Annotated in this window: 110 protein-coding genes, 1 tRNA gene and 2 pseudogenes; 62 read left to right on the top strand and 51 right to left on the bottom strand. The window is 62.3% G+C overall.

Going from position 1 to position 97,832, the window contains the following annotated elements; genetic code table 11:
- Positions 1-380 (top strand): annotated as a pseudogene (locus tag KBZ14_RS10815) (RNA degradosome polyphosphate kinase); the annotation flags it as partial.
- Positions 381-394: 14 nt separating this feature from the next.
- On the opposite strand, the gene KBZ14_RS10810 reads toward KBZ14_RS10815, so the two are convergent.
- The 4 genes from KBZ14_RS10810 to pstC form a co-directional block, all read right to left on the bottom strand.
- Positions 395-649: a DUF7219 family protein gene (locus tag KBZ14_RS10810; protein WP_315856145.1), complete on the bottom strand. Its 255-nt coding sequence runs from the start codon at positions 647-649 to the stop codon at positions 395-397.
- 74 nt (positions 650-723) lie between these two features.
- Entirely contained in the window at positions 724-1,491 is a 768-nt protein-coding gene (pstB, locus tag KBZ14_RS10805; RefSeq protein WP_399210776.1) for a phosphate ABC transporter ATP-binding protein PstB, read from the bottom strand.
- Between the two features lie 110 nt (positions 1,492-1,601).
- Positions 1,602-2,525, bottom strand: coding sequence for a phosphate ABC transporter permease PstA (gene pstA / locus KBZ14_RS10800; protein ID WP_255118339.1), 924 nt, complete (start codon positions 2,523-2,525; stop codon positions 1,602-1,604).
- Between the two features lie 5 nt (positions 2,526-2,530).
- Entirely contained in the window at positions 2,531-3,487 is a 957-nt protein-coding gene (pstC, locus tag KBZ14_RS10795; RefSeq protein WP_255118338.1) for a phosphate ABC transporter permease subunit PstC, read from the bottom strand.
- A gap of 204 nt (positions 3,488-3,691) precedes the next feature.
- Between pstC and KBZ14_RS10790 the strand changes: the two genes are divergently transcribed.
- Complete coding sequence (locus tag KBZ14_RS10790; RefSeq protein WP_255118337.1) at positions 3,692-4,756, top strand: PstS family phosphate ABC transporter substrate-binding protein; 1,065 nt, start codon at positions 3,692-3,694, stop codon at positions 4,754-4,756.
- 516 nt (positions 4,757-5,272) lie between these two features.
- On the opposite strand, the gene KBZ14_RS10785 is transcribed toward KBZ14_RS10790, so the two are convergent.
- From KBZ14_RS10785 to KBZ14_RS10765, 5 genes are all read right to left on the bottom strand, one after another.
- Positions 5,273-6,100, bottom strand: coding sequence for a response regulator transcription factor (locus KBZ14_RS10785; RefSeq protein WP_255118336.1), 828 nt, complete (start codon positions 6,098-6,100; stop codon positions 5,273-5,275).
- Complete coding sequence (gene ptrA, locus KBZ14_RS10780; protein WP_255118335.1) at positions 6,040-6,675, bottom strand: Crp/Fnr family transcriptional regulator PtrA; 636 nt, start codon at positions 6,673-6,675, stop codon at positions 6,040-6,042. The genes KBZ14_RS10785 and ptrA overlap by 61 nt, the downstream gene beginning before the upstream one ends.
- Positions 6,676-6,857: 182 nt before the next feature.
- Complete coding sequence (pstS, locus tag KBZ14_RS10775; RefSeq protein WP_255118334.1) at positions 6,858-7,838, bottom strand: phosphate ABC transporter substrate-binding protein PstS; 981 nt, start codon at positions 7,836-7,838, stop codon at positions 6,858-6,860.
- A gap of 117 nt (positions 7,839-7,955) precedes the next feature.
- A complete protein-coding gene (gene arsB, locus KBZ14_RS10770; RefSeq protein WP_315856144.1) occupies positions 7,956-9,053 on the bottom strand; it encodes an ACR3 family arsenite efflux transporter in 1,098 nt (365 codons plus the stop codon).
- A 6-nt stretch (positions 9,054-9,059) separates the two neighbouring features.
- A complete protein-coding gene (locus tag KBZ14_RS10765; protein ID WP_255118333.1) occupies positions 9,060-9,386 on the bottom strand; it encodes an ArsR/SmtB family transcription factor in 327 nt (108 codons plus the stop codon).
- A 64-nt stretch (positions 9,387-9,450) separates the two neighbouring features.
- Between KBZ14_RS10765 and KBZ14_RS10760 the strand changes: the two genes are divergently transcribed.
- A complete protein-coding gene (locus tag KBZ14_RS10760) occupies positions 9,451-10,476 on the top strand; it encodes an ArsJ-associated glyceraldehyde-3-phosphate dehydrogenase (protein WP_255118332.1) in 1,026 nt (341 codons plus the stop codon).
- Between the two features lie 9 nt (positions 10,477-10,485).
- A complete protein-coding gene (gene arsJ, locus KBZ14_RS10755) occupies positions 10,486-11,760 on the top strand; it encodes an organoarsenical effux MFS transporter ArsJ (protein WP_255118331.1) in 1,275 nt (424 codons plus the stop codon).
- On the opposite strand, the gene KBZ14_RS10750 is transcribed toward arsJ, so the two are convergent.
- Positions 11,748-12,062, bottom strand: coding sequence for a hypothetical protein (locus KBZ14_RS10750; protein ID WP_255118330.1), 315 nt, complete (start codon positions 12,060-12,062; stop codon positions 11,748-11,750). The genes arsJ and KBZ14_RS10750 overlap by 13 nt on opposite strands.
- A gap of 53 nt (positions 12,063-12,115) precedes the next feature.
- Positions 12,116-12,769 carry a hypothetical protein gene (locus tag KBZ14_RS10745; RefSeq protein ID WP_255118329.1) on the bottom strand — a complete coding sequence of 218 codons (654 nt, stop codon included), beginning with the start codon at positions 12,767-12,769 and terminating at the stop codon, positions 12,116-12,118.
- Positions 12,770-12,939: 170 nt separating this feature from the next.
- Between KBZ14_RS10745 and KBZ14_RS10740 the strand changes: the two genes are divergently transcribed.
- Positions 12,940-13,131, top strand: coding sequence for a hypothetical protein (locus KBZ14_RS10740; RefSeq protein WP_255118328.1), 192 nt, complete (start codon positions 12,940-12,942; stop codon positions 13,129-13,131).
- 65 nt (positions 13,132-13,196) lie between these two features.
- On the top strand, positions 13,197-13,481 hold the full coding sequence (locus KBZ14_RS10735; RefSeq protein ID WP_255118327.1) for a 2Fe-2S iron-sulfur cluster-binding protein: 285 nt from the start codon (positions 13,197-13,199) through the stop codon (positions 13,479-13,481).
- Between the two features lie 32 nt (positions 13,482-13,513).
- Here the strand turns inward: KBZ14_RS10735 and KBZ14_RS10730 are convergent, their stop codons facing one another.
- Complete coding sequence (locus tag KBZ14_RS10730) at positions 13,514-13,945, bottom strand: RrF2 family transcriptional regulator (RefSeq protein WP_255118326.1); 432 nt, start codon at positions 13,943-13,945, stop codon at positions 13,514-13,516.
- Between the two features lie 143 nt (positions 13,946-14,088).
- On the opposite strand from KBZ14_RS10730, the gene KBZ14_RS10725 reads away from it, so the two are divergent.
- The gene (locus KBZ14_RS10725; RefSeq protein ID WP_255118325.1) at positions 14,089-14,883 is read left to right on the top strand and encodes a hypothetical protein; all 795 of its coding nucleotides are present in this window, start codon (positions 14,089-14,091) and stop codon (positions 14,881-14,883) included.
- Between the two features lie 37 nt (positions 14,884-14,920).
- Here KBZ14_RS10725 and KBZ14_RS10720 read toward each other — a convergent pair whose 3' ends face one another.
- Positions 14,921-17,248, bottom strand: a complete 2,328-nt coding sequence (locus KBZ14_RS10720) for a beta-glucosidase family protein (protein WP_255118324.1) — start codon at positions 17,246-17,248, stop codon at positions 14,921-14,923.
- 83 nt (positions 17,249-17,331) lie between these two features.
- On the opposite strand from KBZ14_RS10720, the gene KBZ14_RS10715 reads away from it, so the two are divergent.
- Genes KBZ14_RS10715 through KBZ14_RS10705 form a run of 3 tightly spaced genes read left to right on the top strand, consistent with a single transcriptional unit; the run spans position 17,332 to position 19,512 of the window.
- On the top strand, positions 17,332-17,907 hold the full coding sequence (locus KBZ14_RS10715) for an esterase/lipase family protein (protein ID WP_255118323.1): 576 nt from the start codon (positions 17,332-17,334) through the stop codon (positions 17,905-17,907).
- A 31-nt stretch (positions 17,908-17,938) separates the two neighbouring features.
- Complete coding sequence (locus tag KBZ14_RS10710) at positions 17,939-19,030, top strand: glycosyltransferase family 2 protein (protein ID WP_255118322.1); 1,092 nt, start codon at positions 17,939-17,941, stop codon at positions 19,028-19,030.
- Positions 19,000-19,512, top strand: coding sequence for a glycosyl-4,4'-diaponeurosporenoate acyltransferase CrtO family protein (locus tag KBZ14_RS10705; RefSeq protein ID WP_255118321.1), 513 nt, complete (start codon positions 19,000-19,002; stop codon positions 19,510-19,512). Before KBZ14_RS10710 ends, KBZ14_RS10705 begins: the two co-directional genes overlap by 31 nt.
- Here KBZ14_RS10705 and KBZ14_RS10700 read toward each other — a convergent pair.
- On the bottom strand, positions 19,467-19,805 hold the full coding sequence (locus KBZ14_RS10700; protein WP_255118320.1) for a helix-turn-helix domain-containing protein: 339 nt from the start codon (positions 19,803-19,805) through the stop codon (positions 19,467-19,469). The two genes, KBZ14_RS10705 and KBZ14_RS10700, sit on opposite strands and share 46 nt — an antisense overlap.
- Positions 19,806-20,425: 620 nt before the next feature.
- Here KBZ14_RS10700 and KBZ14_RS10695 point away from each other — a divergent pair.
- Together KBZ14_RS10695 and KBZ14_RS10690 are read left to right on the top strand one after the other, a co-directional pair.
- The gene (locus KBZ14_RS10695) at positions 20,426-20,905 is read left to right on the top strand and encodes a helix-turn-helix domain-containing protein (protein WP_255118319.1); all 480 of its coding nucleotides are present in this window, start codon (positions 20,426-20,428) and stop codon (positions 20,903-20,905) included.
- Positions 20,902-21,090: a hypothetical protein gene (locus KBZ14_RS10690; protein ID WP_255118318.1), complete on the top strand. Its 189-nt coding sequence runs from the start codon at positions 20,902-20,904 to the stop codon at positions 21,088-21,090. The genes KBZ14_RS10695 and KBZ14_RS10690 overlap by 4 nt, the downstream gene beginning before the upstream one ends.
- Positions 21,091-21,115: 25 nt before the next feature.
- Here KBZ14_RS10690 and selD read toward each other — a convergent pair whose 3' ends face one another.
- The 7 genes from selD to KBZ14_RS10655 all read right to left on the bottom strand — a co-directional run bounded on the left by selD (position 21,116) and on the right by KBZ14_RS10655 (position 28,328).
- Entirely contained in the window at positions 21,116-23,194 is a 2,079-nt protein-coding gene (gene selD / locus KBZ14_RS10685; RefSeq protein ID WP_255118317.1) for a selenide, water dikinase SelD, read from the bottom strand.
- Between the two features lie 6 nt (positions 23,195-23,200).
- Positions 23,201-23,416 carry a hypothetical protein gene (locus tag KBZ14_RS10680; protein WP_255118316.1) on the bottom strand — a complete coding sequence of 72 codons (216 nt, stop codon included), beginning with the start codon at positions 23,414-23,416 and terminating at the stop codon, positions 23,201-23,203.
- Positions 23,417-23,477: 61 nt separating this feature from the next.
- A complete protein-coding gene (locus tag KBZ14_RS10675) occupies positions 23,478-24,248 on the bottom strand; it encodes an amino acid ABC transporter ATP-binding protein (protein ID WP_315856143.1) in 771 nt (256 codons plus the stop codon).
- Positions 24,245-25,468, bottom strand: coding sequence for an amino acid ABC transporter permease (locus KBZ14_RS10670; protein ID WP_255118315.1), 1,224 nt, complete (start codon positions 25,466-25,468; stop codon positions 24,245-24,247). The genes KBZ14_RS10675 and KBZ14_RS10670 overlap by 4 nt, the downstream gene beginning before the upstream one ends.
- Positions 25,468-26,469, bottom strand: coding sequence for an ABC transporter permease subunit (locus tag KBZ14_RS10665; protein WP_255118314.1), 1,002 nt, complete (start codon positions 26,467-26,469; stop codon positions 25,468-25,470). The genes KBZ14_RS10670 and KBZ14_RS10665 overlap by 1 nt, the downstream gene beginning before the upstream one ends.
- Entirely contained in the window at positions 26,469-27,533 is a 1,065-nt protein-coding gene (locus tag KBZ14_RS10660) for an amino acid ABC transporter substrate-binding protein (RefSeq protein WP_255118313.1), read from the bottom strand. The genes KBZ14_RS10665 and KBZ14_RS10660 overlap by 1 nt, the downstream gene beginning before the upstream one ends.
- A gap of 96 nt (positions 27,534-27,629) precedes the next feature.
- Positions 27,630-28,328 (bottom strand): GAP family protein, encoded by a 699-nt coding sequence (locus KBZ14_RS10655; RefSeq protein ID WP_255118312.1) that lies wholly within the window; start codon positions 28,326-28,328, stop codon positions 27,630-27,632.
- A 198-nt stretch (positions 28,329-28,526) separates the two neighbouring features.
- On the opposite strand from KBZ14_RS10655, the gene KBZ14_RS10650 reads away from it, so the two are divergent.
- Positions 28,527-29,060 (top strand): YqhA family protein, encoded by a 534-nt coding sequence (locus KBZ14_RS10650; protein WP_255118311.1) that lies wholly within the window; start codon positions 28,527-28,529, stop codon positions 29,058-29,060.
- Positions 29,061-29,065: 5 nt separating this feature from the next.
- Positions 29,066-30,169, top strand: coding sequence for a dihydroorotase (gene pyrC, locus KBZ14_RS10645; protein WP_255118310.1), 1,104 nt, complete (start codon positions 29,066-29,068; stop codon positions 30,167-30,169).
- Here the strand turns inward: pyrC and KBZ14_RS10640 are convergent.
- A complete protein-coding gene (locus KBZ14_RS10640; protein ID WP_255118309.1) occupies positions 30,160-31,041 on the bottom strand; it encodes a cation diffusion facilitator family transporter in 882 nt (293 codons plus the stop codon). The genes pyrC and KBZ14_RS10640 overlap by 10 nt on opposite strands.
- Before the next feature lie 201 nt (positions 31,042-31,242).
- Here KBZ14_RS10640 and KBZ14_RS10635 point away from each other — a divergent pair, with 201 nt between their 5' ends.
- Positions 31,243-32,193 (top strand): phycobilisome rod-core linker polypeptide, encoded by a 951-nt coding sequence (locus KBZ14_RS10635; RefSeq protein WP_255118308.1) that lies wholly within the window; start codon positions 31,243-31,245, stop codon positions 32,191-32,193.
- 70 nt (positions 32,194-32,263) lie between these two features.
- Complete coding sequence (locus KBZ14_RS10630) at positions 32,264-33,466, top strand: carbohydrate porin (RefSeq protein WP_255118307.1); 1,203 nt, start codon at positions 32,264-32,266, stop codon at positions 33,464-33,466.
- Between the two features lie 5 nt (positions 33,467-33,471).
- Here KBZ14_RS10630 and KBZ14_RS10625 read toward each other — a convergent pair whose 3' ends face one another.
- Positions 33,472-33,708, bottom strand: coding sequence for a DUF3136 domain-containing protein (locus KBZ14_RS10625; protein ID WP_255118306.1), 237 nt, complete (start codon positions 33,706-33,708; stop codon positions 33,472-33,474).
- 412 nt (positions 33,709-34,120) lie between these two features.
- On the opposite strand from KBZ14_RS10625, the gene KBZ14_RS10620 reads away from it, so the two are divergent.
- Genes KBZ14_RS10620 through KBZ14_RS10605 form a run of 4 tightly spaced genes read left to right on the top strand, consistent with a single transcriptional unit; the run spans position 34,121 to position 37,401 of the window.
- Positions 34,121-34,228: a hypothetical protein gene (locus KBZ14_RS10620; RefSeq protein ID WP_255118305.1), complete on the top strand. Its 108-nt coding sequence runs from the start codon at positions 34,121-34,123 to the stop codon at positions 34,226-34,228.
- An 8-nt stretch (positions 34,229-34,236) separates the two neighbouring features.
- Entirely contained in the window at positions 34,237-34,551 is a 315-nt protein-coding gene (locus tag KBZ14_RS10615; RefSeq protein ID WP_255118304.1) for a hypothetical protein, read from the top strand.
- Positions 34,542-35,846 (top strand): MFS transporter, encoded by a 1,305-nt coding sequence (locus KBZ14_RS10610; RefSeq protein ID WP_255118303.1) that lies wholly within the window; start codon positions 34,542-34,544, stop codon positions 35,844-35,846. The genes KBZ14_RS10615 and KBZ14_RS10610 overlap by 10 nt, the downstream gene beginning before the upstream one ends.
- Positions 35,847-35,904: 58 nt before the next feature.
- Complete coding sequence (locus KBZ14_RS10605) at positions 35,905-37,401, top strand: peptide ligase PGM1-related protein (RefSeq protein ID WP_255118302.1); 1,497 nt, start codon at positions 35,905-35,907, stop codon at positions 37,399-37,401.
- A gap of 348 nt (positions 37,402-37,749) precedes the next feature.
- Here the strand turns inward: KBZ14_RS10605 and KBZ14_RS10600 are convergent, their stop codons facing one another.
- Complete coding sequence (locus tag KBZ14_RS10600) at positions 37,750-37,974, bottom strand: YqaE/Pmp3 family membrane protein (protein WP_255118301.1); 225 nt, start codon at positions 37,972-37,974, stop codon at positions 37,750-37,752.
- A gap of 37 nt (positions 37,975-38,011) precedes the next feature.
- Here KBZ14_RS10600 and KBZ14_RS10595 point away from each other — a divergent pair, with 37 nt between their 5' ends.
- Positions 38,012-38,464 (top strand): hypothetical protein, encoded by a 453-nt coding sequence (locus KBZ14_RS10595; RefSeq protein WP_255118300.1) that lies wholly within the window; start codon positions 38,012-38,014, stop codon positions 38,462-38,464.
- 69 nt (positions 38,465-38,533) lie between these two features.
- On the opposite strand, the gene KBZ14_RS10590 is transcribed toward KBZ14_RS10595, so the two are convergent.
- Together KBZ14_RS10590 and KBZ14_RS10585 are read right to left on the bottom strand one after the other, a co-directional pair.
- On the bottom strand, positions 38,534-39,004 hold the full coding sequence (locus KBZ14_RS10590) for a universal stress protein (RefSeq protein WP_255118299.1): 471 nt from the start codon (positions 39,002-39,004) through the stop codon (positions 38,534-38,536).
- 60 nt (positions 39,005-39,064) lie between these two features.
- Positions 39,065-39,727 (bottom strand): ParB-like protein, encoded by a 663-nt coding sequence (locus tag KBZ14_RS10585; protein ID WP_255118298.1) that lies wholly within the window; start codon positions 39,725-39,727, stop codon positions 39,065-39,067.
- A gap of 80 nt (positions 39,728-39,807) precedes the next feature.
- Here KBZ14_RS10585 and KBZ14_RS10580 point away from each other — a divergent pair, with 80 nt between their 5' ends.
- Positions 39,808-40,347, top strand: a complete 540-nt coding sequence (locus tag KBZ14_RS10580; protein WP_255118297.1) for an SgcJ/EcaC family oxidoreductase — start codon at positions 39,808-39,810, stop codon at positions 40,345-40,347.
- Between the two features lie 24 nt (positions 40,348-40,371).
- On the opposite strand, the gene KBZ14_RS10575 is transcribed toward KBZ14_RS10580, so the two are convergent.
- The gene (locus tag KBZ14_RS10575) at positions 40,372-40,650 is read right to left on the bottom strand and encodes a DUF427 domain-containing protein (protein ID WP_255118296.1); all 279 of its coding nucleotides are present in this window, start codon (positions 40,648-40,650) and stop codon (positions 40,372-40,374) included.
- 162 nt (positions 40,651-40,812) lie between these two features.
- Here KBZ14_RS10575 and KBZ14_RS10570 point away from each other — a divergent pair, with 162 nt between their 5' ends.
- Positions 40,813-41,154, top strand: coding sequence for an MscL family protein (locus KBZ14_RS10570; protein WP_255118295.1), 342 nt, complete (start codon positions 40,813-40,815; stop codon positions 41,152-41,154).
- Positions 41,155-41,156: 2 nt separating this feature from the next.
- On the opposite strand, the gene KBZ14_RS10565 is transcribed toward KBZ14_RS10570, so the two are convergent.
- Positions 41,157-41,768, bottom strand: a complete 612-nt coding sequence (locus KBZ14_RS10565) for a DUF2808 domain-containing protein (protein WP_255118294.1) — start codon at positions 41,766-41,768, stop codon at positions 41,157-41,159.
- A gap of 69 nt (positions 41,769-41,837) precedes the next feature.
- Between KBZ14_RS10565 and KBZ14_RS10560 the strand changes: the two genes are divergently transcribed.
- Positions 41,838-42,011, top strand: coding sequence for a hypothetical protein (locus KBZ14_RS10560; RefSeq protein WP_255118293.1), 174 nt, complete (start codon positions 41,838-41,840; stop codon positions 42,009-42,011).
- On the opposite strand, the gene KBZ14_RS10555 is transcribed toward KBZ14_RS10560, so the two are convergent.
- Positions 42,008-43,273, bottom strand: a complete 1,266-nt coding sequence (locus KBZ14_RS10555; protein WP_255118292.1) for a glutathione S-transferase family protein — start codon at positions 43,271-43,273, stop codon at positions 42,008-42,010. The two genes, KBZ14_RS10560 and KBZ14_RS10555, sit on opposite strands and share 4 nt — an antisense overlap.
- Before the next feature lie 145 nt (positions 43,274-43,418).
- On the opposite strand from KBZ14_RS10555, the gene KBZ14_RS10550 reads away from it, so the two are divergent.
- On the top strand, positions 43,419-44,396 hold the full coding sequence (locus tag KBZ14_RS10550) for a DUF4912 domain-containing protein (protein WP_255118291.1): 978 nt from the start codon (positions 43,419-43,421) through the stop codon (positions 44,394-44,396).
- Positions 44,397-44,566: 170 nt separating this feature from the next.
- Here the strand turns inward: KBZ14_RS10550 and KBZ14_RS10545 are convergent, their stop codons facing one another.
- The 3 genes from KBZ14_RS10545 to KBZ14_RS10535 form a co-directional block, all read right to left on the bottom strand.
- On the bottom strand, positions 44,567-45,271 hold the full coding sequence (locus KBZ14_RS10545) for a phosphoribosyltransferase (protein ID WP_255118290.1): 705 nt from the start codon (positions 45,269-45,271) through the stop codon (positions 44,567-44,569).
- Positions 45,268-47,970 carry a cation-translocating P-type ATPase gene (locus KBZ14_RS10540; RefSeq protein WP_255118289.1) on the bottom strand — a complete coding sequence of 901 codons (2,703 nt, stop codon included), beginning with the start codon at positions 47,968-47,970 and terminating at the stop codon, positions 45,268-45,270. Before KBZ14_RS10540 ends, KBZ14_RS10545 begins: the two co-directional genes overlap by 4 nt.
- A 133-nt stretch (positions 47,971-48,103) precedes the next feature.
- Positions 48,104-48,286 carry a hypothetical protein gene (locus KBZ14_RS10535; protein WP_255118288.1) on the bottom strand — a complete coding sequence of 61 codons (183 nt, stop codon included), beginning with the start codon at positions 48,284-48,286 and terminating at the stop codon, positions 48,104-48,106.
- A 264-nt stretch (positions 48,287-48,550) separates the two neighbouring features.
- Here KBZ14_RS10535 and KBZ14_RS10530 point away from each other — a divergent pair, with 264 nt between their 5' ends.
- On the top strand, positions 48,551-48,856 hold the full coding sequence (locus tag KBZ14_RS10530; protein WP_399210756.1) for an ArsR/SmtB family transcription factor: 306 nt from the start codon (positions 48,551-48,553) through the stop codon (positions 48,854-48,856).
- Between the two features lie 155 nt (positions 48,857-49,011).
- A complete protein-coding gene (gorA, locus tag KBZ14_RS10525) occupies positions 49,012-50,373 on the top strand; it encodes a glutathione-disulfide reductase (RefSeq protein ID WP_255118286.1) in 1,362 nt (453 codons plus the stop codon).
- 3 nt (positions 50,374-50,376) lie between these two features.
- Here gorA and KBZ14_RS10520 read toward each other — a convergent pair whose 3' ends face one another.
- On the bottom strand, positions 50,377-51,069 hold the full coding sequence (locus KBZ14_RS10520) for a DUF3386 domain-containing protein (protein WP_255118285.1): 693 nt from the start codon (positions 51,067-51,069) through the stop codon (positions 50,377-50,379).
- 25 nt (positions 51,070-51,094) lie between these two features.
- A complete protein-coding gene (gene carB / locus KBZ14_RS10515) occupies positions 51,095-54,400 on the bottom strand; it encodes a carbamoyl-phosphate synthase large subunit (RefSeq protein ID WP_255118284.1) in 3,306 nt (1,101 codons plus the stop codon).
- A 126-nt stretch (positions 54,401-54,526) separates the two neighbouring features.
- On the opposite strand from carB, the gene KBZ14_RS10510 reads away from it, so the two are divergent.
- Genes KBZ14_RS10510 through KBZ14_RS10495 form a run of 4 tightly spaced genes read left to right on the top strand, consistent with a single transcriptional unit; the run spans position 54,527 to position 57,094 of the window.
- Entirely contained in the window at positions 54,527-55,162 is a 636-nt protein-coding gene (locus KBZ14_RS10510) for a DUF3318 domain-containing protein (RefSeq protein WP_255118283.1), read from the top strand.
- Entirely contained in the window at positions 55,155-55,532 is a 378-nt protein-coding gene (gene rsfS / locus KBZ14_RS10505; RefSeq protein WP_255118282.1) for a ribosome silencing factor, read from the top strand. Before KBZ14_RS10510 ends, rsfS begins: the two co-directional genes overlap by 8 nt.
- A 13-nt stretch (positions 55,533-55,545) precedes the next feature.
- Positions 55,546-56,073 carry a CGLD27 family protein gene (locus tag KBZ14_RS10500; protein WP_255118281.1) on the top strand — a complete coding sequence of 176 codons (528 nt, stop codon included), beginning with the start codon at positions 55,546-55,548 and terminating at the stop codon, positions 56,071-56,073.
- Positions 56,074-56,113: 40 nt separating this feature from the next.
- Positions 56,114-57,094, top strand: a complete 981-nt coding sequence (locus KBZ14_RS10495) for an asparaginase (RefSeq protein WP_255118280.1) — start codon at positions 56,114-56,116, stop codon at positions 57,092-57,094.
- Here KBZ14_RS10495 and KBZ14_RS10490 read toward each other — a convergent pair.
- Together KBZ14_RS10490 and KBZ14_RS10485 are read right to left on the bottom strand one after the other, a co-directional pair.
- Positions 57,091-57,744, bottom strand: coding sequence for a transaldolase family protein (locus tag KBZ14_RS10490; RefSeq protein WP_255118279.1), 654 nt, complete (start codon positions 57,742-57,744; stop codon positions 57,091-57,093). The two genes, KBZ14_RS10495 and KBZ14_RS10490, sit on opposite strands and share 4 nt — an antisense overlap.
- Before the next feature lie 15 nt (positions 57,745-57,759).
- Positions 57,760-58,821, bottom strand: a complete 1,062-nt coding sequence (locus tag KBZ14_RS10485; protein WP_255118278.1) for a DUF475 domain-containing protein — start codon at positions 58,819-58,821, stop codon at positions 57,760-57,762.
- An 88-nt stretch (positions 58,822-58,909) separates the two neighbouring features.
- Between KBZ14_RS10485 and KBZ14_RS10480 the strand changes: the two genes are divergently transcribed.
- A tRNA-Met gene (locus KBZ14_RS10480) sits at positions 58,910-58,986 on the top strand.
- 105 nt (positions 58,987-59,091) lie between these two features.
- Here the strand turns inward: KBZ14_RS10480 and KBZ14_RS10475 are convergent.
- Positions 59,092-59,349, bottom strand: coding sequence for a hypothetical protein (locus tag KBZ14_RS10475; RefSeq protein WP_255118277.1), 258 nt, complete (start codon positions 59,347-59,349; stop codon positions 59,092-59,094).
- Between the two features lie 142 nt (positions 59,350-59,491).
- Between KBZ14_RS10475 and KBZ14_RS10470 the strand changes: the two genes are divergently transcribed.
- On the top strand, positions 59,492-59,812 hold the full coding sequence (locus KBZ14_RS10470; RefSeq protein ID WP_255118276.1) for an ArsR/SmtB family transcription factor: 321 nt from the start codon (positions 59,492-59,494) through the stop codon (positions 59,810-59,812).
- Positions 59,813-59,921: 109 nt separating this feature from the next.
- Positions 59,922-61,544 (top strand): GMC oxidoreductase, encoded by a 1,623-nt coding sequence (locus tag KBZ14_RS10465; protein WP_255118275.1) that lies wholly within the window; start codon positions 59,922-59,924, stop codon positions 61,542-61,544.
- A 142-nt stretch (positions 61,545-61,686) separates the two neighbouring features.
- Here the strand turns inward: KBZ14_RS10465 and KBZ14_RS10460 are convergent, their stop codons facing one another.
- Positions 61,687-61,878 (bottom strand): DUF2811 domain-containing protein, encoded by a 192-nt coding sequence (locus tag KBZ14_RS10460; RefSeq protein ID WP_255118274.1) that lies wholly within the window; start codon positions 61,876-61,878, stop codon positions 61,687-61,689.
- 437 nt (positions 61,879-62,315) lie between these two features.
- On the bottom strand, positions 62,316-63,446 hold the full coding sequence (locus KBZ14_RS10455; RefSeq protein WP_255118273.1) for a sirohydrochlorin chelatase: 1,131 nt from the start codon (positions 63,444-63,446) through the stop codon (positions 62,316-62,318).
- 288 nt (positions 63,447-63,734) lie between these two features.
- Between KBZ14_RS10455 and KBZ14_RS10450 the strand changes: the two genes are divergently transcribed.
- Together KBZ14_RS10450 and KBZ14_RS10445 are read left to right on the top strand one after the other, a co-directional pair.
- A complete protein-coding gene (locus KBZ14_RS10450) occupies positions 63,735-64,118 on the top strand; it encodes a YidH family protein (RefSeq protein ID WP_255118272.1) in 384 nt (127 codons plus the stop codon).
- Entirely contained in the window at positions 64,115-64,996 is an 882-nt protein-coding gene (locus tag KBZ14_RS10445; protein ID WP_255118271.1) for a bile acid:sodium symporter family protein, read from the top strand. The genes KBZ14_RS10450 and KBZ14_RS10445 overlap by 4 nt, the downstream gene beginning before the upstream one ends.
- On the opposite strand, the gene KBZ14_RS10440 is transcribed toward KBZ14_RS10445, so the two are convergent.
- Complete coding sequence (locus tag KBZ14_RS10440) at positions 64,909-65,682, bottom strand: helix-turn-helix domain-containing protein (RefSeq protein WP_255118270.1); 774 nt, start codon at positions 65,680-65,682, stop codon at positions 64,909-64,911. The two genes, KBZ14_RS10445 and KBZ14_RS10440, sit on opposite strands and share 88 nt — an antisense overlap.
- A 342-nt stretch (positions 65,683-66,024) precedes the next feature.
- Between KBZ14_RS10440 and KBZ14_RS10435 the strand changes: the two genes are divergently transcribed.
- The 5 genes and pseudogenes from KBZ14_RS10435 to KBZ14_RS10410 all read left to right on the top strand — a co-directional run bounded on the left by KBZ14_RS10435 (position 66,025) and on the right by KBZ14_RS10410 (position 70,753).
- A complete protein-coding gene (locus KBZ14_RS10435; RefSeq protein ID WP_255118269.1) occupies positions 66,025-67,536 on the top strand; it encodes an arylsulfatase in 1,512 nt (503 codons plus the stop codon).
- Between the two features lie 67 nt (positions 67,537-67,603).
- The gene (locus KBZ14_RS10430) at positions 67,604-67,906 is read left to right on the top strand and encodes a formylglycine-generating enzyme family protein (RefSeq protein ID WP_315856142.1); all 303 of its coding nucleotides are present in this window, start codon (positions 67,604-67,606) and stop codon (positions 67,904-67,906) included.
- A gap of 24 nt (positions 67,907-67,930) precedes the next feature.
- Positions 67,931-69,069: pseudogene (locus KBZ14_RS15940) on the top strand (ISAs1 family transposase).
- Positions 69,070-69,089: 20 nt separating this feature from the next.
- Entirely contained in the window at positions 69,090-69,842 is a 753-nt protein-coding gene (locus KBZ14_RS10415) for a formylglycine-generating enzyme family protein (RefSeq protein WP_255118265.1), read from the top strand.
- The gene (locus KBZ14_RS10410) at positions 69,839-70,753 is read left to right on the top strand and encodes an AraC family transcriptional regulator (RefSeq protein WP_255118264.1); all 915 of its coding nucleotides are present in this window, start codon (positions 69,839-69,841) and stop codon (positions 70,751-70,753) included. Before KBZ14_RS10415 ends, KBZ14_RS10410 begins: the two co-directional genes overlap by 4 nt.
- Positions 70,754-70,761: 8 nt before the next feature.
- Here the strand turns inward: KBZ14_RS10410 and KBZ14_RS10405 are convergent, their stop codons facing one another.
- The 4 genes from KBZ14_RS10405 to KBZ14_RS10390 all read right to left on the bottom strand — a co-directional run bounded on the left by KBZ14_RS10405 (position 70,762) and on the right by KBZ14_RS10390 (position 73,257).
- Positions 70,762-71,658, bottom strand: coding sequence for a hypothetical protein (locus KBZ14_RS10405; RefSeq protein WP_255118263.1), 897 nt, complete (start codon positions 71,656-71,658; stop codon positions 70,762-70,764).
- A 325-nt stretch (positions 71,659-71,983) separates the two neighbouring features.
- Complete coding sequence (locus KBZ14_RS10400) at positions 71,984-72,529, bottom strand: hypothetical protein (protein WP_255118262.1); 546 nt, start codon at positions 72,527-72,529, stop codon at positions 71,984-71,986.
- Complete coding sequence (locus KBZ14_RS10395) at positions 72,526-72,789, bottom strand: hypothetical protein (protein WP_255118261.1); 264 nt, start codon at positions 72,787-72,789, stop codon at positions 72,526-72,528. The genes KBZ14_RS10400 and KBZ14_RS10395 overlap by 4 nt, the downstream gene beginning before the upstream one ends.
- A gap of 114 nt (positions 72,790-72,903) precedes the next feature.
- The gene (locus KBZ14_RS10390; protein ID WP_255118260.1) at positions 72,904-73,257 is read right to left on the bottom strand and encodes a hypothetical protein; all 354 of its coding nucleotides are present in this window, start codon (positions 73,255-73,257) and stop codon (positions 72,904-72,906) included.
- Positions 73,258-73,874: 617 nt separating this feature from the next.
- Between KBZ14_RS10390 and KBZ14_RS10385 the strand changes: the two genes are divergently transcribed.
- The 13 genes from KBZ14_RS10385 (at position 73,875) to KBZ14_RS10325 (ending at position 87,589) form a co-directional block, all read left to right on the top strand.
- Positions 73,875-74,831, top strand: coding sequence for a UDP-glucuronic acid decarboxylase family protein (locus tag KBZ14_RS10385; protein ID WP_255118259.1), 957 nt, complete (start codon positions 73,875-73,877; stop codon positions 74,829-74,831).
- A complete protein-coding gene (locus KBZ14_RS10380; RefSeq protein WP_255118342.1) occupies positions 74,825-76,180 on the top strand; it encodes a nucleotide sugar dehydrogenase in 1,356 nt (451 codons plus the stop codon). The genes KBZ14_RS10385 and KBZ14_RS10380 overlap by 7 nt, the downstream gene beginning before the upstream one ends.
- A 163-nt stretch (positions 76,181-76,343) precedes the next feature.
- Positions 76,344-78,035 (top strand): glycosyltransferase family 2 protein, encoded by a 1,692-nt coding sequence (locus KBZ14_RS10375; RefSeq protein ID WP_255118258.1) that lies wholly within the window; start codon positions 76,344-76,346, stop codon positions 78,033-78,035.
- 28 nt (positions 78,036-78,063) lie between these two features.
- Positions 78,064-78,993: a glycoside hydrolase family 26 protein gene (locus KBZ14_RS10370; protein WP_255118257.1), complete on the top strand. Its 930-nt coding sequence runs from the start codon at positions 78,064-78,066 to the stop codon at positions 78,991-78,993.
- Between the two features lie 3 nt (positions 78,994-78,996).
- Complete coding sequence (locus tag KBZ14_RS10365) at positions 78,997-79,854, top strand: hypothetical protein (protein ID WP_255118256.1); 858 nt, start codon at positions 78,997-78,999, stop codon at positions 79,852-79,854.
- Positions 79,855-79,965: 111 nt separating this feature from the next.
- Entirely contained in the window at positions 79,966-80,184 is a 219-nt protein-coding gene (locus KBZ14_RS10360) for a hypothetical protein (protein WP_255118255.1), read from the top strand.
- 64 nt (positions 80,185-80,248) lie between these two features.
- The gene (locus KBZ14_RS10355) at positions 80,249-80,458 is read left to right on the top strand and encodes a hypothetical protein (protein WP_255118254.1); all 210 of its coding nucleotides are present in this window, start codon (positions 80,249-80,251) and stop codon (positions 80,456-80,458) included.
- Positions 80,459-80,801: 343 nt separating this feature from the next.
- Positions 80,802-81,044: a hypothetical protein gene (locus KBZ14_RS10350; protein ID WP_255118253.1), complete on the top strand. Its 243-nt coding sequence runs from the start codon at positions 80,802-80,804 to the stop codon at positions 81,042-81,044.
- The gene (locus KBZ14_RS10345; protein ID WP_255118252.1) at positions 81,041-83,287 is read left to right on the top strand and encodes a peptidase domain-containing ABC transporter; all 2,247 of its coding nucleotides are present in this window, start codon (positions 81,041-81,043) and stop codon (positions 83,285-83,287) included. The genes KBZ14_RS10350 and KBZ14_RS10345 overlap by 4 nt, the downstream gene beginning before the upstream one ends.
- Positions 83,288-83,484: 197 nt before the next feature.
- A complete protein-coding gene (locus tag KBZ14_RS10340) occupies positions 83,485-84,543 on the top strand; it encodes an HlyD family secretion protein (RefSeq protein ID WP_255118251.1) in 1,059 nt (352 codons plus the stop codon).
- Positions 84,544-84,984: 441 nt separating this feature from the next.
- Positions 84,985-85,380 carry an Hsp20/alpha crystallin family protein gene (locus KBZ14_RS10335; RefSeq protein WP_255118250.1) on the top strand — a complete coding sequence of 132 codons (396 nt, stop codon included), beginning with the start codon at positions 84,985-84,987 and terminating at the stop codon, positions 85,378-85,380.
- Positions 85,381-85,497: 117 nt separating this feature from the next.
- Entirely contained in the window at positions 85,498-86,703 is a 1,206-nt protein-coding gene (cfa, locus tag KBZ14_RS10330; RefSeq protein WP_255118249.1) for a cyclopropane fatty acyl phospholipid synthase, read from the top strand.
- Between the two features lie 28 nt (positions 86,704-86,731).
- On the top strand, positions 86,732-87,589 hold the full coding sequence (locus KBZ14_RS10325; protein WP_255118248.1) for a sigma-70 family RNA polymerase sigma factor: 858 nt from the start codon (positions 86,732-86,734) through the stop codon (positions 87,587-87,589).
- On the opposite strand, the gene KBZ14_RS10320 is transcribed toward KBZ14_RS10325, so the two are convergent.
- From KBZ14_RS10320 to KBZ14_RS10310, 3 genes are all read right to left on the bottom strand, one after another.
- Positions 87,546-88,169 carry a DUF4912 domain-containing protein gene (locus tag KBZ14_RS10320; RefSeq protein ID WP_255118247.1) on the bottom strand — a complete coding sequence of 208 codons (624 nt, stop codon included), beginning with the start codon at positions 88,167-88,169 and terminating at the stop codon, positions 87,546-87,548. The genes KBZ14_RS10325 and KBZ14_RS10320 overlap by 44 nt on opposite strands.
- A gap of 95 nt (positions 88,170-88,264) precedes the next feature.
- Positions 88,265-88,510: a ribbon-helix-helix domain-containing protein gene (locus KBZ14_RS10315; protein WP_255118246.1), complete on the bottom strand. Its 246-nt coding sequence runs from the start codon at positions 88,508-88,510 to the stop codon at positions 88,265-88,267.
- Between the two features lie 298 nt (positions 88,511-88,808).
- A complete protein-coding gene (locus KBZ14_RS10310; protein ID WP_255118245.1) occupies positions 88,809-89,456 on the bottom strand; it encodes a dienelactone hydrolase family protein in 648 nt (215 codons plus the stop codon).
- Between the two features lie 204 nt (positions 89,457-89,660).
- Here KBZ14_RS10310 and KBZ14_RS10305 point away from each other — a divergent pair, with 204 nt between their 5' ends.
- The 3 genes from KBZ14_RS10305 (at position 89,661) to KBZ14_RS10295 (ending at position 91,196) form a co-directional block, all read left to right on the top strand.
- Entirely contained in the window at positions 89,661-90,017 is a 357-nt protein-coding gene (locus tag KBZ14_RS10305; RefSeq protein WP_255118244.1) for an AbrB family transcriptional regulator, read from the top strand.
- A 58-nt stretch (positions 90,018-90,075) separates the two neighbouring features.
- On the top strand, positions 90,076-90,756 hold the full coding sequence (locus tag KBZ14_RS10300; protein ID WP_255118243.1) for a hypothetical protein: 681 nt from the start codon (positions 90,076-90,078) through the stop codon (positions 90,754-90,756).
- Positions 90,757-90,905: 149 nt separating this feature from the next.
- The gene (locus KBZ14_RS10295) at positions 90,906-91,196 is read left to right on the top strand and encodes a DUF3136 domain-containing protein (protein WP_255118242.1); all 291 of its coding nucleotides are present in this window, start codon (positions 90,906-90,908) and stop codon (positions 91,194-91,196) included.
- An 84-nt stretch (positions 91,197-91,280) separates the two neighbouring features.
- Here KBZ14_RS10295 and KBZ14_RS10290 read toward each other — a convergent pair whose 3' ends face one another.
- Together KBZ14_RS10290 and rpaB are read right to left on the bottom strand one after the other, a co-directional pair.
- On the bottom strand, positions 91,281-91,424 hold the full coding sequence (locus KBZ14_RS10290; protein ID WP_255118241.1) for a high light inducible protein: 144 nt from the start codon (positions 91,422-91,424) through the stop codon (positions 91,281-91,283).
- Positions 91,425-91,570: 146 nt separating this feature from the next.
- Positions 91,571-92,329, bottom strand: coding sequence for a response regulator transcription factor RpaB (gene rpaB / locus KBZ14_RS10285; RefSeq protein ID WP_255118240.1), 759 nt, complete (start codon positions 92,327-92,329; stop codon positions 91,571-91,573).
- 448 nt (positions 92,330-92,777) lie between these two features.
- On the opposite strand from rpaB, the gene KBZ14_RS10280 reads away from it, so the two are divergent.
- Positions 92,778-93,836: an extracellular solute-binding protein gene (locus tag KBZ14_RS10280; protein WP_255118239.1), complete on the top strand. Its 1,059-nt coding sequence runs from the start codon at positions 92,778-92,780 to the stop codon at positions 93,834-93,836.
- Between the two features lie 91 nt (positions 93,837-93,927).
- The gene (locus KBZ14_RS10275; RefSeq protein WP_255118341.1) at positions 93,928-95,499 is read left to right on the top strand and encodes an ABC transporter permease; all 1,572 of its coding nucleotides are present in this window, start codon (positions 93,928-93,930) and stop codon (positions 95,497-95,499) included.
- 22 nt (positions 95,500-95,521) lie between these two features.
- On the opposite strand, the gene KBZ14_RS10270 is transcribed toward KBZ14_RS10275, so the two are convergent.
- Positions 95,522-95,734, bottom strand: a complete 213-nt coding sequence (locus KBZ14_RS10270; RefSeq protein WP_255118238.1) for a hypothetical protein — start codon at positions 95,732-95,734, stop codon at positions 95,522-95,524.
- Between the two features lie 192 nt (positions 95,735-95,926).
- Here KBZ14_RS10270 and KBZ14_RS10265 point away from each other — a divergent pair, with 192 nt between their 5' ends.
- Positions 95,927-96,163: a hypothetical protein gene (locus KBZ14_RS10265; RefSeq protein ID WP_255118237.1), complete on the top strand. Its 237-nt coding sequence runs from the start codon at positions 95,927-95,929 to the stop codon at positions 96,161-96,163.
- Here KBZ14_RS10265 and KBZ14_RS10260 read toward each other — a convergent pair.
- Positions 96,135-96,557, bottom strand: coding sequence for a hypothetical protein (locus KBZ14_RS10260; protein WP_255118236.1), 423 nt, complete (start codon positions 96,555-96,557; stop codon positions 96,135-96,137). The genes KBZ14_RS10265 and KBZ14_RS10260 overlap by 29 nt on opposite strands.
- Before the next feature lie 293 nt (positions 96,558-96,850).
- Between KBZ14_RS10260 and KBZ14_RS10255 the strand changes: the two genes are divergently transcribed.
- A complete protein-coding gene (locus KBZ14_RS10255; protein WP_255118235.1) occupies positions 96,851-97,039 on the top strand; it encodes a ribbon-helix-helix domain-containing protein in 189 nt (62 codons plus the stop codon).
- A 45-nt stretch (positions 97,040-97,084) separates the two neighbouring features.
- Positions 97,085-97,756, top strand: coding sequence for a hypothetical protein (locus tag KBZ14_RS10250; protein ID WP_255118234.1), 672 nt, complete (start codon positions 97,085-97,087; stop codon positions 97,754-97,756).
- Positions 97,757-97,832 lie beyond the last annotated feature (76 nt).

The following is a 97,832-nucleotide window of genomic DNA, read 5'->3' as shown; positions in this document are numbered from 1 at the left end:
AGATCGACCTGGTGGTGCGCGGCATGTGCAGCCTGCGCCCGGGCGTGGCGGGCGTGAGCGACAACATCCGGGTGAGCAGCGTGATCGGACGCTTTCTCGAACACTCCCGGCTCTTCTGGTTCGCCAACGACGGCAACCCGGCAGTGTTTCTCGGCAGCGCCGACTGGATGCCGCGGAATCTCGACAGACGGATTGAAGCGGTTACACCGATCGAAACACCAGAGTTGAAAAAACAGTTGGAACAACTCCTGGATCTCTACCTGGCAGGCAATGCAGGAACTTGGACGATGCGAAATGACGGAACCTACAGCCGAAAAGCCCTGGCGGAAAGCTACGAGCACTCTCAGGACATTCTAATGAATGCACGCAGAAGGCAATAAATAGCGCACCAAACCTAGAGCAACTGCCCCTTACTCACCTTCAGTTGCGACCACAGAGAACGGATCTGAGCGTAGGCATCTTCCTGGGTTATTTTGCCGTTGGCCTGAAGACCGACAATTAAACCAACTCTATCGGCGAACTGTTCAAGGTTCTGATGAAAAGCAAGGCGCTCTGGAGTCCAGTCTTGCCCGTGATAAGCACTGAATGATTCCAGGGGAGAGCGGATGCCGGGATCACTATCGGAGGGTGGACGGGCTGGATGGGTCAAGGGGTACTGCCCGTGGTGAAACTGTAGTTTAACGCAACCGGAACAAACGCATGAGCAACAGGACTGGGAGGGCGTCAGCCAAAACGACCAGACACGTAGTCTTGGGTGGCTTGCTGTTGCGGAGCATTAAAGATTTGCTCCGTAGGCGCGTATTCTTCAAGACAGCCAACTTTGCCTTCGCCATCGGCGCGACTGCTGACGTTGAAGAAACCCGTCATATCACTCACCCGCACAGCCTGCTGCATGTTATGCGTCACGATCACAATCGTGTAGCTCTTTTTAAGCTCATGCATCATCTCCTCAATCTTTAACGTGGAGATAGGATCAAGGGCAGAGCAGGGCTCATCCATCAGAATCACCTCAGGTTCAATGGCAATGGCACGAGCTATACACAGCCGCTGCTGCTGGCCACCAGACAAGGCATAGCCACTCTCCTTTAGTTTGTCCTTGGTTTCATCCCAGATAGCAGCCTTGCGCAGAGAGCGCTCAACGAGCTCATCCATATCGCCATTAAAGCCATTGATGCGTGCTCCAAAAGCAATATTTTCATAGATGCTTTTGGGAAATGGGTTGGGCTTCTGAAACACCATACCGATGCGGCGTCTCACCTCAACAGGGTCAACACCTCGGGCATAGAGATCCTGGCCGTCAAACAGCACGCGTCCCTTCAGGGTGCAACCTTCGATGAGGTCGTTCATGCGATTGAGGGCCCGCAACACAGTGCTCTTGCCGCAACCGGAAGGACCAATGAAAGCAGTAACCTTGCCCCGAGGGATCTGCATATAAACGCCCCGAACAGCCTCGGCGCTGCCATAACTGATGCCCACGTTTTCCAAGGACATGCAGATCGCGGAAGAGAGCTCCTGAACCGAAGCGTCGTGCAGAGATGAGCGTGTCATGACAGTAGTGGAAAGCGACGGGGATACGGAAAAAGGGAGTTGCAGGCCTGAGCTCAGGTGCTGGTGAGACGACTCAACCAACGAGCGAAGAGATTAGCGGCAAGAATCATGACCACTAGAACAAAGGAAGCTGCCCAAGCGAGTGAAATCTGGGCTTCATAGGGCATAATCGCAAAATTGTAGATCAGCACAGACATTGATGCGATAGGGTTAAACAGACCTTCAGGCCAAAAGGGAGAAAAGAGAGCGGTGAAGATCAGTGGAGCCGTCTCACCAGCAGCGCGGGCAATCGCGAGCACAGCACCCGTGGCAATGGGAGAGAAGGCAGAAGGAAGGGTGATGCGAACAATGGTGACAAACTTGGAAGCACCCACTCCAAAAGCACCCCAACGCAGCTCGTTGGGCACCAGCTTTAGGGCCTCATCGGTCGTTTTGATCACCGTTGGCAACATCAAGACCGACAGGGCAATACCCCCAGCCATCGCGCTATAGCTTTGATCAAAGAAAAAGCGCGTACTAACAATCAGGCCATAGATAAAAACACCGCAAATAATGGAGGGGACACCGGACAGCACGTCAGTGCCGAAGCGAACAAACTGGGAAAACCAGCCACCAGCTGAATACTCCGCCAAGTAGATACCACCACCAACCCCAACAGGGATAGCAATCAAGGCGGCGATCGAGCTCACCACAAAGGTGCCGATAATGGCATTGCCAATACCACCTCCATCCAGGCCAGGAGCGGGGGGCAGCTCGCTAAGCAAACGCAGGCTAATCAGGGAACCACCCTTGATCAGCACGTACACAAGTACGAGCACCAAAGGAAGCACGCAGATGGCTGCAAACGTTGCGGCTACCGAAGTAAAAAGAAAACTCCAGCGGTTGCGGGCTAGGGAGGGATTGAAACGAAGTGAGGAACGCTCAAAGCCGGAATGAGAAGCAGCGGCGCTGGACGAATCAGTAAACGTAGAAGTCATGACATTCAGCTGTATTGAAGACTCAAGCGACGAACCACCCATTGAGCCATCATGTTGACCACGAGGGTGAGCAGCATCAACACAAAGGCGGCATACATCAAAGCCGACACTTGAATACCATCCGCCTCGCCAAACTGGCTCGCCAGCATCGCCGAGATGGTGTTACCGGGGGCCAGCAGACTCCAACTGAAGTTTGTGGAATTGCCGATGATCATGGTGACAGCCATGGTTTCTCCCATGGCACGACCCAAGGCCAGCATCACACCGCCAGTAATCCCTGAAATCGCCGCAGGCAGAATCACCTGCAAAATGGCTCCCCAACGGGTGGCTCCAATGCCATAGGCGGCCTGTCGGAGTTCAGGAGGAACTTGATTGAGGGAATCGCGAGCGATGGCTGTGATAATCGGCAGAATCATCACCACCAGAATCAAGATAGCCGGCGCCATTCCTGGGCCCTGGGCCGTGGTGGAGAAGAACGGCAACCAACCGAGAGTTGCATGCAGGACAGCCAGCAATGGGCGAATGAATGGCTCCATCACAAAGATGGCCCATAGGCCCAGCACCACCGATGGGATGGCAGCCAACAATTCCACCATCATGCCCAGCACGTTTCGCACAGAGGCTGGGATGAGATTCTCGGTGATGAACACGGCAGTTCCCACACCGAGGGGAACAGCAATGATCAAGGCGAGCAGAGAGGACACCAACGTGCCATAAATCGCCGTGAACGCGCCATAGCGTTCAGAAACTGGATCCCAGTTGGAGGTGGTGAGGAAATCAAGGCCAAACTTGGCCATGGCCTCTCGAGAACCACCGAGAACGGTGATAAGAATGCCAACAAGAATCAAAAAAACCAGCGATGCCAGAAGCATGGAGAGGCGCTGGAAACCCAGATCGACCCACTTTTCTCGAACTGGCCTGTGGCGCAGGGCAAAGGCCTCAGCAGGTGGCTTGGATACCATTGAGAGACATGGACGACTGGAATCCAGCCCACCAAGAGAACTGACATCACACTTACACAACCGCAGGCAAGGGTATTTAAGGCTGGGTTAACAGTTGATCTCGAAGCATTTATGGCGGCAACCCTCAAGCCGCCAACCCAGAGACAGGCCCGTCATGGCCAAACAACAACCAAGCGATAACCCACGATTAACCTCAAAGGGCTGGTGGACACGCAGATTTATGGTGGAACAGGTTTTCCAGTGATGACACCGTCTGCTCGTTGGCGTCAATGGCTTGTCGCCACAATCGCATCCGCCTGTGGCACAGCTGCCGTGGCGGAAACGAAGACCATCGTCATTGGAGGATCAAGCACCGTTTTCCCGATCAGCCAGGCGGCGATTCAGCGGTTTAAGCCAGCGGCCAATGCCAAGGGATTACGTTTTGAGGCCCGTTCCGTGGGAACCAGCGCAGGATTCCGGGAGTTCTGCAGCGGAAAACTGGCAATTGCGGCAGCATCTCGCCCGATCAATGCGAAAGAGCTCAAAACCTGCGCCGCTGCTAGCGTTCGCTTCCTTGAATTGCCAATCGCCTTCGATGCCATCACCATCGTGGTGAACCCGCGCAATTCCTGGGCCAAACAGATCAGCACGCAAGAGCTGAGTAATCTATGGCAGAAAGCTGCCCAGCAGAGAGTCACAACCTGGAAACAGGTGAATAGCCAATGGCCAGACCAACCCATCAAGCTATGCGGCCCAGGGCGCGACTCGGGAACCTACGACTATTTCAATAAGGCTATCAACGGGTCTGAAGATAATTCCCGCCATGACTATAACGCCAGTGAAGACGATGCTGTGATTGTGAACTGCGTGGCCAAGAGCCAGAATGCCCTTGGCTACTTCGGCTATGACTATTACAGCTCCAACCGCAACAAACTGAGGGCCTTAGCTGTACAAGGTTCCAAAGGAAGCGTTCTTCCCTCCGTCGAGACGGTCCAGAACTCGCGCTACCTGCCCCTCTCTCGCCCCCTGTTTTTCTACGTGAATGAGAAGGCGATGAAGGCAGAACCATTGATGCGTCAGTTTGTGGCCACCACCATCGAGGCGGGCCAGCGTATTGCCAAAGAGGCGGGAGCCATTCCCCTGCCAGATTCAACCTACCGCCTGGTCACCACCAAGCTGTATCGCAACGTGCTCGGCAGCGCCTATGCAGGCAACCTTCCGGTGGGTCTTACCGTTGGCCAAACCCTGGACCGCAGCTTCGACGACATCAAAAAGCCGCAGTTCAGGTGATGCACGACACAATGGAGCCACAGATCGTAGTCATCGCCACACGAGCCATTGCAATCAGTTGTAGGGTTTCTACAACTGCAACACGGCGATGTTGATCAAGACAGCCAAGGGAAGCATCAGCATGGTGGCCGGTTGCTCCTGGGTCAACTCCGTCAGCGCCCCTCCTCCCCTGAAGCGGGGGCCATCGAGTCTGTTCTCAGCATTGCAACGCTTGGTTATGCCTGCGGCTGCCAACAACAACCGTCAAAACCAAGCACCTCAGCCCGACTAAGAACACCAGAGCAACGTGTTTATCCATACATCCCTAGTCACTGCCAAAAGTAGGATTGAAGTCAAGGCTTTACTCGCATGAAAGAATCAGCACAGACTGGGGATCTAGCCATAGCAGCCACAACCAAGGATCCGAGGCTGACGCCACGCACCGATGCCAACACTGAGCCAATGCTGGACCTCAATCGTGATGTACTGGCCTCCAGCCAACGCCGCCGCTATCTCGATTCCCTAGATGACAGTGATCTAGCAACCTAACGGCAGGGATCCATCTCGTGGCGGGTCAAGCCGATAACCAATACCACGTACCGTGACAAACAGTTTGGGCTTAGGTTGATCAGGCTCAAGTTTCCGCCGAAGCCAGAGAACATGCACATCGATACTTTTCATATCACCATTGAAATCAGGCCCCCACACCTGCTCCAGTAGCTCTTCCCGGCTTAAAGCTCGGCCGGGCTGCAACATAAAACATTCCAGGAGGCGGAATTCCTTCGGCGAGAGCACTACATCGATGCCGTTCAGCGTGGCTCGGCATTCCTGGCGATAGAGCGCGATGGGCCCCACGCGCAACACCTCCAGGCGGCGGGCCAGGCCACTGCTGAGTTGGAGCCGCTTGGATCGACGCAACAGCGCACGACAGCGGGCCGTGAATTCTCGAACACCAAACGGGGTCACCAGAATGTCATCCGCTCCAGCTTCGAGCAGGTCCACACGCTGGGATTCATCAGCCTGATTCGGCAACAACAACAGTGGCGTGGCGGGATCCTTACGCCGATAGGATTGAATCAACCCAACCGAACACTCGAGATTCGCACGTTCGCAAGGAGTATTCAGGATGATCAGCTCAAAGGGCAGCTGGCCAGCCGCAGAGGGGAGCAGGTCCCGAACACGGGTAACGTAGGCCAAATCAACAACCGCGAAGCCATCCTGTTGCAGAGCATCGAGCAACTCAAGGCGCCATTGAGAATCATCAACAACCAGCAGGAGCTGAGGGGGTGAAGATGACACCCCCATCAGCGCGTCTGCGGCAAATGGGTCACCACCAACTGGCGATTGGGCAGAATCTGCAGCCAACCCTCATCGCGTAGCAAGCCCAGAACCCGTGTGACGGTAACGCGGGTTGTGCTGAGGGCACTGGCCAGATCCTGGTGGGTGAGACGCAGATTGAGCTGCAGCCCCTGGTCACAGGCCTGGCCATAATCTTCCGCCAGGAGTTCCAGAAAACCACGAACCCGATCTTCAACCCGCCGCAATCCCAACAGGGAGATCAGGCTTTCCGATTGACGCATCCGGCTGGCCATGGCCCGTACCAAAGCCATCGCCAAGTGTGGTGACGCCTGAATCTCCTCCATCGAAAGGCACAGCAGATCACTGTCGCAGAGGGTAACAGCCTCTGTGAGCTCGAGATGAGACAGTGGTGCCCCAAATGGCTCATTCGGACCGGCGAGCCCCAGCAGCAGTTCATCTCCCTGCAGCGTGATGGAGCTCAACTTCACCATGCCCCGCACCACTAACCAGATGTGGTTGCGCAGCAGAGGAACGGAGCTCCCAGCCGCGAGATGAACCAGATCACGCTTCTGAAAAGTGTCTTCCAGAGCAGTGCGAATGTGCTTGTGCTTGCCGGAGTCACGGGATGGCGTGAACACCATGGCGCCCATTGCATCGGGATGAGGCAACTGTATGGAGATCCAGGCCACCACGAGCAAAGAGATGGTGACGCCAGGGTTAAGTGCTGGTTAGGAACAGTGCACTTTTCGGCGCCATAAAAAAGGGGGGCCTAACGGCCCCCAAGATCGGATGTTCAGCAACGCCAGCGTTGCTGAAGACCAGATCAACCACCAATCTTAAGAACGGCAGCTTTGGCTTTATTCAGGATGTCGCCACGCAGAGGCACATAGCCGAGGTTGTCGGCCAGACCCTGGGCCTTGTTGCCCAGGATGTACTTGAAGGCTGCACGCAGTTCGCCAGCCTTGATGCCATTGCCGCTCTGGTAGGCCAGGATCCAAGTGAGCGTGGTGATGGGATAGCTCTCGGCACCGGCGGGGTTGGGGTCTTCACCAGCCAAGTTGGCGTCCAACTTGATGTTGTTGAGCGCGGCCGAACCACTCTTGAAGCCAGGCATCACAAACTTGCCCGCCTTGTTCTGGAGCGCAGCAGCCTTGATGGGGCCCTTCACAAATGCCTGGTTCACATAGCCGATGGAGCCCGGGGTGTTGGTGAGTACACCAGCCACACCCTCATTGCCCTTGCCGCCCACACCCACGGGCCATTTCACGCTCTTGCCTTCACCCACCTTGCTCTTCCACTCAGGGGAGAAAGAGGAGAGCGAATTGGTGAAGGCAAACGTGGTGCCGGAACCATCGGAGCGGTGGGCCACCGTGATCTTGCCCTTGCCGCACTTGAGCTGGCTCCAGTCGTTGATCTTGCCGAGGAAGATCTCAGCGGCCTGCTTCTGGGTGAGTTTCAGATCGCAGCCGGCCTTGTTGTAGGCAATGGCAATGGTGCCGCCCACGGCGGGGAACTGGACCACTCCGCGCTTCACCTTGGCGGCTTCGGCAGCCTTGATGGGTTCGTCAGTGGCCCCGAAATCCACGGTGCCCGCGACGTACTGGCGCACGCCGGCGCCGGAGCCCACCGACTGGTAGTTCACCTTGGCGCCACCGGTAGCGGCCAGATCCTGGAACCAGCGCTGGTAGATGGGGGCAGGGAACGTGGCACCGGCGCCATTGAGGGCGGGGCCGGCAGAGGCGGCCGCACCACCGGCAAGGGCGGCAAGGGTGCCAAAGGTCAGGGCCTTCTTCGCGAAGGTCATGGGAGCTAGCTGTCGTGAGCCACCTACCTCTAGGCAACGGACACCAGCCTGCGCGTTAGGGATTGGTTAAGACCGCGTAAACGTCTCGTTGTGGGCGACAGCCCAAGGTGCTGAGGATCACGCGACCCGCGTGGGGGAGGCTGCGGGGTCAGCGCAAACCTTAAACCTGCCTTTGAGCCAAAGCGAAACATAAACCAGCGAAACCAGAACCGGCACTTCAATCAACGGACCAATCACACCGGCCAAGGCCTGCTGAGATTCAAGGCCCCACAGGCTGATGCTCACGGCAATCGCAAGCTCAAAGTTGTTACCAGCCGCCGTGAAGGCCAAGGCCGTGGTGCGGCTGTAGTTGAAACCACTTCGCTGGCCCACAACGAAGGCCAAACCCCACATCACCACAAAATAGATCAGCAGCGGGAGAGCCACCCTCATCACCTGCAGGGGATCTTCGGTGATGGCTTGGCCCTGCAAAGCAAACATCACCACGATGGTGAAGAGCAATCCATAGAGGGCCAGCGGGCTGAGACGCGGCAGGAAGGTGTGTTCATACCAGCGAGTTCCACGCAGACCCACACCGATACGCCGGGTGAAAAATCCCGCCAGCAACGGCAGGCCCAGAAAGATTGCCACCGCCTTGGCAATCTCCCAAACCGAAATTGCAACGGCCTGGCGATCAAGGCCAAGCCATCCTGGCAGAACCTGAAGATAGAAACCAGCCAGCAGGGCATACATCAGCACCTGCAGGATGGAATTGATCGCCACCAACAGGGCCGCTGCTTCGCGATCTCCCTGGGCCAGATCGATCCAGATCAGCACCATGGCAATGCATGGTGCGATGCCAATCATGATCAATCCGGTGCGGAGCTCCACCTGATCTGGCAGAAACAGCCAGGCCAGAGCAAACATCAGCAGCGGCCCCAACCCCCACACGAGCAGCAAGGCCATACCCAGGAGACGCCGATCCCGGGCCACAGCTCCCAGCTCCCCATAGCGCACCTTCGCCAGCACGGGGTACATCATCAACAGCAATCCCAGGGCAATCGGCAGGGAGGTGTGGCCCACCTGCACAGCGCCAAGCACGGCCTGTAGGCCAGGCAGGCATCGCCCCAGCAACAACCCAGCCGTCATGGCCAGGAGGATCCACAGGGGTAACAGGCGATCCAACAGCGAGAGCCGCTCCAGCACCGACCTTGAAGGCTCTGTGGGGGTTGCCATCGCGTTTCAACAACAGGGCGTGGCGGGCGTAGCAGAACCCGCCGCCAACGTGGATAACCAATCGCGCAGCAGGGCAATCGCGGCCAGTTCCAGCCGGTAGTACACCCAGCGCCCCTCCTCCCGGGCGGCGATCAGCCCTGCCTCCTTCATCACCCTGAGATGGAACGAGAGCTTCGATTGGGCCAATCCCAGTTCCGCCGTGAGCTCGCAAACACAGCGTTCACCACTGCCCAGGGCTTCGATCACCTGCAGGCGCAAGGGATCGGCTAGGGCCTTGAGCAGCAGGCGGGCTTGATCCGCCTGCAGGGGAGCGGGGTGTTCCAGAACACGCATGGATCAACCTTACTTGATTGATCAACTCTTGTTGATCTACGGTCCGGCCATCACAGGCGCTCCCATGAAAATCGGCATCAACGGGTTCGGGCGCATTGGCCGGCTGGTGTTTCGCGCCCTCTGGGGCCATCCCGGCATCGAGCTGGTGCACGTGAACGATCCCGGTGGCGATGCTGCCACCGCCGCCCATCTGCTCGCCTTCGACTCCGTGCATGGCCGGTGGCCCCATGCGGTGGAGGCCAGCGGCCAGGGCTTCTTGGTGGGCACGGAGCCCGTGGGGTACACCCAAGAAAGCCATCCCACCGCGGTTCCATGGCAGGCGGCTGGGGTGGAGATGGTGCTGGAGTGCAGCGGCAAGTTCAAGACCCCCGAAACCCTGGAGCCTTACTTCGACCGTGCCTGTGTGCAGCGGGTGGTGGTGGCCTGTCCGGTGAAAGGGAAGATCGCCGGAGCCGAAGCCCTCAACGTTGTCTTTGGCATCAACCACCAGCTCTTCGATCCAGCCGTGCACCGCCTGGTGACGGCAGCCTCCTGCACCACCAACTGCCTGGCTCCCGTGGTGAAGGTGGTGCACGAACACTTCGGCATTGAGCACGGCTCGATCACCACCCTGCATGACGTGACCAACACCCAGGTGGTGGTGGATGGATTCAAGGGGGATCTGCGTCGCGCCCGCTCCTGCATGCAGAGCCTGATCCCCACCACCACGGGATCCGCCAAGGCGATTGGCCTGATCTTTCCTGAGCTGGAAGGCAAGCTCAACGGCCACGCCGTGCGGGTACCGCTGCTGAACGCCTCGCTCACCGATGCGGTGTTCGAGCTGAAGCGCAGCGTCACGGCGGACGAAGTGAACGCCGCCTTTGCAGCCGCGGCCCAGGGCCCGCTGCGGGGAATCCTCGGCTACGAAACCCGGCCGCTGGTGTCGGTGGACTACGTGAATGACAACCGCAGCGCCATCGTGGATGGCCTCTCAACACTGGTGGTGAACGGCACCCAGCTCAAGGTGTACGCCTGGTACGACAACGAGTGGGGGTACAGCTCCCGCATGGCGGATCTGGTGCGCCACATCGCCCTGATCGAGCAACGCTGAGCCGGAGCCATGGGCACTCCCACCAAGGGCCACCAGCCTCAGACCCAGGGGCATGGTCACCTCTCAGCCCTGCAGCAGTACGGCGTGATCACTGGGGCCTACTGGGCCTTCACCCTCACCGATGGGGCCCTACGCATGCTCGTGGTGTTCCATTTCCACCAGCTCGGCTACTCCAGCCTGGACATCGCCTTCCTGTTTCTGTTCTATGAATTCTTCGGCATTCTCACCAACCTGGCCGGTGGCTGGATTGGGGCACGCTTCGGACTGCGACTCACCCTCTGGAGCGGCATGGTGTTACAGATCCTGGCGCTGTTGATGCTGGTTCCAGTGGCCGCCAGCTGGCCCAAGCTGCTCTCGGTGGCCTACGTGATGGTGGCGCAGGCTATCAGTGGCATCGCCAAAGACCTCAACAAGATGAGCGCCAAAAGCGCTATCAAAACCGTCGTTCCCGAAAGCGCAGGGGATCAGCAACTGTTCCGATGGGTGGCCATCCTCACCGGCTCAAAGAATGCCCTCAAGGGTGTGGGTTTCTTTCTCGGTGGCCTGCTGCTCACCAGCCTGGGATTTGCGGGTTCAGTGGTGGTGATGGCCGCAGGGCTGGGCATGGCCTTGCTCGGAACCCTGGTGCTCCCCGGTGAGATCGGCAAGATGAAACAGAAACCGGGGTTTGGCTCGCTGCTATCCAATAGTGAAGGAATCAACTGGCTGTCCCTGGCCCGCTTCTTTCTCTTCGGCGCCCGTGATGTGTGGTTTGTGGTGGCCCTGCCGGTGTTTCTGGAGGCCGCCCTGGGCTGGCAGTTCTGGGAGGTGGGCGGCTTCATGGGCCTATGGGTGATCGGCTACGGGCTCGTGCAGGGCAGCGCCCCGGCCCTGCGCCGCAGCTGGGGCCGCAGCGACACACCGGGACCCGCCGCTCTGCAGTTCTGGACGGCTCTGCTCACCGCGATCCCGGCCCTGATCGCCATTGCCCTCTGGCGCGATGCCCATCCCGCCATCGCCGTGGTGGGCGGCCTGGCCGGCTTCGGCGCGGTGTTCGCAATGACCTCCTCGATCCACAGTTATCTGGTGCTGGCTTACACCGATGCCGAGTCGGTGAGCCTCAATGTGGGGTTCTATTACATGGCCAACGCCGCTGGACGCCTATTGGGCACCCTGCTCTCCGGCTGGATTTATCTCCTGGGGGGCCTGCAGGCCTGCCTGTGGTGTGCCTGTCTGTTGGTGGCCCTCTCCTGGCTGAGCTGCCTCAGGCTTCCGCCGCTGCCAACCAGGGTTCAACCAGCCTGACCCAGGGATGAGCGGGGCTGAAACAACTCCCGGATCTCACGACTCTTCGGGGAGCACAGCATCGGTGTGTACTCACGCACAGCTGCGGTTTCAATCGCCTCGGCCGTGAGCTCAACAAAGTTGATGCCGGCCTGCTCAAAGGCAGTCTGCAAACGGGGCTCCAGCCGCTGCATGGTGGTTGCTGAGCCCACCGTGTCGCAGAGCAGCTGAGCATAGAGATGGGCAGCGCAGCCGCTGTTGCCATAGCGGCTCACGCAGGCAGAGGGCACCGCGGGCAGCAGGGGTTGGGATTGCGATGGCATGGCCAGCAGCAGCTGGAGCAAGGCCAGGGGAGGCCCGCCGAGCCGCCACCACCTCATTGAAATGTCTCCGGTCTGCAGGCAAGCCACTGCTTCAGGCTGGCTTCCCTGAGGGCCGGCCGCGCAGAAGCCTCCAGCAAGTCAGGATCGATCACCCGCAGGCGATCCGCACTGGCGCGCAAAGCCGCTTCGGCACCATTCAGCTGGGCTTGATGGAGGCGCTTCCAGGCCGCGGCACGCCCCTGCTCCTTCAAGCGCCAGGCCTCCAGCTGTTGGTCATAGAGCTCCTGCTCGATCTCCTGGTCGTAGATGGCCAGGCGGCGCTGCTCCTGGGGGTCTAGGGGTTTCGGACCCTGGCTGGCCACATACACCTCGGCCTCGAGGGCCAGCAGCTGATCGCGCCTCTGGCGGAAGCTGGTTACCAGACCTGGCAGGGCTGCCTTGTGTCTTCGGCAGAGGCCCAGGCGACGCTCCTGCAGCGCGCGCTGCTGCCGCAGACTCCGCTCCTGCTCCCGAGCCAGCCGCGTGTCAACGCCCAACAGGCACTGGCCGTAGGCCATGGCGCTGGTAAGGGCGTTGCTTCCGGCCCCACTGCGAGACTCCCGTGCACAGCGCTCCCGGCCCTGCTCACTCACGGGTTGCCAGGTGCCACACCCCGTCAGCAGAGACACCAGCAGAACCGTGGCCGCGAGCCGGCGATGGCGAGGCAAAGGGGGGCTCCAAATGCTGTTGGCATGTTGGCAGTAGAGCCGCTGATCCAGACCGGATCGCTGCCACGACCGGCCCTTCGAACGGTGGTCCAGATCACCGGGGTCGGTGGTCCAGCCAGCGCCGATCCCAGCCAATCGCCCCAGACTGAATCAGGACGAGTGGGATATCCATGCGCGAAGCCATCTTTGATGTGGTGGAGGAACGGCCAGGAGCCATCCGTGCCACCTCCAGCGACAAGACCCAAACCCTCACAGCACCCTCGCTTGAAGAACTCCGCCACGACGTGCGGGAGTTGCTGATGGCCACCTACGGCGATGCCCACGTGAGTGTGCGCGTGCGCCTACGCCGGCCCCACCGCTGATCCCCATCCGGCCGCAGATCACTGGCGAGAACGGGGCTAGAACAACCGTGCGAATGCAGTTCCCCATGGCCACGTACACCATCAGCCTGGAAAGCGGCGAGAGCTTCAGCTGCAGCGATGACCAGTACATCCTGGATGCCGCTGAGGCCGCCGGCGTTGACTTGCCGTACTCCTGTCGGGCCGGAGCCTGCAGCACCTGCTGCGGAAAAATGCTCTCCGGCAGCGTGGACCAGGCGGATCAGAGCTTCCTGGACGATTCCCAGATGGAAGCCGGTTTCGCCCTGATCTGTGTCAGCTATCCCCTCAGCGACTGCACGATCCGCAAGGACGCCAGCGGCGAATTGGGCTGACCCCCAGCGCACCTCTAGCCACAGGCCAGGGGTCAGATGAAATACATCGCCTGAGCCTCGAGATGCTGATCACGCTGCTCCACCAGATCCTGCAGCGTGATCGCCGCGAGCCGCTCCTCCCTCTGACGATCCAGAGCTGCTGACAACCCATCGAGGGCCTGAAATTCCGGGGAGTTCCGGCTGGATCCATCCCGGGTGCTCACCTCACCCTCTAGACAAGCCACCACCTCAGCCACCGTGAGCTGGGAGGGAGAACGGGCGAGCTGGTAGCCCCCCCGTGGGCCTCGAATACTGCGCAGGATGCCGGCCCGGCGCAGGCTGGTCATCATCTGCTCGAGATAGCGCTCGGGGATGGCCTGGCGGCCTGCGATCTCAGCCACCTGGAGCACCCCTCCGGAGAGGTACTCACCCGCAAGCTCCATCAGAGCCACAAGGCCGTAATCGGTCTTGGCGCTGAATCCCAAGGTTGCTCCAGTGGTGATGCCTGGTTGCATTGTCGCAAAACCAGGGCATGGGCGGGCGGATGGCCCTCAACACAGACGCCGCGGCGGGACGTAACCGCCAGATCTGCGCATACTGAGCCCACGCACAATCGCCGGGGTCCTGCATGGTCCGCTCGTTCCTTGCCCTGCTGGCCCTGGCGCCGCTGGGGGTCCCGCTGATGGTGGCCGAACCGGGCAAAGCGATCGGCAACAACAGGAGCTGCCAGGCGCCCATGCAGGGTCGTTATGCCGTGATGGGCATGGGCAGCAGCCTTCCAGTGAAGGGCAGCACCACCCCTGAAGCCCGCCTGTTGCAGGAGCGTTGGCTACCGGGTGGGGCCGTGCGGGGGGAGATCATCGAGCGGGTGGGTCAGAGCCGCCGCAGTGGCAGCTACACCGGCCGGGTCACGGTGGTGGGCACTTGCCTGGTGCGGGTGGAGCGACAACTGCCCTGGGGAGCCCAGGTGTCTGAAGCCGTGCTGGATAGCAAGGGCCGGCCTCTCTACAGCCTGGATCGCTCCAGCGGCACGGTGATCACCGGCCGCTGGCTGCCCATGGCCCCCGGGGCCTGCAAAGCCAGCGACCTCAACGGCGTTGTGCTCAGCAGCCAGGTGGGCAGCAACTGGCAACAGAACAGCTGGAGGCCCAACGCGGTGGTGCAACGGGAGGAATGGGCCGGCGGCAGCGTGAAGGGAATCGCCCTGTCCAGCTACAACGGCGTCGGTGAAACCGTGGGCTACACCGGCAACCTCCAACTCGACCGCGGCAGCTGCTGGGGCACCCTGGTGGAACGCGATGCCAAGGGCGTGCCCTTCAACTACCGGGCCCTGGTGGTGAATGGCCGCAACGGCGCCCGCGGCTACCTCTACCTGCAAACCGACCCCACCAACCTCACCGTGGGCTGGCTGGTGCGGGAGTGATGCAGCAGCCTGAGCTGGGCTTCCTCCAAGGCCGGGCTTAACGCCCCAGAACGGTGCGGGCGAAGCTGAGCTCCACGCCGATGCCCACCTCCTCCACGTGGCGAGCCACCACAAGGCGATGGCACCCCTGTTCCAGCACGAAGCCATCACAGCCTTCATCAAAGAAGGCCAGGCGCCGCAGCGGAACCGCCAGGGCAACGGGCCGCCTCTGGCCAGGCTCCAGGCTCACCCGACAGAACCCAACCAGCTGCCGGGCCGGACGCTCCACTTCCACGCCGGGTGGCTCGACATACAACTGCACCACTTCCTCGGCAGCCATGGGCCCGAGGTTCGCCAGCCGTAGCGCCACCTGGAGCACCGCGCCATCCGGACTGCGCTCCACGCTCAGACCCGAGGCCTCAAATCGGGTGTAGGAGAGGCCATAGCCGAAGGGAAAGGCTGCCGGGTGCTGCTCCCGCGCCAGCCGGCGGTAGCCGTGCCAGAGGTCGTAGGTGATCTGGCGAGCCCGCGGATCGAACGGCGGCAGATGCCCATGGGCGGTGGGCAGCGCAAAGGGCATCCGCCCGGAGGGCGACACCCGGCCGAACAGCACATCCGCCAGGGCTTCGCCCCCCTGCATGCCGGGGTACCAACACAACAGCAGGGCCGGTACCAGCTGCCGCCAGGCCTCGCACAGGATCGCCCCACCCCCCATCAACACCACCACCGTGCGGGGATTGGCCGCCGCAACCGCACGGATCAGGGCCTCCTGCCGCGGCTCGAGGTTGAGGTGCGTGCGGTCGCCGGAGGAGAAGTGCTCGCCAGGCCGCAGCGACCCCAGGCTCGCCATGGCGGCCATCAGCCCCGCCAACGGCGTCCACCAGGGCTGTAGCCGCTCTCGGCCGAACCGACGCAACAGCTGCTCGGGGGGCGGCATCTGGCGCAGGCTCGGGGCAATGTCGCCGGTGTGGATGTGTTCCCCCTCATGGCGCCAATCCAGGCCCACCACCAAAACGGCGGCATCCGCTGCTGCCGCCAGCGCCGCCGCCGCCGCCACGTTGCGGCCATCGCTGTAGTGGATCGCCAACTCCGGCGCCGCCGCCCGCAACCCCTGCAGGGGTGTCACCACTGAGCCAGCGGCGGGGCGCGTATCCGAGGAGCCCCGATCCCCCAGATTGGGCACCGCTGCCAACGCGCCGATCACCGCCAAGGAACCCAAGCCCCGCAACGGCAACACCGCCCCCTCGTTGCGGAGCAGCACCATCGCCTTGGTGGCCGCTTCCCGCGCCAAGGCCCGGTGCCGCGAACAGGCTCGCAGGGCGGTGGGGTAGGTGCCCTGGGGCAGCGTTAGCTGGGCCCGCAACAGCCGCAGCACCGCGTCGTCCACCCGGGCCAGGGGCACCTCGCCACGGGCCAGGGCCTGGGGCAGGCAGGCCTCAAACATCATCCGAAAGGGCATTTCCAGGTCCTGCCCGGCCAGCAGGGCCTTGGTGCCATCGCGCAGGCCGAAGATGAAATCGGTGAGCACGAAGCCACGGAAGCCCCAGCGGCCCTTGAGGATCTGGCCCAGCAGCTGGGGATGCTGGCCGCACCACTCGCCATTCACGCTGTTGTAGGCGCTCATCACCGCCAGGGCGCCAGCTTCCACGCAGTCGCGGAATTGGGGCAGGTAGAGCTCATGCAACACCCGTGGTGTGGCCTGCACATCCACCTGGAAGCGGGCACTGTCGATCGAGTTGAGGGCAAAGTGCTTCACGCAGGCAATGGCGTGGCGCTGCACCCCCCGCGTCATGGCCGCCCCCATGAGGCCCACATGCACGGGATCTTCCCCGTAGGTTTCCTGGGCCCGTCCCCAGCCGGGGTGACGCAACAGGTTCACACACACCCCGCCAAACAGGTTGGCCCCGAAAGAGCGGGCTTCCTGCGCCATCGCCTCACCAACGCGCTCCTCCAGGGCCGGATCCCAGCTGGCACCCCGGGCCATCGGTGGCGGGAAGGTGGTGGCTCCCCCTTCAAGAATCACGCCACGGGGGCCATCGACAAAGTGAAGCCCCCCCAGCCCGAGGCGCGGCAACTGGGCAGCGGGCCAGGGATGCTGGTGCAGGCCATCCCGCAGCATCGTGTCCGCCAGGCCAGGCCAAAAAGCTGTGTCGCCATCAAGCATGGCCAACTTCTCGCCCAGGCTCAGCTGAGCCAGGAGCGCGCGGGCCCTCAGCTCCAGCGTTTGCGGCTCGGGAGTGGTTGCGGGATCGGGGCTGGGCACATCGGCAACGTAAAAACCCGCCAGAACCGCGCCGGCCAGCGCCGCCAATCCGCTGCAACCCACGGGCAAACCCGCTGCAGGGGCGGTTTTCCCCTGCCTGGGGATGGCCCCAGCCCAGGCCATGGGCCCTTCAATGCAGAGAGCGCGCGCAGCGGAGGCCCACGGAGCATCCACCAACCAGCCAGGGTCATGGCACCACTCCACTGGTGCTGGTCCATGGCCTGTGGGACACACCGCAGCTGTTTGAACGGCTGGAGCAGCATCTGGCCGGCCGGCGGGAGCAGCTACTGATCCCCCATCTGCCTCAACGGCTGGGCCTGGCACCGGTGCGGGAGCTCGCCGCCCAGCTCGGACTGCAGATCGAAGCCGCCTACGGCCACCAGCAACCGGTGGACCTGCTGGGCTTCTCCATGGGTGGAGTGATCAGCCGCAGTTGGATCCAACTGCTGGGGGGCCACCAGCGCACCCGGCGCTTCATCAGCGTGGGCAGTCCCCAGCGGGGAACCCTTACCGCCGGGCCCTGGCCCCGCTGGCCCCTGGCGGGCATTGCCGATGTGAAGCCGAACAGCCCCTTGCTGGAGCAACTCAACCGCGACCTGCACACCCTGGAGCCGGTGGACTGCAGCAGCTATTACTGCGCGCCGGATCTGATGGTGATTCCCGCGCGCTCCGCCCTGCTGCCGGTCGGCCGCAGCCAACAGCTGCCCGTGCTTAGCCACCACCAGCTGCTACGCCATCCGGCAGCCCTCTCACCACTGGTGCAGGAGCTGCTGCGGCCATGAGTCTGATCCACGTTTTGAGGGGTATCCGCTGATGGCCGCCATGGGCCTGGTGGGCGTATCGCTGTTGGTGCGTTGGGTGCTCGGCTGGCTGCTCTGCCTGCACATCCGGCGCCTGCCCCAAGAGCCCCTGGCGGGAGCGCCCCGGGTGTCGGTGCTGATCCCCGCCCGCAACGAGGAATCCAACCTGCCGCACCTGCTGAGCGCCCTGCACCGCCAGAGCCTGCAGCCCGTGGAGGTGATCGTGGTGGACGACCACTCCAGCGACGCCACCGCCACCATCGCCCGCCAAGCCGGGGTCACCGTGGTGCAACCGCCGCCGCTGCCGGAGGGCTGGTGCGGCAAAACCTGGGCCCTGCACAACGGCGTGGCGGCCAGCCACGGCGACGTGCTGGTGTTTCTCGACGCCGATACCGAACCCAGGCCCAGTTTCCTGGAAACCTTCGTGGCCGTGCACCAGCAACGGGGCGGGCTGCTGTCGGTGCAACCGTTCCACCGCACGGAAAAGCCCTACGAGCAGCTCTCCGTGCTGTTCAACCTGGTGGGATTGATGGCCGTTCCCCTCGGAGAGGGGGTGGGGGTGGCCTTCGGGCCCGCCATGGCCACCAGCCGCCGGGATTACGACCGCAGTGGCGGCCACGCGGCCGTGGCGGGCAAGGTGGTGGAGGACTGGTTCCTGGCCCACTGCTACGAACAGGCTGGCCTGCCGGTGAGCGCCTACATCGGCAAGGGCCAACTCAACTACCGCATGTACCCGGGTGGCCTGGGGGACATGGTGGTGGGCTTCGACAAGAACTTCGCCACCGCCGCCGGTGAGGTGCACTGGCCCTGGATGCTGGCAGTGGTGCTCTGGCTCTCCGGCCTGTTCTGGGCTGCCTGGTGCCTACCGGCCTCGCTCCTGGGCTGGCCGATGGTGGGCGACCCCAGCCCCCTCGCCAACGTGGTGCTCTACGTGACCTTTGCCCTGCAACTGCTGGTGGTCACCCGCCAGGTGGGGAGCTTTGGCTGGATCAACCTGGTGTTTCCCGTTCCAGTGCTGTTCTTTCTGGGGGTGTTCGTACTGGCGATCCTGAACCTGGAGCGGGGCACGATCCGATGGAAGAACCGCCAAGTCCGCACCCGGTGAGCGGCCCCCTGGCGAGCCTGCTCTGCGCAGCCGGCTGGCTGCTGTGGAGCCTGCTGGTGGGCTACATCGGCCATCGCCTGCCCGCCAGGAGCCTGGAGCGCGACAGCTGGCTCACCCGCCCTCGCCCCTGGGGGGAAAGCGCCGCGAGCTATGAGCAGCGGCTGGGAATCCGCCGCTGGAAACGCTGGCTACCGGATGCCGGAGCAACCTTTACCGGTGGGGTACGCAAGGCCAGCCTGGTGGGCCGTGATCCAGGCACCCGCAGGCGGCTGGTGCAGGAAACCCGGCGCGCCGAACTGGTGCACCTGGGGCTCTGGCCCTTCTGGCTGGTCACAGCCCTGTGGCTCCCACCCACCGGGGTGCTGCTGAATCTGCTGTTCGCCACGGCCTTCAACCTGCCCTGCCTGTGGGTGCAGCGCTTCAACCGGCTGCGGCTTCAGGGGCTGGCCAACACCACCAGGGATTCGGCCTCGGGGTGTTGAGCTCTGAACTGGCGATCGTCCTGAGCGCGGCGGCTGGTGTGGCGGAAGTTGGCGAGATTGACACCGAAAAAGTCCTCGAACAACACATTCGTTTGCGCCAGCTCCGGCAATCCGCAGGCGAGCACCTGGGCCAACAGATTGGCGGCTGGCGCTTCGGTGATGGCGCGGTAGAGCTGGCTGAGGCGATAGGTCTGCAGGGCCTCCAGCGGTGTTTTTCCACGGCAGTGGCGGAAGCAAAACCCCAGGCAAGCCTCACTGACCCCAAGGGACCGGGCTACATCCACAATCACCAAGGGTTCGGGATAGTGCCTGGAGAAATAGGCATTGGCCTGGGATACGATCGCAAGGCGGTGTTGCGAATCCAGGGATTGGCACGCTTCCTGAGGAACACGACTCTGAAGGATCAAGGGCAAAACTCCCTGCCCTAGGACAGGGCAAGCGATGGAAAATCTCTCGTTTCTCGCCGGCGGCCTGCTGTACGGAGTTCCGGCAATCTTTGGCCGAAACGGGTTGCAGTGGCTGTGGCCTGCTTCTCGGCGGTGACCTGAAGCGATCAGCCAGCCATCTCCTTGCTTCTTTTCTAGCAAGCAATATTCACTCCCAATAGCGAAAAGTCACGAGCCTGCGAAACGTTGCAACCCTACTCAGAACTTCATCAAGTTCTGAAATCAAGACCCCCAGATCCAAGCCATAAAAAAGCGGGGATTTCACCCGCCATCGCCTCCCCCTCAGGAGCCTGCACCCACTCTGGCCCAGGAAGCAGACCATGGCAAGAACCACAGAATCTGAGCGGATTCAGCGAGAGATTCGTCCGTAGAGCCTGATACAGATCACATCATCCACAACCTGCCAAGCCAAAGCCGTCTATGACAGGGACAAGGAGGCCAGGGCCTTTCAGCCCCTGGACCCAACCATGGCTCTACGCCAACTCAACCCACGGGTTGTTCACCGCACAGACAGCACTGACGTGATCACCCTGGCGATGGAGTATTTCGCCCGGTTCTTTGCCCAGCCGATTGCGATTCCCGCCATGGCACAGGCCTTGGGCGTAGGCCTCAGCACATTGGAATACCACTTCGATCGCTACCGCGGACGCACCACCTTCCAGGCCCTCATCCATTACCGGCTCAACCGCCTGTGTGATGCCATCAGCCACAACCCCAGCGCACGGCTCACCGATCAGGCCGCCAGCTGTGGTTTCAACTCCGTGTGCGAAGCCAACCGGGAGTTCATTGCCAACTTCTCCCAGAACCTGGTGCAGTACAGGGATCAATGCCTGAAGGTGGAACTGTGGCGGCAAACACAATCTGCCGATCCCGAAGAGATGCTGGAGATGGTTCCCGCAGGCCCTCAAATCTGTAACAGTGAAAGTCGGTTCCACCGTGACCCATGACCCTGCGCATCCTCAGTCAGGACGGTGATGGCCACTGGCGGGAGGAAAACAGCAAGCATGATCTACTCCGCACCCGCCTGACCCTGCAGGCCAAAGCACTGATCACGGGGCGTTGTTACCGGCTACTCAATGCCGAGGGCCTTGTGATCGCTGAAATCGGTGGAGAATCTCCCACCCACTGTTGAGTCTTATCAGGCCAGTTGAGCCCAGTCAGCCCATCACCCGGCCGATCACCGCCGCCCCTGAGAAACCCTGCCGCCGCAGGGCTGCCACAGCCTCCGCGGCGCGATCGGCAGGCAGAGCGGCTAGCAACGGTCCACAGGTTTGCGGGTCAATCAACAGGGCCAGCTGCGCGGCATCGGCGGGGCCCCTCAGCTCCACCGGCCCATCGAGCAGCCGCAGGGCCCGGGCGTTGAATGGTGCCAAGGTGCTGGCCAAACCGAGCTCTAGCAGGGGTAGCGCACCGGCCAGCGCTGGAATAGCCCCCGCATCCAGCTGTACGCGGCTGGTGGGTGCCAACATCTCGCCAAGATGGCCCAGCAGCCCGAAACCGGTGATGTCGGTACAGGTCCTGCAGCCGTGATGGCGTAGCAGCTCCACCAGGGGGGCCTGGCTTTGCTGCATCAGCGCCAGGGCCTGGTCGAGCCAGCTGGGCTCGGCCGTCCCGGCCATCGCCGCGGCAAACAGCACCCCCGTGCCAATGGGCCGGGTGAGCACCAGTAGCTGCCCCGCCTGCAGGGGCCCCTTGGGCCAATGGCCCTGGGATGGCGCGCTGCCATTCACCGTGAGGGACAGGCTCAGGCCTGCACCATCGCGCCCCTCGAGGGTGTGGCCTCCGATCAGGCGCGCTCCCATGGGGCCCAGCACAGACTTCACACCATCCAGGGTCTGCACCAGCAGGGTTTCCTGGAGGGCCGGTGCCTGCTGGGGCAGGGTCACCAGGGCCTGCACTGACTGCACCTCGGCGCCGCTGGCCCAGAGATCGCTACAGGCGTGCAGGGTGGTGAGGCGGGCATTGAGCCAGGGGTCGTCTACCAGGGCCGGAAAGCCATCCAGGCTCTGGAGCAGCCACTCCCCGCCGGCGCCATGACCTACCAGGGCTGCATCCTCCGCAGCAGGCAGGGCGCCATCGGGCCGTAGGCGTGCCAGGGCGGCCTCCAGGGGTGCAGCGGGCAACTTGGCCGCACAGCCGCGGCAGGCCATAGGCTCGCCACCCGCAGGGGTCATGGCGGCCATGCCGCTGAAGCCCGCCATGAACTGGCGATCAATCCGATCCTTCCACTGCCAGAGGCACCGGCTGGGCCCCAGGGCCCAGGGGCCGAAAAAGGCCAGGGCTCTGGCACCACCGGGATACCCGCCGCCATCACCGAGCAGTTGCAGGGCCCTGGCCTGGGGCCGCCAGGATTGCAGTGCCGTGCCTGGCCGCTCCAGGGCCTGCTGGAGATTGGCCGCCAGCAGGGGGGCGGCACGCACGGCCCACACGCCGGAAGCAGGCCGGGGATCGGCCTGGATCAGGCCACAATCACCCACCGCAAACAGCCGCTCCTGGCCGAGCACCTGCAGGCTGGCGTGGGTGAGCACCCGGCCAGTGGCCGGCTCCACCGGCAAGCCGCTGGCGGCCAACCAGGCCGGAGCGTGGCTGCCGGTGCAGGCGAGATCAGCCGCTGCATCCGCTGCCACTTGGCGCTCCACGGCAATACCGGCCTGGGCCAGCAGCCGCTCGCCCGCCCGGTTGGCCGCTGCAGAGCCCAAGTGCAGGGCCGCCCCCCGCAGCAACAAGCGGGGCGCCAGGCCCCGGGCCCGGAAAGCCAGGGCCAGCTCCACCGCGGCGGCGCCGCCGCCCCGGATGCGCAGCTCGCTCCCGGGTTCTTGAGCGCGGCTCCAGGCCAGGAAAGGCTCGAGTGGCTTCACCGCCATGGCGGCATTGGCCTGCGCGGTCACAGAGCCCAGATCCAGGCTGAGGGCATCCCAGCGCAAGGGGGGCCGCCCCTGCAGCTCCAACTCCCGCAGCTCCAGCTCCAACCCAGTGATCTCGGCCTGAAGGAACGTGACACCCACCTGGCCGCAGAGGCGCCGCAGATCGATGGAGCAGTCTTCGGGTTTGTAGAGACCCGCCACCAGCCCCGGCACCATGCCCGAATAAAGGGCGGTGCTGTGGCGGCTCACCAGAACCACCTGCGTAGCTGCTGATTTCAGCCGAGGCCGCATGGCCCAGCGACGCAGCAGGAGCGCGTGGGTGTGGCCGCCCCCGGCCAGAACGAGCAGCTGTTGCGGAACCTGCGGATGCACCGCGGCCTAATCAACGGCCAGCTGGCCGTCGTCATCCCAGCTCAGCAACGAGGCCAAAGAGGCAGTGCACACGGAACGGTTCACACCGGCGATGCGAGCCGGACCGTTCACAAGCGGAATCAAACGTCCGAGCTGGCCGGTGATGCGCTCCGAGGCCGCTGCGTCCGCGTCGTCATGACCGGACGGAGAACCCACGGATGGATGAATGCCGCGATCAGCCATGGCACCGCCTCCGCGGCTTACCAATGACCAGAGTGTAGGGATCTACTGACAAGTGCCCCGCTCAGGCGATCTGCCTGAGGAACTGCCGGCTGCGCTCGTGGCGGGGGTTGGTGAAGAACTGGTCCGGCGCGGCCATCTCCACCACCTGGCCATCGGCCATCAACACCACGCGACTGGCCACCTGGCGGGCGAAGCGCACCTCGTGGGTCACCACCACCATGGTCATGCCCTCGCGGGCTAGCTCCTGCATCACCTCGAGCACCTCCTGCACCATCTCGGGGTCGAGGGCACTGGTGGGTTCATCGAACAGCATGATCCGCGGTTCCATGCAGAGCGAGCGGGCGATCGCCACGCGCTGCTGCTGGCCTCCCGAGAGCTGACCGGGATGTTTATGGGCCTGCTCAGCGATGCCCACCCGCTCCAGCAACTCCAGGGCCTGGCGCTCCACCACAGCCTTGGAGCGCTTGCGCACCAGCACCGGAGCAAGGGTGAGGTTCTCCAACACCGTGAGGTGAGGGAACAGGTTGAACTGCTGGAACACCATGCCCACCTCCTGGCGGATCGCATCGATGTTGCGGACGTCGTCGGTGAGTTCCATGCCATCCACCCAGATGGATCCCTTCTGGAAATCCTCAAGGGCGTTGAAGGTACGGATGAAGGTGCTCTTGCCTGAACCGGAGGGCCCCATGATCACCACCACTTCCCCCTGGTGAACGCTGAGATCCACGCCACGCAGGGCGTGGAAGCCGTTGGGGTACCACTTCTCGACCCCACGGGCCTCAATCATCACGGCCCCGGGGGCGGAGCCGGCGCTGGCAGGGGTGCTGGTCATCGGGCGGGGTTGGCGGTGGGGTTGAGGCGGGTTTCAAGGGCACGGCTACCCAGGCCGAGGGCGGCGCAACCGCACCAGAACAACAGGGCCAGCACCAGGTACACCTCGGCGTTCCTGCCCAGGAAAGCCGGATTGGCCATCACCGTGCGGGCCGTGCCGAGCAGATCCAACAGGCCAATCAGCGACAACAGCGTGGTGTCCTGAAGCAGGGAGATGAACTGGCCAACGGTGGCTGGGAGGGCCACCCGCAGCGCCTGGGGCAGCACCACATGGATCAGGGCCTGGGGCAAGGGCAAGCCCAGGGAGCGAGCGGCCTCCAGCTGGCCCTTGGGCAGGGAGGCCAGGCCGGCCCGAACGGCTTCCGCCACGTAGGCAGCGGCGAAGAAGGTGAGTACCCAGGCCGCCCGCCACACCCGATCAGGCGCCAGGCCACCGGGCAGCAGGAATCCCAGGATGTTCTGGCCCAAGAACAACAGGGTGATCAACGGCGCCCCGCGGATGAACTCGATGTACACCACCGAGCTCCAGCGCAGCAGTGGCAGCTCGCTGCGGCGGCCTAGGGCCAGCAGGATCCCAAGGGGGAAGCACAACAGGATGGCAAAGCTGGACTCCACGAGAGTGAGCAGCAGGCCGCCCCATTCCGAAGGGGACACCTGGATCAAGCCCAGGCCACCACTGATCAGCACCATGCCCGCGAAGTAGAGGAGGGGCCAGATCAGCGGCACCAGCCGGCGAGCAGGCGGCGGGATGCGCAGGGCCCAGCGACCCGCCGCCCAGCGCGTCGCCACCAGCAGGGCGGCCTCCAGCCACCAGCGCAGCTGAATGGCGAGGCTGAGCTTGAGAAAGAGGGGGGCCAACACGGCCAGGGCCAGCACCACCGCCACGGCGATGCGGTCGTTGCGCGGCCAGAGCTGATCCACCCGATCGAGCCGCGGCAGCCCCCGCAGCAACCCCCAGCTCAAGCCAGTGGCCCCCACCAGGAGGGTGGTGAGCAACCAGAGGCGCCACTGCTGCTCGAGGGGGTAACGCCCCACGGCAAACAGGGTGCTGTTGGCCTGCAGCACGGCCCATTGGGCCTGAAACAGGGCCCACTTCACCAGGGCAATGGCCACCGCCAGCAGAAACCCGATCAGGCCAATGGAGATCAGGCCATCCAGGGGGCTGGAGAACAGCTCACGGCGCAGCCGCTGAAGGGGAGAGGAGGGGAGAGCCGTTCGCATCAGCGTTCCTTCAGTTGCACCATGCGGTTCAGGCCATTCATCAGGGCCGAGATCACCAGATCGATCACCAGGTAGGAACCCAGCAGCACCAGCACCACCTCCACGGCCCGGCCGGTCTGGTTGAGGGTGGTTTCCGCCACGGAATAGAGATCGGCATAGCCGCAAGCCACGGCCAGGGAAGAGTTCTTGGCCAGGGAGATGTACTGGCTGTTGAGACCCGGAACAATCACCCGCAGGGCCTGGGGCAGCACGATGCGCTGCAGGGTCTGCAGGGGGTTGAAGCCCAGGGAGTTGGCGGCTTCCCACTGGCCCTTCGGCACCGAGGCCACACCGCCCCGAACCACCTCAGCGATGAAAGCGGCGGTGTACACCACGAGGCCCGTGAGCAGGGCGCCGAACTCCACCGTGAGCCGCAGCGGCGCATGCCACACCCCGCCATCGAGATGGGGCCCCTGCCACTGCAAGTGCCAGAGATCACTGAACCAGGCCAGATACAGGCCCGATTTGGCCAACACCAGCCCCGGCAGCTGAATGGCACTGGTGCCATTGGGCAGAGCCAGGAACACCACGAAGTACCAGAACACCAACTGCAGCAGCAGGGGGATGTTGCGGATCAGCTCCACATAGATCCGGGCCAGCCGCTTGAGCAAACCGTTGGAACTGAAGGAGGCCATGCCCACGGCCGTGCCGAACAACGTGGCCCCAACCAGCCCCAGCAGCACCACCCGCAGGGTGTTCACCAGGCCCGCCAGTAGGGCCCGCCAGTAGGGAAGGCTGGCGTCAAAGGGCAACAGGGTTTCAGACACATCGAAACCGGCTGGATTGCCCAGCCAGCTCCAACTGAGCAGCAGCCCGGCGGCGGTGAGGTTGCGCACCAGGTTGCCCACCAGGAAAGCCACCACCACCAGCACCACCAGGCCAACGGCCGCCTGCACGATCCCGGGGATCAAGCGGCGGTTGCGCCACCAGGGGGTTACGGCTGAAACCGACGACGGGGGCATCAGCGGAACGGGGGCGAATAGATCAGGCCGCCCTCCTTCCACTGGCGGTTGGAACCGCGCTCCAGCTTGAGCTTGGAGCCCATACCCACGTTGCGCTCAAAGATCTCGCCGTAGTTTCCGGTGGCCTTCACCGCCTTCACCACAAAGTCAGCGGGCAGGCCCAGCTGTTTGCCGAACTCTCCCTCCACCCCCAGGAAACGCCGCAGGTCGGCCTGGTTGGGGTTGGCCTTGGCCTCAGCCAACTTGGCGTCGATGTTGGCCTGGGTGATGCCCAGCTCCTCTGCCTGCATCAGGGCATAGATGGTCCAGCGCACCGCATCGGCCCAGGCGGGATCGGCATTGGTGGTGGCTGGGGTGAGGGGCTCCTTGCTGAGCACCTCCGGCAGCAGGGTGTGACCAGCCGGATCTGGGAAGCTGGTGCGCTTGGCCGCCAATTGGGAGCGGTCGCTGGTCACGGCAACGCAACGCCCTTGCAGATAGGCGGCGTAGGTCTGGTCGCCGGTCTGAAACTTGAGGGGGGTGTAGGCAGCCTTGAGCTCGCGCATGCGATCAGCAAGGTTGAGCTCGGTGGTGGTGCCGCTCTCCACGCAGATAGGCTTGCCGGCCAGATCCTTCAGGGCCTTCACGCCGCTGGCGTTGGGCGTCATGACGCCCTGGCCGTCATAGAAGGTGGTGGGCGCAAAGCTGAGGCCGTTACCACCGGCTGCATCGCGGCTGAGGGTTTCCGTGGTGTTCCTGGAGAGCAGATCCACCTCGCCACTGGCTAGAGCGGCAAAACGCTCGCTGGAATTGAGGTCGCGGTAGTCCACCTTGCTGGGATCACCGAACAGGGCAGCGGCCGTGGCCTTGCACACATCCGCATCGAGGCCGGTGTACTGCCCGTCCGACCCAACAAAACTGAATCCCGGCAACTTGCCATCCACGCCGCAGATCAACTTGCCGCGGGCCTTGATGGTGGCGAGCTTCTGGCTCTGAATCCCACCACCGCCATCACTGGCACAACCCACCAGGGCCAACGAGACCATCAGGGGAAGCGATGCGGCAAGTCTGCGCAGCAGAGGCATTGGGCCCTAGGACGTTCGGCGCAGTTTGCCAGCAGATCCCCTGGGCTGGAGCGTCATCGGATGCAGAGCCAGCGGTGGCCCTCGGGATCAGCCCCCTCAGCTGACCACCGCCGTGAGCTGAGAGAGGCCTTCAATGCCCTGCCAGCCGAGGTAGAGCCCCAGCACCAGGGCAAACACACCCACGAGCCATTCGGCACGGTGCACCAACCAATCGTTGAGGCGCGTGAGCGGTTCGCGCAGACGGCCGCCACTGAAGAGCCACAACAGCGGAGGCAACAACAGCAACGACGTGGTGACAGCCACAAACACCAGGCCCACCTCGAGATCCCCCCGCAGCCCGGTGTGATTGGAGAGCAACATGCCGCCCTCCTTGACATAGAACACCAGGTTCTCGGGGCTCACCAGGGCACAGCCTGCCCCTAGGCCCATCAGGGGCAACCAGTCCAGCTCGGGCAACTGGCCCATTAGTTGCATGGCCCAGCCCTCCTCGCCCAGGGTCACCGCCGGGGTGAGCTGGAACAGCCCCAGGCCGATCAAGGCACCGGCGCCGATCAGATCCATCAGCACCTGGCCGCGGGTGCCCAGGTGCATGGCCCAACTGAAGCGCCCCCCCACCAGCACCACCGCGCAGAGGGCACCGCCATTGGCGAGCATCCAGCCGCTGAGATAAGTGGCGCAGCGCAGCAAGGGCTGGCGCCCCAGCAACAGCAAGGCCACCAGGGCGATGTTGATGGGGCTGAAGGCAATCCCCAAACCGAGTGCAATGGTCTGGGTGAGCCAGTGAAAAGGAAGCATCGCCGGATTCTGGCAATCAAGTCAGCAGGGCCGCGCGCAAGGTTGCGGCGGTGCACCCCTCCACCCGAATCCCCATGGGGGTGGCTTCCGTGTGATGGCGATGGCCCCGTCGGATTGGCTGGCCATCGCTCTCAGCCCCTGGAAGCATCAGCCCGAACAGCGCCGCGGCCTAGGGTCAAGCCAGGCATTCGACACGGCATGGGTCGCAGTTCATCCGCCCTGGAACGCCGCTTCGAGCGCTGGCTGTGGAAGTTCCGGCTGATCTCGATCGTGCCGGTGGTGATGAGTCTGGTGAGCACGGCAGCCTCCTTCATCTGCGGCACCCGAGAGATTGTGCACGCCTTGCTGTTGCTGGCAGATTCCGCTCCGGACGACAGCAAGAGCATCGCGAAGCTTCTCGGGGTGCTGGTGGGAGGCGTGGATCTCTATCTGATCGGCATTGCCCTGCTGATCTTCGGCTATGGCGTTTACGAACTGCTGATCTCGGATATCGAAGCGGCACGTAAGCCTGGAGATACGGGCGCCAATGGCTTGCTCGACATCCGCAGCCTGGATGCCCTCAAGGAAAAGCTGGTGAAGGTGATTGTTGTAGCTCTGATCGTGTCGGCTTTCAAAGCCATGCTTGTGTTGCCCATTGACAGCGCCACCAACCTGCTGATCTTCAGTGCCAGCGTGCTTCTGCTGGCACTGAGCGCCTTCCTCGTGACCGGCGGCAAGAAGCTGACCCACTGATCGCCATGGACACCACTCCCCAGAGCCTCACAATCCGCCGCCCAGACGACTGGCATGTGCACCTGAGGGATGGTGCGCTCCTACAGGCCGTGGTGCACCACACCGCCCGGCAATTTGCTCGGGCAATCGTGATGCCCAATCTGCAACCGCCGGTGACGACCGCGGCCGCCGCCGAGGCCTACCGGAGCCGGATCCTTGCGGCCCTACGGACCAGCGCCGGTGCCACTGCGGCAGAGGGCTTCACCCCGCTGATGACGGCTTACCTCACCGAGACCATCGATCCAGCCGACCTGGAGCAGGGTTTCAGGGCGGGGGTGTTCACCGCCGCCAAGCTCTATCCCGCGGGGGCTACCACCAACTCCGACGCAGGGGTTCGGGATCTCAACAGCATCGTCGCCGTATTGGAGACGATGGAACGCATCGGCATGCCGCTGTTAATTCATGGTGAAGTGACCAGCGCAGACGTGGACATCTTTGATAGGGAAGCGGTGTTCATCGAGCGGCACTTGCAGCCCTTACTACAGCGACACCAGGGGCTGAAGGTGGTGTTTGAACACATCACCACAGCCGATGCCGTGGAGTTTGTGATCAATGCACCGGCCAACCTGGCGGCCACCATCACTCCCCACCACCTGCACATCAACCGCAATGCCCTGTTTCAAGGGGGGCTGCGGCCTGATTTCTATTGTCTGCCGGTGGCGAAGCGAGAACGGCACAGGCTGGCCCTACGGGCAGCGGCCACCAGCGGCAATGCCAAGTTTTTCCTCGGCACCGATTCGGCTCCCCATCTGCGCCACGCCAAGGAAGCTGCCTGCGGCTGCGCCGGGATTTACAACGCTGCATACGCCATCGAGAGCTACGCCACGGTGTTCCACCAGGAGAACGCGCTCCACCGGCTGGAGGATTTCGCCAGCACCCATGGACCCCGCTTCTATGGCCTGCCCCTCAACGAGGGCCAGATCACCCTGGAGCAGCAATCCCCGGATAGCGATGCCCCTGGCATCCCCCTGCGCCTCAGCCTCGCCAACGGCACCGACACAGCCACGGAGCTGGTGCCGTTCCATGCCGGTGAGCTGCTGCCCTGGCGCCTCAAGAGCGATCAGGAGTGAGCGCTGCCTGACGGCTCGGGGCCGGCAGGCTCCAGCTGAATGGTGCTGTGGGCAATCCCCAAGTGCGCCAGGCGCTCCTTGGCCAGATGCAGCAGTTCCATGTCGTCCATACCGGCGCTACGACGACGCACGTGCACGGTGAGGGCGGTCTGGGAGGTGCTGATCGCCCAGACATGGAGGTGATGCACATCCACCACCCCGGGCAGAGCAGCCAGAACCGCCTTCACCGCCTCGAGGTCAATGCCGCGGGGCACACCATCGAGGCTGATGCGCAGCGATTCACGCAACAGCTCCCAGCCGGTGGTGATCACCACAACCCCCACCAGGATGGCCGTGGCGGCATCGAGCCAGTTCCAACCGGTGGCCATCACCAACAGGGCACTCACCAACACCGCCGCCGACACGGCGGCATCGGTGAGCAGGTGCAACACCGCAGCGCGGCGATTGAGATCGTGGTGATGATCGGTGCCGAAGGCCCTGGCGGAAAGAAGATTCACCACCACACCGGCCGCCGCCGCCCAGGCCACGGGGCCACCCATCACCTCCACGGGATGGGACAACCGCTGCATCCCCTCCCACACCACGACAGTTCCGGCTCCGACAATCAGCAGGCCATTGATCAATGAGGCCAGCTCAGTGCTGCGGCCATAGCCATAGGTGAAGGTGTCGTTGGTGGGGCGGGTACTGAGCCGCTCAGCCCCCCAGCCAAACAACAGGCCAGCCACATCGCCCAAGTTGTGAATGGCATCCCCCACGAGGGCCAAGGAGCCAAAGGCCAACCCGATCACCAGCTGCAGGCCAGACAGGAGGCTGTTGAGAATCACACTCCAGCGAAAGGCCGCCGGCGAGCCAGGCCTGTGCTGGTGAAGCATCGCGTGGGGTGTTCGTGCTGAGCCAGAGCGAGGCGCCACCGCAAGCATCCGGGAAGGGATCTTCCCTACATAGCTCAAAGCCGAAACCACAGCGGATGAAGACCTTGCAAAACTTGCGGACACCTTGAAAAACCGTCCCTACGGTCCGAACGGCCCCGTCTCTGCACGGTGCGCCTCCCCCTCCCTGACTGTCCGTGCACCATGTCTCTCGTGAAAGCGCCCGCCCTGGGCATCGAGCGGTTTGCCAGCGGCCTGAATAAAGAAAACTGGAACCACGCCTCGGACAGCGATAAGCGCACCATCATTCGCGCCGTGTACCAGCAGGTGCTGGGCGGGCAATACCTGATGGAGAGCGAGCGGCTGGAAGGGGCCGAATCCCTGTTCCGCAACGGCTACCTGAACGTGCGTGAGTTCGTGCGCACAGTGGCCAAGAGTGCCCAATACCGCTCCCGCTTCTTCGAGAACTGCAATCCCTACCGATTCATCGAGCTGAACCACAAACACCTGCTGGGCCGTGCCCCACAGAACAAGGCGGAAATGCTGCGCCACTTCACGATCCTGCAAGAGCAGGGCTACGACGCTGAAATTGATTCCTACATCGACAGCGATGAGTACAACGCCAGCTTCAGCAACGACATGGTGCCCCACATGCACGGCTGGACCTATTCCAAGGGCCAGGAGGGGCGCCAGTTCTCCTGGCTGATGCAGCTGGCCCGCGGTGCGGCGGCCTCCGTGAAGGGCGACAGCAGCGGCACCCAATTCAAGCTGGGGCGCGCCCTTCACCAGGATCGGGCCATCCCCGTGAGGGCCGGCGCTCCCATCAGCACCGACGGCCCCTTCCGCTCCTCCATGGCCGAGGGCAGCGCCCTGCCCAGCGATGAGCTCGCCAGCAACCGCAGCATTGATGGCACCCCGGCCTACGGCTTCCGCAACCAGGAGCTGCTGGTGGCGGCCCCGAGCGCCGGAGCCGCTGGCGAAGGCAGCCGGGTGGTAACGATCACCGCCACGGGCATCGCCAACAACGCCTTCGTGCGCCATGGCGCCTACACCACCCGCATTCCCTACAGCCGCATGAACGAGGCCCTGCAGCGCATCCTGCGCCAAGGCGGCACGGTGGTGAGTGTGGTGGTGAGTGGCGACGCTGTGGCCTAGTTCATCCAGGTCACGTCGTTGGGGTAACGCTCAAGCCAGATCTGCAGACTGTGCCGAACCCGGCCAATCCATGCGCCCGTTCCTGCGCCGATCCCTACAGAGATGGCTCGGCGCTGCCTGCTGTCTGGGCCTAACGCCGGCCCCACCGGCCCTGGCCCAAGATCGGCTGCCCCTGCCCCCCTGGATTGACCTGGAGTTGCAGGTGGTGGCCGAGCCGATGGCCAATCCCGCCGGTGGCCTCAGCTCCATGGGCAGCTGGATGCAGCAATCAACTGCCAGTCTCAAGGCTGGCAGCGGTGTTAACAAGAACAGCTCCCAATGGAGCGAATCCGACCACTGGCAGCTCAACTTGGAGCTGAACCACTACGCCGGCAATCCCCTCTATGGCCAGGAGATCGGGGCAATCTTCCCCCTGCAGCAGGTGGCTCAAGGCGATGGCTTCTGGATGAGTGAGGTGAGCCTGCAGCGCAAGGCTGGCACTGGTTGGCTGGGGTTGAAGGCCGGCGTGCTGTCCCTGAATCCCGATTTCATTGCAGCACCGGTGTTGGACTACTACGTGCACTCGGCCCTCAACAACACGCTCAACATCACCATCAACGATCTTCCCATCAATCCCTACGCGGCAGCAGGAGGAGTGGTGGCCATCGAGGCCCAGGAAGATCTTTCGCTGCGCTACGGACTGTTCAACCTCTCCAGCAGCCTTCCAGTGGCAAGCTGGCTGGGCAGCAAACAGGAGATGCCATCCGTGGGGGAAGGCTGGGCCCAGCTGCTGCAAGTCACCTACACCCCGAAGTGGCTTATAGCTGCCACGCAACAACAACCGTCCTCAGCCGTCCGCCTGCCGCAGGGACTCCTGCAGGCCGGGTCGTACATCACGAGCGGAGATGGTTATGGGATCTACGGTACGGCCACCTGGTCGTCACCCCTGCCGCTTGGGCGCGACCATCGCCTCTGGGTGGGAGCCAATCTGAGCATTGACGATCCGACAGACCTCAGCCCCGTGTTCTGGGGAGCGGGTGTGATCAGCCAAGGGGTCCTACCTGGCCGCCCCGAGGAATTACTGATCCTCGGATTTGGCAGGAGTTCACTCCAACAAAACCCAAGTGCAGGACAAACCAGCAGCTACGAGGGGCTTGTGGAATTGGGCTACCAACTGAAGCTGAATGCTCGGCTCACCCTGAAACCCAGCCTGCAATGGATCGTGCATCCAGGGCCCCGGGGGGATGTGCCAGGAATCGTGGCTACCGGCCTGGAAATCGGCCTGACGTTCTGAAGGTCTCAGGCGACTTGATCCATCAGGCCACAATCGCGGCGAAGCATTGTGTAGTGGGTCACCGGGTTGCGGTATTGGGTAGGCAGGCACTTGTGCAGCATCTGAAGCCGGTCCCAGCAAACGGTGCGCTGCACCTGCTCCAAGGTGGAGCCTTCCTGGACCAAACGCCGCAACGCCTTGCAATAGAGCGGATAGCTGGCCTCAAGCTGACCCAGGGTGAGAGCGGCGGTGCCAGCCGTCATGGTCAGCTCACGTACAAGAGTTCAACGACCCTACCTGTGGTGCCCCGCCGGCTCGCAACCACCAAACCCGCCGCAAAACACCGCAGCGGCTGGGCTCTGATCGCTCCAACTATAAAAAAGAACGATGAGCACCTTCATGATTCCTTCAGCTTTGGAAGCCACGCCGCTGGTGACGGCAACCACGGCCCCGCTGCTCAGGGTGAGGCAGCTGCTGGAACTGGCCCGAGACAGCAGCGTGCAACCCCAAGCGTCACGGAGGACAACGTGCCGCCTTGCACGATGGTGGGGGCGGACGATCGTGCCAGCGCAGCCTTGGGGGTGAGCCGGCAGCAACTGGCCCGCCGCTACAGCCAACCATGGAATTGCCGGCCTGATACTGATCTACACGCGGGCCTTCCAGGAGTGCGACCGGGTGGATATCAATGGTGTAGCGAGTGTTGTGCAACAGCGGGCCCTGCTGGTAGCCCACATCTGCACGCCGCGCCATGAGCTGGTGAGGGTGCCGAATACCTCAGTCTGAATGCCCCCTTGATCGGCAGCTCGGTGGTCAACTTCAGCTTCGCCCGTCGTGAAATCAACCAATCCATGGCTTTGGCCGCCACAACCACCGTCCACATCCCCTCCGAGCCAGAACCGTTTGTGCTGCAGACAGCTCTGAACGACTATCACATCAGTTACGAACTCACGGCCTGCGTGGAAGATGTGAACCGCTACCGCGAGACCCTCTCAGCCCTCTTGGGTTCCATTGAGGACGCCTTCGCCAGGGCCAAGGTGGAGATCCTTTCCTCGATGTACAACGCCGTACGCGATGGCAACCGCAGCACCGTGCCGTCATGGAGCTGAACGTCGGGCTGGAGCTCACGGCCCGTCAGCGGCGCCTGGCGGCCGTGGCAGCCCTGCTGGGCAATGCCCTCGAGTGGTACGACTTTGCGGTGTATGGCTTTGTGGCCAGCGCCCTGGGCCGGGCCTTTTTCCCCGCCGAGCTGCCGGCTCTGCAGACCATGGCCAGCTTCGGGGTGTTCGCCGTGGGCTACCTGATGCGCCCCCTGGGCAGCCTGGTGCTGGGCCCGTTGGGCGATCTGCTGGGTCGCCGCCTGATGCTGAGCTTGAGCATCGTGATCATGGGGCTGTCGAGCCTCCTGATCGGCCTGCTGCCCACCCATCAACAGATCGGCGCGACAGCCGGATTGCTACTGGTGTTGCTGCGCATGGTGCAGGGATTTTCGGTGGGAGGTGAATTCACCGGCAGCATCACGTACGCCACCGAAGCCGCCGCCACAGGCCATGCAGGGCTGGTATCCAGCCTGGCCACCGCCGGCGGGCTGCTGGGGTTCAGCCTGGGGTCCCTCACCGCGGCACTGATCGGCTGGGCAATCGGCGACACCGCCATGGCGAGCTGGGGTTGGCGTTTGCCGTTTTTACTGGGGGCGGCGGTGGCGGGCCTGGGCCTCTGGATGCGCCGGTCGATGCCCGAAACGCTGCCCGTGGATGAGGGCGCGCCACCGATCCACAGCCTTGGCGATCTCGGCGGTGCCATGGGCTGGCGCCTGCAGCAGGTGGCTCAGCAATGGCGGCTGGTGCTGCAAGTGATGGGCGTGGTGAGCTTCGCCAATGTGCTGTTCTACGTGTGCTTCGTGTTCCTGGTGGATCACGCCGGCCAGCAGGCGGGCAGCCCTGCAGGGGCCAACAGCGTGTCCACCGTGGTGCAGACCCTGGGGCTACCTCTGGTGGTTATGGGCGGGCAACTGGCGGATCGCTTCGGCTTGATCCGGGTGAACCGCTGGGGCAATGGGCTGCTTCTACTGGTGATGCCCCTGGCGCTGCTGATCGGCCAGGGGGGCAGCCTGGCCAACCTGGCTGTGGCGCAGGGGCTGATGCTGCTGCCGCTGATGGCCACCATGGGGGCCCAGGGGGTACTCGGGGTAGCGCTGGTGCCCATGCATCAGCGCTGTGCGGTGTTCTCGATTGCCTACAGCCTGGCCATGGCCCTGTTTGCCGGCACCGCACCGCTGATGGCCAGCTGGCTGTTGGTGGAACAGCACTGGTCCTGGGGCACACCGCTCTATTGCCTCCTCTACGGAGCCATGGCCCTCTGGGCCGTGCAGGCCAGCCGCAGCCGTCTCACCCCGATGCCCTGAAGACAGGCTGGTGCGCGTGGGTTCAGGTGAACCAAACTGGGGGCACCGGAACGCCCCCATGCCCCTTTCCTTCCGCGAGCTCCAGGCCCAGCTGCACCCGGGCTGGGGTTGTGAGCAGAGCGGAGGCAACGCAGCCTTCGACGTACTGGTGGTGCCGTCGCTATCGATGGACCAGGCCCAGATGGACCTGGTAACAGGAGCCCACCACTACGAGGAGCGCCAGCTGTTCTCCCTGGTGCGACTGCGGGACCCCGACGTGCGGGCCATTTATGTGACCAGCAAGCTGCTGCCGGAGCTGGTGGTGGATGCGGTACTGGAGCTACTGCCTGGGGTGCCCACCTCCCACGCACGCCGGCGGCTGCAGCTGTTCGACACCGACGATGCCTCCAGCCGGCCGCTCACCGCCAAGCTGCTGGAGCGGCCGGCGCTGCTCAAGCGGATCCACGATCAACTGCGCCCGGGCCGCAGCTTCATCAGTTGTTTTGTGGTGAGCGAGCTCGAGAAGCAGTTATCCGAACGGCTGCAGATCCCCCTGCTCGGTACCGATCCGGCCCTGGGGCACTGGGGCAGCAAGGCTGGCAGCCGGGAGTTGTTCGCCCGCTGCGGTGTGCCCCATCCCCCCGGCAGCACCCTGGCCTACCAGCTCGACGACCTGGCCGAGGCAACAGCAGATTTATGGGAGGCCCATCCCAGCCTGCGGCGCTGCGTGGTGAAACTGAACGAGGGGTTCAGCGGCGAGGGCAATGCGCCGTTTGAACTGGAACCGCTCCAGCTGCAGGAGCTGAGCAGCAACGAACGGCGCCAGCGCATTCGCCAATCGCTCGAAACCCTGCCGATGCCCGCGCGCCAATGGCGTGAGCTGCTCGCCCAGCAAGGGGCCCTGGTGGAGGCCTGGCTGGAAGGTGGCGAGCAACTCAGCTCCCCAAGTGTGCAGGGCACCATCCACCCCGGTGGTGCCGTAGAGGTGCTGTCCACCCACGAGCAGATCCTTGGCGGGCCCAGCGGCCAGACCTACCTGGGCTGCTCCTTCCCAGCTGATGCGGCCTATCGCCTCGAACTGATGCGGCACGGCCAGGCGGTGGGTGAGGCCCTGGCCAGCGAGGGGGCGCTGGAGCGCTACGCGGTGGACTTCATCGCGCGCCTGATCAACGGCCAATGGGACGTGCAAGCCATTGAGGTGAACCTGCGCCAGGGGGGCACCACCCATCCCTACATGGCCCTACGGGCCATCACCACCGGTCAGCTGGATCCAGCCACGGGGCTGTTCCTGGCACCCACCGGTCAGCCCCTGCATTACATGGCCACCGACAACCTCACCGATGGGCGGCTGCGGGGCCTGCTGCCGGCAGACCTGGTGGACATCGTGGCCGAGGCCGATCTCCACTACGACCCAGCCCGCCTGCGAGGCAGCGTGTTTCACCTGTTGGGTTGCCTCTCGGAATTCGGCAAGTTGGGGATGACCTGCGTGGGCCGTAACGCCGAAGAGGCCACAAGCGTGTACAACGCCACCGCCGAACGATTGATCGAGCGGGCGGCTGACCTGATGCAGCACTGATGCCGGCCCATGCCCGACGACTTCACGGCAAAGCCTGGGAGCGCTTCTGCCTGCCAGTAGCCAATAATCTGCCCATTCTGCAGTCGATCTAATTTCTATCGAACCGGAACTGATACCTCGGGGCCCTGGCCACCGATCAGTCAGGGAGACAACAACGAGGGAAAGCATTCAGATGGGTGTGCTCCGAAAAGCAGCTCTGGATCAGGCAGCCAGCACACGCTCAGCGGCTTATTGATGAGAATCACCAGGCAGAATGCATGGGGTCTTGCAGTGACAAAACACCATCAAGCAACCATGCAAACAACCTTGCGCGTGCCTCACATCTCAGCAGGAAAGAGGTGCTAGTGCCTACTTGCGGGTGATGATGATCCACAGGGCATGAATCACGCAAATCGGCCAGGCAATCGCCAGTAGAGGAAGGCCAAGCGCTCCGAAAGTGAACAACCAGATCACTCCATTCAGCCAGAACGCCCCGGTGAAACCCACCTGGGTAGCCACCGCCGCGGGCGGCAAGATGAACGCCAAGACGATGCGCAGGATGTCTCCGAACGTCATAAGCAGGGAACGCAACACAGAAACCGTAGAAACAGCACGGCGGGGTGTCAGCCCGGTGCTAGTGATCCCCCTGGCCGCCCTGATCGAGGGGAACCTGTCCCTGATCCACTCACCGCGTCGCACCCGAACGGCGAGCACACCGGGATTTCCGACCCTGGTGGAAAGTGACGGCCAGATGGTGCTGTTGCTGCTGCATCGGCTCCAGAACAGAGCCATGGACGGACACCTACACGGCGAACAGGTGAATCTGCTGCTGATACCCAACCCGCTACTGAGCATCGAAGAACAGCCAAAACCCCAGGCCTTCCCCGGCCTGATTCGCTGGCTGGCCTCACTGGAGCCGCCGCCTGGAGCCAGATTCCTTAACGACGTTCTCCATTGTCTGGTGGATGAACTGCTCGACGAGCAGACCGAAATGCTGCGCCACCAGTGCGATGCGGCAACAGCCACCTTCATGGCCAACACCAACAACCCCATGAACTTCCAGACCATGCCCGAGCTGGTCTAAAGCCATGGCTACCCCTATACCTCGGGGTGATGGCGGTGGTGGTACTGAGCACCTGGCTACGGCGCCGGCTCAGTGAGAAGAGAGGGCGGGACAGACCAGCACCGGGATCTGGGCATGGGTGAGCACGCGCTGGGTTTCGCTGCCCAGCAGCAGCCCCGCCAAGCCACGCCGACCATGGGAGGCCATCACAATCAGATCACAGTCGTAACGCTGGGCGGCCTCCAAGATGGCCTCGTGGATCAGCGGATTCACGGCCGTCGCTCCGGCAGCCTCCACACCGGCCTGCTTGGCCAACTGCTGCACCTCTGCCAACAGCGTGGCGGCATACTCCGCACTGGCCTTGCTGAATTGCACCACGAGCGCCGGATCCATCACCAGTCCTTCGCTGTAGATCGCCAGCTGCGGCCGGCCGTAGAAACTCTCCTGGGCGTGGAAAAAGGTGATCCGAGCGCCCATCTGCTGAGCCAAGGTCACCGCCCGCGCAGCAGCAGCTTTGGAGAGTTCCGAGCCATCGGTGGGAACAAGGAGATGCCGGAACATGACCAAGCCGCAACAGGGATCTACCGGCAACGTAAGCAGCTTTCTCAGAGGCGTAGAGCCCTATGGATGCGGGCCGATCCAACCGGCTAGATGGGAGGCTGCGGTTGAGCGGGCTAGGGCGCGCGCAACAGGCAAGGCAGGCTCCAGCCGATCTGAACTGAAGGGCGGCAGGGTGCGGCTGCGCAGCCAGGCGCCCCAACGAAATTCATGGAAGGGAATCAGGGGGGCAGGCGCCACCACACCCTCACGTTTCAACTTCCACACCAGGCTGCGGTAGGGGTCGTCGAGGGTGCCAGTGAGCTGGGCGGGGAGCGCGGCCGGGGAAAGGGGCCCCAGTCCACGGCCGTCATAGAGGTAGAGCCAACCGCGGCGGTGCAGCTCCTCCAGCACCAGGTGCCGTTCCTGCACCTCCAACTGCAGCACCACATAGCCGAAGGCGGTGGCCGCGGGATCGAGCTCCATCAAGCCCCGCAGACGATGGTGCCGATCGACCATCCAGCACTCACCGCTGGCGCTGCGCACCAGAGGGGTGGGTTTCTTCCTCAGGTAGCGGCGGCGCTCCTCGGGGGTGTCCTTGGCGAAATCCAGCTGGCGGCTGCGGATCTCGGCCATCCCCACACACATCTGGGTGGGCTGCAACGCCGCCAGCGCCACCTCAAGCAAGCCACGGCCATCCGCCGCCGGTGGAGGAAGGGGCTGGAATGGGGGCAAACGCAGGGCCATGGCCGGAACTTAAGCGCGCCAATCGCGCCCTGGGGTTCAGTTGGGTTAACTCTGAAGACAGCAACCCACGGTTTCAGCCGATGCTGGGCAAACAGCAAGGGCCTCAACGAGCGCGCCAAGCCGGCTGGATCCCAGCCCTGGCTCAGCAGCTGCTCGGCCTCAGCATCGGCTGGTTGCTGCTCTGCTCGGCGGGCCCAGCCCAGGCCGCCAGCGTGGCGGGCAATGCCAGTTGCGCTCCGATCAACAGCAGCGATGTGGAGCAGTTATTCGTGCGATGGAATCAGGCTCTGCACAGCGGGGATGCCCATCAGGTGAGCAGCCTCTACAGCGAGGATGCGCTGCTGCTGCCCACCCTCTCCGCTGAACCCCGGCGCGATGGAGCTGCCATCAACAACTACTTCGAGGGGTTCCTGGCCCAGGCCCCCGAAGGCCGGATCGAGAGCCGCGAGATCCGGCTGGGCTGCAACCAGGCCCTCGATGCCGGCACCTACAGCTTTCTGCTCCATCCACCGGGCCAGCCGGCGGAACGGGTTCAGGCCCGGTATTCCTTTGTGTATGCATTCCGCAACGGGGAGTGGAGGATCCTGCACCACCATTCCTCCCTGCTGCCCACAGGCTGATCTGGGTGCCGCACAGCGGCCAGCTCAGGCCACCTGCACGCCCTTCCAAAACGCCACACGCCCCTTGATCTGCTTGGCGGCATCCTTGGGCTCAGGGTAATACCAGGCCGCATTGGCATTCACCTCACCATTCACCACCACATCGAAATAGTGGGCCGTGCCTTTCCATCCGCACACGCTGGTGTGGCTCGAGGGCCGGAAGCAATCAGCCACGAGGGCCTCCGCGGGGAAGTAAGCATTGCCTTCCACAGTTTCGATATCCTCGCTACTGGCAATCACCGTGCCGTTCCAGCGCGCTTGCATGGGATGGAGCTCATCAACAAGCTCCATCCTGCCCCAGCAAGGCGAAACACCTACAGAAACGGCCATTCTGAACGGGGCAAGCAAACCCTTCCCAGCCGAATTGCAATCCGCGGACAGCCCAAAACCAGCTCGCTACGGTCCGGCTTGACCCAAAACAATGTCATGGGCAAGCGACAACAGGCCTACTCCTTTCTGCGCGACTTCAAGGACGTTCTCAATCGCGGCAACGTCGTTGATCTGGCCGTGGTGTCCCTGGTGATGGGGGCCCTGCTGCAGCCAGCCCTCAAGGCCGCCAATGGGTCGGCCATCAGCACCTGGCCTGCCGGGGCCGTACTTGTGGCCCTGATCAACTGCGTGGTGATCAGCTTTGTGGTGTTCGTGATCATTCGAGCCCTCGGGAAGCTCAACCGCCGCGAGCCTGAGGCCGCCGGGCCCAACAGCCAACAGCATTTGGCCGACGCCGCCAATCGCCTGACCATCGCCCTGGAACGGCGGCAGCTCTGAGCTCAGAAGCGAATCCCCTCGTAGATCGGCAGGGTGGCAACGCCTAGGGAGGCCGGCACCGGATTCACGCCAGCCGGCAAGGCCTGCACCCCAAACACGTAGGAATCTGCCTGGCTTGGATTGTGCCAAGGCCGCAGCGCCACGGTCACGGTTTGTCCAGGCTGGGGCGGTTTGGGGAAGCGGATCTCGAAGCGGCGGGCATCGGGATCAAACGTGGCCTCCACAGGCACAGCTGCCCCCTCCCGCCGCGGCAGCCCCACAAAGGCGCGGGTTCTGGCTGCGTCAAAACTGAAATTGGTGTCCACACCACGGATCTGCCGAATGACCAGCCCACCCAGACCCACACCGGCCTGCTCCGGCAGGTTCACGGTGAAGTAATACTCCCCGCCGCTCTGCATCACATACCAGTAGTAGTTGCGGAGCTCCACCTTCCAGGGGGGCTTGGCGAACCAGGTTTGCCCCTGGAGTTCCACGGCCTGGGCTGATGGCTGCCCTGACAGGTGGACGGTCACGCCGGCCCCAGCGCCGAGGAGCAGTCCCAACAGGGCAGAGCAACCGCAACGAACCGGTGAGAAGGTCATCCCAGGGAGGCTGAATTCCCAGAAGTTAGCCATGGACCCAAGCCGCGCCTGGGCTGATCCACGGGCCGTTGATAGGGTGCCGGCCACCGGGACCAAACGCACATGAACAGGGCTGAACTCGACGCCATCGAACTGATGCTGCGCGACCTCAACACCCGGCACGACGAAATTCGTCACCGCGCCGCCTTTCGGGGGTGCACCCGCGAGCTGCTCGCCCTGCAGCAGGAGCTGGTTCAGTATCTCACCAACAAGCGCGAGGGGCTTTCCGGCCGCTAGCGCGGAACGGCAATGGCAAGGAAGGGCTGGGGATTCTGGTCGCGCCGGTGCTGCACTGGGATGGCCGGACCTTGTTGATCGCCGTCCAAGCTGGCAGTGGCCTCGAGGGCTTGGCGCAGATGCCGGGCCGCATGCAGCGACATATCCCTTGGCACGGAAATGCGGTCCCGCAGGTAGCGCAAGCCGGCCGCTGTTCCTTTTGGTGGGGCACAGGGCGGAACGCCATGGTGCAGCAAGGCCGTGAGGCTGCAACGCAGAGCCGTATCGAGGCGATCGGCGGCATCAGGGCCGCGCTGAGCACCCTCGGGATTCACGGCCAGCAACACGGCGCGGTGCTTCATCACCCGGGTGAGGGCCTCCAGAGCCACGGCCGCCGGTTCGGGCTGACGAGTTTCGATCACAGCCGGATTCGGCGATGGCCAGGGCCCCTGATCGATCACCTCAGCAACGGCCTTCTGATCCGCCGTGCCGCTGGCCAAACAACAGCCCATCTGGGGCGGCAGATCGTGGGCATGGGTGTGCACATCGCTCTGGGTACCGAGGTAGGTGGAGCGCTGCTCTAAGGCCGCAAACCAGCGATCGATGGCCGGGTGCTCGGCCCGGAGTCCGTAGCCCTTGTAGTAGCTGAGCGAGGCGTTCATCCGCTCCAGGTAGGGGATGAAAATCACATCGGCGCTGCCGAACTCGCTGAGGAAGAACGGTCCAGGCGTGGCCTCAAGGGCCAGCTCTACCAGCTGGGCCATGCGAATGAAATGCTGTTCCGCCGGGGCGGTATGGGGCCCATGGCCTTCGCTGTAGCAAAGCCACTGGCACCAGGCCCGGAACAGGCGCCGCTCCAGCTGCCGCAGCGAAAACACATCCGGATCGCTCAGGCCCTGGCCGAGGGGACCGAAGGCTGCTTCCAGTTCCCCCAGGATCACATCGCTCTCCGTGATCAGGCGGCCATCAAGCTCGAGGGCGGGAAGCATGCCGGAGGGCACCCGTTGCTTGAACCACGCCTCCTTCTCCCCGTAACAGAACATCGTCACCTTGCGGATGCGGTAGGGGATCCGCTTTTCCTCCAGCCACAGCCACACCTTCTGGCAGTAGGGACACCAGGCGTGGTGATCGCGGTAGAGCGTCACCCGCACCTCACTCTCCGGGCGGCCGAATAGGCGCAGGCGGGCCTGGGGGTTGGTGGAGCCATGGATGCGATCGGGCTCCGCCGGAGCGAGGGCTTCCAGCTCCGTCCAGCTGAGGGGCGCTGCGGCGGGAGCGGGCATCGTCGGCAAACAGGAGGGTCCGTTCTAGACAAGCCAGAGAAACCGGTGCTGGGCTGTCTGCGCGTCAGCAATCCCAAACGTCTGTGGTTTGAGGCACATCGCCGAGCCAAGAACACCTTAGGAAGGCCCCAACTGTTGGCTGGTGATGGCGCTCTCTCTTCAGGCACTGGCCAAGAAAGCCCTCGGGGTCTTCGGCCTGTCCAAACCCGAAGCGAACGCCCAGCCTGCGGAACCAGCGCCGGTGAGCGGCAGCAGCAGCCTCAGTTTTGAGGCCCATGGCCCCCAGTGGGGCTTTGCCTTCTGGAGCCTCTCCAATGGCGATCAGGCGCGCCTGCGTGAGGCTGGCGGCAGTGGCCTGTGCTTGCGCATCGCCGACGTGACAAGCCTCAACGGGGCGAGCCCGGCTCCCCACGCCCTGCAGGAGTTACCCGTGGACCCGCGCGCTGGGCAGTGGGGGGTGGCCTTGCCCCTCGGCAACCGCCTCTATCGCGCCGAGCTGGGCATGCGCACCAGCCACGGCTGGGTGGAACTGGTGCGCTCTCTGCCGGTGATGATTCCTGGCTTCAACGATGCACCGGCACCGGCCCCCAGCTTCGAACCATTTGCAGCTCCAGAGGCGTTCGATGCACCGCCAGCAGCCACGGCGTCAGCAGCAGGCCCCATTGCCTCCGCCCTGCACGAGCGCATGTACCAAACCGCCACGGTGCGGGTGCGGCAGCTGGGCCGCGGATCGGAGGTGTTCCACACCCTGGAAAGCCTGGAGGGTGAGCACGGCGGCCTCAATGCCTCAGGGGTAGGCCTGTGGGCCAGCGGCCGCAACGAATCGGGGACCGGAGCCGTGGCCCGCCAGCGCTCCTTCTGGCTGGTAGCCGATGCCGAACTGATCGTGTACGGCGCCACCGATCCAACGGCAACCCTGCGCATCGGCAGTGAAGTGGTGCCCCTGAGCGCCGATGGCAGCTTCCGCATCCAGGTTCCCTTCCGCGACGGCCAGCAGCTCTACCCCATTGAGGCCATCGCCGCCGATGGCGAGCAGCGCCGCTCAATCGTGCTGCAGTTCGAGCGCACCACCCCGGAAGATCACACCAATCCCGCCTCCGCAGCTGTGTCCGAGTGGTTCTGATCACTACAACGGAGCTACAGGCTTTGGAGCAACAACCATGTTCCTCAAAACCCGCCAGGACGGCTCCTTGGTGGAAGTGATCAATCTTCAACAGCTCTTTGATCCCTTCTCCACAGCCGTTCAGGGCAGGCTCCATGCCGGGGAGGAACTGCAAGACCCCGACGCTTTCCTCAAAGCTGACCTGCTGTTCCCCTCGGAGGAATTGCTGCCTCGCTGCTGGGTTGATCCCGCTTACCAGCGTCCATAAGGACCTTCACCTGGGCGTCATCGAGCTGCTCAAAGCGCTCGTACCAGGCGCCCACGGCCATCAAACCATCCACTTCAGCCAGGGCCACCAGGTCATCCACTAGGGGGCGCAGGCGCGCTGCCACCAACTGATCAATCACCGGCACCGCCAACACCAAGTGGGACGGCGTGGCCTGCCGTAACGACTGCAGCGCCGCACGCACAGTGAGACCTGTGGCGACGCCGTCGTCGACCACCAGCAACGGGCGCCCCCGCAGAGACGAAACCAGTGGATCACCAAAAAGACGCTGGCGACGACGCAATTCATCGTCCTGCTGGGCCACCAGCTGACGGCGCAGTAACGGGTCGAGGTGGACCTGGCGCAGGTAGGGCTCATCCCAGATCAGCACCCCGCCAGGAGCAATCGCACCCACGGCCACCTCTGGCGCGGCGGGGTGGGCCAGCTTGCGCACGGCCCAGCTGGCCAAGGGGAGATGGAGCTGTTCGGCCACTTCGGCCGCCACGGCCACGCCGCCGCGGGGCAAGCCGATCACCAGGGCCTGCGGGTGGCCGCGCCAGGCCGCCAACAATCTGGCCAGCTGCCGGCCAGCCTCGCGGCGATCCCTCCACAGCGGAGCTATGCGGCTCATCGGCCCGGTCTCCGGGAACGGCGCACCCACCCTTTGCGAGCTTCATCAGCCAGCAGCAGTGCTGGGGTGCAGATCAGCAACCACCACCACAACTCTGGCGGAATCGGTGCGAGCTGGAAGGTATTAGCAACCACCGGGATGAACAGCAACCCGCCATAAACGAGTAGTTCACTGCCGATCCCCAGCCAAATCCAGGGATTGGCCCGCAGCGGCAAGCTGCGAATCGACTTCCAATCGGAGCGGCAGGCCAGCAGGGTGCCAATCTGGCCGAACACAATCGCCCCCAGGGTCACGGCGGAGGCCTGGCGCTGGATGGCCAACACCGGGGCCGAGGCCGTGTGGCGCAGCAGTTCCGGGGCCAACTGCTGCAACTCCCGCAAGCCAATGCCATGGCTCCGCCAGGTGAGCAGATAGCCCGCCATGGCGAATACAGCTTCCAGCAGCCCTAGGAACAGGTAGGCCCGCAGCATCAAGGGCCGATTCAGCATTGCCTCCCCCACCCGCCGCGGCGGCGCGGCCATCACATCCGGCTCTGGCTGCTCAGCCCCCAGGCCCAGAGCCGGCAACAGATCGGTGCCCAGGTCCACCGCCAAAATCTGGAGCACCGTGAGCGCCGCTGGAATCCGCAGGGTGAGCATCGCCAGGAACGGAGCCACCTCGGGCACGTTCGAAGCCAGGATGTAAGTGATGAATTTGCGGATGTTCTGATACACGGCACGGCCGTGGCGCACCGCACTCACGATCGTGGCGAAGTTGTCGTCGAGCAGAACGATGTCGGCGGCTTCGCGGGCCACGGCGGTGCCGTTCCGCCCCATGGCCAGACCCACATCCGCCGCCCGCAGGGCGGGGGCGTCGTTCACGCCATCGCCGGTCACGGCCACCACCTCACCGAGAGCCTTGTAGGCCTGCACCAGCCGGAGCTTCTGGTCGGGCGCCATGCGGGCAAACACCAGGCGGGAGCGGTACTTGATCACCTGGCGCAGCTGCACATCACTGAGGCGCTCCAGATCGTCGCCGTTGATCACCCGCACCGGGTCGGCACCCCCATGGGCCGGGCCATCGAGCAGCCCGATCTGGCGGGCGATGGCCTGGGCCGTGAGGCCATAGTCGCCGGTCACCATGGTGACCTTGATGCCCGCGCTGTGGCAGGCGGCAATCGCCTGGGGAACCCCCTGCCGCGGCGGGTCGTAGAGCCCCACCAGCCCCACAAACACCAGCTGCTGCTCCAGCTGCGGCAGCGCCGTGGCCATGGGCCGACAGGCCAGGGCGAGCACGCGATAGCCCTGGCGGGCCATCACATCGTTGGCCGACACGACCACATCGCGATCGGCGGCCGTGATCGGCACGGCCTGACCGGCCTTGAGCCAGCGATCGCAACGGTTGAGCACCTCCAGCGGCGCGCCCTTGGTGAAGGCCATGAGCTCCACCGGCTCCGGCCAACGGGAGTCCCACGACCACTGCAACAGCACCGTCATCATGCGGCGCTCGGAATCGAACGGCAACTCCTGCAGGCGCTGCAACCGTTGCCGTTCCTGCTCCAGGTTGATGCCGGCCTGCATCGCCGCCTGCAACAGAGCCGTTTCCGTGGGATCGCCAACCCCCAGGGAGGCGTTGGAGCACAGGGCCGAGCCCAGCAGCAGCAGGGCTGGATTGGTGGTCCAGGTATCCCGAACCGCCATGGCATTGGCCGTGAGCGTGCCGGTCTTATCGGTGCAGACCACAGTGACCGCACCGAGGGTTTCCACCGCCGACAGACGGCGCACCAAGGCGTTCTCCCGGGCCATGCGCTGCACCGCCAGGGCCAGGGCCAGGGTCACCGTGGGGAGCAGGCCCTCCGGGACATTGGCCACGATGATGCCAATGGCGAATACCAGGCTCTCCAGCGGCGTCATACCCACGAACAGCAGGCTGGCCAGGAAGGTGAGTGCCCCCATCGACACTGCGATGGTGGTGATGGTGTGGACGATGCGACCCACCTGCAGCTCCAGGGTGCTGGGGGAGCGCACGGTGCTGGCGGTGAGGTGAGCAACCTGGCCGAATTCCGTCTCTGCGCCGGTGGCGTACACGAGGGCTCGCGCCCGGCCGGCCGCCACGGTGGTACCAGCCGGCAACAGGTTCTGGGCTTCGGAGGTCTTCAGCCTCTGGGCCACCGACTCACTGCTGCGAGCCACCGGGAGCGACTCACCGGTAAGCACCGACACATCCAAATAGAGCCCCGCCGCCTGCAACACCCGGCAATCGGCAGGCACATGATCCCCTTCCTCCAGGTCGATCAGATCGCCAGGCACCAGGGTGTCGGCAGCCACGGCCATCAGGGCGCCATCCCGCCAGCCCCGCACCTGCCGCGGCAGCACCTGGGTGAGGGCCAGCAAGGTGCGCTCGGCCTGAAATTCCTGCCAGAAACTGAAGATGGCGTTGATCAGCACCACGCTCCAGATCGCCCAGCCCAGCTCGGGAGTGCCGGCCTGAAAGGCCATGCCACCGGCCGCCCAGAGGAGCAGCGCCATGAAATGGCGCAGCTGATCAGTGAAGCGCCATAGCAGGGGTCTGCGCTGGATCGGGGGCAACTGGTTCGCGCCAAAGCGCTCGAGGCGCTGGATGGCCTCCGCTGCGCTGAGCCCCTCGGGGGCGCTGCGAAGGGCCGCCAGGGCTTCAGCAGCACTAAGGCTCGCGATCGGCCGAGAGGCGGAGAGCAGCACAACCGAACCCGGGCCGCTACCTCCGGACCGTAGCCACGCCAAGGGGCGTTGAAGTTAGACCAGCCGCGATCCGCTAGCCAGCCGGCGCTGCTCAGGGTCGAACACCGCAGCAATGCTGCGGATCAACCAGTGTTCAGGGGACGTGTGCTGCAGCTCTGGATGGAGACAGCACCAGCAGTGCCGTTGGGCTCCAGGAGCGCTGCAACAGAGCCACCGGCGCCAAGGCGTGAATGGCTCCCCTGAACAGCACCGTGGCAGCGCTGACGGGCAAACGGCCAGGCCCCCGCTTGAGGGTGGACAGCGCAACAGCCACCATCAGCCGATCGCCCCAGAGGAGCGCGGGCTGAGCAGGCCCTCGCGCAGGTGCGGCGCGGTGGCGGTCATGGACCAGCTGTCGATGGCGGCGGCGCAAGCAAACCAGTCGATGCGGACACAAAAGCAACAAGCCAACGACATAACATCTTCGTAATAGCAGTAAAACACGGTAAGCCTGTTCTACTTTGATGCGCTAGCGCAAATCTGCGTTAAGGTGGGCGCCTCGCCCCAAGCGCCGCCCGCGCTCCCTCCCGCACCGGCACCCATGGAAGCCCTGGCCGAATACTTCAAAGTGTTCTCCGAGCCCAACCGGCTGGTCGTTCTCGAAGCCCTGCGCAGCGGCCCCCTCAATGTCACGGCAGTGGTGGACAAAACTGGCCTGAGTCAGGCCCTGGTGTCCAAGCACCTGAAACTGCTCACCATCGCCGGCGTGGTGCAGCGCCGGCCCGAGGGCTCCCTGGTGTACTACGACGTGATTGATCAATCGGTGTTCCAGTTGATGGCCCAGGCCGAAACGCTGCTGCTGGCCACCCGCCGCCAACAGCTGGACGCCCTCGCCGCCATCCTGTGATGCCCCGGGTTCGAGCCCGGCACCGCAAAGCCTCGATCTGAGCCGCCGACCTCAGCGTTGCCCTCCTGAACGGAGCCAAGCTGGCGGAGGCCCTGCTGCCACCCGAGATCACGCCATAGCGTGACGTCCACCGTTCATCCGCCGCCCCAAACCCCATGAGCGCCACTTACGACCTGATCGTGATCGGAGCCGGCTCCGGTGGACTGGCCGCAGCCAAGCGGGCTGCCTCCCATGGGGCCCGGGTAGCGATCGTGGAAGGTGACCGCGTGGGCGGCACCTGTGTGATCCGTGGCTGCGTACCCAAGAAGCTACTGGTGTACGGGTCGGCCATGGGCCACCACCTGCACGATGCCGCCAGCTATGGCTGGACCATCGGCGAGAGCCAGCACGACAGCGCCGTGCTACTGGCCAAGGTGCGCGCCGAGGTGGATCGGCTCAATCAGCTCCACATCGGCTTTCTGGAGAAGGCGGATGTGGAGCTGGTGCGCGGCTGGGGGCGCTTTGCCGATACCCATACGGTGGCTGTGCAGGACGCCACTGGCCTGGAGCTGCGCCAGCTCCAGGCGGAGCGCATCCTGATCGCCGTGGGTGGGCAGCCCCACCGCCCCGCCATCCCCGGGGCGGACCTGGGCTGGGTGAGCGACGACATGTTTGAGCTCGAGCGCTTCCCCGAACGGGTCGTGGTGGTGGGTGCGGGCTTCATCGCCTGCGAGTTCGCCTGCATCCTCCACGGCCTGGGGGTGCAGGTCACCCAGCTGGTGCGCGGCGACCATCTCCTGCGGGGCTTTGACCTGGAGGCCAGCCGAGCCGTGCAGGAGGCCATGCAGGCCGATGGCATCGAGATCCGCTTCAGCCACAGCCCCGCCGCCATCGAAGGCAGACCCGGGGATCTCACCGTGATCAGCCAGAGCGGTGAGCGGATCAGCTGCCATGGCGTGCTGCTAGCCACCGGACGGCGCCCCTTTCTGGACGGACTCAACCTCGAGGCAGCCGGTGTGGCCCGTGAAGGGCACCGAATCCCCGTGAATGCCGATCAGCGCACCAACGTGGCCCACATCTACGCGGTAGGAGACGTGACCGACCGCATCAACCTCACACCAGTTGCCATTGATGAAGGCAGGGCTCTGGCTGACACACTCTGGGGCAACAAACCACGTCAGGTCAACCACGACCTAGTGGCGAGTGCCGTGTTCTCTCAGCCGGAGCTCTCCGGTGTGGGCCTCAGCGAAGAACAGGCCATCGAGCGCTTCGGCGTGGAGGGCGTGCAGGTGCACCGCGCCCGCTTCCGGCCCATGAGCCAGGCCCTGCCGGCAAGGGGGCCGCGGGTGCTGCTCAAGCTGGTGGTGGAGCGGGCCAGTGGCAAGGTGCTGGGCTGCCACATGGTGGGCGACCACGCGGCCGAAATCATTCAGATGGCCGCCATCGCCATCGGCATGGGCGCCACCAAGGCCGACTTCGACCGCACCATGGCCCTGCATCCCACGGTGGCCGAGGAATTCGTGACCATGCCGAACTGAGCCTCAGCCCAGGGGCTGGAGATCCTCGAAGCGGAACACTTGACGGCCGGCGGGGGACTCACCATGGGCCTCCGTGGCCACCACCCGCTCGCTCAGCACCCAGGGGCCAGCCTCGGTAAGCGGCACGAAGGTGTCGGTGAACTGGCTCTTGCCGCCGCGGGCCGCCCCGGTGGCGGGATCGGCGTACTGGCTCGAGTAGGTGTGGCTGAGGTAACCGCTACCGGTGTCGGTGGTGCTCTCGGTGTAGATCGTCACCACGGTGCCGTGGATGTGGCGATGCACCATCGTCACCACGTCGTTGTGGATGCGGTAGCGATCCCCTTCATTTTTGCCGCCCACGATCACTTCGGTGCCCACGGCATCGCTGTCACCGGCGGTGAAGGTATTGGCACCGTGGGTTTGCTCGAAGCTGCGGCGCACGCGGTGAATGGCCACCTCCCACAGTTGGGAGGCCACAGCCTTGTGCACCTCCTCGTCGTCGATGCCCTCCACCGTGGCCTTGAGATCAGCGCCCACCTGGAAACGGCCCTCAGCGCGGCGATCGGGTTCACCACCCTCGCCCGCCTGCTCCCAGACACAGCGGCCCTGGTAGCCGGCAAACCCAGGGTCCCAGGTGTAGCGGTTCTCGTAGGCAGCGCGGAAGGCAGCGGTGCAATCGGTTCCCGGGGAGATGGCGCTGGTGGGGGCAACGGTCACGGAGGGATCGGCAGTTGGGCCAACCCTACCGAGCAGCCGTGGGGTGGATGTCCTGCAGGGCCGTCACGGCCATGGGTTCACCCTGGAGGGCGGTGATGGCCTCCACCGCGGCACGGGCACCGGCGAGAGTGGTCACGGCAGGTACCGCATAGTCGATAGCGGCACGGCGCAGGTACTTGTCGTCGTGGGCGGCCTGCCGGCCCACCGGCGTATTGATCACCAGCTGGATGCTGCCGGAGCGAATGGCGTCCTCGATGTTGGGGCGCCCCTCGTGCACCTTGAGGATCGAGTCCACCGTGAGGCCCGCCGCCCGCAGCGCCACGGCTGTGCCCTCAGTGGCGATCAGCTGGAAGCCCAGCTCCGCCAGGCGCCGGGCCACGGGCACCAGGGCCGCCTTGTCGCGGTCGTGGGTGGAGAGGAACACCACCCCACTGGTGGGCAGGGCCTCGCCAGCCCCCAGTTCCGCCTTGGCGTAGGCCAGGCCGAAGCTCTGGGCCGTGCCCATCACCTCACCGGTGCTGCGCATCTCCGGACCCAGCAGCGAGTCCGCACCGGGGAAGCGCTTGAAGGGCAACACCGCCTCCTTCACCGCCTGCAGTGGCGGCACCGGCTCGGCCGTGAGGCCGATCTGCTCGAGGGTCTTGCCGGCCATGATCTGGCTGGCCACCTTGGCCAGGGGCACGCCGGTGGCCTTGGCCACGAACGGAACGGTGCGGGAGGCACGGGGGTTGGCCTCGATGATGAACACCTCGCCGTCCTTGACGGCGAACTGGAGGTTGATCAGGCCGTTCACCTTCAGGGCCAGGGCTAGGGCTTCGCTCCACTGCTTAATGGTGGCCAGGGCCTGCTGATCGAGGCTCACCGCCGGCAGGGCACAGGCGGAGTCGCCGGAGTGGATGCCGGCCGGCTCGATGTGCTCCATCAGGCCAGCGATCACCACCCGACCGGTGGCATCACAGAGGGCATCCACATCCACTTCGGTGGCGTTCTCCAAGTACTGGTCGATCAGCACCGGGTGATCCGGCTCCACGTTCACCGCTTCCACCATGTAGCGGTTGAGCTCCTGCTCATCGAACACCACCTCCATGGCGCGGCCGCCGAGCACATAGCTGGGACGCACCACCACGGGATAGCCCACAGCCGCGGCCACCGCTCTGGCTTCGGCATCGGTTCTGGCCAGGCCATTGCGGGGCTGGCGGATCTCCAGCCGGCGCAGGATCGCCTCGAACTGCTCGCGGTCCTCCGCCATATCGATCGACTCGGGCGAGGTGCCCCACAACCGGGTGCCGGTGGCCCGGCCCTCGCTCGACTCCAGCCAGCGCAGCAACGGGATGGCGAGCTTGAGCGGGGTCTGGCCGCCGAACTGCACAATCACCCCCTCGGGCTTCTCGGCCTCAATCACGTTGAGCACGTCCTCGAGGGTGAGGGGCTCGAAATAGAGGCGATCGCTGGTGTCGTAATCGGTCGACACCGTTTCGGGATTGCTGTTCACCATCACCGTGGCGTAGCCCTCCGCCTGCAGGGCGAAGGAGGCGTGCACGCAGCAGTAGTCAAACTCGATGCCCTGGCCGATGCGGTTGGGGCCGCCCCCCAGGATCATCACCTTGCGGCGGGTTTCCGGCTGCACCTCGCTCTCGGGGCTGAGCAACTCGAGGCTGCCATCGGCGTGGAGCCGCTCCAGCGGCCGCTCGTAGGTGGCGTAGTGATACGGGGTGGTGGAGGCGAATTCAGCCGCGCAGGTGTCCACGGTCTTGAACACGGCGTTCACCCCTAGGCCCTGGCGGTAGCGGCGCACATCCAGCTCCTTGGTGCCCGTGGCCCAGGCGATCTGGCGGTCGGAGAAACCGAGTTGCTTGAGCTCCAGCAGGGCCGGTGCCGTGAGCTGATTGAGGGAATGGCCCTGCAGCAACCGTTGCTCGGCCTCGATGATTCGGCGCAGCTTGGCCAGGAACCAGGGATCGATGGCACTCAGCCGATGAATAGCGGCATCGCTATAGCCGGCTACCATCGCGGTGCGAACCGCAAAGATGCGGTCGGGCGCAGGGGTGCGGAGTTCCCGATCCAGCTCGACCCGCTCAGGAGTGGCGTCCGGGCGATCACAGCCCCAGCCGGCATGGCCGGTTTCCAGGGAGCGCAAGGCCTTCTGGAACGACTCCTCAAAACTGCGGCCGATGGCCATCGCCTCACCCACGGACTTCATGGCCGTGGTGAGCACCGCCGGGCTGCCGCGGAACTTCTCGAAAGCGAAGCGCGGAATCTTCGTGACCACGTAATCAATCGTGGGCTCGAAGCAGGCCGGGGTTTTGCCGGTGATGTCGTTGAGGATTTCGTCGAGGGTGTAGCCCACCGCCAGGCGGGCGGCGATCTTGGCAATCGGGAAACCGGTGGCCTTGGAGGCCAGCGCTGAACTGCGGCTCACCCGCGGGTTCATCTCGATCACCACCACATCGCCATTGGCGGGGTTGATGGCGAACTGGATGTTGCTGCCGCCGGTGTCCACACCGATCTCGCGGATGATAGCGATCGATTGATCGCGCAGCCGCTGGTATTCCCGGTCGGTGAGGGTCTGGGCCGGGGCCACGGTGATCGAGTCACCGGTGTGCACCCCCATGGGATCGAGGTTCTCGATCGAGCACACAATCACCACGTTGTCGGCGGTGTCGCGCATCACCTCGAGCTCGAATTCCTTCCAGCCCAGCAGCGACTTCTCAATCAGGATCTGATTGGCGGGGCTGGCATCGAGCCCGCTGAGGCAGATGGCCCGGAATTCCTCGGGGTTGTAGGCGATGCCCCCACCGCTGCCCCCCAGAGTGAAGGCCGGGCGAATGATGCGCGGGTAGCCGCCGATCTGCTCACCCACCGCCTCGGCCTCTTCCAGAGTGGTGGCGATGCCCGAGGGGCACACGGCCACGCCGATGCGCTCCATGGCCTGCTTGAACAGGTCACGGTCTTCCGCCTTTTCGATCGCCTGCAGGTTGGCGCCGATCAGCTCCACGCCGAACTGCTCGAGGGTGCCGTCTCTGGCCAGGGCCACCGCCAGGTTGAGGGCGGTCTGGCCGCCCATGGTGGGCAGCAGGGCATCGGGCCGCTCCTGCTCAATCACCCGCCGCACCACCTCGGGAGTGAGGGGCTCGATGTAGGTGCGATCCGCCATGTCCGGATCGGTCATGATCGAAGCGGGGTTGCTGTTCACCAGCACCACTTCAAAACCCTCGGCCCGCAGCGCCTTGCAGGCCTGGGTGCCGGAGTAGTCGAATTCACAGGCCTGGCCGATCACGATCGGACCCGAACCCAGCAGCAGGATGCGACGCAGATCCGTGCGACGGGGCATGGGCAGAGGGGCGGCGGCCAAACCTGGCTAGCCTCTCACGCAGCAGTGCTTCACGCAGTCCAACGCTGGCGTGGCCTGGCTTCAAGCCATGGCTAGGGTGAGCACCGATACACCGGTGACGACTTCATGAGCGAACTCCAGCGCCTGAAGGGGCTGCTGCCTCCCGAGATGCAGAGCTGGGTGTTTGTGGAAGCCGCCGCCTCCGCGGATCCCCCCTTGATCACGATCGAGGAGATCGGCCGCGATGAGGTGGAAATCCAGCTGGATCTGCAGAAGTGGGATCTGCTGGCCCTGGATCACCGCAACCTGCTGTTCTGGCATGAGGTGGGTCGGGTGCAGAACGATGCAGTCCCCCGCGACGGCTGGGAGATGGCGGCCCTGGCCATCGGCCTGGGCGGCGCCATCGGCGAGCTCTGGGTGCAGGACGGGCTGCTGCTGGTGATGGCCCTGGGCCTCTCGGGCTTTGCCGGCTACCGCCTCTACCTCAAGAACAACTCGGAGAAGCGGCTGCAGGACGCCATCGCCGCCGATGAACGGGCCATCGATCTGGCCTGCCGCTTCGGCTACACCCTGCCCAACGCTTACAAGAGCCTCGGTGGCGCCCTCAAGGAGCTGGTGGAGCAGAGCCGCAAAAAGAAAAAGCGCGGCTTCTACGAAGACCGGCTGGAGGCGCTGCGCAAGAGTGCCGGTAAGGCCCGGGCTGAGATGGCTCAGCAGCAGGGCTCCCGTCAATCCGTGAGCAGCGAGAACGTCTATGGCTGAGGCCGACACCAGGGCTCTGGCACTTCTGGCTGCTGAAGCCTGTGACGACCGCAAGGCCGTTGACATCCTGCTGATCCGGGTGGAGGAGGTGTCCTCCCTGGCGGACTGGTTCGTGATCGCCACGGGCCTCTCCGATGTGCAGGTGCGGGCCATTGCCCGCTCCGTGGAGGACAAGATCGAGGAGAGCACCGGCCGGTTGCCCCTGCGCCGTGAAGGGCAGACCGAGGGCCGTTGGGTGCTGCTCGATTACGGCGAAGTGATCGTGCATGCCCTCACCCCCGATGAGCGCCGCTACTACGACCTGGAATCCTTCTGGGGCCACGGCGAGAAGGAGGCCTACCTAGGCTCCGAAAACGCTGCGCCGGCCTGAGGCCGGGCCCTCCATGCCCGCGCCGGAGCCCACCCCGGACCTACCCATCGCCGAGACCCAGGCCTGCCCGGTGCCACCTGAGCAGCGGCCCCTGGAGCAGTACCGCGAACTGCAGCAGTCGTGGTTTTTCACCTGGCCCCACGCCAGCTTCCAAGGGTTGGCCGTGCCCCTGGTGCGCAGCTGGCTGATCGTGTTGCCGCTCACGATGCTGGTGGCCAGTGGCAGCGTGCCCCTACGCCACAACCTGCCCCGCCTGGTGGTGGCCGGCGCCGTGGCGGGCCTGGTGGTGCCCCTGCTGATGCTGCTGCGGCAGTGGCTGGGTTGGACCAACCTGCAACAACGCCTGATGGCCACAGCGGTGGACTACGAGGAATCAGGCTGGTACGACGGCCAGGTGTGGGAAAAACCCCTGGCCTGGCGCGAGCAGGATCTGCTAGTGGCCACCCACGAGGTGAAGCCCGTGCTCGAGCGGCTGCAGCAGGCCATGGCCATCACCGCGGCACTGATGCTCGTGGGGACGAGCCTCTGTCAGGCTCTTTGAGCCAACCGGCTTCGGCCTGGGCCGAGCCCTCAGCCCCGCAATGACCTTCTCGAGCAGCTTCGGTTCCGCAGCCCGTCCCGGCATGCCACCGCTGGAGGTGCGGCTCACCCGTAACGGCATCGCTGAATCCCTGCATCGGGTGCACGCTGTGGTGTGCGACCAGCGTGGCCGGGTGCTGATGCGAGCCGGCGATCCCCAGCAGCTGAGCTTCATCCGCTCGGCGCTCAAACCCTTCCAGGCCCAGGTGTTTGTGGCCAGCGGTGCCGCTGATCAAGCCGGCAGCGACGACCGGGCTCTGGCCATCGCCTGCGCCTCCCATGCCGGGGAAGCCAGTCAGGCCCGTGAGGCCTTCAAGATCCTCTGGAAGGCGGACCTGGACACCGAACAGCTGCAATGCCCCACCCCCAGGGGTAAGGAAAGCCCCCTGGAGCACAACTGCTCCGGCAAGCATGCCGCCTTCTTGGCCACCTGCCGGCGCATGCACTGGCCCCTGGAGAGCTACCTGCAGACCGACCATCCCCTGCAACAGCAAGTGCTCAAGCGCGTCGGGGAATTGCTGGGCATGCCAGGCGCTGAACTGGTAACCGCCCGCGACGACTGTGGCGCCCCCACCCTGCAGCTACAGCTCTCCCAGATGGCCCTGCTGTTTGCCCACCTGGGGGCCTCCGAGCAGGCCGAACTGGAACGGCTCAGCCGGGCCATGCTGGCCCACCCCGAGCTGGTGGCTGGCAGTGGCCGCTTCGACACCGAAGTGATGCGCTCGAGCCATGGCCAGGTACTCAGCAAGGGCGGCGCCGAAGGCATCCAGTGCCTCAGCCGCTTGGGGGAAGGTCTTGGCCTCGCCATCAAGGTGGAGGACGGTGCCAGCCGTGCCAAACACGCCGTGGCCCTGCACCTGATGAAGCAGCTGGAGTGGCTCACCCCCCTCACCCTCGAGGAACTGAGCCAGGCCTTCCTTCAGCCCAATGAGGGGGTGAGGCTCGAGGTGAACGGCGAGCTGCGCTTCGATAACGGCCGTTAGAGAGCGCTGGCATCACGCTCGAACTGGGCGGCGGCCGCCTCTGTGGCCCCACAGCTGAACAGCGCCTCAGCAATCGGCGGACTGATGGTGAAGGTGTTGAGGCCTTCGGCCGCCAGCCTGGCCAGGTCGTCGGGCTGGCGCAGGCTGGCCACCAACAACCGCAGGGGAGAAGCCAGCCCATCCACACAGCGCTGCATGCGGATCAGCTCCGTGTGGCCATCGCGGCCCAGGTCGCTGATGCGGCCAAGGTAGGGGGCCAGATAATCGGCCCCCAGGGCCACCGCCAGTAACACCTGGGCCGGCTCGTAGCAGGCCGTGAAGGTGATGGACACCCCGGCGGCCATCAACAGCCTGGCCGCCTCGGCCCCCGAGCGGGTGATCGGCAGTTTCACCCAGATGCGCCCAGGGGCGATCGCCGCCAGCGCTGCGCCACAACCGGCCAGATCATCCCCCCAGGCCTGGAGGTGCAGCTCCCGGGCCCCCAGCTCCAGAGCTCGCAGACTGAGCTCCTGCAGGCTGGCGAGATCGCAGGGCTGCCCGGCTCTCCGCAACAGGGTGGGGTTGGTGGTGACGCCATGGAAGAGCCCGCTGGGCAGCCACTGCTCCCAGGCCTCGGGATCAGCCGTATCGAGAAACAGTCGCAAGGCCATGGGGTGTGAGGGGCGTCAGTGGGACGAGGGCAGGGTCTGATGGCGCCGGCTGTGGCGCAGCGAATCGCCGAGGGCCAACACCAGCAGCACCACACCGATCAGGCCGCTCAGCCACTCGGGCACGTGCCAGCCCCAGCGGCCGATCACCACACCGGCGAGCATCAGCAACCCGAGGGCCCCAATGGCGTAGTGAGCGCCGTGCTCGAGATAGATGAGCTGGTCGAGCGCCTTCTCCCGGCTGAGCATCACCGTGAGCGAGCGGATGAACAGGGCTCCCAGGCCCAAACCGCTCATGATCAGGCCTAGGTCGCTGGTGATGGCGAAGGCACCGATGGTGCCGTCGAGACTGAAGGAGGCATCGAGCAGCTCCAGATACACCAGACTGGCCAGGCCGCCGCTGGCGGCCATTCGGCCCACCGCTTCCTCCTCACCGCCGAAGACGTCCGCCAGTGACGTGCTGAGAATCTGCAGCACCAGGCCGATCAAACCAGCGAACAGCACGTCGCTGCGTAAGGGACCCGGCAACACCGTGGCCACCAGCATCAGGATCACCAGGGCCACAGCCACCTCCAGGGACGGCACCCTGCCCGCCTGGCTGAGGCGCTTCTCGAGCACCTGGACCCAGTGCAAGGTTTTGGCCTCATCAAAGAAATAACGCAGGAACACCATCAGCAGAAACATGCCCCCGAAGGCCAGAATCCGCGGCTCCGCCAGCTCAAGCAGCTCGTGGTAATGCTCCGGATGATGCAGGGCCGCATCCAGGGCTTCGCCGATGCCGATGCCACCGGCCAGGCTCACCAGCACCAGAGGGCCGAGGAAGCGCACCCCGAACACCGGGATCACCAGGCCCCAGGTGAGGAAGAAGTTCTGCTGGCCGGGGGTGAGCTTCTCCAGCACGCGGGCGTTCACCACGGCGTTATCGAAGGAGAGGCTGATCTCCAGGGCCAGCAGCACCAGGGTGACCCACACGGCCTGCAGCCCAGCGGGGCTAAACCCACCCTTGGCCACAAAGATCACGGCCAGGCCCATGACGCAGCAGATGAACGGAAACCGCACGTAGCGGAGGTAGCGATTCATGCGAAGCGGCCCTGCCGCGGGTCGACGTCTCTCCATCCTGCCCTTCATTGCCTGGGGGGGACGCCGTGTTGTATGGTTCAGGGGTCGACGCGGGGTAGAGCAGTCTGGTAGCTCGTCGGGCTCATAACCCGAAGGTCAGGAGTTCAAATCTCCTCCCCGCCACCAACTCCAACGACGCCCCACGAGGGCATGAACAAAAGCTCCTCAGTCCAACTGAGGAGCTTTTTTGTTGGCGATTCCCGCCTGGAGCAAACCCCAAGCGTCACCCCCTCAAAGCACGTCCACTTCCAGCTTCACCACGTCGAAGGGGCCACGGCCTTCGGCGTTGAGCTCTAGGGCTGCCCGCAGGGCCGCTTCGTGGGTGTGGAACCAATGGGCCTGGTGCGAGGTTTCCACATCCACCAGCTGAACACCATCGGCAGCAATGGCGAGAAAGCCCTGGGTCTTGAGCCGTTGCAGCACGTAGCGCTCCGGCTGCGTGCAATCCATGGGATGGACTGGATCGGTATCAGGGGCCCAGAAGTGCATGGGGGGCCTGAAGGCATGGGCCCAGGATAGGGCGTGAAATTTTCACAGCAAGGGCGCAAACCGCCCCCAGACCTGCCCCGCAACTGGGCACGCTACAATGAGTCTATCGCCATAAAGGACTACGATGGACGCCGCCGGGTCCATGCCCAGTCCCCAGCTGCTTGAGGAGTACAGCCAATTTTTCCGCCTGCTGAGTGAGCCGGCACGGCTACAGCTGCTCTGCCAACTCAGGCAGGGGCCGATGGATGTGGCTTCGCTGATCGAGGCCACCGGGTTCTCCCAGTCCCACATCAGCCGCCAGCTGGGCCAGCTGCAGCGGGCTGGCCTGGTGCGGTGCCAACGCGATGGCGTACGCACCATCTGGAGCACCGATGGCGACCTGGTGGCCGACCTCTGCTCACTGGTGCAACAGCGCCTCAAGCAACGGCTGCAGGATCAGCTCAAGCAACTGCAGAGCGCCTGAGCAGCGCGATCCCGCCACCCAGGCCGCCAGCAGGACTGGGCTCTGAAAAGATGGGCCCCATGGTGCCAATCCCTGCCACGCCCCTGGCCACACCGGTGGCGTTCTTCTAATGGTGCAAGCCATCGTGGTGGGGTCCGGCGCCACGGGCGGAGTGGCCGCGATGGCCCTGGCCCAGGCCGGCCTCGAGGTGCTGGTGCTGGAGGCGGGTCCGGAACTCACGGCCGATCGGGCCTTCGGCAACGAACCGCAGAACACCCTGCGGCGGCTGGCCAATCTCAGCAGCGGCAAACAGCGGCTGGCCGCCAATCACCCCGGCTACTGGAAAGCCAACCCTGAGCTCTTTGTTGACGAGCGCCGCAACCCCTATTCCACCCCGGCTGAGCGGCCTTTTCTGTGGACCCGGGGGCGCCAGGTGGGCGGCAAGAGCCTCACGTGGGGGGGCATCACCCTGCGGCTGTCGGATTACGAGTTCAAGGCGGCAGAGCGCGATGGCCACGGCCGTAGCTGGCCCATCCAGCATCGCGATCTGGCCCCCTGGTACCAGCGCCTGGAAGCCCTGCTGCAAGTGCATGGCCACTGCGACGGCCTGGCCCAGTTACCCGATGGCCACTACAAGCCCCCCCTGCCGTTCACACCGGCGGAAGCCCACCTGCAGGCCGCCGTGCAGCGCCAGCTGGGGCTGCCGCTGATCCATTCCCGCGGCTTCGCCCTGCGCCGCGCCTCCGACGGCCCCTGGCCCCGTTCCTGCTCCCAGGGAGGCGCCCTGGCCATCGCCCTGGCCACGGGCCGGGTGCGGGTGCAGAGCCAAGCGGTGGTAAGCCATGTCTGCGTGGATCAGCGCAACGGCCGAGCCAATGGGGTGGCCTACGTCGACGCAGCGACGGGCCAATGGCACGAACAATCCGCCCAGCTGGTGGTGCTCTGCGCCTCCACCATCGAGAGCGTGCGGATCCTGCTGCACTCCCAGCAACAGGGGCAGCTGGAGGACGTGAGCGGCCACCTGGGCCACTACCTGATGGACCACATCTCCACCAGTCGTTTCTTTGCCCTGCCAGATCAGCCAGCACCAGGCGACACCGAACTCTCCGGCGCCGGCAGCGTGTTCATCCCCAACACGGTGAACCTCGGCGACTCGAGCGCGTGCGATTTCCTGCGGGGCTATGGCCTCTGGAGCGGCATCCAGCGCTTTGACCCACCTCAAGCCCTGAAGCGGGACCGCTCAGCCGCGGTGGGCTTCCTGATCGGCCACGGGGAGGTGCTGGCCGAGCGGCACAACCGCATCAGCCTCGACCCCAACAGAGTGGATGCCTGGGGCCTGCCCATCGCCCACATCGACTGCCGCTGGGGGGAGAACGAAGCCCGAATGGTGGCCCACATGCAGGCTCGCATGGAGGCCGTGGTGGCCAGCGGCGGTGGCCGCATCGCCCCGCTGGCCGACCTGTTCGTGATGCCCCTGGTGGAGCCCCTAGTGCAGGGCAGCCTGGCCCTGGCCCCTGATGCACCGCCACCCGGGTACTACATCCATGAGCTGGGTGGGGCGCCGATGGCCGCCCATGAGGAGGCCGGTGTGCTGAACCCCTGGAACCAACTCTGGCGGACCCCCAACCTGCTGGTGACCGATGGCAGCTGCTGGCCCAGTGCCGGCTGGCAAAGCCCCACCCTCACGGAAATGGCGGTGACCTGGCGGGCCTGCGACCACGCCGCCAGCAAGTTCAAGGGCGGTCTGTTGTGAATCGCGAACGCTGAATCGTGGATCTGGTGTCATCCACCACAGTTCGATCCTGGCAGCTCTCGCACACTCACCTGGCGACCTCTAACAGGTCGGGCAAGGGAGAAACCACAGGCGGGAGCGCGGCACTCCCGCTTTTTTGTGTTCACTCACCGGGATGCATGAAGAGACCGTTGAGATAGTGCTGGGACACGCAACGATCCGTGCAACCGTTCTGGAAGAGGAAACTGGCCAGGGCCGAGGTGATCACCCGGTATTGGTCCCATTCTGGGCGGCCCTCCAGGAAGGCCCGCATGCCCTCGAACAGGGCTTCTGGCACCTCGGCCTCCAGACTCACCCGGGGGCAACAACCGGGACAGCCTCCTGCTGCTGGGTGCTCTCCCTCGCCATGTCTCCGTCCAAGCGTGCTGCCCCGTGGTCTGCAGCCAGAAAGCCACGGCGAAGGCCTGTGCGTCAAAGGGGTCGCCCGGACCCGGAACCATCCGGCTCATGCTTGAGACTGCTGGTGGCCCAGGGGTTTTCGGCGGCATCCTCCGAGGGGGACGGAGCCCGGCTAGCAGCAGCGTGGGGTCTGTCAAGTGCGTTGTGGACGACATGCCGCAATCCCCAAGCCCACAACAGACGGAGCGTTTCGAGCCATCGGCTGGGGAAAACAGCAGACAGACCTGGGGGACATGCCCCACCACTGGGGAAAGCAGGACGCGATAAGCAGGCCCTATCAGCCGGTGGTCTCATGGGACGCGGCTGACATCGAGACGGATGAGGCGAGCGAAGTCACCCCTTGTCTTCGGATTTCAACGTCGGCTTGTGAAGGGTGCGCGGCCCAAGGGGATGGTTCGCGTGGGGATAAGGGGCATGGCCGTGATCGTGGCTATGACTGTGGTCATGGCTGTGATCGTGATCGTGGCTGTGATGGTGGCCCAGGGGAATCGAGATGCCATCGGGCTGACAAGCACCGGTGCACTCGTGCTCACAGAGGGTGCAGCCCTCGATCAAGCCCTCCACATGGTGGTGGTGGCTCTGCTGAGGGGCCCCCACTTCTGTCTCAAACCCCAACACCTGGGCGCGGTACTTGCAGAGGGAGCAATTCATCAGCGCCTCGCCACGCACCACCTCCTCCACCCGCTCCCGGAAGGTGGCGATCACAAGCGGGTGATCACCGAGATAAGAGGCATCCACGAAGTCCACCTCGGGATGGTCGGCTGCCACCAGGGCCGTGTGCTGGCGGATGCGACTCACCAGCACCCCTGAGAAGAGGAAATAGGGGAACACCACAATCCGCTTGAAGCCCAGCCGCACCACATGGCGCAGGCCCGGTTCCACCAGAGGGAAAGTGACCCCGGAGTACACGGTTTCGCCCCAGCCAAAACCGAAGCCCTCCACCAACATGCGCGTCACCTTCGACACGTTGGAGTTGGCATCCGGATCGGAGGAGCCCCTCCCCACCACCACCAGCAGGGTGTCGCTGAGGGGAACGGCACCTCTGGCCGCCGCGGTGTCCAGCGCTTCTTGGATGCGGGCACCAGCGGCCTGGATCATCTGCAGATCCACGCCGAGCTCGCGGCCGTAATCAATGCGCAGGCCGGTCTCAGCCGCATAGGTATTGAGAACGGAGGGGATGTCGTTCTTGGCATGGCCCGCCGCGAACAGCATCCCGGGCACCGCCAGCACCCGTTTCACCCCCTGCGCCCGCAGCTTGTCGAGCCCGTCGCGCAGGATCGGCCGAGCGAACTCCAGATAGCCATACTCCACCGGCACGTGGGGCAGCAACAGCCGCAGGCCCTCCGCCAGCTGGGCGAATTCGGCCACGGCCTGGCGATTCCGGCTGCCATGGCCGCAGATCATCACGCCGATCGGGCCACCCTCCGCGGTCTGAATGTCCAGTTGCGCTGCGGCGATTGTCATGGGGAAGCCTGCCTGGCACGACCCTATCGCCCGCCCAACGAGCCCTCAATCCATCCGCGCCCCAGCGCGACACAGCGGGCCAACAGCGCTGGAGGTGCCGAATCCGTGCAGTTCCACCGAATCACGCTGACGCCATTGACAAGGGGTCCTTACCTTGCGGTGGCCCGCTGCGGTACTGGCGATGGTGGTTGTGGCTGTGATCCGCACCATCTTCAACGTAGTCCTGGCCAGGGAACTGGAAGGGGAGATGCGGTTTGAACCAGACCAGCAACACAACGGAGCACAGCCATGAACCTCACCGACAACCTCGCCCGCCAGCGCAACCGGGATGGGGCCGAGCGCACCTTGATGGCCTGGATCCGCACCTGCCTCTCGCTGATCAGCTTCGGCTTCGGGCTCGACAAGATCGTGGCGGCCATCAACAGCCGCAATCCAGGCCAGATCGGCAACCCAGGTTGGAGTGTGCAACTGGTGGCCCTCGCCTTCATCGTCACCGGCGTGGTGGCCATGGCGGCAGCCACCCGACAACACAGCCGCAATCTCCAACGCCTGCTGCGGGATGACGTCACCGATCAGGAGGAGCCATCCATCGCTTCAACGACGGCCGTGATGATCACCCTGATCGGCCTGGCGGCTCTGCTTCTTCTCGTTCTTGGAGGCATGGGGCGATGACGGCAACACCTGCCTTGCTGGTGAGCACCACCCTGTTCACGATCATGCTGGCCCTGGGCATCAGCCTGCGACCGGAAGCGCTGCAGCAGTGGACAGGCCGGCCAGGGCTGTTGATCCGGGTGTTGATCGGCTCCTGTCTGCTGGTGCCCCTGGTGGCGCTGCTGCTGCTGCAAACACCCTGGAGCTATGCCCTCACGGAACAAGCGCGCTACGCCGTGGCCCTGATGGCCCTCTGTCCGAGCGCTCCGCTCACCCTGCGCAAAGCGGGGAAATGTGGGGGCGACCGCCAGCTCGCGGGACTGCTGCAGGTGGGTGCCGCCCTGGGGGCCATCGTGTCGGTGCCGCTGATGGCAGCCGGCTTCCGCACCATCTTCGGGATCGAGGGCTGGAACATCGAGCCCGGGGATGTAGCCCTTCAGGTGGCAAGGGTGCAGGTGTTGCCCCTGGCGATTGGCGTGTTGCTGCGCCAAGTTGCGCCATCGCTGGCGAATCGCCTCGAAAGCCCGCTCGACAAGCTGGCCAACATCCTGCTGCTGCTCTTGATCGTGGTGGTGCTGATCAAGGCTGGGCCCATCCTGCTGCCCTTCCTGGTCAGGAACCTGGCGGCCTTGGCCCTGATGGTGGTGATGGTGGTGGCCGCCCTGGCCATCGGCTACGCCCTAGCCGGCAACACCAGTCAAGAGCGCACCACCTCCTCCCTGGTGACCTCGATGCGCAATCCGGGGCTGGCCCTGCTGCTGGCCAGTACCCACGGCAGCCACCTGAGTGGCGTGAAGGTCGGAATCTTGGCCTACCTGCTGATCACCGTAGTGGTGTCAATTCCCTTCCTCAGGGGGCGCGACAACAGGGTGATGCTGGGGAGCTCACCGAACAGCTGACGGTAATCACGGGCGAAATGACCCGCATTAGAGAAGCCGAAGTTGCCCGCCACCCCGGTGACGCTCACCTGATCGGGTGCGGCCTCCAGCAACTGGCGGCGTACGGCATGCAGGCGCTGCAGCTTGAGATAGGCCATCGGGCCCATGCCCAGATGCTCACGGAATCCCTGAATCACACTGCGGCGGCTGGCATAGATCTGCCGACAGAGGTCGTCGAGGGTGATGGGCTCGGTGGGATGGTCTGCCATCCAGCGCTGCACCCGCTTCACCATGTCGATCCGGGCCGGGGTGCGCGCTGCTGGCCGCACACCCTGTCCCAGAGATTGACTCAACCCACTCATCAGCAGGGGAACAACGTCCTTCAAGGCCAAGCTCTGCCAAGTGGGCACCTGCAACAAGTCGGGCTGGTGTGTCGCCACACGGAAGAGGTGGAGCAAGAAGCGGCGCAGGCCCTCAAACAACTGGGGGTCTAGGGACAACCAGTTGGTGGCAGGAACCTGCTCATCAAGGTGCCCGAACCCCAGGTCCAGCGCCCACTGCTGAAACAGCTCGCGCTTCATGGAGAGCAGGCCCAGCTCAGAGCTGTCCGGCAAAACGAGATGGGCCTCACCCGCGGGACGGGTGCCAAAGACCGAAGCGGTGGATAACAGTTGGCCGTGGCTGCGAATCGCGGAGGATATGGCCATAGGGGCCAGGTTCAGAGCGAACACCTGATGACCGGGTGGCTTGGCGCCAGCGACGTGGAGGGTCCGGTTGTATCGGAGGCGCACCAGCTGCAAGGGGCCGAGCACAACGGGAGTGAGGTCGGCCTGAAGGGGACCACCGACAAGCTGGGTCAAGGAATAGTCCAAACCCAGGGAGCCCGCCCCTTGAGCAAGTTGCTCCACACAGGGGAAGGAAAGCAGCAAAAACGGTAGGAATGCACTTTTTGAGCGGCTCCATCCTCCCAGCCTGCCCACAATCCGATAGCAAGGGTTGCGGAAGTGCCACAGAGCTCCGTCAACCCCCTTTCTCGGTGGTCTCTCCCAATGCCGAACGGAAAACCGAACATCCTGATCCTCTGGGGCGATGACATCGGCCAGAGCAATCTGAGCTGCTACAGCCATGGGCTGATGGGATATCAGACCCCCAACATCGACCGGGTGGCCAAAGAAGGCGCGACGTTCATCCACTACTACGCCGAGCAGAGCTGCACCGCCGGCCGTGCCGCCTTCATCACCGGCCAGAGCGTCTACCGCACCGGCCTTTCCAAGGTGGGGCTGCCCGGCGCAGAGCAGGGCTTCAAGGCCGAAGATCCCACCATTGCCGAGCTGCTCAAGCCCCAGGGCTACCGCACGGGCCAGTTCGGCAAGAACCACTTCGGCGACCGCGACGAACACCTACCAACGGTGCACGGGTTCGACGAGTTCTTCGGCAACCTCTACCACCTCAACGCCGAGGAGGAGCCCGAGCTGCGCGACTATCCCAAGGAGGATGACCCCGAGTTCCCCAACTTCCGCAAGCGTTTCGCTCCCCGCGGTGTGCTGCACTGCTGGGCCAATGGCGATGGCACCCAGCGGATCGAGACCACCGGCCCACTCACCCGCAAGCGGATGGAAACGGCCGATGATGAGTTTCTTGTGGAGGCCAAGCGCTTCATCAACGATGCAGTGGCCTCCGGTGAACCCTTTTTCGTGTGGTTCAACACCACCCACATGCACTTCCGCACCTACGCCCGGCCCCAGGACATCGGCCGGAGCGGGCGCTGGCAGTCGGAATACCACGACGTGATGATCTATCACGACGAGTGTATCGGTGAGATGCTCAACCTGCTGGATGAGCTAGGCGTCACCGACGACACGATCGTGATGTACGGCACCGACAACGGGCCCCACATGAACAGCTGGCCCGATGCCGGCATGACCCCCTTCCGCAGCGAGAAGAACACCAACTGGGAGGGTGCTTTCCGCGTGCCTGCCCTCGTGCGCTGGCCCGGCAAGATCCCAGCCGGCGGCCATCTCACGGGCATCTGCAGCCACCTCGACTGGCTGCCCACCCTGCTTGCCGCCGCGGGTGAGCCGGACATCAAGGAAAAGCTCAAATCGGGCTATCAGGTCGGGGACAAGACCTTCCACATCCATCTGGATGGGTACAACATGCTCGATTACTGGACCGGCCAGACCGACAAGAGCCCGCGCCGGGAGTTCTTCTACTTCTCCGACGACGGTGATCTGGTGGGCCTGCGCTACGACAACTGGAAGTTCGTGTTCAAGGAACAGCGGGAGCAGGGCACCTGTCAGATCTGGGCCGAGCCCTTTGTGGAACTGCGCGTGCCCAAGATCTTCAACCTGCTCACCGATCCCTATGAGCGCGCCGACGTGACTTCCAACACCTACTGGGACTGGATGTTTGATCACGTGTTCATGCTTGTGCCGGCACAGACCTTCGTGGGGGACTTCCTCAAGACCTTTGCGGAGTTCCCGCCACGGCAGAAGGCCGCCAGCTTCTCGCTGGAGCGGGTTATGGAGAAACTGGAACAGGCCACCAGCGGCGGCGCCTGAAACACACCGAACGAGTCCATCCCATGCAACGGGCCCGGGGAACACCGGGCCTTTCATCCATTGGCCCATGGCTGCCGCTTCATCCATCACCCCATCCGGCAGAAGCGAGCGTGCTCCCGGCCGCCCGCCGGCCCGGGACATGTGCTGGATCCCTGGGGGTGCGTTTGTGATGGGATCCGATCAGCACTACCCCGAAGAAGCTCCGGCGCATCAGGCCGAGGTGCAGGGCTTCTGGATGGATAGGGCTCCCGTGACCAATGCCCAGTTCCTCAAATTCGTGAAGGCCACCGGCCATCGAACACTGGCTGAACGCAGGGCTGATTCAAAGTGTGTCACAGGCTGCCTTGCCTGGGTTGCGAGCATGGGCTGAGGTCGGTGGGATTGATTCCTTTCAGTGCTCCAAAGCGTTTCTGCCGTAACCGATCTCGATCTGATCAGCTACCTCAAGGCGATCCCGGATGCTCGGATGCGGCGGGGTGTCCGTATCCCGGCTTGGTACCTTCTGCTGGTAGCTGTGCTCGGCATCCTGAGCAAGTGCGAGAGCTTGCGCGACTTGGAGCGTTTTGCCCGGCGCCATCACGCTGTGCTGACTGAGGCCCTTGGCCTTGAGCTCAAACGCCCCCCCTCAGATTCAGCCTTCCGCTACTTCTTCCTGCAGGTGGACGTCGCCGCCGTCTGCACCGCCATCCGGGATTGGACGATCGCTCAGATCCCAGGTGGAGCAAGCGAACTTGATCAGCTGATCTGTGATGGCAAGACCCTCCGGGGCTCCATTGAGTCAACCAGCGGCGGCGGTTCTGCGTTCATCGCCCAGGTGACGCTGTACTCCGCAGCCTTGGGAGTAGCGATCGCTCAGGCCTGCTACGCCACAGGTGACAACCACGAGCGTGCGGTGCTCCAAAAGTTGCTTGGGGAGCTGAATCTCGAGGGCGTTCTCATCCAGGCGGATGCGCTCCATACGCAGCAAGCGTTTTTCGACAACTCAAGGAGCAGGGGTCCGACTTCCTACTGACCGTGAAAGCAAACCAGCGGAGCCTCTACCGGCAAATCACCGATCAGTTTGTTGGAAGGCGCAAGATCCCTTTCATGGCAACGGATCACGAGGTCAGCCATGGGCGTGACATCACTTGGACTCTGAGGGCGAAAGAAGCGCCAGAGCACATCGAGGTCAACTGGCATGGCGACAGCTGGATCGCGGAAGTCATCGCGACCGGAACCCGCGACAGCAAGCCGTTCAAGGCCACCCACCGATTCATCACGAGCCTGCGCACCACCCCAGAAGCATTGCTGCGTTTGGTGCGAGAGCGCTGGAGCCTGGAGAGCTGGCACTGGATCCGGGACACTCAGCTCCGGGAAGACGCACACCGCTACGGCGGGAACGGCGCCGGTGTCATGGCCACGCTGCGCACCGCAGCCATGAACCTGTTGCGCTTGGCCGGATTCGGCTCAATCCGAGAGGGCCTACAGGCGGTGATGCATGACATCACGGCATTGCTGGCGATGGCGCGACGGCAACCAGAGTTAAAGCCATGACCAGACTTTGAATCAGCCCTGTGGCTGAACGTGGTGCAGATCCGGCCGTCTATCCCGGAGCATTGCAGGAGCAACTGGCTCCGGCCTCAATCGTGTTTGTGCCCCCCGTAGCCGTGAACAACCAGGCAGATCCCTACAGCTGGTGGCAGTACATCGCAGGGGCCAACTGGCGGCATCCCGAGGGACCCGGCAGCTCGATCAAAAACCGTGAGCACCATCCCGTGGTGCATGTGGCTTTTGAGGACGCTGAGGCCTATGCCCAGTGGCTGGGCAAGCAACTGCCCTACGAGCATGAATGGGAACGGGCAGCGCGGGGCGGCCTCAACAACACCGAATACGCCTGGGGGGAAGAGCTGCATCCCTGCGGTCGAATGATGGCCAACACCTTTCAAGGAGAGTTTCCACATCACAACACCCTCCAAGACGGATACGAACGGACCTCACCGATCGGGGTGTTTCCCGCCAACGGCTATGGCCTAGTGGACATGATCGGCAATGTGTGGGAATGGACGAGCGATTGGTACAACAACAACCACGCAGAACCCTCTAGCGGTGCTGGTTGCTACGATGGCGCCGAGACAGCCCGTGAGGCCAGCATCGCGCCAAACTCCCAGCACGGAAGCATGCCGCGAAAGGTGGTGAAAGGTGGGTCGTTTCTATGTGCACCGAGCTATTGCCGCCGCTACCGACCAGCCGCACGAATGGCTCAGGGCATCGACACCTCCACATGCCACATGGGATTCCGTTGCGTTGTACGAGTGGAGGCCCGATGACAAGCCTCTCCTATCAATCAAGCAGGTTAGGGATAGGTGGTGCTGATAGCAACCAGGCCTGGAAGATCAACGACATTCAGATCTCGAGGGGCTACCACGGCCGCAACCGAGAAACGGATCCGAATCCCAGCGTGCTGCTGCCGGTGGACACCCACCTCACCGTGCATCAAGGCAATGTGGAACAGATCCTTCGGGCCCCGCATGACCTGCTCTACCTGCCTGCGGGAGCCCATCGCAAGCGAATCGGATCGTTCCGCGGAATAGTGATCCGAATCGACCAGCAACGCCTGGGCCGAATTACCACAGAACTGTCCTCGTTCCGGCTCAGTGCAAGCCGTTGCAAGCAGCGACTAGGGTACATCAGAATCATTCAGCCGCGCCAAGATGCCGAGCGCGACTTGGTGCATGCCCTGCACCAGATCCTGGAGGTGGTGGAGCTCCCAGGGCTAGAGCAAAACAACCTACTAGCCATGATTGGTCTCGAACAACTGATCTACCGCAGTCTGGCCCTGGTCATCTGCGGTGACATGATCCACAAATGCCGCACACGGGCCACTGATCAACAAAGAACCAAAGCATCGATCATCGATGAACTGCTGGATTGGATTCGGGGCAACCTCGATCGCCCCATACATCTGAGCGATCTGGAGGAGCGCAGTGGCTATTCACAGCGCAGTCTGCGGAACGTGTTCAAGGATCGCTTCAACTGCGGCCCCACCCACTGGGTACGGACCCAACGGCTGGAAGCAGCCCGCAGGCGGCTACTGGATCCAGAACCAACAGACACCGTGTCGTCAGTAGCGATGGCCTATGGCTACCAACACCTCTCACAGTTCAGCCGCGATTTTCAAGGCACATATCGGATCAAGCCCTCCAGCCTATTGCGCGAAGGGCTAAGGAAGACCGGCTAGGGCAGAACTTAGAAGTAGAACTTCAGGCCAACCTCAACACCATCCTGATCACTGGTGTAGCCGGTAGAGCGAGACGCCCCATTGTCATAAGCGATGCCGGTATACCGCCAGGACACATTCAAATCAGTGCTGTTGCCAAGCGCATAACCAAAGCCAACCTGGGCGTTGCCAGAAAGATCCCGAGATCCCGCCATCCCGAAGCCACCGATGTCAGCCCTAACAAAGGCACGCAGTGTAGGGGTCAGGAACAGAGAAGCCTGGGTGCCAATCAAGAGCTGACTCCACGTATGATTGAGGCTGCCTTGGCTCTCAAAGCTGAGGCCGAGTGGGCCGTTACCGATGATCTCAGCATTGACACCAAGCTGCGCTTCAACAACCCGAAGACCCATATAGGGAATAATCCAATAGTGGCCAGCTTTGCCAATGGCCGACTCACGGGCACCAAAACGGTAGCGAATAGCCAGATCGTAAAGGCCGTTGATTGAGGTGACCTGAGCACTTCCCGTGAACAAACCACGCCGAGTTGTTCGAGACTGCTCAGCGCCAAGCTGGGTGTACGCCACATCAGCCAGAACACCCCAACGACCTTTCTCAGCGCTGGCTCTTGCCATAAAAACAGACTGGAGGATGTTGAGAAGGTCTCCAGGTGGCAAGTAAGTTGTGGTTTCGAAGCCCGAAACAGTAGTGGTGGCATCCACCCATGGCAAGTAGCCATAGGCCTCCACGGTGAAGGCCCAGTCATCTGGAGTGGGCTCAGGGGCATCTACCGAACGAATGTCTGAAACCTCCAACACAGAAGAATCAGGGGGGACCGGTTCTACCTCAAGCGCCAAGGCTGCGTTGCAGGGGAAGAGTGGAGCCAATAGGGCAAGGAGAGCAAAGTGCTTGAACTGAAGCGTCGGCACTGTGAGTGTGAAGGTACGAGGTGTGAAATGATTATGAGGATCGAAGCAACCTGGGTGGAGCTCGACGAGACAAAAGACTAATCAAGGATCCCCCCCATCCGGGAAACAGAGAATCAAAGGATGATCGGCTGCATCATGTGGCTGGTCGAAGTGACGCTCAAGAGAGCGAACAAAGACAACTCATCGAATCACAGGGAAAGCGGGCAATAAAACAGGGAACAGGTGTACAGACTCAGCCGGTTAAATCAGACTAGTGCAGGCAGGAGATGGAAAGAGAAAAGAGGCTCGCCATGCATTGGCGAGCCAGGGGATTAGTAAGGTCGGATTAGACTGATCCGTAAGCGACTTGGCAGGCTGCATTGAGCAACTCCGCCTGGGACGCACTGCTGGGCTCTCGACCATTGAGATAACCAGCATTGCAATCGGCAGTTAGCCGATAGGTGCTGCCATTGGCCGTGACATCGAAAGTGATACTGGAACCACTCGTGGGCTGAACAGTGCCGTAAAGCAATTGGTAGTCGGTGTTGGGAACAACGATGTAACTCATGTAATCGCTAACAGCAGCATCAACGGCATTGTTGATCACAGCAGCGGTAGCGAGGGCACCAACACCCCAAGCAGCAGCCCGGGCACCCCACCAACCCCAAGCTGGGGTGGACCATCCCCCGTACCAGCCGTAGCTCCAAGGGCGGGCGACCCCCCAACCAGGACGAGCCCAGCCAGGGTAGAGGTCTACATTGACAATGTCTATATTGCGGCCCCAGTTGCGATCAATAGTTCGATTAACATCGCGGTTAATGTCACGATTAACATCCCGGCTGATATTGCGACTGCCGTCACGGGTGAGCTCACGGGTGCCTTCGCGGTTCAACCCACGGTTACCATCGAGCTTGAGATCACGACTTCCAGTACCGGCCAACGAGCGATTGGCCGCAGGTCGATCAATGGAGGGGCGAGCCCGATCGGTGCCAACCTTGTTAGTCCAGCCTCCAGTGGGCCGGCTGGAGCCACGGTTGAGGCCGCCACCCGCACTGCTGAAGCCCGTTTGACCGCGAGCAGGGCTACCACCTCGGGAGCCACCACCTCGGGAACCGCCGCCCACTCGACCACCACCACCACCAGCTCGGGCAATCACTGCGCTGAAAACGGCTTCGGGCTGGGCGGTGAGCTCTAAAGCGAAACTGGACCCAGCAGGAGCAGCAAGGGCACCAGCAAGCAACAGAGTGCTTAATCCTGTAAAGACGTTCATTTCTGAATCACCTCGCAACCGTCGTCGTAGCAGCTGGCATCGATGCGCCCATCACGGCCGAAGTGCACCTTCACCAAATCTCGCTTAGATGTAGCAGCAGGATTGTCCTCCCTCACACTATTGAGATAATTAGGATTTACCACACACAATTGCTGCCGATTAAAGCAGATGGTGTTCGAGGAGAAACGCGCCGAAGCCATGGAAAGCCCCACCCACTGCTTCGTGCCAGCGTTGTACAAGGCCATAGTCACAGGAGAGTCCGTGATGCGGACTGTCTCGGTGACATTGCCGATCTTGTGACGATAAAGTGTAGCGTTGCCATCCTCCTCAGCCTGCACCGTGCAGGGCACCGGTGCCGCTCCGTTCAAGCTGCATTTGGTCGTGAGCTTGTAAAGGATGTCAGCGCTGCCTGGCAAAGGAAACCCTAGAACTGCGAAGGGAAGAGCAGCATAAAGAGCAGTCCTACTCAATAAAGCCATTCGAGTGAGCATGGTATAGGCCCCGATGAGGGGTGGTGGGACGAGTTCAGGATGATCATCCAGTCATGCTATGACAACCATTAAACACCAAAAGGAAGATGTGAATCGCTCGAGATTAAGCCAGAAGGCCATATATGCTCAAAATATGCCACACCCATCAACCCGAGAGGATGGGCCAGTGGCAGCTGGGTGGATCATGCAGGCAGAAGGCCAAAAGCGACCACAAGCAGAAGGGATCAGAAAGTAGGCGCAGGGGAGGCCATGGAGGAGACCCTGCGCAACAGGAGGGAAGGGCGAGGAACGCCTAGAGGGAATGGGGTGAAGTAAGCAGGAGCTTCACATTGACTGGGCCATGCCAGAGCCCAAAGAGTGCTGGAAAACTGCAGCAGAATCAGGCATAGAGATGCAGAAGATGCACAGTCGGGCAGCAAAGTCCGGACAGTGAAGCAGAAATCCCATAGTTTCGCAGGGACCCAAGAAACAGGTTGATGCGTCACGTAGTGACTGGGGGGGCCGGCTTTATCGGCTCTCACCTAATAGACAGACTGATGAGTACAGGGGCAAACAAAGTTGTCTGCATCGACAACTTGCAGACAGGTTCAAAGAAGAATATAGAGAAGTGGCTAGGCAATCCTCGTTTTGAGTTGGTAGAGCATGACGTGAGAGAGCCATTTCACGTCGAGGCAGATCAGGTGTGGCACTTGGCATGTCCGGCGTCACCCGAGCAGTACCAGAAAGATCCCATCGGCACAGCTGAGACATGCTTCCTGGGCACACTAAACACATTGAGCATTGCGCATAGGTGCAAAGCCAGACTACTGTTTACCTCAACAAGTGAGATCTATGGAGACCCACTGGTAAGCCCCCAGCAAGAAGGCTATCTGGGGAACGTGAACTGCACAGGCCCAAGGGCTTGTTACGACGAGGGCAAGAGGATTGCGGAGACATTGGTATTTGACCACGCGAGAATGCATGGCACATCGGTAGCCGTGGCACGAATATTTAACACCTATGGGCCAAGGATGAGTAGCAGCGATGGAAGGGTTGTAACCAACTTCATCAGCCAGGCAATACAAGGGAAACCCCTAACTATGTATGGCGATGGATTGCAGACAAGAAGCTTTTGCTACTGCAGCGATCTGGTTGAAGGGCTAGTGGCACTCATGAATAGTGGACACAAAGGCCCTATGAACCTGGGAAACCCGGACGAGATCACAATCAGGAGGCTAGCCCGCATAATCAGGGATCTAGTAAATACACAAGCAGGGCTGACAAACAAAGCCAAACCAGAAGACGATCCTCAAAGAAGAAAGCCAGACATCACAGTTGCAAGGAAGATGCTGGAGTGGCAACCCGTGATCTCACTAGAGAACGGATTAAAAGAAACCATCGCCGACATTAAGGCACAGCTAGAAACCAAGCAAGTTCTCACAAAAGTATCATGACAAACAGAATCTGCTGCATTGGAGCTGGCTATGTAGGTGGACCTTCCATGGCTGTGATGGCAGATCAGTGCCGTGGCATTGAAATTGAAGTGGTCGACCTAGACAAGAAAAGGATTGACGCCTGGAACAACCTAGGCAATGCATCGCTACCTGTCTACGAACCGGGCTTAGAAAGTGTCCTAGAACGAGTGCGGGGAAAGAATCTGAGATTCTCAACCGATGTGACAGCAGCAATAAGAAAAGCTGACATGGTATTTCTATCCGTGAATACACCGACGAAGGTCAGCGGGCACGGAGCAGGAGCGGCGGCAGATCTAACGTTTATCGAGTCGGCTGCACGTCAGATCGCAACTGATGCGAGAGGAAGCACAATTGTTGTCGAACGCTCCACACTACCGGTACGAACAGCAGACATTCTCCGCAAGATTCTGAGCCAGGGTCATGATGCAAAGTTCGAGATTCTTTCCAATCCAGAATTCATGGCGGAGGGCACAGCAATTCATGATTTGGAGAATCCAGATCGTGTTTTAGTGGGTGGCGAAGAAGCGACAGCCGTTGAGGAGCTCGCCGGTATATACGCACAATGGGTCGAAAGAGACCGCATCATCACAACAGGCTTGTGGTCGGCGGAACTAGCGAAGTTAACAGCTAATGCATTTCTGGCTCAGAGAATATCATCGATCAATGCGATTGCGGGACTTTGCGAGGCAACAGGCGCTGATGTAGAAGAAGTCAGGCTGGCGATTGGCAGTGACCAGCGTATCGGCAAACAGTTTCTGAAACCAGGGCCAGGCTTTGGAGGAAGCTGCTTCACAAAAGATCTACTCAATCTGATCTATCTAGCGGAACATTATGGGCTGGATCCAGTAGCACACTACTGGCGTTCAGTCGTAGAGTTGAACAATTGGTCTCAGAAGCGAATCTCTGATCTAGTTGTACGCCGGATGTTTGGAGGGCTACGCAGGAAGAAGGTGGCAGTTCTTGGATTTGCATTTAAGGCAGACACAGACGACACCCGGGAAAGCCCAGCAATTCCGATCTGCCGGGAACTACTTCATGATGGCGCTAGCTTGCGCATCCATGATCCAAGGGTGTCGGATGCTGACATCAGCAAACTACTTGAAGGTAGCTTCAGCCGGCACAACACTGTTGAAGAGGCATGTGAAGATGCCGATGCCGTGATCGTACTCACGGACTGGTGTGACTATCAGCAGATGAATTGGAATCAGATAGCAGGCAAAATGCGTAGGCCCGGCTGGGTATTTGATACACGACGCGGGACGGATATTCAGGCTGCCGCAGATGCTGGACTTGAAGTATGGCAGATCGGACGTGGTGAACTGCTATGAAACGAACGACATGTAAAGCCTGCAGAAGGAGCAAAGGAAAAGCAAGGGAAGTCAACGGACAAGGAAGACCAGAAAAAGAGAGGGTGCGAGCGAAGCAGCACAGAGAGTGCCGAAAGCAGCGATTAAGTCATGGGGCGAGCCAGATGCGAGGAGAAGTGAGAGCATGAACAGCATATTCGAGCCAGCATTCGACAACAGACAGCAAAGAGTGCTGCAGATCTTGGTTCTATGTTGGATCATGGGCACGCTCGCGTTCTGGCGATGGATGTTGCAGCCAGATACGTGGGTGAGCTTGCCTTACACACTGTTCAACGCAAGTCTGTTGATCTACGTGACCGGCCTGCCACTATGGCCATTTGTGTTGTTTCTTCGGATGCGACAAGTCAATCCAAGACTCAACCCACCTAGCGGTCTGAGAGTTGCGATGGTTGTCACAAAGAGTCCATCAGAGCCGTGGTCCGTCGTGCGACCCACACTGGAAGCAGCAATAGAACAGAGACACCATCATGCGACGTGGCTGGCAGATGAACAGCCAAGCCCAGAAGTGAAGGAGTGGTGCAGTCAGCAGGGAGTAAAAATATCGTCGCGCTGGCAAGTAGAAGGCTATCACCAACCTAGCTGGCCAAGACGGAGACGGTGCAAGGAAGGCAATCTAGCTTACTTTTATGACCACTTCGGGTACGAGCGCTACGACGTCGTTGTGCAGCTGGATGCCGACCATAGACCCGCAGAGGGGTATTTAGAGGAGATGCTCAGACCATTTAATGACCCTGGGATCGGATATGTAGCAGCACCGTCAGTGTGCGACTGCAATGCTGACACGAGCTGGGTTGCACGAGGACGACTATACGCCGAGAGCGTGCTGCATGGACCACAACAACTCGGATTTAACAACAGTCTTGCCCCACTATGCATCGGTAGCCACTACGCAGTACGTACGAAAGCTCTTCGGGAAATCGGAGGACTGGGACCAGAACTTGCGGAAGACCACTCAACAACACTTCTGATGAATGCAAAGGGCTGGCGTGGAGCCTTTGCCCATCGTGCAATCTGCCACGGACTAGGACCGGAAACCTTTGAAGATGCGATGGTGCAGGAGATGCAGTGGGCCAGGAGTTTGACAGCTCTGCTACTGAGTTACACACCTGCACTGCTAAGAAAACTGCCTTGGAGATTAAGGCTACAGTTTCTCTATGCCCAGGTGTTCTATCCACTAAGAGGCTTGTTGAGCCTCTTCGGAATAGGCTTGCCAATTGTGGCGCTGGCAATCAATAGACCTTGGATGCAGGTCCATTACCCAAGCTTTCTTGCCCTGAGTGGGCTACAGCTGCTGCTTACACTATTGCCAGTGCTGTATTTAAAGCAACAGAAACTACTGCAACCACCGGACGCACCGTTGGTCTCGTGGGAGCAGGGGCTTTTTGAGCTTAGCCGGGGGCCATGGATTTTAACAGGCGTGATCCACGCATTTGTGATGCGATGGTCCTCATATTCACTGGACTTTAAGGTAACAAACAAAGGGGGTTCAGCTTCACCTCTACCATCGCGCTTTTTGGTCCCGAACTTGGCTGGGGTGTTCGTGGCCTGCGGCGTAGCAGTGCTGCTGGGACCCATCGCCCCGAAAGCACAAGGTTATGTTCTACTCACTCTCATCAATGCTGCTCTCTTAACGGTAGCGATCCTTGCAATCACAACATTAAGCCGAAAGACAAGGCGTAGGCATCACCTCATGGCAACAACGGCCATCGTGCTTACTCTCAGCAGCATCTGGATACGACAACGAGAATTACTGGCACCGTTGACCACGCCAGCCACCTGGCAAGCAGGAATCAGCAAGGTATTAATCAGATCCTAAACCAATGCGACTTTTAGGACAAACCGGATTGATCGGACTGGCTGCAGTGACCAGTGGATTACTAGTCCTGGCAAGCAACCACGACATCAAGAATCGCCATCGCTACCCGATGTTAATTGGAATGTACACAACAGAGCCGCGCAATGAGAGTTGGCATGGCCTAGATCTGAACCATCAGTTCATCAGCTGGATTGATCCATCCGCTGCGAAGCAACTCATGTCATTTCTAGCAGACAGTACAATACAAACAAGAGTTCCATTGGTGACACTAGAACCCTTTCCCAAAACAGATCCAGATGGAGATGATAGGGATCTACATGCAGATGTGCTGAGTGGTCAATATGATAAGCAGCTTCAAGAAATCAAACAGGTTCTGAAAGCGCACAAGGGCACAGTGCTGCTCCGCTTTGCCCACGAGATGGACAAGCCAGGTCAATATCCATGGGCATGGAAGGAGCCAAAAAAATACATTCAGCTCTATCGGTATGTGCACACCATGCTCAATTCCGCAGACAACAAGCAGATCCGATGGGTCTGGTCCCCAATTGGCAGAAAAGGTGCTGAAAAATTCTGGCCAGGAAAAGATTATGTGGACTTAATCGGTCTATCCGTCTATGCCAGTCGTGCGTGGACAGAAGATGGATCACTCCCCAGCTTCTCCGAACTATTTAGCGAGAAACGATGGTTGCACGATCGCTATCGGAAGCCTGTGATTGTAGCCGAAATGGGTGTAAGTGGATCGAGCAAGGATCAGACGACATGGTTAAAAGAAGCAATAGACAACAGAAGTAACTTTCCAGAACTCTGTGGACTGGTGTACTTCCAGGCACAACAACCACGATGGATGCCACTTCCCACTGGGCACGAAGACTGGAGGTTGAAACCTGAGAGTCAGAACTGGATCCAGACAGCACTGCCACTCAAACCCCAACAGGCACTCCGCTGCCTGGAGACCTAAACGATGCAACAAAACAAAAAGAACAGCATCGTCGTTGGTATCACACTCATCGGAAGCCTATGGAGCCTGGGTAACACGCTACATGCTCATGCCAACGAATCGGCAGAGAGCATGGTGCAGGATCACAACAAACAAGGCCAGAGGCAACAGCAGCCATACAGCCGACCAAACCTCAACCCCACACAGATGCCAACCGCTTTTGTAGCTGAGTGGGGAAACTATTTTGTCTCATCTTCGATCTATGGCTACGAAGACGGCAATAACAACAATGCACTAACAACTGACGGAAGTGTGAATGTCGGCGTGGGGATGGGTAATGCCCGGCGGCTCGTGGCCATTGAGGTGGACTTTAACCTGGAGAGTTTGGCGGATCAGCGCAATGGTGGCAGCCTCGACGTGAGACTCGGCAGGGAGCTCTACACCAATAACGACTTCACGATGCACATCGGAGCAGGATGGCTTGGAGCGGCCTCCTATGGAAACTGGCCAAAACCAGGGGGATCTCCCTATGGCGTGCTCACAGGGGCATGGGCGCTCCGAAAGGACGACCCGAACTTTCGACAGACACTGCAGATCAACCTCGGAGGGGGAAGTGGTCGCTTTCAACGGATCGACGCGGTGAATCTTGTGAGCGATGGGCTGCTCGCATCAGCAGGGATAGAACTAACCCCGAACCTGGGGCTGAGCGCTGGCTGGGTTGGCAAGGGAATCAATGCCTCACTGTCCTATGTGCCGCTAAGGGAGGTGCCGATCTATATCGCGCTGTCAGGGGCAAACCTAGCCAACAATGATGGACGAGGTCGTGCTGTTGCATTGTCACTCAGCTGGGGGGGCTCATTCCGAACTGCAAGTTTTCCCTAGCTGGCCACAGCACAGATGCTGCAATAGTGCTGATTCACACCTCATCATGATCAGCCAGCTCTAAAACAAGTTGGGGCCTTTGGAGGTCCTTCATCCTCTTCGAGATTATCGATGACTAAACTCCATCTGATCGCGGACCAAGAAGCCCAAGCCCTGACCGGGGGCCGCTGGGGTTCTTGGTACCAGAAATCGGCCTACACCTATAAGTCGAACAAGACGACTGTAGGCCAGAACAACACAGCCAATAACTTTGGCTTTGGTCTCGCAGGCTACGGCGTCGCTACCAGCGAGCAAGCAAACATTGCCTCTGTCACCTCCTACATCCTCTGAGTCACATCAGGGACTTGAGGTTTAGAGCTCAACCAACACGACACGAAAGCAAGCAACCATGATGATGTTCACCGAACTCGACAGCCGCGACTCAGAGGCCCTCAGCGGTGGCTGGAGGTTTACCAAGATCGACACCACCAAATACAGCTTCAACACCACTCGCCTCACCCAGGGCAACACCGTAAGCAATAACGGCATCGGTGTCCTGCTGGGTGGTGGCTTTGCCCATAGTCTGCAGGGCAATGCATTTGAACTGGGTTCTGTCATTAGCTGAGCCACATCTGTTCACACCAAGCCACCGTTAGTTGCCATCAGCTAGCGGTGGCTTTTCCCACTCCTAGACACCATGTACGAACTTAACGAACTGGAAGCAGAGGCCCTTACAGGTGGCTTTCTCACGATCAATGTATCGCCCAGTATCACGATTAGCTCCATCCTCACCAATGCACTGCAGTTGAACAATGCTGCCAGCGTTGCGGTTGGTTTACTCGGAGGTTCAGCTGGATCAGGCGTGAGCCAACTCACAGGCTTGGACTTGTCAGCGATCATCGCCGCTTGATGCTTGCCCGTTTCCATCACAGGAAACGGGCTTCCTATCACATTCATCCAATCATTCCATGCAGTTCCTCAAAGAATTCGAAGCCGAACAGCATTGTGGCGGCCGCAGCTCCGGATTGAGAAGCTACAACGCACGTCTGAGTCCGCAGAGGCGAGGGGGTGGAAGAGCTGGAGGTGGCGGAATCATGAGCTCCGTACTGATGGGAGCCAACCAAATCAACTTTGCAATCAACATCGTGTTTAATGGCGGTTCGATTGTGAACAACCAGCTGAATGGCTTGAGCATGGATGCCTCGGCTTGAACCAGCCCAAGGAGCATCTGGGAATGGAACGCGTCAAATGGATAACCTGGATCAAAAGCCAGCTGCGAGCTTTTGTTCCAACAGACACCCCAGCCTGCATACGCCAACACAGTGAGGAAGACTGCGGAGCAGCCTGCGTAGCCACCGTCTGCCAAAGTCATGGCTATGCGCTGCCTCTCTCAATAGCAAGGCACAGTGTTGGCACGTCCAGCACGGGAACAACATTGCTGGGCTTGAAGCGCGGGGCAGAAAGTCTTGGCTTCAATGCCAGAGCAGCTAAGGCCTCGCCGGAAATGCTCAGCGACCTGGAATCCCTGCCGATGCCAATCATCTGCCACTGGCAGGGATGCCATTGGGTAGTGTTACACGGCCATAAGAATGGACAACTGCTTGTAGCTGACCCTGCGATTGGCCTAAGAGAGATGAGCCCGCAGGCTTTTCTCAAGGGTTGGAACAATGGGGTGGTGTTACTCCTGGAAACCGATCCTCAGCGCTTCCCCCCGCAAGACAAAGTTGAGGAGAACTGGCAAAGAGGCAGGGGAGCAAACCTTATCCGTACCCTGGTGCTGCCGTTTAAGCGATTGCTCTTTCAAGCACTTGCACTCAACCTAAGCATCGGGGTTCTTGCACTGGCGATGCCGCTACTCATGCAGATCCTTACGGATGATGTATTGGTACGTGGAGATGCAGACATGCTACGGAGCTTGAGCATAGGCATTCTAGCTCTCTTCCTACTGCGAGCATTGCTCAATCTGCTGCAGGGTGTCTTGGTGGGCCACTTTGGACAGAAACTACAACTGCAGATGGTCCTACACTACGGCCGGCATTTACTACAACTGCCACTCAGCTACTTCGAAAGTCGTCGTAGCGGAGAAGTTGTGAGCCGTTTGGATGACATCCAGCGCCTCAATGATTTGATTGCCAATGCAGTGCTAGGGCTGCCTGGCCAATGCTGCATCGCTCTCATTTCACTGCTATGGATGTGGCAATACAGTGGATCCCTCACGGTAGCTGCCTTGGTTGGCTATTCGACCGTTTTATTAGCACAGGTAGCCATTCTGCCAAGTTTACATCGGAGAACCCAGGGCATGCTGGTGCAATCAGCTGATAACCAGGGGTTTTTGGTTGAACTCTTCAGGGGGCAGACCCTTCTAAAAACGACACAGGCGCGACCACAGGCATGGGATGAATTTCAGGGCAAGCAAGGACGTCTGGCGAATTTAGCCTGGAATATGGGAATGCTTGAGCTCAAGGCGAGCACAGCCACGACCTTTCTCGGCAACGTGACAACCGTGATCCTGCTCTGGTACGGAAGTTCATTTGTTCTGAACCAACAACTCACCATTGGTCAGCTCCTGGCATTCAATGGAATGGGGGGCAATGTTCTTGCATTTCTAGCCGCTGCGACAGGACTGAGCCAAGAATGGATTACATCTCGGGTTGTGATGGATCGCCTGGATGACGCACTGCAACATCCGGCAGAATCAGCAATAGCTCCTGGCAAGCAAGAGGCGGAGATCCCAGCCGATGGCGATATTGTCTGCCATAACGTGAGCTTCCATCACCCAGGACGCTGTGCGTTGATCCAGAACCTAAATCTCAGAATTCCAGGGGGCATTACAACGGCTTTAATTGGAGAATCTGGCTGTGGAAAGAGTACCCTGAGCAAGCTCATTGCTGGACTATACCCACTGCAGCAAGGCACAATTCATTTTGGGCCATTCAATGGACGCGATCTCAGCCTTGAATGCCTAAGACAACAGGTGGTACTACTACCTCAAGAGGACATTTTTCTCAATCGTTCGATCTACGATAACTTTATCTTCGCCTATCCAGATTTGAGCTTCGCGGATGTGGTAGAGCTCTGCCAACTAACCCTTGCTGATGACTTCATCTGTCGGCTTCCTGACGGCTATGCCACTGTGTTAGGTGAATTCGGCGCCAATTTGTCTGGCGGTCAACGACAACGCCTCGCTCTTGCTAGGGCTCTGGCCAGTGATCCTTCGGTTCTCCTGCTAGATGAATCCACCTCTGCCCTTGATCCTGTCCTAGAAGCACGGCTGATGGATCGCCTCCTGGATCATCGCAAGGGAAAAACCACACTCCTGGTGAGCCATCGCTCGAGTGTGATTTTGCGCGCGGACTGGATCATTTACATGGAACAAGGATCTGTCAAGCAGCAGAGTCACCCTCATGACCTCCGAAACCACAGCCAAGTTGGCCCTTACCTACAAGCCGCATGACGAATACAGGCAGATCAGACCGGGGTCTGGTACCCAGCACAACGTCCATACGCAAGGGCGGCGAGAATGTCTCGGTCGTGCTGCATGAGCTGCAACACGATGACTTCCTTCCAAGCCCAGGCCCATGGACAAGGGCCCTAGGCCGTCAACTTGCTCTTGCCTTAACACTCGGGGCAGGAGCTCTAGCCGTATGGCCGATGCAAGAAACTGTTCGCGCGCAGGGAACCGTGCGTCCCGTTGGCGAGAACACCCTGTTGCAGAGTGAGCTCGGGGGACGGGTACAGCAGGTGATGCTACGGCCAAACCAGCAAGTGAGCCAAGGACAAGTGCTGGCTATTTTAGATAGCCGAACACTGGAGGCCGAGCGTGACCAGGTGAACCAGGAGCTAACGGCCTTGCAACGACAGGCCAATCAATCGCGCGAAGAGCAAAGGTCGCTACAAGCTCAGGTGCAGGCTCTCGGAGAGTTAACCAACTCCTGGAGAACAGCATCACGCCGTGGGGTCGATCAGGCGAAGGCAACTCTGGAATTCGAACAGAGCCAATTGAAGCGATACCAGTCTCTTCTCACGAGTGGCGCAGTGCCAAAAAGCATCGTTGAGGAAAAACAGGCTCGTCAGTTGGTGAGCCGATCGGAACTCTTCAAAGCCCTACAGGGCGTATCTGAACAGGAAGCGCGTGGGGCAAGCGAGCTTGCCAGACTGAAGCAGACTGCATCTCAATCCCGCGCATCGGCCGATGAATGGAGCAAACAACTCGCCCAGCGAAGAGCTCGACTCGTACAACTGAACAGGGCTATTGAGCAGGCCACCGTGCGAGCACCGATCAGCGGATCCGTGATCCAGACCAGCCTCCACCATCCGGGTCAGGTTGTGCAGCCTGCAGAAACCATGGCCGTATTGGCGCCTGCCTCGGAACGGATGATGATCAAGCTCCTGGTTCCTCCAGATTTGATCAGCCAAGTGCGAAGCGGGCAGAAGGCGAGCCTGAGGGTGGCAAGCTGTCCAACCGCGGAATTTGGTGTGCTCACAGCCCGGGTGCTCAGCGTGGGCGCCGATACACAGGCTCAGAGAGCGGCCGACGGGGGTGCGGCGACAAGCGCCTATGAGGTGCTGGTGCAACCGAAGAGCAACAGTCTCAAAGGGCGCAAGGACAACTGCCAACTGCGACTGGGCATGCAGATCACAGGTGATGTCATCACACGTCAAACAACTGTTCTCGGTTTTCTCCTCAACAAGCTGAGGGTTCAGGGCTAGCCTAGAGTTAACAGAGCCAAGTTACTTGTATCCTGACAGGTTCAAACCAAGCCATCTAGGCGAATACCAGGCTCAGCGGCTGTCAACCAGGCCTTGTGCATAGACAGACGCACAAGAAAGCTTGGAGTTCCACATCAGACGTAGTAATACTCTGGCATTCTGGAACACCTTATGCCGCAGGCTCCGTTCTGAACACTGAAGCGAAGAATCTGCATTCCTCATCAGATCTTCCCATGTGAAGATATTGGGCTCAAGTTCCAGAGCATGGCTTCGATGGGTCGCATGATTCGGGCCTCCAATCGATCCATCGCTGCACATCGAAATCACCTCCGCTGCATCTGCCATGGCAGCATGGCCAGCTTCATAGGTTGAGTTTGGCGTTGCAATTCAAGCACCATGGCATTGATGAAGTGGGAACCCCTGCGAGACTTTGAAGATCTAATGGATCGCTACAGCCGCAATCTCAGCCTGCCGCTGATGCGTTCGGGCGAATGGGGTAGCAATGGCGAGTGGTGTCCGCGGGTGGATATCAGCGAGAACGACAAAGAGTTTCAGATTCATGCTGAACTACCTGGCGTGGAGAAAAAGGATGTAAAGGTAAAGATCGAGAATGGCATTCTGGTTCTGGAGGGTGAGCGGCATAAGGAAATGGAAGAGAAGGGCTGGCGTCACCACCGCATCGAGCGCAGCTACGGAAACTTCATGCGCAGCTTCACCTTGCCATCAAACGTTGATGCGGAACAGTTGAAAGCCCATTTCCATGATGGGCTGCTGGAAGTTGATCTTCCCAAAGTCCCAACGAGCCAAGCTACAGCCGTGGAAGTGGCGATCGAGTAACAACTACGGCGAGGGCGCTCAATCGCAGCGCCCTCGCCCACAAGCTGCCGCGAATCTACAACAAGTTCAGGGAATTGCTCTCAACAGCGTTTGATTGGTGCCAGTGATACCAGCACAATGCCCATTCCTGCGGCGATTGCCACCGTTGCAAAACATGCAGATGTGCAATTCAACGGTGAGCGGCCGTGGGACCTACAAGTCCATAACCCAGCACTCTTCAATGAATTGCTCCGCCAGGGTTCTCTAGCCCTGGGAAACAGCTATGTAAGGGGCGACTGGGATTGCGAGCAACTCGACGAGCTCATCAGCCGGCTCCTGCAGGCCAACGGCCAGGCACCCCTGAGCAAACGACTGCAGCTACTGAGCCTGGCCGAGCTGGTACGCGAGCGATGGTTAAACCCGCAATCACTACGCCGGGCCTTTGTGGTGGGCCAGCGCCACTACGACATCGATCCGAGGGTGTATGCCGCCATGCTGGATCCACAGATGGTGTACAGCTGCGGCTACTGGCGACAGGCGGACGACCTCAATACCGCTCAGGAGCACAAACTCAGGCTGATCTGCGAGAAGCTACAGCTGGAGCCAGGTCAGACACTGCTGGATATCGGCTGTGGCTGGGGAAGCCTGGCGGCCTATGCCGCCCGCAACTACGGCGTCACCGTGATGGGCATCACGGTGTCATCGCGGCAAGCTCGTTTCATCCAGGAACGCCTGGAAAACCTACCAATCCAAGTTGCACTCTGCGACTATCGCAAACTACCTCAATTGGTCAGCGAGCCCTTTGATCGCGTTGTCTCCATTGGCATGTTTGAACATGTAGGACCACGCAACCACAATAAGTTCCACAATAGCGTGAATCAATTGCTGCACAGTGACGGACTGGCACTGTTGCAGACCATCGGCTCCGATCGCACCACACACCACACAGACGGATGGATCGATACCCACATCTTCCCAGGCGGACGACTGCCATCCGCCACCCAGTTCTGCCGTGGATTTGAATCCGACTTTCTACTGGAGGACTGGGAGAATTTTGGCAAGGACTACGATCGCACGCTCATGGCTTGGTGGCAGAACTTTGATGCTGCCTGGCCTGCCCTTCAACACGATATTCATCACGACTTCTATCGATTCTGGCGCTACTACCTGTTGAGCTGTGCCGGCTTTTTCCGTTCTCGTCAAGGGCAACTCTGGCAAGTGGTTCTGAGCAAGAAGACCCGGAACCAAGCCTATGAATCCTGGCGTCCTGCACGACGAACTTCACCGCTGCAGACACACCGCACCTCCGCGTCAGAGCAGTCAATTTTCCATCAATCCAGTTGAAGATTGGACACCTGCATCCAACCCAGCGATGAGTGATGCCTTTGGTGATTACCTGCGTACCATTGGTCGTGTTCCGCTCCTCACTGCACAGGAAGAAGTGCACCTCGGCACGATCGTGAAGGAGTGGATGGACGACCCCAATCCGCCCAAAGCGCTCGAACGGCGAGGCCGCAGAGCACTCAAACGGATCGTGAATGCCAACCTGCGATTGGTGGTGACCGTAGCCCTGCGCTACATCAGGCGCCTCAAGCATCTCGCCCACGACCCGATGGACCTGGTGCAGGCCGGCAACATGGGCCTCCTGAGGGCCGCTGAGAAATACGACCCCACCCGCGGCTACAAATTCTCCACCTACGGCTACTGGTGGATACGCCAGTCCATCAATCGCTACCTCCAGGAGCACAACGGATCGATCCGGATCCCCGTGAATCTGGTGAGCCTTGCCAACAAGGCGGAAACCCTTCAGGTGAATGGCAAGGAACCGCTGAATGCCACGCAGCTAGCGGATGCCCTGGGGGAAAACGAAGAGCGGGTGCTCTACGCCCTCTCGATCAACCACCGCAGCAACACGATTTCCCTCGATCAACAACTCAACGGCAGCGATGGAGACATGACCCTTCTGGACACCGTATCCGACAGCAACCTGCCCGAAATCGAGGACGACTACAGCTGGATGCACAGCCAGATGCATCAACTCTCCACCCCTGAACTGGCTGTGATCAAGCTCCGCTACGGCAGTGACACCCATCGATCCTTCGCCGAGGTGGCACGGATGATTGGCCGCAGCAAGGATCAGGTGCAACGGCTGGAGCGCCATGCCCTCACCAAACTGCGCCGATCGCTCACCCCAGCCTTGTTTCCTTGCGGATCCAACCGCTCCGGCTGATGGCAGGGCCGGGACCCAGCCCAGGCTGGGCCACCAAGGAGAAACGATCCACCCCTTCCCTCAGGGGCACATCGAAGCAGAAGGTGCCATCGATCTCCACCTGTACAGGCTGACCAGAAATCACCAGTTGGGCATGGCGCATCGTGGCTCCATGCACCATCAACTTGGCATCGGCAAACAGCCAGAGCCTCTGGCGTGGATGGCACGGCTCCCGCTTGCGCACGGGCACCAGCAACCGATGTGGTGCTGGTACCAGACAGCGCAGCCGACTGGATCGTGCCCATTCCTGCCAGCCAGCCTGGGCATCGAGGCAACCGAGGCGCACCTGATACACCCGCTCCACCGCTGGCGCGGCGAGAAACCATTCCCCTCGGTCGGTGGGCACCAACCACTCCTGCAACACGAGAGCCGTAGCCAGAGGATCCACGGGATTGAGATCCACCAAGCGCAGGCAAAGCTGGCTTGGCAGCAGCGGCCTGAGCTCCGCAGGCACCCGCCAGCGCACCGCGATCCAGTCGCGGTCGCGGATTTTGGCCGCCAATGTGAGGCGGGGATGGGAGCGGCGGCGAGGCCTGGACACAGAAAGGCTCCCTAGATTCTTAATTCAGAACCTAGGGAGCCCCAGCCATCAGATTGAACATCGCTGCAGGTCTGCAGCTCATCTGAAAAGACAATCTAAAAACTGCGCGACTTGACGCGACCATTGGGCATCAAGCCATTCACCGCAGGGGGGATTGATTGGGATGGCATCAAAGGACTGCGTTGATCACGCAGGGCATCCTCCAACAGAAATGCGCAGAGGTTAGACACAGAACGGCCCTCCTCTTCGGATCGGCTCAACAGAGCCTCATGCACGTGGTAGCTGAGGGTAATTGAGATGCGTCGCGGCTGACGCTGAAGCACGCGAAAGCGATCATTCATTAGAGGAATCCAGCGATGGATGAAGTCGTGGCAACCGAGACATTGAAGACATGGCTTTAGCCTCGGCCCCTCAACAGTAAACCCAGTTTTTTGATCTCAACTCCTGGTATTGCGCCGTTGGGACACCAGATGTGCTGCAACCTGCGGCCAGCTACTCCATAACCGAAGATGTTGCCTGCAGCGGCGAGCCACGGGGGCGCAGATGCGGGCACAGCCAGGCTGAAACCGGGGCAAACCGGTGATAGCTGATCACACCAGCGCGCCCCATCCACCGCTGTGTCCAGCGGACACAAGCCGGTCAGGAGGCGTCCAAGGCCTGCAGGAACCAGTCGCGGGCCGCCGCCGCCGCCAGGTGCAGCGTGCCCGGCTCACTGAACAGATGGCCAGCTCCAGGGATCACCAACAAATCGTGGGAGGCGCGCAGGTGGGCTGCAGCCCAGGCATTGAGCTCCAGGACATCCACATCCAAGGAGCCCACGATCAGCAGGGTGGGGCAGTGCACCAGGGCGAGGGCGTCAAAGGCCAGGTCCGGACGGCCTCCACGGGCCACGAGGGCCTGCACCAGCTGGGGCCTGGCAGCGGCAGCCTCCAGAGCCGCTGCCGCACCGGTGCTGGCACCGAACAGGCCCAGGGGTAGGGCCTCCAGCTGGGGCTGCTGCACACACCAGTCGATGGCAGCCAGCAGGCGCTTTTGCAACAGGGGGATATCAAAGCGCGGTGCATGGCCCGTTGCGTCCTCCGCGGCCTCCTGCTGCGTGAGCAGATCAAACAGCAGGGTGGCCAATCCCGCCGCGTGCAGAACATTTGCCACATAGCGATTGCGTGGACTGAAGCGACTGCTACCGCTGCCATGGGCAAAGGCCACCAGGCCCCGGGGCTGGGCGGGAAGCATCAAGTCTCCGGCGAGGGTGAGGCCAGCGGCGGGGATCGACACTGCCTGCGTCATGCCGCTGAGATTCGTCTCCACCTGGTGGCCGGAGTAGGGACTTCTTTCATAGTCATGACGGCACCGGGCAACGCCCTGACAGGGGCGAGGGATCCCAACGGCGCCAGATCCCATCGGAGCTCGGGCAGATCTGCGGCAAAACAGGGGCACACGCAGCCCAGGGAAGGAAGCAGCTGTAGAACAAACCCAACCTTCAGAAGATCCATGCTGCGTGGCACAGAACTGCTCTCCAAGATGCGGGATCTTGGCCCCATTTCCAAATCAGAACTCGTGCGCAACTGCGGCTATGTGAGTGCCAAGAAAGACGGCTCTGAGCGGCTCCACTACAGCGACTTCTACGAAGCCCTGTTGGAGGCCAAGGGCCTCAGCTTCCGGGCTGACCACGGCAAGGACCTCAGCAAAGACGGCCGCAAACTCACCTTCAGCACCCACGTGCATTTCAACGGCAATCTGATGGTGGGCAAGGCCTACACGGAGCTGCTGGATCTCCAACCGGGGGACAGCTTTGAGATCAAGCTGGAACGCAACGGCATCCGCCTGATCCCCACCACCAGGCCGTAGACCATGTTGCGGCGGATAGACGGGACCTAGGGTGCGCACGCATCAAGGCAACAGACGCGTGCAGACAGGCGAGGAGAACAGGGCAGAAGAGCTGAAGGCCCTGGGGTGGACCGCAGAGGACGTGCGCAAGTACGAAGAGCTCTGGGAGTACCGCCAGCGCTGGGGTGCCATCAACCTCGAACGGGACGACCGGGTGTTCCTGCGCAAGGCAGAAGCCGCCCTGCCCAAGCGGGCCACCGGCAAGGGCTCGGAGAAGAAACGCACCCGCGACAAGTCGCACTACCGCTGGCTGGCCTTCTATCTCGAAGCCATGCGGGCCAGCGGCGCCGAGGCCAGCCTCGACGACACGGAGCAGGGTGCCTGGCCGGTGCTGCTGGAGGAGGAGCTGCGGGCCCTCGACTATTACGAGCCCGTGCTGGGGCTGCCTGACACCCTCAAGGCCAAGGACTTGATCCCCCTGCGGGAGCAGTGGATTGCGGAGGCTGCAACCTCCGGTCGCACCCTCGCGTTCGATTTCCTCACCCCCCTGGAAGAGCTCAAGCAGCGTGAAAAAACCAGCTGGAAGCCCCTGCGGGGTGAGGCCAGTAGCGACTCGAGCTACCCGGTCCTGAGCCCAGCAGCGGCTGAGCAGTTCCGGCAAACGGTGCGCCAGGCCATCACCGCTCAGATCCGCAGCACCTTCCCCTCCCTCAAGGACAGTGAGAAGCCGGAACCCCCTGCCAACTGGCAAGCCGGCTGACACGAGAGGTGCTTTAGGGTCAATGGATTAGGCCGCTGCGGCATCGCATCTGCCGCAGCGGGCCTGACCCCGGGAGAAGACGCGCCGTTCGCCAACGCGACTGAGCCAGCACATTGTTGCCCAGCTGAATTTTTTCTCCCGAGAGCGCGATGACAGACACAGACACGCCCAGACTGACGATCGGCGAGCTTGAATCGAAGTATTACCTCTACCGTAAGGCCCTCAAAATGCTGCTCATGGAGGGCAGCAGCCTCAAAAAGGTGCAGAAAACCCTGTGCTGGAGCCGTCTTGAGACCCTGCACACCTGCTTGCCCCGGCGCTACCGATCACCGGACCACCTGTTTCACCAGCTCAACCGGGAGATCGAAAAGGAGCGGGCTCCCGCTGATGCCCCAGAGGCCGCCAAGCCTGACGAGTGGGTGAGCGGGAAGCAGGCCTGAGGCTGCTTCCCAGCAAAAAAGCCTGCCCGGACTACCGGACAGGCCTGGAGAGGGGCCGCAAACGCGGCCCTTTCGCTGTTTGGATCAGCCGAGGCCCAGCTGGGAGAGGATGCCCTGGCCGGTGAGGAGCTCGGTACCCAGGCCGATCACGAAGCCGAGCATGGCCAGGCGACCATTCCAGGTTTCAGCGAAGCCAACGAAACCGAAGCGGGAGGTGGAGTCAGCCATGGGGGCAGTTCTTTACGAAACTTGTAGGGATCGTAAAGCCTTGTGAAGCGGATTGGGTAGGGCGGTGATCCGCCCCTATGGCGGCAGCTCCCCGTGGTGGTGCTGATGCGCCCCAATCACCTGGCCAACCCTGAGCCTCCAGGGCCTCAGCGCAGGGTGGGTTCCAAGGGCTGGCTGATGCGCTGGAACATGTAGCCCAGGCCCCGGGCCGTGATGATCAACTCGGGATTGTCCGGATCGTCCTCGAGCTTGCCCCGCAGCCGCGAGATGTGCACATCCACCACGCGGCTATCGGAGGAGCGCTCGGGCTTGTAGCCCCACACCTGCTCCAGCATGTCCAGCCGGCTGATGGGCTCGCCGGACCGGCTGAGCAACAGCTCCAACATGGTGAACTCCATGCCCGTGAGGCGAATGCGCTCCTCGCCGCGGAACACCTGGCGCTTGTTGAGATCCACGCTGATGTTGCCCACCGCCACCACACTGGCGGCGCGGCCGCTGCCTGCCACACCAGGGCCTTGGCCATAGGTGGCCCGGCGGATCACGCAGCGGATGCGGGCTTCCAACTCCTTGGGGCTGAAGGGCTTGGTGAGGTAGTCGTCCGCGCCCAGCTGCAGGCCGGTGATGCGATCAGCCACATCACCAAGGGCGGTGAGCAGGATGATCGGCACCTCCGATTGGGCCCGGATGCGCTCGGTCACCGCAAAGCCGTCCAGCTCGGGCATCATCACGTCGAGCACCACCAGATCGGGCTCAATCTCCCGGAAGCACTCCATGGCCTGCTTTCCATTGCAGGCGAGGGTCACCGCATACCCCTGCATCGTGAGCCGGGTTTCGAGGATGCGGCGGATGCTGCCCTCGTCGTCGGCCACCAGGATCTTGATGGGGGTCTCGCTGGGGCCGGTCATGGCAGAGGCGCGTCCGGAGGCGAGTGTCCTCTGAATTGGAATCGAAAACGGCAACCCGACCTCAGCTGAGGTTTTTCCTCATATCCCGGGCCTGCGCCCCCGATCGGCCACGCCATTGCAACAACACATTGCAGCTCCTGGGCAGCTGGCAGAACCTGCCTAGGTTCTCGCCATGCATGAGACCAGCCCACCAGCCGTTCGCTCCAGCGACAAGCTCGCCCCCCAGAACGCATCGAGCCCACCCAGCCCCCGAACAGAGAACAGCTGGAGCGATGAACCCTGGGCATCCGGACAGCGCAAGCGTTACCTGGCGTCGCTGAAACAGCTGGCGGCCTAACGGCCAGCCCGGGGCTGTAAAAAATGGCACATCGCTTGGCCAACTAGGCACCTCTAGCCCGGGCACAGGGCTTTTAGGTTTCAGGCCTACCACCGCCGTTGCTGTTGCTCGATGTCCGGCTTTGCCACCCTGCGTTCCATGCGTCGTCAGCTCACACCTGTGCGGATCGGCACCGCTGCTCTGATCAGCCTCACCCTCACGGCTGCCGCCACGGCATCACGGGCTCAGAGCAACGAGATCGGCGTGTATTCAGGGCGCCACTACAACACCGACAAACAGCTCTACAGCCAGTTCACCCGCCAGACCGGCATCAAGGTGAGGCTGCTGGAGGCCAAGGACGACGCCCTGATTGAACGGCTGCGCAGTGAGGGTAAGAACTCGCCAGCCGATGTCCTGGTGTTGGTGGATGCCGCCCGCCTGGATAAAGCGAGCGACATGGGGCTGTTCCAGGCCACCCGCTCCGCCGCCCTGCTGCGGGATGTGCCCCTGAGCCTGCGGGATAGCAAGGGCCGCTGGTACGGCCTCACCCGCCGGGTGCGCGTGGTGCTGGTGAATCCCAGGCTGGTGAACCCCGCCAGCATCAAGACCTACGCCGACCTCGCCAATCCGGCCTTGAAGGGCAAGCTCTGCCTGCGCGACCGCCAGAGCGTCTACAACCAGTCGCTCGTGGCCGATCAGATGATCCAGCGGGGCGATGCGGCCGCTGCCACCTGGGTGAAGGCGATGACAGCCAACGTGACCAAGCCCTATTTCACCTCGGATACACCGCTGATCCGCGCGATCGGCAACGGCCAATGCGGCGTTGGCCTGGTGAACACCTATTACGTGGCGCGCATGGTGTCCGGCGAGAGTGGCGCTGCCGACAAGGCCCTGGCCAGCAAGCTCAAGGTGGTGTTCACCAACCCCGCCCACGTGAACATCAGTGGTGCCGGCGTGACCCGCCATGCCAAGAATCCCGCCGCTGCGCTGAAGCTGATCGAATTCCTCGCCTCCCCCGCCGGCGGCAAGGGCTACGCCGAAGCCAATCACGAATACCCGTTGAAGGGCTATGGCAGCAACGCCACCCTGAAGGCCTTCGGCACCTTCAAGGCCAGCGGCATCTCGGCCGAGCAAATGGGCGCCAAGAACAAGGCGGCCGTGAAACTGATGGAAACCAATGGCTGGAAGTAGGCCCAGCCGCCCGGCACTGGTTGCAAGGGATTCTCAATAGCAGCAGGCGTTGGCTAGGTTGCTCCACTTGCCCGCTGGAGTTCGTTTCGCCATGGTGGCCGCCGGCGCCTCGCAACCATCAGCCCCGCCGGTTCAGCCTGCCCAGGAAGGCCGCACGGCCCTGTCCCTGGCCGTGGTGGTGGTGGTGCTGCTGGCCCTGGCGCCGGTGGCCTGGCTGGTGGCCTTCGCCTGCTCAGGCCCCGACGGCCTGTCCGGGCTCAGCCTCGGCAGTGATGGCCTCCAGCAACTGCTCAACACCGTTGGCCTCGTCACGGCGGTGGGAGGGCTGGGAGCCGCCCTCGGGGCTGGCTCGGGCTGGCTGACGGCCCGCTGTCAATTCGCCGGCCGCCGCTGGCTGCGCATCGCCCAGCTGCTGCCCCTGGCCACCCCGAGTTATCTGCTGGCGGCCACCTTGATCGATGTGGGCAGCCGGCTTGGCTACCGCGTTCACGGCTCCCTCTGGACCGTGGTGGTGCTGACGCTGAGCACCTACAGCTACGTGTTTCTGCTCTCCACCGAGAGCTTCTCCGTGAGCGGCAGGCGCCAACTGGAGGCCTGCCGCAGCCTGGGGGTGGGCCCCTGGGGCAGTTTCTGGCGCGTGGCCCTGCCGATGGCCATGCCCTCCATCGGTGCCGGCATTGCCCTAGCCGGCATGGAGGTGGTGAACGAACTCGGAGCCGTTGAGCTGCTCGGCGTGCCCACGCTCTCGGCGGGGATCCTGCTGCGCTGGCAGCAGCAGGGCAACCCCCATGGGGCGGTGGCCCTGGCCCTGGTGGCCCTGGTGATCGTGGCGCTGCTGGTGGCCGCGGAGCGCAAGCTGCGCGAGCGCAGCCGTTGCTGGAACCTCGGCAACGACAGCAGTGAGCTCGAGCGCTGGAGCCTGCGGGGCTGGAGGCTGGTGGCCGCCTGGATGGTGACTCTGGTGCCTCCGCTGCTCACCCTCGGCCTGCCCGTGCTGTGGGCAGCGCTGAGTTGGGATCAACTGCAGGCCGAACCCATCGGCGAGCTGGCCAGCCTCAGCGGCCGCAGCTTTGCCCTGGCGTTGGCCGCCTCCGGCATCACGGTGGCCGCGGGCCTGCTGCTGGCCATGGCCAAGCGCTGGATCCCCAATCAGCTCATCCAGCAACTCAGCTTTCTGGCCGGCCTGGGCTACGCGATCCCGGGCACGGTGATTGCCCTGGCCCTGATGTTGATCGGTGGCCCTGCGGGGCTGGCGCCAATGGTGTTGCTGATCTGGGGGTACACCGATCGCTTCCTGGCGGTGGCCAAGGGGGGCCTCGATGCCGCCTTTGAGCGCATCCCCCCGAGCATGGATGAAGCGGCCACCAGCCTCGGGTGCTCCTGGATGGCCGTGCTGCGGCGGATTCACCTGCCCCTGCTGCGCTCGCCGCTGGTGGTGGGCACCCTGCTGGTGTTCGTGGACACCGTGAAGGAACTGCCGATCACCTTCTCGCTGCGGCCCTTTGATTTCGACACCCTGGCGGTGCGGGTGTTTCAGTACGCCAGCGATGAACGGGTGGGTGCGGCCCTGGTGCCGGCTCTGCTGATCCTGATCCTGGGGCTGGCTGCTTCGCTGGCCCTGATTCCCAACCTCGAGCGCATCGAGGTGGAACCCCGCAGCTGAAGAGAGCCCGAACCGGTATCAATCAATCGGCAGGCTCGCCATCCTCATTGCTGACCATGGGCCTGTGCAACCGGCCCTCGAGCAATTTTTTGCCCGGCCCTGCCACGGCCTCTCCCACCAGGATCGCCGTGCCGATCATCAGCAGGGCCCTGGCGGCCATGGTGATCATGTGCAGGGCGGTCTCCTGGGCGGCGGAGTGGCGCAGATCGTGGAGATGGAGATGGGAGCGGGCCATGGGAAGGACTGCGACTACCTCCGTCGTAGTCACCCCGTAGGCCCACCCCATGCAGCAGCTCAGATGTACAGCCCTGTTCAGCAGGAAGCCGCCCACAGCCCAGAAGCCGCCGCAGCATCTCAGCGAATCCGCGGAACATCCAGCGGCCTCGGCCCAGCCTGCGGAGGCTCATGATTCCATCCCCGAGGTGTCATGGGCCAACCCACTCCAGCCGTGGTTTGCCAGCAAACCCTCAACGCCTTCCTCCAAAAACATGCCGTGGATCCGCGGCACTTCATCGAGGTGCTGGCGCGGGTGCGCCAGCAGAGTGGCCTGAACGCCCGCGAGACCACCGAGCTGTTGCTCAACCTGGAGGATTCAGCGGCGGCCATGGTGTTCGGCAGCCGCGGAGAAGGGGCCGCTACTTGCCGTAGTTCTCCAGCTGATTGAGGCCTTCGCGCAGCCATTGCTGGCCGCCCTCCATCAGACGCTGTCGATCCCCCTTGAACTGACAGCGAGCCGTGCGGTATTGCACCGTCTTACTGAAGGGCACATACCAGATGGCATCGAGCTTGCAGAAGTTACGCCCTTGTTTGGCCGGTAGGTCCTGCAGCAGCTCGCCGCTGAGGCAGCGGTATCCCGTGCGGTCCTTGCCCTCCCGGAGGCAGGTGCCCAAAAGGCGTACAAACACCGCGTCACCCTGCGTCTTGAATGTCTGGTTGGCGAACCCAGCGAAGGACACCGGGTCGTAACTGAAAGGAGCGGCATCGGCACGGCCAGCCAGCAGTCCGAGGATCAACAGCACAGGCAGACGACAGCGCACCACAGGTGTATGGCTGGACACACACACCATCATGCCCGCGACTCGCCCAGGGCCGGTGCCCCGCTCATCCAGATCTCAATGCCGGATCGCTGCATGAATGCGGCATCAATGCAGCAACTAGCGCTAGCTAGGGGTAGGCAACCAGAGCGGATCCCGATGTAACGTTCTGCAAAGGCCCTTTTCGTAAAAAGCGAAGAATTTCCACCAGAACGAATAGGGCAGGAGCAACCTCAAGGACAATTCGCATGGAGTTAGTGCAGAAATGCTGAAATGACGCGGGCATACCTGCCCCCCTTAACAACTGCAGCAGGACTATGGAGAACCAAGCCAATCTGCGGAACAGGCCACAGCGCAAGGCAGCGTTTCGCTCTCCGACCCGGATCAGCATCACCTTGCCAGATTGCACCTACCAGTATTTACTGTGCCGCAGCGATGAAGAGGGTCGCTCGCTTAGCAATTTAGCGGCGTTCCTGCTGGAGATGGCATTTGCGAGATCGGACTAGAAGATCCGAATCCAAGTTGCAATTCACACGACAGAAGAGGCATTTATGATCTCTAGCCATTTAAGCGAAGACAGATTTGCCTCTCTGCCGTTTCCCTTGACAAGCCCGGGACAGATTCAGTCCCTTGACCCAACAACCCTCTTTAGCGAGGGCAAGGAGTTTTTTGGTGGCGGCGTCCATTCCAGCAAGACAGGGGGCATTCGGCCTCAAGCAGATGCCAGCGTGATCCAGGTTGGAGATCTCAAGCTCCTTGCAACACGAACAACCCCGTGTCTATCGACAGAAGAAGGCACAGGGTTCAGCACGCTGTCCATGTCCTATGCAGGCGATACCCATGAATACAAAGACGGCAAGATCATCCAGACCATAGAACCAGGCGACGTTCACCTCAGTCCAAGGACTGGGGGAATCGCCAATGTCGGTTACTTCTCGGGGATCATCTGCCAAATCGAACACTCGAGACTGAAGCGGACCATTCGCGCCATGAAGGGAGAGGACACAAGGATCGACCTTGGGGAGCCCTATGTCTTTCACAGGAAAAAGACAGATCAGCAAGGCGCGGCGACGGGGCACCTGTGGGCGTACTTGTCTTATGTTGATCAAGTGCTGCGTGAAAGCGACGATCTAGCAGCAGGCCTTGCGCTGGATGACCAGATCTATCGCCTGCTAGGGAAGCTCTGGAAAACCCCAGCGATCCACGGGACAATGGTGCTGTGATCACAGGCCAGGACTGGATTGATGGGTGGCAAGCAGCTCGGCTTCTCGGACTACGAGCTGACGACGGCCAAAAAGC

The organism is Synechococcus sp. HJ21-Hayes, assembly GCF_024345835.1.
In the GTDB taxonomy this organism is placed as follows: Bacteria; Cyanobacteriota; Cyanobacteriia; order PCC-6307; family Cyanobiaceae; genus Vulcanococcus.
The sequence above is the reverse complement of the archived record's forward strand: the minus strand, read 5'-3'. Positions and strand labels throughout refer to the sequence as shown.

What these genes read in the sequence shown, in the direction of transcription:
- KBZ14_RS10360 (WP_255118255.1), top strand. Translation starts at nt 79,966, where the DNA reads ATGACTAAACTCCATCTGATCGCGGACCAAGAAGCCCAAGCCCTGACC.
- KBZ14_RS10310 (WP_255118245.1), bottom strand. Translation starts at nt 89,456, where the DNA reads ATGACGCAGGCAGTGTCGATCCCCGCCGCTGGCCTCACCCTCGCCGGA.
- KBZ14_RS10725 (WP_255118325.1), top strand. Translation starts at nt 14,089, where the DNA reads ATGGTCCGCTCGTTCCTTGCCCTGCTGGCCCTGGCGCCGCTGGGGGTC.
- rsfS (WP_255118282.1), top strand. Translation starts at nt 55,155, where the DNA reads ATGGCTGAGGCCGACACCAGGGCTCTGGCACTTCTGGCTGCTGAAGCC.
- KBZ14_RS10290 (WP_255118241.1), bottom strand. Translation starts at nt 91,424, where the DNA reads ATGGCTGACTCCACCTCCCGCTTCGGTTTCGTTGGCTTCGCTGAAACC.
- KBZ14_RS10710 (WP_255118322.1), top strand. Translation starts at nt 17,939, where the DNA reads ATGGCCGCCATGGGCCTGGTGGGCGTATCGCTGTTGGTGCGTTGGGTG.
- KBZ14_RS10355 (WP_255118254.1), top strand. Translation starts at nt 80,249, where the DNA reads ATGTTCACCGAACTCGACAGCCGCGACTCAGAGGCCCTCAGCGGTGGC.
- KBZ14_RS10680 (WP_255118316.1), bottom strand. Translation starts at nt 23,416, where the DNA reads ATGGCTGATCGCGGCATTCATCCATCCGTGGGTTCTCCGTCCGGTCAT.
- KBZ14_RS10575 (WP_255118296.1), bottom strand. Translation starts at nt 40,650, where the DNA reads ATGCAAGCGCGCTGGAACGGCACGGTGATTGCCAGTAGCGAGGATATC.
- KBZ14_RS10365 (WP_255118256.1), top strand. Translation starts at nt 78,997, where the DNA reads ATGCAACAAAACAAAAAGAACAGCATCGTCGTTGGTATCACACTCATC.
- arsJ (WP_255118331.1), top strand. Translation starts at nt 10,486, where the DNA reads ATGGGCACTCCCACCAAGGGCCACCAGCCTCAGACCCAGGGGCATGGT.
- KBZ14_RS10650 (WP_255118311.1), top strand. Translation starts at nt 28,527, where the DNA reads ATGGGTCGCAGTTCATCCGCCCTGGAACGCCGCTTCGAGCGCTGGCTG.
- KBZ14_RS10335 (WP_255118250.1), top strand. Translation starts at nt 84,985, where the DNA reads ATGGATCGCTACAGCCGCAATCTCAGCCTGCCGCTGATGCGTTCGGGC.
- ptrA (WP_255118335.1), bottom strand. Translation starts at nt 6,675, where the DNA reads ATGGTGTTCACGCCATCCCGTGACTCCGGCAAGCACAAGCACATTCGC.
- KBZ14_RS10550 (WP_255118291.1), top strand. Translation starts at nt 43,419, where the DNA reads ATGGCGCTCTCTCTTCAGGCACTGGCCAAGAAAGCCCTCGGGGTCTTC.
- KBZ14_RS10265 (WP_255118237.1), top strand. Translation starts at nt 95,927, where the DNA reads ATGGGCCAACCCACTCCAGCCGTGGTTTGCCAGCAAACCCTCAACGCC.
- KBZ14_RS10555 (WP_255118292.1), bottom strand. Translation starts at nt 43,273, where the DNA reads ATGCCCGCTCCCGCCGCAGCGCCCCTCAGCTGGACGGAGCTGGAAGCC.
- KBZ14_RS10325 (WP_255118248.1), top strand. Translation starts at nt 86,732, where the DNA reads ATGAGTGATGCCTTTGGTGATTACCTGCGTACCATTGGTCGTGTTCCG.
- KBZ14_RS10485 (WP_255118278.1), bottom strand. Translation starts at nt 58,821, where the DNA reads ATGAATCGCTACCTCCGCTACGTGCGGTTTCCGTTCATCTGCTGCGTC.
- KBZ14_RS10675 (WP_315856143.1), bottom strand. Translation starts at nt 24,248, where the DNA reads ATGACCAGCACCCCTGCCAGCGCCGGCTCCGCCCCCGGGGCCGTGATG.
- KBZ14_RS10545 (WP_255118290.1), bottom strand. Translation starts at nt 45,271, where the DNA reads ATGAGCCGCATAGCTCCGCTGTGGAGGGATCGCCGCGAGGCTGGCCGG.
- pstS (WP_255118334.1), bottom strand. Translation starts at nt 7,838, where the DNA reads ATGACCTTCGCGAAGAAGGCCCTGACCTTTGGCACCCTTGCCGCCCTT.
- KBZ14_RS10660 (WP_255118313.1), bottom strand. Translation starts at nt 27,533, where the DNA reads ATGCCTCTGCTGCGCAGACTTGCCGCATCGCTTCCCCTGATGGTCTCG.
- KBZ14_RS10470 (WP_255118276.1), top strand. Translation starts at nt 59,492, where the DNA reads ATGCCCAGTCCCCAGCTGCTTGAGGAGTACAGCCAATTTTTCCGCCTG.
- KBZ14_RS10580 (WP_255118297.1), top strand. Translation starts at nt 39,808, where the DNA reads ATGCTGGGCAAACAGCAAGGGCCTCAACGAGCGCGCCAAGCCGGCTGG.
- pstB (WP_399210776.1), bottom strand. Translation starts at nt 1,491, where the DNA reads ATGTCCTTGGAAAACGTGGGCATCAGTTATGGCAGCGCCGAGGCTGTT.
- KBZ14_RS10560 (WP_255118293.1), top strand. Translation starts at nt 41,838, where the DNA reads ATGAACAGGGCTGAACTCGACGCCATCGAACTGATGCTGCGCGACCTC.
- KBZ14_RS10350 (WP_255118253.1), top strand. Translation starts at nt 80,802, where the DNA reads ATGCAGTTCCTCAAAGAATTCGAAGCCGAACAGCATTGTGGCGGCCGC.
- KBZ14_RS10625 (WP_255118306.1), bottom strand. Translation starts at nt 33,708, where the DNA reads ATGACGGCTGGCACCGCCGCTCTCACCCTGGGTCAGCTTGAGGCCAGC.
- KBZ14_RS10305 (WP_255118244.1), top strand. Translation starts at nt 89,661, where the DNA reads ATGCTGCGTGGCACAGAACTGCTCTCCAAGATGCGGGATCTTGGCCCC.
- pstC (WP_255118338.1), bottom strand. Translation starts at nt 3,487, where the DNA reads ATGGTATCCAAGCCACCTGCTGAGGCCTTTGCCCTGCGCCACAGGCCA.
- KBZ14_RS10280 (WP_255118239.1), top strand. Translation starts at nt 92,778, where the DNA reads ATGTCCGGCTTTGCCACCCTGCGTTCCATGCGTCGTCAGCTCACACCT.
- KBZ14_RS10385 (WP_255118259.1), top strand. Translation starts at nt 73,875, where the DNA reads ATGCGTCACGTAGTGACTGGGGGGGCCGGCTTTATCGGCTCTCACCTA.
- KBZ14_RS10695 (WP_255118319.1), top strand. Translation starts at nt 20,426, where the DNA reads ATGGCTCTACGCCAACTCAACCCACGGGTTGTTCACCGCACAGACAGC.
- KBZ14_RS10565 (WP_255118294.1), bottom strand. Translation starts at nt 41,768, where the DNA reads ATGGCTAACTTCTGGGAATTCAGCCTCCCTGGGATGACCTTCTCACCG.
- gorA (WP_255118286.1), top strand. Translation starts at nt 49,012, where the DNA reads ATGAGCGCCACTTACGACCTGATCGTGATCGGAGCCGGCTCCGGTGGA.
- KBZ14_RS10690 (WP_255118318.1), top strand. Translation starts at nt 20,902, where the DNA reads ATGACCCTGCGCATCCTCAGTCAGGACGGTGATGGCCACTGGCGGGAG.
- KBZ14_RS10740 (WP_255118328.1), top strand. Translation starts at nt 12,940, where the DNA reads ATGCGCGAAGCCATCTTTGATGTGGTGGAGGAACGGCCAGGAGCCATC.
- KBZ14_RS10530 (WP_399210756.1), top strand. Translation starts at nt 48,551, where the DNA reads ATGGAAGCCCTGGCCGAATACTTCAAAGTGTTCTCCGAGCCCAACCGG.
- KBZ14_RS10340 (WP_255118251.1), top strand. Translation starts at nt 83,485, where the DNA reads ATGCAAGAAACTGTTCGCGCGCAGGGAACCGTGCGTCCCGTTGGCGAG.
- KBZ14_RS10705 (WP_255118321.1), top strand. Translation starts at nt 19,000, where the DNA reads ATGGAAGAACCGCCAAGTCCGCACCCGGTGAGCGGCCCCCTGGCGAGC.
- KBZ14_RS10635 (WP_255118308.1), top strand. Translation starts at nt 31,243, where the DNA reads ATGTCTCTCGTGAAAGCGCCCGCCCTGGGCATCGAGCGGTTTGCCAGC.
- KBZ14_RS10670 (WP_255118315.1), bottom strand. Translation starts at nt 25,468, where the DNA reads ATGCGAACGGCTCTCCCCTCCTCTCCCCTTCAGCGGCTGCGCCGTGAG.
- KBZ14_RS10250 (WP_255118234.1), top strand. Translation starts at nt 97,085, where the DNA reads ATGATCTCTAGCCATTTAAGCGAAGACAGATTTGCCTCTCTGCCGTTT.
- KBZ14_RS10490 (WP_255118279.1), bottom strand. Translation starts at nt 57,744, where the DNA reads ATGGCCTTGCGACTGTTTCTCGATACGGCTGATCCCGAGGCCTGGGAG.
- KBZ14_RS10610 (WP_255118303.1), top strand. Translation starts at nt 34,542, where the DNA reads ATGGAGCTGAACGTCGGGCTGGAGCTCACGGCCCGTCAGCGGCGCCTG.
- KBZ14_RS10590 (WP_255118299.1), bottom strand. Translation starts at nt 39,004, where the DNA reads ATGTTCCGGCATCTCCTTGTTCCCACCGATGGCTCGGAACTCTCCAAA.
- KBZ14_RS10440 (WP_255118270.1), bottom strand. Translation starts at nt 65,682, where the DNA reads ATGGCCATATCCTCCGCGATTCGCAGCCACGGCCAACTGTTATCCACC.
- KBZ14_RS10410 (WP_255118264.1), top strand. Translation starts at nt 69,839, where the DNA reads ATGACAAGCCTCTCCTATCAATCAAGCAGGTTAGGGATAGGTGGTGCT.
- KBZ14_RS10275 (WP_255118341.1), top strand. Translation starts at nt 93,928, where the DNA reads ATGGTGGCCGCCGGCGCCTCGCAACCATCAGCCCCGCCGGTTCAGCCT.
- KBZ14_RS10665 (WP_255118314.1), bottom strand. Translation starts at nt 26,469, where the DNA reads ATGCCCCCGTCGTCGGTTTCAGCCGTAACCCCCTGGTGGCGCAACCGC.
- KBZ14_RS10445 (WP_255118271.1), top strand. Translation starts at nt 64,115, where the DNA reads ATGACGGCAACACCTGCCTTGCTGGTGAGCACCACCCTGTTCACGATC.
- KBZ14_RS10435 (WP_255118269.1), top strand. Translation starts at nt 66,025, where the DNA reads ATGCCGAACGGAAAACCGAACATCCTGATCCTCTGGGGCGATGACATC.
- carB (WP_255118284.1), bottom strand. Translation starts at nt 54,400, where the DNA reads ATGCCCCGTCGCACGGATCTGCGTCGCATCCTGCTGCTGGGTTCGGGT.
- KBZ14_RS10475 (WP_255118277.1), bottom strand. Translation starts at nt 59,349, where the DNA reads ATGCACTTCTGGGCCCCTGATACCGATCCAGTCCATCCCATGGATTGC.
- pstA (WP_255118339.1), bottom strand. Translation starts at nt 2,525, where the DNA reads ATGACTTCTACGTTTACTGATTCGTCCAGCGCCGCTGCTTCTCATTCC.
- cfa (WP_255118249.1), top strand. Translation starts at nt 85,498, where the DNA reads ATGCCCATTCCTGCGGCGATTGCCACCGTTGCAAAACATGCAGATGTG.
- KBZ14_RS10510 (WP_255118283.1), top strand. Translation starts at nt 54,527, where the DNA reads ATGAGCGAACTCCAGCGCCTGAAGGGGCTGCTGCCTCCCGAGATGCAG.
- KBZ14_RS10535 (WP_255118288.1), bottom strand. Translation starts at nt 48,286, where the DNA reads ATGGTGGCTGTTGCGCTGTCCACCCTCAAGCGGGGGCCTGGCCGTTTG.
- KBZ14_RS10640 (WP_255118309.1), bottom strand. Translation starts at nt 31,041, where the DNA reads ATGCTTCACCAGCACAGGCCTGGCTCGCCGGCGGCCTTTCGCTGGAGT.
- arsB (WP_315856144.1), bottom strand. Translation starts at nt 9,053, where the DNA reads ATGGCAACCCCCACAGAGCCTTCAAGGTCGGTGCTGGAGCGGCTCTCG.
- rpaB (WP_255118240.1), bottom strand. Translation starts at nt 92,329, where the DNA reads ATGACCGGCCCCAGCGAGACCCCCATCAAGATCCTGGTGGCCGACGAC.
- KBZ14_RS10455 (WP_255118273.1), bottom strand. Translation starts at nt 63,446, where the DNA reads ATGACAATCGCCGCAGCGCAACTGGACATTCAGACCGCGGAGGGTGGC.
- KBZ14_RS10450 (WP_255118272.1), top strand. Translation starts at nt 63,735, where the DNA reads ATGAACCTCACCGACAACCTCGCCCGCCAGCGCAACCGGGATGGGGCC.
- KBZ14_RS10270 (WP_255118238.1), bottom strand. Translation starts at nt 95,734, where the DNA reads ATGGCCCGCTCCCATCTCCATCTCCACGATCTGCGCCACTCCGCCGCC.
- KBZ14_RS10295 (WP_255118242.1), top strand. Translation starts at nt 90,906, where the DNA reads ATGACAGACACAGACACGCCCAGACTGACGATCGGCGAGCTTGAATCG.
- KBZ14_RS10750 (WP_255118330.1), bottom strand. Translation starts at nt 12,062, where the DNA reads ATGCCATCGCAATCCCAACCCCTGCTGCCCGCGGTGCCCTCTGCCTGC.
- KBZ14_RS10255 (WP_255118235.1), top strand. Translation starts at nt 96,851, where the DNA reads ATGGAGAACCAAGCCAATCTGCGGAACAGGCCACAGCGCAAGGCAGCG.
- KBZ14_RS10495 (WP_255118280.1), top strand. Translation starts at nt 56,114, where the DNA reads ATGACCTTCTCGAGCAGCTTCGGTTCCGCAGCCCGTCCCGGCATGCCA.
- KBZ14_RS10735 (WP_255118327.1), top strand. Translation starts at nt 13,197, where the DNA reads ATGGCCACGTACACCATCAGCCTGGAAAGCGGCGAGAGCTTCAGCTGC.
- KBZ14_RS10760 (WP_255118332.1), top strand. Translation starts at nt 9,451, where the DNA reads ATGAAAATCGGCATCAACGGGTTCGGGCGCATTGGCCGGCTGGTGTTT.
- KBZ14_RS10720 (WP_255118324.1), bottom strand. Translation starts at nt 17,248, where the DNA reads ATGGCCTGGGCTGGGGCCATCCCCAGGCAGGGGAAAACCGCCCCTGCA.
- KBZ14_RS10585 (WP_255118298.1), bottom strand. Translation starts at nt 39,727, where the DNA reads ATGGCCCTGCGTTTGCCCCCATTCCAGCCCCTTCCTCCACCGGCGGCG.
- KBZ14_RS10765 (WP_255118333.1), bottom strand. Translation starts at nt 9,386, where the DNA reads ATGCGTGTTCTGGAACACCCCGCTCCCCTGCAGGCGGATCAAGCCCGC.
- KBZ14_RS10630 (WP_255118307.1), top strand. Translation starts at nt 32,264, where the DNA reads ATGCGCCCGTTCCTGCGCCGATCCCTACAGAGATGGCTCGGCGCTGCC.
- KBZ14_RS10430 (WP_315856142.1), top strand. Translation starts at nt 67,604, where the DNA reads ATGGCTGCCGCTTCATCCATCACCCCATCCGGCAGAAGCGAGCGTGCT.
- KBZ14_RS10655 (WP_255118312.1), bottom strand. Translation starts at nt 28,328, where the DNA reads ATGCTTCCTTTTCACTGGCTCACCCAGACCATTGCACTCGGTTTGGGG.
- KBZ14_RS10465 (WP_255118275.1), top strand. Translation starts at nt 59,922, where the DNA reads ATGGTGCAAGCCATCGTGGTGGGGTCCGGCGCCACGGGCGGAGTGGCC.
- KBZ14_RS10570 (WP_255118295.1), top strand. Translation starts at nt 40,813, where the DNA reads ATGGGCAAGCGACAACAGGCCTACTCCTTTCTGCGCGACTTCAAGGAC.
- KBZ14_RS10605 (WP_255118302.1), top strand. Translation starts at nt 35,905, where the DNA reads ATGCCCCTTTCCTTCCGCGAGCTCCAGGCCCAGCTGCACCCGGGCTGG.
- KBZ14_RS10375 (WP_255118258.1), top strand. Translation starts at nt 76,344, where the DNA reads ATGAACAGCATATTCGAGCCAGCATTCGACAACAGACAGCAAAGAGTG.
- KBZ14_RS10500 (WP_255118281.1), top strand. Translation starts at nt 55,546, where the DNA reads ATGCCCGCGCCGGAGCCCACCCCGGACCTACCCATCGCCGAGACCCAG.
- KBZ14_RS10315 (WP_255118246.1), bottom strand. Translation starts at nt 88,510, where the DNA reads ATGAATGATCGCTTTCGCGTGCTTCAGCGTCAGCCGCGACGCATCTCA.
- pyrC (WP_255118310.1), top strand. Translation starts at nt 29,066, where the DNA reads ATGGACACCACTCCCCAGAGCCTCACAATCCGCCGCCCAGACGACTGG.